At 44.4% G+C, this 113,189-nt stretch carries 121 protein-coding genes, 1 pseudogene and 2 riboswitches (1 of these 124 running past the window's edge); of the genes and pseudogenes, 38 read left to right on the top strand and 84 right to left on the bottom strand.

Features of this window, described 5'->3' with window-relative positions; all coding sequences use genetic code 11:
* Positions 1–481: 481 nt before the first annotated feature.
* Positions 482–1,798: a Na+/H+ antiporter family protein gene (locus ACUXV2_RS15840; protein ID WP_446244117.1), complete on the bottom strand. Its 1,317-nt coding sequence runs from the start codon at positions 1,796–1,798 to the stop codon at positions 482–484.
* A 646-nt stretch (positions 1,799–2,444) separates the two neighbouring features.
* The gene (locus ACUXV2_RS15845) at positions 2,445–3,950 is read right to left on the bottom strand and encodes a leucyl aminopeptidase (protein WP_446244118.1); all 1,506 of its coding nucleotides are present in this window, start codon (positions 3,948–3,950) and stop codon (positions 2,445–2,447) included.
* Positions 3,951–4,108: 158 nt separating this feature from the next.
* On the opposite strand from ACUXV2_RS15845, the gene ACUXV2_RS15850 reads away from it, so the two are divergent.
* Both ACUXV2_RS15850 and ACUXV2_RS15855 read left to right on the top strand, forming a co-directional pair.
* Positions 4,109–4,588: a divergent PAP2 family protein gene (locus tag ACUXV2_RS15850; RefSeq protein ID WP_446244119.1), complete on the top strand. Its 480-nt coding sequence runs from the start codon at positions 4,109–4,111 to the stop codon at positions 4,586–4,588.
* A 10-nt stretch (positions 4,589–4,598) separates the two neighbouring features.
* Complete coding sequence (locus ACUXV2_RS15855; RefSeq protein ID WP_446244120.1) at positions 4,599–5,402, top strand: cobalamin-binding protein; 804 nt, start codon at positions 4,599–4,601, stop codon at positions 5,400–5,402.
* Between the two features lie 39 nt (positions 5,403–5,441).
* Here ACUXV2_RS15855 and ACUXV2_RS15860 read toward each other — a convergent pair whose 3' ends face one another.
* The 5 genes from ACUXV2_RS15860 to ACUXV2_RS15880 all read right to left on the bottom strand — a co-directional run bounded on the left by ACUXV2_RS15860 (position 5,442) and on the right by ACUXV2_RS15880 (position 9,726).
* Positions 5,442–6,149: a 3D domain-containing protein gene (locus ACUXV2_RS15860; RefSeq protein WP_446244121.1), complete on the bottom strand. Its 708-nt coding sequence runs from the start codon at positions 6,147–6,149 to the stop codon at positions 5,442–5,444.
* A gap of 241 nt (positions 6,150–6,390) precedes the next feature.
* Positions 6,391–6,708 (bottom strand): YuiB family protein, encoded by a 318-nt coding sequence (locus ACUXV2_RS15865; protein WP_446244122.1) that lies wholly within the window; start codon positions 6,706–6,708, stop codon positions 6,391–6,393.
* Positions 6,709–7,247: 539 nt separating this feature from the next.
* Positions 7,248–7,373, bottom strand: coding sequence for a YuiA family protein (locus ACUXV2_RS15870; protein WP_446244123.1), 126 nt, complete (start codon positions 7,371–7,373; stop codon positions 7,248–7,250).
* Positions 7,374–7,671: 298 nt separating this feature from the next.
* The gene (locus ACUXV2_RS15875) at positions 7,672–8,154 is read right to left on the bottom strand and encodes an NUDIX domain-containing protein (RefSeq protein WP_446244124.1); all 483 of its coding nucleotides are present in this window, start codon (positions 8,152–8,154) and stop codon (positions 7,672–7,674) included.
* Between the two features lie 354 nt (positions 8,155–8,508).
* Positions 8,509–9,726 carry an NAD(P)/FAD-dependent oxidoreductase gene (locus tag ACUXV2_RS15880; RefSeq protein ID WP_446244125.1) on the bottom strand — a complete coding sequence of 406 codons (1,218 nt, stop codon included), beginning with the start codon at positions 9,724–9,726 and terminating at the stop codon, positions 8,509–8,511.
* Between the two features lie 936 nt (positions 9,727–10,662).
* On the opposite strand from ACUXV2_RS15880, the gene yumC reads away from it, so the two are divergent.
* Both yumC and ACUXV2_RS15890 read left to right on the top strand, forming a co-directional pair.
* A complete protein-coding gene (yumC, locus tag ACUXV2_RS15885) occupies positions 10,663–11,661 on the top strand; it encodes a ferredoxin--NADP reductase 2 (protein ID WP_446244126.1) in 999 nt (332 codons plus the stop codon).
* A 163-nt stretch (positions 11,662–11,824) separates the two neighbouring features.
* A complete protein-coding gene (locus ACUXV2_RS15890) occupies positions 11,825–12,466 on the top strand; it encodes an SDR family oxidoreductase (protein WP_446244127.1) in 642 nt (213 codons plus the stop codon).
* Positions 12,467–12,516: 50 nt separating this feature from the next.
* Here the strand turns inward: ACUXV2_RS15890 and ACUXV2_RS15895 are convergent, their stop codons facing one another.
* On the bottom strand, positions 12,517–12,879 hold the full coding sequence (locus ACUXV2_RS15895; RefSeq protein ID WP_446244128.1) for a HesB/IscA family protein: 363 nt from the start codon (positions 12,877–12,879) through the stop codon (positions 12,517–12,519).
* 127 nt (positions 12,880–13,006) lie between these two features.
* On the opposite strand from ACUXV2_RS15895, the gene ACUXV2_RS15900 reads away from it, so the two are divergent.
* Both ACUXV2_RS15900 and ACUXV2_RS15905 read left to right on the top strand, forming a co-directional pair.
* Positions 13,007–13,252 (top strand): hypothetical protein, encoded by a 246-nt coding sequence (locus ACUXV2_RS15900; RefSeq protein WP_446244129.1) that lies wholly within the window; start codon positions 13,007–13,009, stop codon positions 13,250–13,252.
* Between the two features lie 90 nt (positions 13,253–13,342).
* Positions 13,343–14,050, top strand: a complete 708-nt coding sequence (locus ACUXV2_RS15905; RefSeq protein ID WP_446244130.1) for a DUF2225 domain-containing protein — start codon at positions 13,343–13,345, stop codon at positions 14,048–14,050.
* A 59-nt stretch (positions 14,051–14,109) separates the two neighbouring features.
* Here the strand turns inward: ACUXV2_RS15905 and ACUXV2_RS15910 are convergent, their stop codons facing one another.
* Together ACUXV2_RS15910 and ACUXV2_RS15915 are read right to left on the bottom strand one after the other, a co-directional pair.
* A complete protein-coding gene (locus tag ACUXV2_RS15910; protein WP_446244131.1) occupies positions 14,110–14,484 on the bottom strand; it encodes a VOC family protein in 375 nt (124 codons plus the stop codon).
* Positions 14,485–14,585: 101 nt separating this feature from the next.
* Positions 14,586–14,828, bottom strand: coding sequence for a YuzB family protein (locus tag ACUXV2_RS15915; RefSeq protein ID WP_446244132.1), 243 nt, complete (start codon positions 14,826–14,828; stop codon positions 14,586–14,588).
* Positions 14,829–15,125: 297 nt separating this feature from the next.
* Here ACUXV2_RS15915 and ACUXV2_RS15920 point away from each other — a divergent pair, with 297 nt between their 5' ends.
* Positions 15,126–16,193: an NAD(P)/FAD-dependent oxidoreductase gene (locus tag ACUXV2_RS15920; RefSeq protein ID WP_446244133.1), complete on the top strand. Its 1,068-nt coding sequence runs from the start codon at positions 15,126–15,128 to the stop codon at positions 16,191–16,193.
* 104 nt (positions 16,194–16,297) lie between these two features.
* Here the strand turns inward: ACUXV2_RS15920 and ACUXV2_RS15925 are convergent, their stop codons facing one another.
* The gene (locus tag ACUXV2_RS15925; protein ID WP_446244134.1) at positions 16,298–16,624 is read right to left on the bottom strand and encodes a YuzD family protein; all 327 of its coding nucleotides are present in this window, start codon (positions 16,622–16,624) and stop codon (positions 16,298–16,300) included.
* Positions 16,625–16,905: 281 nt separating this feature from the next.
* Between ACUXV2_RS15925 and ACUXV2_RS15930 the strand changes: the two genes are divergently transcribed.
* On the top strand, positions 16,906–17,142 hold the full coding sequence (locus ACUXV2_RS15930; protein WP_032086472.1) for a NifU family protein: 237 nt from the start codon (positions 16,906–16,908) through the stop codon (positions 17,140–17,142).
* Positions 17,143–17,339: 197 nt separating this feature from the next.
* Entirely contained in the window at positions 17,340–17,795 is a 456-nt protein-coding gene (locus ACUXV2_RS15935) for a hypothetical protein (RefSeq protein WP_446244135.1), read from the top strand.
* 48 nt (positions 17,796–17,843) lie between these two features.
* Here ACUXV2_RS15935 and ACUXV2_RS15940 read toward each other — a convergent pair whose 3' ends face one another.
* Positions 17,844–18,803, bottom strand: a complete 960-nt coding sequence (locus tag ACUXV2_RS15940) for a 2-hydroxyacid dehydrogenase (RefSeq protein WP_446244136.1) — start codon at positions 18,801–18,803, stop codon at positions 17,844–17,846.
* Between the two features lie 71 nt (positions 18,804–18,874).
* Entirely contained in the window at positions 18,875–19,876 is a 1,002-nt protein-coding gene (gene yutH, locus ACUXV2_RS15945; protein WP_446244137.1) for a spore coat putative kinase YutH, read from the bottom strand.
* Positions 19,877–20,103: 227 nt separating this feature from the next.
* Here yutH and ACUXV2_RS15950 point away from each other — a divergent pair, with 227 nt between their 5' ends.
* Together ACUXV2_RS15950 and ACUXV2_RS15955 are read left to right on the top strand one after the other, a co-directional pair.
* Positions 20,104–20,604 carry a phosphatidylglycerophosphatase A family protein gene (locus ACUXV2_RS15950; RefSeq protein WP_446244138.1) on the top strand — a complete coding sequence of 167 codons (501 nt, stop codon included), beginning with the start codon at positions 20,104–20,106 and terminating at the stop codon, positions 20,602–20,604.
* Between the two features lie 293 nt (positions 20,605–20,897).
* Entirely contained in the window at positions 20,898–21,032 is a 135-nt protein-coding gene (locus ACUXV2_RS15955) for a sporulation histidine kinase inhibitor Sda (protein WP_446247094.1), read from the top strand.
* On the opposite strand, the gene ACUXV2_RS15960 is transcribed toward ACUXV2_RS15955, so the two are convergent.
* From ACUXV2_RS15960 to ACUXV2_RS15970, 3 genes are all read right to left on the bottom strand, one after another.
* Positions 21,004–21,255 (bottom strand): helix-turn-helix domain-containing protein, encoded by a 252-nt coding sequence (locus ACUXV2_RS15960; RefSeq protein WP_446244139.1) that lies wholly within the window; start codon positions 21,253–21,255, stop codon positions 21,004–21,006. The genes ACUXV2_RS15955 and ACUXV2_RS15960 overlap by 29 nt on opposite strands.
* 287 nt (positions 21,256–21,542) lie before the next feature.
* Positions 21,543–22,307 carry a TIGR01457 family HAD-type hydrolase gene (locus ACUXV2_RS15965; RefSeq protein ID WP_446244140.1) on the bottom strand — a complete coding sequence of 255 codons (765 nt, stop codon included), beginning with the start codon at positions 22,305–22,307 and terminating at the stop codon, positions 21,543–21,545.
* A 100-nt stretch (positions 22,308–22,407) separates the two neighbouring features.
* Positions 22,408–22,845 carry a DUF86 domain-containing protein gene (locus ACUXV2_RS15970; protein WP_446244141.1) on the bottom strand — a complete coding sequence of 146 codons (438 nt, stop codon included), beginning with the start codon at positions 22,843–22,845 and terminating at the stop codon, positions 22,408–22,410.
* A 137-nt stretch (positions 22,846–22,982) separates the two neighbouring features.
* Between ACUXV2_RS15970 and ACUXV2_RS15975 the strand changes: the two genes are divergently transcribed.
* A complete protein-coding gene (locus tag ACUXV2_RS15975) occupies positions 22,983–23,252 on the top strand; it encodes a DUF3055 domain-containing protein (protein ID WP_175990464.1) in 270 nt (89 codons plus the stop codon).
* A gap of 63 nt (positions 23,253–23,315) precedes the next feature.
* On the top strand, positions 23,316–23,618 hold the full coding sequence (locus tag ACUXV2_RS15980) for a cytosolic protein (RefSeq protein ID WP_446244142.1): 303 nt from the start codon (positions 23,316–23,318) through the stop codon (positions 23,616–23,618).
* Positions 23,619–23,661: 43 nt separating this feature from the next.
* On the opposite strand, the gene ACUXV2_RS15985 is transcribed toward ACUXV2_RS15980, so the two are convergent.
* Positions 23,662–23,937 carry a YutD family protein gene (locus tag ACUXV2_RS15985; protein WP_446247095.1) on the bottom strand — a complete coding sequence of 92 codons (276 nt, stop codon included), beginning with the start codon at positions 23,935–23,937 and terminating at the stop codon, positions 23,662–23,664.
* Between the two features lie 106 nt (positions 23,938–24,043).
* On the opposite strand from ACUXV2_RS15985, the gene ACUXV2_RS15990 reads away from it, so the two are divergent.
* Entirely contained in the window at positions 24,044–24,766 is a 723-nt protein-coding gene (locus ACUXV2_RS15990) for a YhcN/YlaJ family sporulation lipoprotein (RefSeq protein WP_446244143.1), read from the top strand.
* Between the two features lie 119 nt (positions 24,767–24,885).
* On the opposite strand, the gene lipA is transcribed toward ACUXV2_RS15990, so the two are convergent.
* Positions 24,886–25,806 (bottom strand): lipoyl synthase, encoded by a 921-nt coding sequence (gene lipA, locus ACUXV2_RS15995; RefSeq protein ID WP_446244144.1) that lies wholly within the window; start codon positions 25,804–25,806, stop codon positions 24,886–24,888.
* Positions 25,807–26,038: 232 nt separating this feature from the next.
* Between lipA and ACUXV2_RS16000 the strand changes: the two genes are divergently transcribed.
* Entirely contained in the window at positions 26,039–27,031 is a 993-nt protein-coding gene (locus ACUXV2_RS16000; RefSeq protein ID WP_446247096.1) for a peptidoglycan DD-metalloendopeptidase family protein, read from the top strand.
* A gap of 111 nt (positions 27,032–27,142) precedes the next feature.
* Here ACUXV2_RS16000 and ACUXV2_RS16005 read toward each other — a convergent pair whose 3' ends face one another.
* From ACUXV2_RS16005 to ACUXV2_RS16155, 31 genes are all read right to left on the bottom strand, one after another.
* Positions 27,143–27,250 (bottom strand): methionine/alanine import family NSS transporter small subunit, encoded by a 108-nt coding sequence (locus ACUXV2_RS16005; protein WP_224876331.1) that lies wholly within the window; start codon positions 27,248–27,250, stop codon positions 27,143–27,145.
* A 1-nt stretch (position 27,251) separates the two neighbouring features.
* Positions 27,252–28,778, bottom strand: coding sequence for a sodium-dependent transporter (locus ACUXV2_RS16010; RefSeq protein WP_446244145.1), 1,527 nt, complete (start codon positions 28,776–28,778; stop codon positions 27,252–27,254).
* Between the two features lie 260 nt (positions 28,779–29,038).
* Positions 29,039–30,517: a flavin monoamine oxidase family protein gene (locus ACUXV2_RS16015; protein WP_446244146.1), complete on the bottom strand. Its 1,479-nt coding sequence runs from the start codon at positions 30,515–30,517 to the stop codon at positions 29,039–29,041.
* Between the two features lie 170 nt (positions 30,518–30,687).
* Positions 30,688–32,250, bottom strand: coding sequence for a Na+/H+ antiporter NhaC family protein (locus tag ACUXV2_RS16020; protein ID WP_446244147.1), 1,563 nt, complete (start codon positions 32,248–32,250; stop codon positions 30,688–30,690).
* Between the two features lie 114 nt (positions 32,251–32,364).
* A riboswitch (Lysine riboswitch) is annotated at positions 32,365–32,547 on the bottom strand.
* Positions 32,548–32,711: 164 nt separating this feature from the next.
* On the bottom strand, positions 32,712–33,476 hold the full coding sequence (yunB, locus tag ACUXV2_RS16025) for a sporulation protein YunB (protein ID WP_446244148.1): 765 nt from the start codon (positions 33,474–33,476) through the stop codon (positions 32,712–32,714).
* A 58-nt stretch (positions 33,477–33,534) separates the two neighbouring features.
* On the bottom strand, positions 33,535–34,611 hold the full coding sequence (locus ACUXV2_RS16030; protein WP_446244149.1) for an HD-GYP domain-containing protein: 1,077 nt from the start codon (positions 34,609–34,611) through the stop codon (positions 33,535–33,537).
* Positions 34,612–35,276: 665 nt separating this feature from the next.
* Positions 35,277–35,915, bottom strand: coding sequence for a hypothetical protein (locus tag ACUXV2_RS16035; RefSeq protein ID WP_446244150.1), 639 nt, complete (start codon positions 35,913–35,915; stop codon positions 35,277–35,279).
* Positions 35,916–36,134: 219 nt separating this feature from the next.
* Positions 36,135–36,437 (bottom strand): YunC family protein, encoded by a 303-nt coding sequence (locus ACUXV2_RS16040; RefSeq protein WP_446244151.1) that lies wholly within the window; start codon positions 36,435–36,437, stop codon positions 36,135–36,137.
* Positions 36,438–36,494: 57 nt separating this feature from the next.
* Positions 36,495–37,853: a bifunctional metallophosphatase/5'-nucleotidase gene (locus ACUXV2_RS16045; protein ID WP_446244152.1), complete on the bottom strand. Its 1,359-nt coding sequence runs from the start codon at positions 37,851–37,853 to the stop codon at positions 36,495–36,497.
* 25 nt (positions 37,854–37,878) lie between these two features.
* Positions 37,879–38,703: a sulfite exporter TauE/SafE family protein gene (locus ACUXV2_RS16050; RefSeq protein WP_446244153.1), complete on the bottom strand. Its 825-nt coding sequence runs from the start codon at positions 38,701–38,703 to the stop codon at positions 37,879–37,881.
* A 66-nt stretch (positions 38,704–38,769) separates the two neighbouring features.
* On the bottom strand, positions 38,770–39,621 hold the full coding sequence (locus tag ACUXV2_RS16055; protein ID WP_446244154.1) for a DUF72 domain-containing protein: 852 nt from the start codon (positions 39,619–39,621) through the stop codon (positions 38,770–38,772).
* Positions 39,622–39,825: 204 nt separating this feature from the next.
* Positions 39,826–41,223, bottom strand: coding sequence for a Fe-S cluster assembly protein SufB (gene sufB, locus ACUXV2_RS16060; RefSeq protein WP_175990449.1), 1,398 nt, complete (start codon positions 41,221–41,223; stop codon positions 39,826–39,828).
* A gap of 40 nt (positions 41,224–41,263) precedes the next feature.
* Complete coding sequence (gene sufU / locus ACUXV2_RS16065) at positions 41,264–41,707, bottom strand: Fe-S cluster assembly sulfur transfer protein SufU (RefSeq protein WP_446244155.1); 444 nt, start codon at positions 41,705–41,707, stop codon at positions 41,264–41,266.
* Complete coding sequence (locus tag ACUXV2_RS16070; protein WP_446244156.1) at positions 41,697–42,926, bottom strand: cysteine desulfurase; 1,230 nt, start codon at positions 42,924–42,926, stop codon at positions 41,697–41,699. Before ACUXV2_RS16070 ends, sufU begins: the two co-directional genes overlap by 11 nt.
* The gene (gene sufD, locus ACUXV2_RS16075) at positions 42,926–44,236 is read right to left on the bottom strand and encodes a Fe-S cluster assembly protein SufD (RefSeq protein ID WP_446244157.1); all 1,311 of its coding nucleotides are present in this window, start codon (positions 44,234–44,236) and stop codon (positions 42,926–42,928) included. Before sufD ends, ACUXV2_RS16070 begins: the two co-directional genes overlap by 1 nt.
* Before the next feature lie 17 nt (positions 44,237–44,253).
* A complete protein-coding gene (gene sufC / locus ACUXV2_RS16080; RefSeq protein ID WP_446244158.1) occupies positions 44,254–45,039 on the bottom strand; it encodes a Fe-S cluster assembly ATPase SufC in 786 nt (261 codons plus the stop codon).
* 1,201 nt (positions 45,040–46,240) lie between these two features.
* Positions 46,241–46,606: a carboxymuconolactone decarboxylase family protein gene (locus ACUXV2_RS16085; protein WP_446244159.1), complete on the bottom strand. Its 366-nt coding sequence runs from the start codon at positions 46,604–46,606 to the stop codon at positions 46,241–46,243.
* Between the two features lie 129 nt (positions 46,607–46,735).
* The gene (locus tag ACUXV2_RS16090; RefSeq protein WP_446244160.1) at positions 46,736–47,557 is read right to left on the bottom strand and encodes a MetQ/NlpA family ABC transporter substrate-binding protein; all 822 of its coding nucleotides are present in this window, start codon (positions 47,555–47,557) and stop codon (positions 46,736–46,738) included.
* Between the two features lie 14 nt (positions 47,558–47,571).
* Positions 47,572–48,240, bottom strand: coding sequence for a methionine ABC transporter permease (locus tag ACUXV2_RS16095; protein ID WP_446244161.1), 669 nt, complete (start codon positions 48,238–48,240; stop codon positions 47,572–47,574).
* Positions 48,237–49,259, bottom strand: coding sequence for a methionine ABC transporter ATP-binding protein (locus ACUXV2_RS16100; protein WP_446244162.1), 1,023 nt, complete (start codon positions 49,257–49,259; stop codon positions 48,237–48,239). The genes ACUXV2_RS16095 and ACUXV2_RS16100 overlap by 4 nt, the downstream gene beginning before the upstream one ends.
* 152 nt (positions 49,260–49,411) lie before the next feature.
* Positions 49,412–49,517, bottom strand: a riboswitch (SAM riboswitch).
* 116 nt (positions 49,518–49,633) lie between these two features.
* Entirely contained in the window at positions 49,634–49,987 is a 354-nt protein-coding gene (locus ACUXV2_RS16105; RefSeq protein WP_446244163.1) for an SCP2 sterol-binding domain-containing protein, read from the bottom strand.
* A gap of 260 nt (positions 49,988–50,247) precedes the next feature.
* On the bottom strand, positions 50,248–50,568 hold the full coding sequence (locus ACUXV2_RS16110; RefSeq protein WP_446244164.1) for a thioredoxin family protein: 321 nt from the start codon (positions 50,566–50,568) through the stop codon (positions 50,248–50,250).
* A gap of 2 nt (positions 50,569–50,570) precedes the next feature.
* Positions 50,571–50,933 (bottom strand): toprim domain-containing protein, encoded by a 363-nt coding sequence (locus ACUXV2_RS16115; protein WP_446244165.1) that lies wholly within the window; start codon positions 50,931–50,933, stop codon positions 50,571–50,573.
* Positions 50,934–51,171: 238 nt separating this feature from the next.
* On the bottom strand, positions 51,172–51,408 hold the full coding sequence (locus tag ACUXV2_RS16120) for a YusG family protein (RefSeq protein ID WP_446244166.1): 237 nt from the start codon (positions 51,406–51,408) through the stop codon (positions 51,172–51,174).
* A 94-nt stretch (positions 51,409–51,502) separates the two neighbouring features.
* A complete protein-coding gene (gene gcvH, locus ACUXV2_RS16125) occupies positions 51,503–51,886 on the bottom strand; it encodes a glycine cleavage system protein GcvH (RefSeq protein WP_446244167.1) in 384 nt (127 codons plus the stop codon).
* A gap of 146 nt (positions 51,887–52,032) precedes the next feature.
* Positions 52,033–52,389: an arsenate reductase family protein gene (locus ACUXV2_RS16130; RefSeq protein WP_446244168.1), complete on the bottom strand. Its 357-nt coding sequence runs from the start codon at positions 52,387–52,389 to the stop codon at positions 52,033–52,035.
* 157 nt (positions 52,390–52,546) lie between these two features.
* Entirely contained in the window at positions 52,547–52,849 is a 303-nt protein-coding gene (locus tag ACUXV2_RS16135) for an ArsR/SmtB family transcription factor (RefSeq protein ID WP_446244169.1), read from the bottom strand.
* A gap of 32 nt (positions 52,850–52,881) precedes the next feature.
* Positions 52,882–53,664, bottom strand: coding sequence for an SDR family NAD(P)-dependent oxidoreductase (locus tag ACUXV2_RS16140; RefSeq protein ID WP_446244170.1), 783 nt, complete (start codon positions 53,662–53,664; stop codon positions 52,882–52,884).
* A gap of 401 nt (positions 53,665–54,065) precedes the next feature.
* Entirely contained in the window at positions 54,066–55,850 is a 1,785-nt protein-coding gene (locus tag ACUXV2_RS16145) for an acyl-CoA dehydrogenase family protein (RefSeq protein WP_446244171.1), read from the bottom strand.
* A gap of 398 nt (positions 55,851–56,248) precedes the next feature.
* On the bottom strand, positions 56,249–57,427 hold the full coding sequence (locus tag ACUXV2_RS16150) for an acetyl-CoA C-acetyltransferase (RefSeq protein ID WP_446244172.1): 1,179 nt from the start codon (positions 57,425–57,427) through the stop codon (positions 56,249–56,251).
* Between the two features lie 34 nt (positions 57,428–57,461).
* Positions 57,462–59,846, bottom strand: coding sequence for a 3-hydroxyacyl-CoA dehydrogenase NAD-binding domain-containing protein (locus tag ACUXV2_RS16155; protein WP_446244173.1), 2,385 nt, complete (start codon positions 59,844–59,846; stop codon positions 57,462–57,464).
* A gap of 322 nt (positions 59,847–60,168) precedes the next feature.
* Here ACUXV2_RS16155 and ACUXV2_RS16160 point away from each other — a divergent pair, with 322 nt between their 5' ends.
* Positions 60,169–60,303 carry a YuzL family protein gene (locus ACUXV2_RS16160; RefSeq protein ID WP_446244174.1) on the top strand — a complete coding sequence of 45 codons (135 nt, stop codon included), beginning with the start codon at positions 60,169–60,171 and terminating at the stop codon, positions 60,301–60,303.
* Positions 60,304–60,804: 501 nt separating this feature from the next.
* Positions 60,805–61,434 (top strand): YczE/YyaS/YitT family protein, encoded by a 630-nt coding sequence (locus tag ACUXV2_RS16165; protein ID WP_446244175.1) that lies wholly within the window; start codon positions 60,805–60,807, stop codon positions 61,432–61,434.
* A 29-nt stretch (positions 61,435–61,463) separates the two neighbouring features.
* Here the strand turns inward: ACUXV2_RS16165 and ACUXV2_RS16170 are convergent, their stop codons facing one another.
* Together ACUXV2_RS16170 and ACUXV2_RS16175 are read right to left on the bottom strand one after the other, a co-directional pair.
* The gene (locus ACUXV2_RS16170; protein WP_446244176.1) at positions 61,464–62,171 is read right to left on the bottom strand and encodes a DUF421 domain-containing protein; all 708 of its coding nucleotides are present in this window, start codon (positions 62,169–62,171) and stop codon (positions 61,464–61,466) included.
* Between the two features lie 15 nt (positions 62,172–62,186).
* Positions 62,187–62,885 carry a DUF421 domain-containing protein gene (locus ACUXV2_RS16175; protein ID WP_446244177.1) on the bottom strand — a complete coding sequence of 233 codons (699 nt, stop codon included), beginning with the start codon at positions 62,883–62,885 and terminating at the stop codon, positions 62,187–62,189.
* Positions 62,886–63,055: 170 nt separating this feature from the next.
* Between ACUXV2_RS16175 and ACUXV2_RS16180 the strand changes: the two genes are divergently transcribed.
* Positions 63,056–64,003, top strand: coding sequence for a bile acid:sodium symporter family protein (locus ACUXV2_RS16180; RefSeq protein WP_446244178.1), 948 nt, complete (start codon positions 63,056–63,058; stop codon positions 64,001–64,003).
* A 75-nt stretch (positions 64,004–64,078) separates the two neighbouring features.
* Here the strand turns inward: ACUXV2_RS16180 and ACUXV2_RS16185 are convergent, their stop codons facing one another.
* Positions 64,079–65,707, bottom strand: a complete 1,629-nt coding sequence (locus ACUXV2_RS16185) for a potassium/proton antiporter (protein ID WP_446244179.1) — start codon at positions 65,705–65,707, stop codon at positions 64,079–64,081.
* 315 nt (positions 65,708–66,022) lie between these two features.
* Positions 66,023–66,940, bottom strand: coding sequence for a proline dehydrogenase family protein (locus ACUXV2_RS16190; protein ID WP_446244180.1), 918 nt, complete (start codon positions 66,938–66,940; stop codon positions 66,023–66,025).
* A gap of 296 nt (positions 66,941–67,236) precedes the next feature.
* Here ACUXV2_RS16190 and ACUXV2_RS16195 point away from each other — a divergent pair, with 296 nt between their 5' ends.
* Both ACUXV2_RS16195 and ACUXV2_RS16200 read left to right on the top strand, forming a co-directional pair.
* Positions 67,237–67,500, top strand: coding sequence for a hypothetical protein (locus ACUXV2_RS16195; protein WP_446244181.1), 264 nt, complete (start codon positions 67,237–67,239; stop codon positions 67,498–67,500).
* Between the two features lie 16 nt (positions 67,501–67,516).
* Positions 67,517–67,876 carry a spore coat protein gene (locus ACUXV2_RS16200; protein ID WP_446244182.1) on the top strand — a complete coding sequence of 120 codons (360 nt, stop codon included), beginning with the start codon at positions 67,517–67,519 and terminating at the stop codon, positions 67,874–67,876.
* Between the two features lie 442 nt (positions 67,877–68,318).
* Here the strand turns inward: ACUXV2_RS16200 and ACUXV2_RS16205 are convergent, their stop codons facing one another.
* Genes ACUXV2_RS16205 through ACUXV2_RS16225 form a run of 5 tightly spaced genes read right to left on the bottom strand, consistent with a single transcriptional unit; the run spans position 68,319 to position 72,256 of the window.
* Entirely contained in the window at positions 68,319–68,582 is a 264-nt protein-coding gene (locus ACUXV2_RS16205) for a DUF2573 family protein (RefSeq protein ID WP_446244183.1), read from the bottom strand.
* A gap of 17 nt (positions 68,583–68,599) precedes the next feature.
* Positions 68,600–69,382, bottom strand: a complete 783-nt coding sequence (locus ACUXV2_RS16210) for an IucA/IucC family C-terminal-domain containing protein (protein WP_446244184.1) — start codon at positions 69,380–69,382, stop codon at positions 68,600–68,602.
* Positions 69,379–70,194, bottom strand: a complete 816-nt coding sequence (locus ACUXV2_RS16215) for an ABC transporter ATP-binding protein (RefSeq protein WP_446244185.1) — start codon at positions 70,192–70,194, stop codon at positions 69,379–69,381. The genes ACUXV2_RS16210 and ACUXV2_RS16215 overlap by 4 nt, the downstream gene beginning before the upstream one ends.
* A gap of 15 nt (positions 70,195–70,209) precedes the next feature.
* Positions 70,210–71,265 (bottom strand): FecCD family ABC transporter permease, encoded by a 1,056-nt coding sequence (locus ACUXV2_RS16220; protein WP_446244186.1) that lies wholly within the window; start codon positions 71,263–71,265, stop codon positions 70,210–70,212.
* Position 71,266: 1 nt separating this feature from the next.
* Positions 71,267–72,256: a FecCD family ABC transporter permease gene (locus ACUXV2_RS16225; protein WP_446244187.1), complete on the bottom strand. Its 990-nt coding sequence runs from the start codon at positions 72,254–72,256 to the stop codon at positions 71,267–71,269.
* 191 nt (positions 72,257–72,447) lie between these two features.
* Here ACUXV2_RS16225 and ACUXV2_RS16230 point away from each other — a divergent pair, with 191 nt between their 5' ends.
* The 4 genes from ACUXV2_RS16230 (at position 72,448) to ACUXV2_RS16245 (ending at position 77,310) form a co-directional block, all read left to right on the top strand.
* Complete coding sequence (locus tag ACUXV2_RS16230; RefSeq protein ID WP_446244188.1) at positions 72,448–73,410, top strand: ABC transporter substrate-binding protein; 963 nt, start codon at positions 72,448–72,450, stop codon at positions 73,408–73,410.
* A 200-nt stretch (positions 73,411–73,610) separates the two neighbouring features.
* On the top strand, positions 73,611–75,113 hold the full coding sequence (locus ACUXV2_RS16235) for a spore germination protein (protein WP_446244189.1): 1,503 nt from the start codon (positions 73,611–73,613) through the stop codon (positions 75,111–75,113).
* On the top strand, positions 75,110–76,216 hold the full coding sequence (locus ACUXV2_RS16240) for a GerAB/ArcD/ProY family transporter (RefSeq protein WP_446244190.1): 1,107 nt from the start codon (positions 75,110–75,112) through the stop codon (positions 76,214–76,216). The genes ACUXV2_RS16235 and ACUXV2_RS16240 overlap by 4 nt, the downstream gene beginning before the upstream one ends.
* Positions 76,213–77,310, top strand: a complete 1,098-nt coding sequence (locus ACUXV2_RS16245) for a Ger(x)C family spore germination protein (protein ID WP_446244191.1) — start codon at positions 76,213–76,215, stop codon at positions 77,308–77,310. The genes ACUXV2_RS16240 and ACUXV2_RS16245 overlap by 4 nt, the downstream gene beginning before the upstream one ends.
* An 83-nt stretch (positions 77,311–77,393) precedes the next feature.
* Here the strand turns inward: ACUXV2_RS16245 and ACUXV2_RS16250 are convergent, their stop codons facing one another.
* Positions 77,394–78,437, bottom strand: coding sequence for an oxidoreductase (locus ACUXV2_RS16250; RefSeq protein WP_446244192.1), 1,044 nt, complete (start codon positions 78,435–78,437; stop codon positions 77,394–77,396).
* Positions 78,438–78,582: 145 nt separating this feature from the next.
* Here ACUXV2_RS16250 and ACUXV2_RS16255 point away from each other — a divergent pair, with 145 nt between their 5' ends.
* A complete protein-coding gene (locus tag ACUXV2_RS16255; protein WP_446244193.1) occupies positions 78,583–78,897 on the top strand; it encodes a thioredoxin family protein in 315 nt (104 codons plus the stop codon).
* 319 nt (positions 78,898–79,216) lie between these two features.
* On the opposite strand, the gene ACUXV2_RS16260 is transcribed toward ACUXV2_RS16255, so the two are convergent.
* The 5 genes from ACUXV2_RS16260 to ACUXV2_RS16280 form a co-directional block, all read right to left on the bottom strand.
* Positions 79,217–80,671: an esterase/lipase family protein gene (locus tag ACUXV2_RS16260; RefSeq protein WP_446244194.1), complete on the bottom strand. Its 1,455-nt coding sequence runs from the start codon at positions 80,669–80,671 to the stop codon at positions 79,217–79,219.
* Positions 80,672–80,820: 149 nt separating this feature from the next.
* On the bottom strand, positions 80,821–82,002 hold the full coding sequence (locus ACUXV2_RS16265; protein WP_446244195.1) for a GTP-binding protein: 1,182 nt from the start codon (positions 82,000–82,002) through the stop codon (positions 80,821–80,823).
* A gap of 19 nt (positions 82,003–82,021) precedes the next feature.
* On the bottom strand, positions 82,022–83,173 hold the full coding sequence (locus ACUXV2_RS16270; protein ID WP_446244196.1) for an FAD-dependent oxidoreductase: 1,152 nt from the start codon (positions 83,171–83,173) through the stop codon (positions 82,022–82,024).
* Positions 83,174–83,270: 97 nt separating this feature from the next.
* Positions 83,271–84,173 (bottom strand): TIGR03943 family putative permease subunit, encoded by a 903-nt coding sequence (locus ACUXV2_RS16275; protein ID WP_446244197.1) that lies wholly within the window; start codon positions 84,171–84,173, stop codon positions 83,271–83,273.
* Positions 84,174–84,187: 14 nt separating this feature from the next.
* Complete coding sequence (locus ACUXV2_RS16280; protein ID WP_446244198.1) at positions 84,188–85,195, bottom strand: permease; 1,008 nt, start codon at positions 85,193–85,195, stop codon at positions 84,188–84,190.
* Between the two features lie 216 nt (positions 85,196–85,411).
* On the opposite strand from ACUXV2_RS16280, the gene ACUXV2_RS16285 reads away from it, so the two are divergent.
* Complete coding sequence (locus ACUXV2_RS16285) at positions 85,412–85,552, top strand: hypothetical protein (protein WP_341982852.1); 141 nt, start codon at positions 85,412–85,414, stop codon at positions 85,550–85,552.
* A gap of 85 nt (positions 85,553–85,637) precedes the next feature.
* Here ACUXV2_RS16285 and ACUXV2_RS16290 read toward each other — a convergent pair whose 3' ends face one another.
* A complete protein-coding gene (locus ACUXV2_RS16290; RefSeq protein ID WP_446244199.1) occupies positions 85,638–85,793 on the bottom strand; it encodes a hypothetical protein in 156 nt (51 codons plus the stop codon).
* Between the two features lie 114 nt (positions 85,794–85,907).
* On the opposite strand from ACUXV2_RS16290, the gene ACUXV2_RS16295 reads away from it, so the two are divergent.
* Positions 85,908–86,087 (top strand): H-type small acid-soluble spore protein, encoded by a 180-nt coding sequence (locus ACUXV2_RS16295; protein WP_446244200.1) that lies wholly within the window; start codon positions 85,908–85,910, stop codon positions 86,085–86,087.
* Positions 86,088–86,477: 390 nt separating this feature from the next.
* Here the strand turns inward: ACUXV2_RS16295 and ACUXV2_RS16300 are convergent, their stop codons facing one another.
* The 4 genes and pseudogenes from ACUXV2_RS16300 to ACUXV2_RS16315 form a co-directional block, all read right to left on the bottom strand.
* Positions 86,478–87,857, bottom strand: coding sequence for an alkaline phosphatase (locus tag ACUXV2_RS16300; RefSeq protein WP_446244201.1), 1,380 nt, complete (start codon positions 87,855–87,857; stop codon positions 86,478–86,480).
* Positions 87,858–88,027: 170 nt separating this feature from the next.
* Positions 88,028–88,885 carry a dimethylarginine dimethylaminohydrolase family protein gene (locus tag ACUXV2_RS16305; RefSeq protein ID WP_446244202.1) on the bottom strand — a complete coding sequence of 286 codons (858 nt, stop codon included), beginning with the start codon at positions 88,883–88,885 and terminating at the stop codon, positions 88,028–88,030.
* Positions 88,886–89,148: 263 nt separating this feature from the next.
* A pseudogene (locus tag ACUXV2_RS16310) lies at positions 89,149–89,358 on the bottom strand (KGG domain-containing protein); the annotation flags it as partial.
* Positions 89,359–89,443: 85 nt separating this feature from the next.
* A complete protein-coding gene (locus ACUXV2_RS16315) occupies positions 89,444–89,710 on the bottom strand; it encodes a KGG domain-containing protein (RefSeq protein ID WP_446244203.1) in 267 nt (88 codons plus the stop codon).
* Positions 89,711–90,104: 394 nt separating this feature from the next.
* Between ACUXV2_RS16315 and ACUXV2_RS16320 the strand changes: the two genes are divergently transcribed.
* The gene (locus ACUXV2_RS16320; RefSeq protein ID WP_446244204.1) at positions 90,105–90,722 is read left to right on the top strand and encodes an acetate uptake transporter; all 618 of its coding nucleotides are present in this window, start codon (positions 90,105–90,107) and stop codon (positions 90,720–90,722) included.
* Between the two features lie 52 nt (positions 90,723–90,774).
* Here the strand turns inward: ACUXV2_RS16320 and ACUXV2_RS16325 are convergent, their stop codons facing one another.
* The 3 genes from ACUXV2_RS16325 to ACUXV2_RS16335 all read right to left on the bottom strand — a co-directional run bounded on the left by ACUXV2_RS16325 (position 90,775) and on the right by ACUXV2_RS16335 (position 94,609).
* Positions 90,775–92,355 (bottom strand): long-chain-fatty-acid--CoA ligase, encoded by a 1,581-nt coding sequence (locus tag ACUXV2_RS16325; protein ID WP_446244205.1) that lies wholly within the window; start codon positions 92,353–92,355, stop codon positions 90,775–90,777.
* A 378-nt stretch (positions 92,356–92,733) separates the two neighbouring features.
* Positions 92,734–92,958: a hypothetical protein gene (locus ACUXV2_RS16330; protein WP_446244206.1), complete on the bottom strand. Its 225-nt coding sequence runs from the start codon at positions 92,956–92,958 to the stop codon at positions 92,734–92,736.
* A 133-nt stretch (positions 92,959–93,091) separates the two neighbouring features.
* On the bottom strand, positions 93,092–94,609 hold the full coding sequence (locus ACUXV2_RS16335; RefSeq protein WP_446244207.1) for a DEAD/DEAH box helicase: 1,518 nt from the start codon (positions 94,607–94,609) through the stop codon (positions 93,092–93,094).
* Between the two features lie 91 nt (positions 94,610–94,700).
* Between ACUXV2_RS16335 and ACUXV2_RS16340 the strand changes: the two genes are divergently transcribed.
* A complete protein-coding gene (locus tag ACUXV2_RS16340) occupies positions 94,701–95,156 on the top strand; it encodes a hypothetical protein (protein ID WP_446244208.1) in 456 nt (151 codons plus the stop codon).
* 73 nt (positions 95,157–95,229) lie between these two features.
* Here ACUXV2_RS16340 and ACUXV2_RS16345 read toward each other — a convergent pair whose 3' ends face one another.
* Both ACUXV2_RS16345 and ACUXV2_RS16350 read right to left on the bottom strand, forming a co-directional pair.
* Entirely contained in the window at positions 95,230–96,393 is a 1,164-nt protein-coding gene (locus tag ACUXV2_RS16345) for an iron-containing alcohol dehydrogenase (RefSeq protein ID WP_446244209.1), read from the bottom strand.
* 101 nt (positions 96,394–96,494) lie between these two features.
* On the bottom strand, positions 96,495–97,376 hold the full coding sequence (locus tag ACUXV2_RS16350) for a LysR family transcriptional regulator (RefSeq protein WP_446244210.1): 882 nt from the start codon (positions 97,374–97,376) through the stop codon (positions 96,495–96,497).
* A gap of 109 nt (positions 97,377–97,485) precedes the next feature.
* On the opposite strand from ACUXV2_RS16350, the gene ACUXV2_RS16355 reads away from it, so the two are divergent.
* From ACUXV2_RS16355 to ACUXV2_RS16375, 5 genes are all read left to right on the top strand, one after another.
* Entirely contained in the window at positions 97,486–98,769 is a 1,284-nt protein-coding gene (locus tag ACUXV2_RS16355) for an APC family permease (protein ID WP_446244211.1), read from the top strand.
* Between the two features lie 22 nt (positions 98,770–98,791).
* Entirely contained in the window at positions 98,792–99,328 is a 537-nt protein-coding gene (locus ACUXV2_RS16360) for a flavodoxin family protein (RefSeq protein WP_446244212.1), read from the top strand.
* Between the two features lie 92 nt (positions 99,329–99,420).
* The gene (locus tag ACUXV2_RS16365; protein ID WP_446244213.1) at positions 99,421–99,708 is read left to right on the top strand and encodes a hypothetical protein; all 288 of its coding nucleotides are present in this window, start codon (positions 99,421–99,423) and stop codon (positions 99,706–99,708) included.
* 129 nt (positions 99,709–99,837) lie between these two features.
* On the top strand, positions 99,838–100,248 hold the full coding sequence (locus ACUXV2_RS16370) for a VOC family protein (protein WP_446244214.1): 411 nt from the start codon (positions 99,838–99,840) through the stop codon (positions 100,246–100,248).
* Between the two features lie 204 nt (positions 100,249–100,452).
* Positions 100,453–101,025: a DUF6944 family repetitive protein gene (locus ACUXV2_RS16375; protein ID WP_446244215.1), complete on the top strand. Its 573-nt coding sequence runs from the start codon at positions 100,453–100,455 to the stop codon at positions 101,023–101,025.
* On the opposite strand, the gene ACUXV2_RS16380 is transcribed toward ACUXV2_RS16375, so the two are convergent.
* A complete protein-coding gene (locus tag ACUXV2_RS16380; RefSeq protein WP_446244216.1) occupies positions 100,980–101,966 on the bottom strand; it encodes an LLM class flavin-dependent oxidoreductase in 987 nt (328 codons plus the stop codon). The two genes, ACUXV2_RS16375 and ACUXV2_RS16380, sit on opposite strands and share 46 nt — an antisense overlap.
* Before the next feature lie 130 nt (positions 101,967–102,096).
* On the opposite strand from ACUXV2_RS16380, the gene ACUXV2_RS16385 reads away from it, so the two are divergent.
* Positions 102,097–102,261: a hypothetical protein gene (locus ACUXV2_RS16385; protein WP_446244217.1), complete on the top strand. Its 165-nt coding sequence runs from the start codon at positions 102,097–102,099 to the stop codon at positions 102,259–102,261.
* Positions 102,262–102,306: 45 nt separating this feature from the next.
* Here the strand turns inward: ACUXV2_RS16385 and ACUXV2_RS16390 are convergent, their stop codons facing one another.
* Together ACUXV2_RS16390 and ACUXV2_RS16395 are read right to left on the bottom strand one after the other, a co-directional pair.
* Complete coding sequence (locus ACUXV2_RS16390; RefSeq protein WP_446244218.1) at positions 102,307–103,158, bottom strand: VOC family protein; 852 nt, start codon at positions 103,156–103,158, stop codon at positions 102,307–102,309.
* A gap of 14 nt (positions 103,159–103,172) precedes the next feature.
* Complete coding sequence (locus tag ACUXV2_RS16395; protein WP_446244219.1) at positions 103,173–103,583, bottom strand: DoxX family protein; 411 nt, start codon at positions 103,581–103,583, stop codon at positions 103,173–103,175.
* A 146-nt stretch (positions 103,584–103,729) separates the two neighbouring features.
* Here ACUXV2_RS16395 and ACUXV2_RS16400 point away from each other — a divergent pair, with 146 nt between their 5' ends.
* Entirely contained in the window at positions 103,730–104,044 is a 315-nt protein-coding gene (locus ACUXV2_RS16400) for a winged helix-turn-helix transcriptional regulator (protein ID WP_446244220.1), read from the top strand.
* A 349-nt stretch (positions 104,045–104,393) separates the two neighbouring features.
* Here ACUXV2_RS16400 and ACUXV2_RS16405 read toward each other — a convergent pair whose 3' ends face one another.
* The gene (locus tag ACUXV2_RS16405; protein WP_446244221.1) at positions 104,394–104,549 is read right to left on the bottom strand and encodes a DUF1540 domain-containing protein; all 156 of its coding nucleotides are present in this window, start codon (positions 104,547–104,549) and stop codon (positions 104,394–104,396) included.
* A 156-nt stretch (positions 104,550–104,705) separates the two neighbouring features.
* Between ACUXV2_RS16405 and ACUXV2_RS16410 the strand changes: the two genes are divergently transcribed.
* Complete coding sequence (locus ACUXV2_RS16410) at positions 104,706–104,969, top strand: hypothetical protein (RefSeq protein ID WP_446244222.1); 264 nt, start codon at positions 104,706–104,708, stop codon at positions 104,967–104,969.
* A gap of 124 nt (positions 104,970–105,093) precedes the next feature.
* Positions 105,094–105,849 carry a sugar phosphate isomerase/epimerase family protein gene (locus ACUXV2_RS16415; RefSeq protein ID WP_446244223.1) on the top strand — a complete coding sequence of 252 codons (756 nt, stop codon included), beginning with the start codon at positions 105,094–105,096 and terminating at the stop codon, positions 105,847–105,849.
* Between the two features lie 44 nt (positions 105,850–105,893).
* On the opposite strand, the gene ACUXV2_RS16420 is transcribed toward ACUXV2_RS16415, so the two are convergent.
* From ACUXV2_RS16420 to ACUXV2_RS16445, 6 genes are all read right to left on the bottom strand, one after another.
* Positions 105,894–107,126 carry an aspartate kinase gene (locus ACUXV2_RS16420; protein WP_446244224.1) on the bottom strand — a complete coding sequence of 411 codons (1,233 nt, stop codon included), beginning with the start codon at positions 107,124–107,126 and terminating at the stop codon, positions 105,894–105,896.
* An 88-nt stretch (positions 107,127–107,214) separates the two neighbouring features.
* On the bottom strand, positions 107,215–109,026 hold the full coding sequence (locus tag ACUXV2_RS16425; protein WP_446244225.1) for an IucA/IucC family protein: 1,812 nt from the start codon (positions 109,024–109,026) through the stop codon (positions 107,215–107,217).
* Positions 109,027–109,067: 41 nt separating this feature from the next.
* Positions 109,068–110,405 (bottom strand): lysine N(6)-hydroxylase/L-ornithine N(5)-oxygenase family protein, encoded by a 1,338-nt coding sequence (locus ACUXV2_RS16430; protein ID WP_446244226.1) that lies wholly within the window; start codon positions 110,403–110,405, stop codon positions 109,068–109,070.
* Positions 110,402–110,932 carry a GNAT family N-acetyltransferase gene (locus ACUXV2_RS16435; RefSeq protein WP_446247097.1) on the bottom strand — a complete coding sequence of 177 codons (531 nt, stop codon included), beginning with the start codon at positions 110,930–110,932 and terminating at the stop codon, positions 110,402–110,404. The genes ACUXV2_RS16430 and ACUXV2_RS16435 overlap by 4 nt, the downstream gene beginning before the upstream one ends.
* A gap of 16 nt (positions 110,933–110,948) precedes the next feature.
* Positions 110,949–112,709, bottom strand: coding sequence for an IucA/IucC family protein (locus tag ACUXV2_RS16440; protein ID WP_446247098.1), 1,761 nt, complete (start codon positions 112,707–112,709; stop codon positions 110,949–110,951).
* Between the two features lie 28 nt (positions 112,710–112,737).
* Positions 112,738–113,189, bottom strand: the end of a protein-coding gene (locus ACUXV2_RS16445) for a pyridoxal phosphate-dependent decarboxylase family protein (RefSeq protein WP_446244227.1). Its footprint extends 1,072 nt past the window's final position; only the last 452 of its 1,524 coding nucleotides appear in the window; the start codon falls outside the window, past its right edge; the stop codon is at positions 112,738–112,740.

The raw sequence follows: 113,189 nt of genomic DNA on the forward strand, positions 1-113,189 counted from the left end.
TAATGGTTTATGCAAAAGGAAAGGGTTTTGAGTGGGCTTTGATTTATTTCTGAAAAGAAGTTGGAGGCACGTTGTCGGTGTCGGGGTGATAAGAGTCAGGTGTTGGGATTTCTATTGGCATGTGGTGTGTTGGAGGTTTTTTGTGAGTATGTGTATGAATGTGTGTGGAGATTTTTCGACAAGTGGCACGTATTTCGGGAAAATGGAACGTATTTTTTGAAAGTTGCTTGTATATTTGAAAAGTGGCACGTATTTTCTGAAACTGGCTTGTAAATCCGGAAAGTGGCACGTATTTTCTGAAAGGGGCTTGTAAAGCCGGAAAGCACACCCCGTATTTTTCTAAAACCGGCTTTTATATCCGGAAAGTGACACGTATTTTCTAAAAACGGGTCACTTTCCGGATATAAAAGCTGCTCGTTTTTTATAAAAACAAAAAAAAGCAGAGGACCCAAAATCCCCTGCTAAGAAGTCAAACCCTACCTTAAAACATCACCGCTGCAATCCAACCAAAGATGATCAGCGGAATATTGTAATGCAAGAACGTCGGCACACATGTATCCCAAATGTGATTGTGCTGGCCGTCCGCGTTCAATCCGGCAGTCGGCCCCAAGGTACTGTCAGAAGCAGGAGAACCCGCATCCCCCAATGCGCCGGCTGTTCCGACAATGACGATTGTCGCCATCGGGCTGAAGCCAAGCTCCATGCATAGAGGCACAAATATTGCTGCAATGATCGGAATCGTCGCAAACGATGAACCGATTCCCATCGTGACAAGAAGACCGACAACAAGCATGATGAGTGCCGCCATGGCCTTGTTACCGCCAATTGCATCGGCAGTCGCTTCTACAAGCGTTTCTACGTGTCCTGTGGATGTCATCACTTCGGCAAATCCTGAAGCGGCAATCATGACGAAACCGATGAAGGCCATCATTTTCATCCCTTCATTCAACAGACCGTCAGCTTCTTTCCACTTCACTGAGCCTGAAAGGTAAAGAACGGCAATCCCGGCAAGTGCACCGAAGATCATGGATTCCAGCTGAAGCTGTACATAAAGAGCCACAATGATCGAGATAAAAGCGAAGACCATCGCTTTTTTGTTATAGACCATTTTTTCCTTCGAAATGACTTCTTTCGCTTCACTGTATTTTCTCGGTTTACGGTAACTAACAAACACCGCAATCAATAATCCGATAAACATTCCACTGACAGGAATAAGCATGGCTTTAGGAATGTCCCCCAGTGCAATCTCCATTCCGCTGCTTGCCATATTCTGCGCGATGATTTCGTGGAACTGCAAGCCGAATCCTACTGGTAAAAGGATATATGGGGCAGTCAAACCAAATGTAATGACTGAAGCAATCAAACGTCTATCCAGTTCCAATTCCGTCATCACCTTCAACAGCGGCGGAATCAGGATAGGGATAAAAGCAATGTGAATCGGAATCAGGTTTTGTGAAAAGACAGCCATGAGTAAAATGGCAAAGACAATAAGTGCTTTAGAAAGAGCTGCTTTTCTTGAATCTCCTTTTTTCCCGACAACCTTTAAAACCCAATCAACGAGGAGGTTTGGGATCCCTGTGTAAGAAATCGCTACAGCGAATCCACCAAGTAAAGCATAACTTAATGCGATATTTGCCCCTCCGGATAACCCTTCGGAGAAGACTGAAATTGTTTCGCTCATGTCCATGCCGCCGACAAGGCCGCCAATCAGAGCACCTGTAATAAGTGCAAACACGACGTTGACGCGTACCAGACTCAATACGAGCATGACCAGAACTGCAATGACAACTGCGTTCATCGTTAATTCCTCCCTTAAAAATATTCATCAGCCCGTTTCCGATATGTAGAAAAACATCGGCTGACGCTTTTATGAATGCTAGTTCAATAGAATTTGTTTTAACATTACTTTAGTTCGCTAAATTGGTAGAGTAATAAAACAACGTTTTTAACTTTAACAAGATGAAGAGAGGTTGTCAATACTTTAGTCTGATGAATCACTAAAATGTTTGTTGGTAAGTTTTTGTATGGTTCTAATACAGGAGGAGATGGCTAAAAATACCGCTGTTGATTTCCGTGGAAGGCTACGCTTTCCGCGGGTAGCCCGTGAGCCTCCTCGTCTTAGGTAGTTTCTGTCCAGCTGCAGGGCTTAGAGGCACATGTCATAAGCCAAACCGACCAAGAAGGCAAAGAACGCCTTCATGGCCGATTCGTCTTATGCCACCCGCCTCTTTCAAAGCCCTTCCGCTTTTCTGATAGGAGTCTTCGCCTTCCACTCCAATCAACAGCTGGAACGATCATTGTATTTAGAACCTTGATTCTTCCATACTTACACTCCCAATCTCTTTGTTACAATGAACAACTTCACTTTAACTTAAACCATAAAAAAACCCTTCCTAATCCAACTTTGGATCAGGAAAGGCTTTTAACAATCCACTTAATCAATCTTATTTTTCCAATGGCTGGAATCGCTCCACCAGGATTGCCAGTGTACGGGCCATGACTCCTGTTGCACCTGAAGGGCCTAGTTCATAATGGCTCTTCGTCGTGGCGGTTCCTGCGATATCCAGGTGGACCCATGGAAGGCCTTCGGCAAATTCACCGACGAATGCGCCGCCCATGATGGCATGTCCTGCACGTCCGGGTGAATTATTGAGGTCTGCGATCTTACTGCTGCGGACACGTTTTTTATCATGTTCCGTGTATGGCAGCTGCCAGATAAATTCGCCGGACTCGCTCGAGGCTTCAAGTACCTGTTCAAAGAATGCTTCATTATTTGTCAGCGCACCTGTTTTATCTTCTCCTAGTGCCACGATGACACCGCCGGTCAGCGTCGCCACATCCACCAGGTAATTCGCTCCGTGATGCTTCGCATACGTCATTCCGTCAGCCAGCGCGAGGCGTCCTTCGGCATCCGTGTTCAGAACTTCGATTGTTTTACCGCTCATCGCCGTGATGACGTCATCCGGCTTGAATGCTGAACCGCTGACCATGTTGTCTGTTGAAGGAATAACAGCCACCACATTCTGCTCAGGCTTTGTTTCCCCGATGATTTCCATAGCACCCAGGACAGCAGCTGCTCCGCCCATATCTGTCTTCATGCCGACAATGCCGTCCTTCGGCTTGATGGAATATCCGCCGGTATCGAAGGTGATCCCTTTTCCGACCAATCCGATGACATCCTCCCATTCATCTTTGCCGCTGTATTTCAGCACGATCATTTTAGGCGGCTCAACAGAACCCTGATTGACGGCAAGAAGCGCGCCCATTCCCAGGCTTTCCATCTCTTCTTTATCAAGTATCTCAGCTTCGAAATCATAGCGCTTTGCAAGTTCAAGCGCATATTCTGCCATTCTTGTGGATGTGAGCAGGTTCCCCGGTGTGTTTACCAGTGTTCGTGCAGAGTTGACACCTCTTCCGAAAGCCGCTCCCACTTCCAAAGCTGTTTTGACTTCTTTTTCGTCTTCTTTTGTAAAAAATTCAATGCTGTCTACATAGACTTCAGGCTCATTTGATTTTTGCTTGTAGCCGTCGAATGTATACGTAGCCATCGTGAACGCTTCTGTGAAAGCATGTGCCGCGTCCACTGCAGGCAGTTCTTCTGATGAAAATGTATCGAGCGCCACTGAAAAAGTGGAAACTTTCATTTCTTTCAGTGCTTTCGATGCCATACCCATCGCTTCTTTTAAAAGATCGAAGGTTAACTCCTTTTGTTTACCGAGACCAACAAACAGGATTCGTTTGCTCCCGATTTTTCCGAACGTATGTATTTTCGATATTTTCTTAGGTTTTGATGAAATGTCTCCATCCTTCACTAATGAAGTGAGATACCCTTCGAATGCGTGATCAAGCTCTTTCAGCTCCCCTTCAAAAGATGGCTGATGATAAACTCCGACAACTAAACATTCTAAGGCCGCTTCTTTTATGTCTTTTTGATTGATTGTTAAATTCATTTCCCCTGACACCTCCAATCTCCATTATAACGGAGATGTCTGTTTATTTCGACATTCTGGCATTTGCTGCGTGCAAGTTAGTTCTGATTGCAATCGGGTATGATATAATAAGAACATTATTTTATTTCAGACTTTTTAAAAAGGTGGCATATGACAGCATGGAAGTATTTTTGAATTTTCCATTATGGGCCTCATTATTTGCAATCTTCTTTGCACAATTTGTTAAGGTGCCCATACAATTTATAGCGACGAGGGAATTAAACTGGTCTTTGATCACTTCTACAGGCGGAATGCCCAGCTCACACTCGGCAGCAGTGACGGCTTTATCAACGGGTGTCGCCTTGGAAACCGGAATGTCATCCCCTATTTTTGCCGTATCGGCGATCTTTGCAATCATCACCATGTTTGACGCGACCGGTGTCAGAAGACAGGCCGGTGAGCAGGCCATCGTATTGAACCAGCTAACCATCGATTTTCAAAAATTCATGACAGAAGCCAAGGGCTGGCAGAACAAACCTGAGCAGGAAAAACGGAAAGAGCTGAAGGAACTGCTCGGACACAAACCGATCGAGGTCTTCTTCGGCGGCCTGTCGGGAATTGTACTGACCCTGATTCTGCATTATCTATTATTTACCTAGGAGTGATTCGGTGAGGATTATTTCTATTTGCCCCAGTAATACTGAAATCATTGATTATCTTGGTCTCACATCCAGGCTGGTCGGCGTTGATGACTTTTCCGATTACCCTGAAGAAGTCCGTTCACTTCCCAGACTCGGGCCCGACCTGTCCATCGATATGGATAAGCTGCAGGCATTGAAACCTGATCTCGTCTTTTCTTCACTGAGTGTCCCTGGCATGGAAAAGAATATCGAGGAACTGAATAGAAGAAACATTCCGCATATCACACTCAATCCTCAGAGCTTCCAGGACATCGCCGACGATATTTTAACGGTCGGGAAAGCATGCGGGATTGAAGAAACCGCTGTCAGGAGGCAGCAGACCTTTTTACATACGGTCGAAGAGCTAATGAAATTGAGCAAGACTGTCGACCACACGCCGGTCCTCTACTGGGAATGGTGGCCGAAACCTGTTTTCACTCCGGGAAAAATCAATTGGCTCACTGAACTGAGTGAGATGGCAGGAGCCAAAAACTGCTTCCGGGATGTGGAACTTGCGAGCGTCCAAACAGACTGGGAAGATGTGAGGAAGCGCGATCCCGATTATATCTGCCTTGCATGGGTAGGTGTGCAGCAGAAGCGGGTGAATCCCGCAATTGTGATGAAACGCCAAGATTGGGAAAGCATGAAAGCCGTTCAGGAAAACCGGATACTCATCCTGGAAGAAGCCCTTTACTGCAGGCCCTCCCCCCTTCTTCTAAAAGGGGCGGTGCAGTTGGCAAGAAAGCTTCATCCAGCTGTATACGAAGGATTGGACCTTCACTATGTCCCATAAGAAAAGCTCGTACGCAGAGATTCTGCGTACGAGCTTTTTTCATTCCACTTTAGTTGATAAAATTTGCTGCCTGAACACCTGCATCGATTCATTGCTGTTCAGTTCCACCAGGTCTTCCTCTGTCAACTTGCCGGTTCCTACTTGAACGACGTACACATCAAGGGTCTGTTTTCCCCATTCATCATAGACCTGATCAACGGTATCGTAATATAAATCAAGCTTATTTCCTTTGATTGCACTCCCTGTATCAGCAACGACCCCATATCCATAGTTAGGAATAAAGAGGATCGTCCCGATCGGGTAGACGGATGTATCTGCCGCAATCGTAGAATATAAATCTCTTTTCACTTTTACTCCCGAGTATGTAATCCCGTACCCAGGGTGACCCGGACTTTTTCCCGTTGATTCGACACCGGCCGTATATCCAGTTGCCACAACGGTATTTTTCGGATACTGCTCCCAATTCACCGATTCTTCAAGCGTCGGAAGCTTCCCTTCGACAGGTTTGCTGGAAGAGATCATCGTTTTGACACCTGCTAATCTCTTCAAAAATTTAAATGACAATGATATATGATTTGTTTTATGGTTTTCTGAATAGCGTTCCGACTGACTCCCTTTATTTTCGTTGAGCCAGGATTTAAACGTCTGCGCTTCCACCCCCGATATCGATTGAAAGGTGGTGCCTAAGGCTAGTACAAATAAACTAACCATGATGATTCGTTTCGTCCATTTTATTACCAAATTCATGAATTCACTCCTCCCACCCTTATTCCTTCCCCACAAGGTTGGGATTTATTCATAAATTGATAAAAAAATTGAATAGTTTCAATTGTTGGAAAATATTAGGATTGGCAATTCTCGATGAGTAAATGCCAATTTTCCATGAGGAGATTCAGGGAATAAAGGAAGATAACCGCTCCCTTACTATGTGTTAAGTTCCATAAAAAAATCCGTTCACTCCGGGCATTTGCCGGGTAAACGGAAACAATTAAAACATTCTATATCCTTTGGCCCTCAAGATTCTCATCACGACTCCCGAAAGGATCGCTCCAGCAAGTCCGCTGCCGAGTATCAGAAGATCAGCTAATGCCAAATGGCTGATTTTAGTCCCCAATTCCGAAAACGACTCGCCTGCATTTCGGAAATATTCAATAAAACGGACATCATCTACGATAAAAATGACAATGATCGGATAAATAATCGCCATGATCCATGTCATACGCAATAACATATTTAACAAGAAGCCGATTCCGAAAAACAGAACCAGGAAAAGAAGCATCGAAATGATCATTACATGTATAGGCATATACCGTCTGCACCTCCATAAACACTAAAGTTTAGTGTACTCAATGTTTATGAAAGCGTCAATCTTTTGGAATAGGTATTCACAAAATCACCATAAATAGAATGGTGCAGCAGCGTTCATTGGAAAAGGGGTTGAAGGGGTTTGGGATTTGGGGGTGCCAGTGCTCTGAACGTAAATATGTCTTGTTTCCAGTTATTGTTAAAGTCAGCATAAAATCATATTTTTCAGCATAAATAGAAAAAACTCAGCATATGTCCATGTTGGAATGCCAGAAAGGCGTTCCTGTTCCATGTATTAATGAAGAACAGGCTTGAAGCTTAAATTCAATCGCTTTTTATCCTGATTAAAGCTTGATTTCTATCCTATATGGGGTTTAATTGGTTCTTATATCAGAGATAAGATCTAACTGTAGAAATCAAACTTTGCCCATTGGATCTCACTCCCCATTCCGAAACCCAGTCGATTCGAGAATTTCATCCAAGCAAAAAGCAGACCCAATATAATCAGGTCTGCCCAATCGGTCCAAATAACCGTCCATATTATTTTTGCTTCCCGCTGCCTCCGCAGCAAGGACAAGTTTCAGAACCACCCAACACTAACTGAAAGTATCCTTTTCCTGAACAGTATAGACAAAATTTTGCTTTCGTACTTGCAGTAGCTCTCATGATTCCCTCTCCTTTTGAGTTTAATTTCTTAATTTTCTGATAATATATCATCTATCTTTGTAATTGAAAAGGGACATATTAGAGGATGTACCTCTAAGAAAGCGAATACATTCCATATTATCTTTCAATATCTCCCTTTTTCATAAAATTTACTGAATTTTTAAATAAATGATGACACTTTGTTTTGATTGCCCCGGAGGAAGGACCGAGTATGGGGATGATGGGGGTGGAAAAGAAATGAGAATCACGGAAAAAGGGCATCAAATACACTCTGTATCTGACGCCCTTCCTGCATGAATCACATAAATAATTTATAACTCGTATATCCAAACTGCTCACCCGGATCCAATCCTTCAATGGCCTGATGGCGCTGGAATAAATCACCCTGCTTCAGCATCTCATGGATCATGACGGATGTTTTTCCATCCACCATCAGTGCATGGGGGGATTTCCATTGCACATCGAACAGTTCGCTTTTCTCTATTTTTAACACATCCGAATCGATATGATTCAGATGAAAAATGATCATATTATCACTGATTTCATTTCCAATCACACCTGTACGTACCCCGATGATTCCATTGACAGTGGTCGTGAGGCCTGTTTCCTCTTTAACCTCGCGAAGAACAGCTTCATCGACCGTTTCGCCTTCATCGACGAATCCGGCCGGCAGCGACCACATACCTTTCAATCCGCCATATCTTTTCTTTACAACAAGCCAGTTTCCATCTTTATCTATAACAAGTCCGGCAACAGCCAGCCACACCTTTCCCCTTTTCAACCTACTCCTCCTCTTCTATAAATACTCTTTCCTTTAAGGTACTACAGGATGGGAAGATAGAAAAGTCATGAGAGGATTTTTAGGAAGGAAGGTCTATGTGCAGGTTGGCGTTCTAACTGTTCTTTAAGGGCGTTTATTGAGGATGATTTGGATATCTGCTGTATTTTTGTTTTATCTGCCAAAAATTCAATTTATCTTCCATTATTTCGTTTTATCTGCCAAAAAAATTTTTTATCTGCCAAAATTCCAATATATCTGCCATTCTTCAAAATTCGACAAAACCCTAACCTTTTTCACTCACAAAAAAACAGAGTGGAATGTACATTCCACTCTGCTTATCAATTACTATCCATCTTAAAAGAACTTGAATTTACCCTTTTTGAATACAAGTGATGGTCCGCCAACCATGTACAGCGCACGGTTGTCTACTACCTTCTTCATGAATGATGCCTTTGTACCTGTAATTTTCTTGCCGTACACAACACCGATTGCGTCGTCTTCACCAAGTGAACATACAGTACCTTTGATATCTGGAGTGAATTCTTCCAGATGATCTTTTCCATGCAGAAGAGCTGCGATGTTACGTGCACATACTTCACCTTGCTGCATTGCGATTTGTGCAGTCGGTGGGTATGGACGTTCTGTTTCTTCGTTGATCATCAATGAACAGTCACCGATGACGAAGATGTTTTCATGTCCTGGAGCACGAAGATCTTTGTTGATCTTAACGCGTGCACGCATGTTTTCAATGCCTGCTTTTTCAATGATACGGTTACCGCGGACACCGGCTGCCCATACGATTGTACCAGCCTTGATTTCTTCTACTTCATCTTCACCTTTTGCGATGAATACGCTGCCTTCTTTTGCTTCTTTAAGCGGAGTTCCGATGTGGAATTCCACGCCTTTTTTCTCAAGAGCGGCACGCGCGTATTTCACAAGCTCAGGGTCGAAGCCTGGAAGGATCATTGGAGCTGCCTCTACACATACGATACGTACTTTTGAACGGTCGATATCGTATTCTTTGCAAAGTTCAGGAACACGGTTTCCAAGTTCACCAAGGAACTCGATGCCGGTGAAGCCAGCTCCACCCACTACGATTGTAAGGCGCTCATCATTTTTCTCTTCTTCGTTCTTATACGTAGCAAATTGAAGTTCAATATGCTCACGGATTTGACGAGCTGTGTTTATGTTTGAAATCATGAAAGCATGCTCATGTAAGCCTTGGATACCGAAAGTCTCGGATTCTGCACCTAGTGCGATGACCAGGTAATCGAATTCTACTTCACCTTCACTTGTGATGACTTTCTTTTCTTCCACTTTAATATCTTCAACACTTGCCTGAAGGAAGTTCACCTTGCTTGTGTTTACAACATCCTTAACGTCATAACGTACACGATCGTGATGAAGAGTCCCTGCAGAAGCTTCATGCAACCATGTTGTCTCATAGTGGTAGTCATTCTTATTAATAAGGATGACTTCCGCTTCATTCGTACCTAATTGCTTTTGAAGACGAGTTACTGTCATAAGCCCGCCATAACCTGCACCTAAAACAACGATTCTTGGCTTTCTCAACTGAATCACATCCACCTTTTTGATTGAATTTGCGTCGGATACTCTTAGAGTCCTCCACATCGGCCTTTTTTATCCCGTCAATCTGCTCTGCTACTATCTCATTCCCCGTAAAAGCGGAATTTAAAACAAATCATTCGGGATGATCCTTTTCAAATGAAAAGAGAGTACTGTATAAATAGTATAAAAACAAATAATAAGTATGTGACATCTTTCACGTACGAATGCATACCGCGAAAATTGTCATAAATTCTTAACAATATGCCTACATTACATAATATTCTTTTTACCCCATCTTTTCAAGGTATTCAAGATAAATAATCATTCTTGGGAAAATTGCGACAATAGTTCATTTGGATAATAGTTCTTTTCATTGAGTAATAAAGGAAGAATGTAATGGAAACTATGTTTTCAGGCATTGAATTCCACTGCAATAGATGATGGAAATATAAAATGAAATCTTACTCTTCCACTGGTTCTTTTTCTGTTTTTTCAGGTGACTTGGCTTCAAAACTGTTCAAATTCACCCAATAGTATAGAAGCTTTATTAAAGTTGATTAATTTCTCTCTTTGGAAGTAGTCATCTATTAGTTATTTTGGGAATTAATTGAGCCGCTTTCAGAAATCATTGCGCTTAATCCTGCTAATTACGTCACTTTTACGATAATTGCGCCGGAATCCAAACTATTGCGCCACTTTTATAATAACTGCGCCGGAATCCAAGCAATTGCGTCACTTATAAGATAATTACGCCGGAATCCAAATAATTGCGCCACTTGTCGAATTTTCCTCGTCTTGACACGAAGCCTCCGCTTCCCGCAACTGCACTCATCATCCAAAAACAGACTATTCAAATGAACAATCTAAATTTTGGGAAGGATTGATTCCTCTATGATAGAATAAATTAATATGATGTATCTTATTTTGGGAGGGATTTACTTGAAGGAAGATCAAAAGGTTTATGATATAACGATCATAGGAGGCGGCCCAACAGGGTTATTCACGGCTTTCTATGGCGGGATGAGAAAAGCTTCAGTAAAGATCATCGAAAGTCTGCCGCAATTGGGCGGCCAGTTATCCACCCTTTATCCTGAAAAATACATATACGATGTGGCAGGTTTCCCAAAGGTAAAGGCTCAGGACCTTGTCAATAACCTGAAGGAACAAATGGCCAAGTTCGAAACGACCATATGCCTGGAGCAGGCCGTGGAAAATGTTGAAAAGCAAGGAGACGGCTGCTTTAAACTTTCAACTGATAAAGAAGTTCACTATTCAAGGACCATCATCATCACAGCAGGGAACGGTGCATTCCAGCCGAGACGGCTCGAGCTCGAAAACGCTTCTCAATATGAAGGCAAAAACCTTCATTATTTCGTCGATAACATGGAGCAGTTCAGAGGTAAAAAAGTGGCGATTTGCGGCGGCGGTGATTCCGCGGTCGATTGGGCACTCATGCTCGAACCGATTGCTGAAAAAGTTTACCTGATCCATCGCAGGGATAAGTTCAGAGCCCACGAGCACAGTGTGGAAAATCTCCACAATTCCTCAGTCGAGCTTAAGACTCCTTTTGTACCTGCAGAAATTGTCGGCGATGAGTCAAAGGTTCATCAGATCATTTTGGAAGAAGTCCGCGGAGATGAAAAAGAAATCCTGGATATCGACGAGCTGATCGTCAACTTCGGATTTGTCTCTTCGCTCGGACCTATCAAAGATTGGGGACTTGATATCGAGAAAAATTCAATCGTCGTCAATTCAAGGATGGAAACGAATATAGAAGGCATCTATGCAGCTGGAGATATCTCCACCTATGACGGAAAAGTAAAACTGATTGCCAGCGGGTTCGGTGAAGCCCCTACAGCCGTCAACAATGCAAAAGCCTACATGGACCCGAAAGCAAGAGTCCAGCCGATGCACAGTACATCCATGTTTACAGATTGATTAATAGATAAGGTGGCCCGGGGCGATTCCCGGGTCTCTTTTTTTTATCTGTAAGATCTTTTCCATTTCACAACCGGAAACAAAATAGGGCCCTGTTTATTTTCTCAAGTAATGGGTAGACCAATAATAAAGGAAACTACTTAAAAAAGGATGTTGAGATAAGATGAATGTACTTGTTATTGGAGCAAATGGACATACCGGCCGCCTCATTATAGAAGAGCTAGTAAACAGTACCCAGCACTTCGCAAAAGCCATGATCCGTAAATCCGAACAAGCAAAAGATATGGAAGTTCTCGGCGCCAGACCGATCGTTGCAGATCTAGAACAGGATTTTTCATATGCCCTCGAAAATGTTAATGCTGTCATCTTTGCTGCGGGTAGCGGGAGTAAAACAGGCGACGATAAAACCATCGCGATCGATCAGGAAGCAGCAAAAAAAGCGGTCGACTATGCCAAGCTAAAAGGAATCGAACGATTTATCATGCTGAGTTCGATGGGAGCTGATCAGCCGGAGAACGCCCCTGAAGGAATGCACGTTTACTTAAAGGCAAAGCACGAAGCGGATGCTCATCTTCAAGAAAGCGGCTTGAACTATACGATTGTCCGTCCAGGTGCTTTGACCTTTGATGATGCGACAGGAAATATCATCGCAGAGCGGTCCATAGCCGATAAGAGCGGCAGCATCTCGCGTGCGGACGTAGCAAAAGTGCTAGTGGAATCCTTGACTACTTTAGAAACAAGTCACAAGGTGTTTGAAATATTGAATGGAGAGACTCCGGTAAAAGATGCAATAAAGAAAGTATAAACAAAGAGGGACCAGCCTTATTCAGCGCTGGTCCCTCTTTCATTTATCTTTTAGCAGTTCTCCGGCGTCCCTTTATTCGTCGCTGTCACGAACGATGAACCACACCCGCATGACGCGATGGCGTTCGGATTTTCGATCGTAAAGCCTCCGCCCATCATGGACTGCTTGTAATCAATTTTTGTTCCGTTCAGAATGACTCCATCCTCTTTGGCCACAACAAGCTTGATCCCGTACTGTTCAAGCACTTCATCATCTTCCTGCAGCTCATGTTCAAAGCCCATTCCATATGAAAGACCGCTGCAGCCGCCCCCTTTTACCGCGATTCGCAGCATGGCATCCGTTTCGTCATGCTCCTTCATCATATCTTTAATCTGAAGGGCAGCAGCTTCGGTTAGATTCACAATTTCACTCATTCACTACACCTCCAACCTTTTCTATTCTTACTTATTAGTATACTCCTTTCTATTTTACTACTCAACCGAGGGGAACTATGTGACTGACTTTGACTTTCATAAAGAGTCATTTGAAGGGGTTCCGGTTATGATGCAAAAAGATTTAGGAATGGTATCATTCTTTTGCAATCTTGTTTCTGAGCCTGGCTCGATTGGGGATATTGTGCCTGGCTCAAATCAGACCTTTTGTGCCTGGCTCAAAACAGTTCATTTGTGCCTGGCTCAAATCAGACCTTTTGTGCCTGGCTCAAAACAGTTCATTTGTGCCTGGCTCAAAACCTGTCACCTGAACAACGCACCGAACCCCGCCCCCCAGGATAGCCTAAAGTCCTGAATTTTTTGAAAACATCACAAAAAATACTAGTCCAATACTCCTTTATCAAGGTATAATAAGGAAAATAGTCCCTAAATCGAGGTGAGAATGATGACTGAAGTAACCCCCTTTTATGATAAAAGAGTCCAGTGCCTTGCTTGTAAACATTCCTATTCCACTACTAAAATCCGCTCCCGTTTCGTCAAAGTCCAAAGTCTTGAAAGCGATTTCTGTCCTGTCTATGTCTCTGACGAACTCAACCCTTTACTCTACAATGTATCCGTCTGCCCTCAATGCGGATTTTCCTTCACTGATGAATTCACCAAGTATATCGTTCCGGTTTTAAAAACAGACTTGGAAAAGAAAATAAGCCGTCACTGGCAGCCTCAGGATTACGGCCACATCCGTTCTATGGATGAGGCGATCAAAACGTACAAACTCGCTGCTTATTGTGCGCTGATCAAAAAAGAAAAGAAGATTACGATCGCGGGGCTTTATTTGCGGACAGCCTGGCTCTACCGGAAAATAAATCAAGAAGAATCTGAAAGAAGATTCATTAATCTTGCCACTCATGAATACATCGAATCTTACTTGAACGATGACTTTAAAGGGACGGCAATGTCAGAAACGAAGCTTCTATACCTCATCGCCGAACTGCTCCGCCGTCAGGATAAAGTTGAAGAAGCCGTGAAGTACCTGTCCAAGGTGATTGAAAAACAACACCTGTCAACCGAGCCGAAGATTGTGGAAATGGCAAAGGAACGATGGTATGAAATGAGGGAGAGCTTCAAGGAGCAAAAGCAGAATCACCTTGCTTGAAAATACTAATTAGTATCTGAAAATAGCGCAGCAAAAAAAGAAAGCTGGAGTAAAATACTCTAGCTTTCTTCATAAATACCAGGACAATATGCCTCCAGGATGTTACCATCACAATCATAAAACTTAAAATGACTGGTGTGAGCCGGGTTTTCTTCTACTTTCACCTTCTTTTCACGCAGCTTTTCATAAAGGATATCCTTGTATTCCTGGGATATTTGCAGCACCGGATAAGTTGATTGTCTTTCACCCGCTGCTTTTTTGTCTTGAATTAAACAAAGGGTCCCTAAGCGGGACTCGTTGCCAAATGAAAGCACAACTGTCGTTCCATAATCCTTTTCTATGCTTACTTGCAGTACATCTCTGTACCAATTCTTCGCAGCTTCAATATCGTTCACATAAAGATTGGTTTGCATGACCCCCAGAAAAACACTCATCTTCTCACCCTCTCTAATCGTCACTTTACCATTTCACCAAAACATTCCCATTTCCTTCCTTAAACATATAAAAAAGCCGATCCTAAGATCAGCTTTTGCAATCAAAACATTGGATTTTCTTCTAAGAACCGATAGATATTTTCCACCAATTCTTCAGGAGTATCTCCTTCAACAGGCTCTCCGTTCACTAATGCGTAAAAAGATGAAGCGCATTTTCCGCAGTAGCCTAAACAACCGTACTCTATGACATCGAGGTTCGGATCTCTTTCTAATATTTCAAGTGCTTTTTGAGCACCACTTGCTAAGTTACTGATACAAAATTCTATAATTGGCTGCAATTCCATCACCTCACTACTCTTTGTAATGCTACCTTTTTTTGAGATTATCGTCAATCTTGGCGCTTTGTATATTCGTATAACAGATTGTGAACAATTTCCCTTATTTCTGTTGTGAAAACGAGGTTATTTCGATATACTTTTAATGTTAATAGGTTTACTTATTGAATAAACCGTCTAATTATGAATCATATTGAAAATGCTTACTTTTCAGGACTGTTGTCCTTTTTCCTCTACCTTGTAGAGAATGTTATATAAACACACCATTTCGACAAAATTGCAGAGAGCCAAAAAGGGGAAATTATCATGAAACAATTAGTGCTGCTTGGCGGAGGATATGGCAATATGCGCGTGCTTCTTCGCTTGTTACCGAACCAACTCCCGGAAGATGTGTCCATTACATTAATTGACCGCAACCCATACCACAGCCTGAAAACAGAATATTATGCTCTGGCGGCCGGAACGATATCCGATCATCATGTACGCGTATCATTCCCGGAACATGCACGTTTATCCTATGTGTACGGTGAGATTTCAAAGATTGATACAAAGAATAAACTGGTACAGCTTCAAGATCAGGATGCAGTACCATACGATGACCTTGTCATCGGTCTTGGCTGTGAGGACAAATATCATAATGTCCCAGGTGCGGATGAATTCACTTACAGCATCCAAACAATTGATAAGTCCCGCAAAACATATCAGACACTGAATAACCTTCCAGCTGGCTCAATCGTCGGAATCGTCGGTGCCGGACTAAGCGGGATCGAGCTTGCCAGTGAGCTGCGCGAAAGCCGTTCCGATTTAAAGATCAAGCTTTTTGACCGTGGAACCCGTATTCTGAATGCCTTTCCGGAACGATTAAGCTCCTATGTCCACGGCTGGTTTGAAGAGAACAATGTTGAAATCGTCAATAATTCCAATATCACGAAAGTGGAGCCTAATACGCTTCATAACCACGAAGAACAAATCTATTGCGATGCCATCGTTTGGACAGCCGGGATCCAGCCTACACGTGTAGTACGTGAAATGGATGCCGAGAAAGACTCAAGCGGACGTGTTGTGATTTCAAAATATCATAACCTTCCGGACGATGAACATGTATATGTTGTCGGGGACTGTGCGAGCCTTCCGCAAGCTCCAAGTGCGCAGTTAGCCGAAGGACAGGCTGAACAGATCGTGCAGATCCTTTTAAAACGCTGGAAGAACGAACCGCTTCCTGAAGAGCTGCCTAAAATCAAACTAAAAGGTATCCTCGGATCACTTGGTAAAAAGCACGGATTCGGATTGGTGAATGAGCGTTCCATTACTGGCCGCGTCGCCCGATTACTGAAATCAGGCGTTTTATGGATGTATAAATATCATAATGGATGATTGTATGAAGAAACCGCCTTTTACTAGCGGTTTCTTTTTTTGTTATCGAATAATCAAAAAAGACCCCTCCAACGGAAAAGTCTTTTTTAGCTATTATTCAATTGCTATACCGCTTTATAGCCATGCTTCTCAAGCTCAGAATAAATCGTCTTCAGACGCGGATTCCCTTCTCCAACGACTGTGCCTTCCAATAGGACGATTGGATAGAACATATCCTCTTCGATCACTTTCGACGCGAAGCTTTTGATGGCTTCGTCTTCAGGTGGATTGTAGATGTCTATATATTTGATTGTAAACGGCTGTTGCGGGTATTTACGACCGACTGCCGCTTCGAGCCATTCATACGTTTCTTTCGATGATGGCAGATTCACGCAGCTCGGGCAAAGCACCTCAGCGCCGTATACATGGATTTCAACTGGTTTACGCTCCATACTTCTCTTCTCCCCCTTTATTTCCCCTCATACAATCATTCTACAAAAAAATCATTAAAGTGGGAACAAAAATGGCTGGATTTCAAACTGTAAAATATGTATATAGAAATTTCTTTTTTTAAGTAATAGGCCGCCCGCGGAAAGCGAAGTCTTGCACGGAAATCAAAATCGGTGTTAAAAACTGTAAACAACAAAAAAAGAAATTCCCAATTGTTTGCGGGTTGATAGATTTTTTACAGATATGTCATTATAATAGAGAGTAAGGAAAGGAGTAGATAATGATGGCTGATCAAGCACAATTTGATTCCGTACAGGAAGTACTAGATAAATTACGTCCGTTCCTACTTCGCGATGGCGGGGACTGTGAACTGGTGGACGTGGAAGATGGTATCGTGAAGCTTCGCCTGTTAGGCGCTTGCGGAAGCTGCCCAAGTTCAACAATCACTCTTAAAGCTGGTATTGAACGTGCGCTAGTCGAAGAAGTACCAGGGATCGTTGAAGTAGAGCAAGTATTTTAATTAAACTTACCGGATGACTCAAGAATTTGAGTCATCTTTTTTATGTCGAGAAGTTCCATTCCCACTTCCGTAAGAACCTTAATATAACAATAAATGGAATTTATTCCATCAACTTTTTTTAAGAATGCTGTTTCCTTTTTGCCCATATATATCTTACAATGACGAAGGTTTTTATTTTAGGGGGAGAAGGAAAAGGATTGACTAAAGAGATATTTCAACAAATTGTTGGTGAGATGGCAGGCCGTTTGGATTCTGACGTAAAGGTGATATTGGAGGATGCTTTTCCCGGCAGTCGTCTTGTGGGAGGGAAGTACAGCATGAGCACAAACTCCATCACCATGTTCACGGATGATGTCACTGAGCAATGTCTACGCCTGTTTCCTGAAGGTGAATGTTTATCTGATTATTTTAAAGTCGTGTTTGCGCATGAACTTGGGCATGCACATGATGAGGAGCTTGAGGAATTAGCTGACAGTCTGGATTACGCTGGTGAGCCGGAAAAAAACCGGTTGATGCTGCGCATCGAACAAAATGCATGGGAATTTGCCCGGAGTGTCTTGCCGGATGTGCCGGCTTCTTTCCTTGAAAAGATTGAGCGCCAGTCGCTGGCACCTTATTTCCTGGCTGTTGAAAAAGACCTTGTTTTTTCATGAAGGGCAGTTAAAAACACGCATGACGTCATGCGTGTTTTTTGTCCTTTATTATACCTCAGTCTTGGGCTTGTCCCCATTTAAAACGGCATGGATGTTCTGTACACAGAGATTCATCATCCCGATGCGGGTTTCCGTAGAGGAGCTGGCGATGTGAGGCAATGCAACTACATTGTCAAATGAAAGCAGCGGATGTTCAGAACTTATTGGTTCATTCGTAAAAACATCCAGCCCCGCCCCCGCGATTTCACCTGTCTCCAGTGCTTCTGCCAACGCCTCTTCATTCACAATCGGTCCACGGGCAGCATTTATGAAGAAAGCTGATTTTTTCATGGCGAGAAATTGTTCTTTTTGGAACAGTCCTTCCGTTTCGGCAGTAAGAGGGGCAAGGACGACTACAAAATCAGATTGATCCAGAAGCTCATCCAATGACACATAGGAGGCGCCCAGACTTTTTTCCGCTTCAGGCTTCCTTGAACGATTATGATAAAGAATATTCATATCGAACCCTTTCGCCCTTTTGGCCACCGCTTCCCCGATGCTTCCCATCCCGACGATTCCGATCGTTTTATGATGGATGTCAGTCCCTGCAAGAAGAAGAGGGGACCAGCTTTTCCATTTTCCTTCTTTAATATAGCGGTCTGCCTCGACAATCCGGCGCGCAGCCGCCATTAACAAACAAAAAGTTAAGTCAGCTGTAGTATCGGTCAGCACATCCGGAGTATTACAAATGGCCACTCCTTTTTGCTTCGCAGCTTTGAGATCGATATTATCATAGCCGACTGCCAGGTTTGCCACCACCTTCAGGGACGGGGCATTTTCAAGGAGCTCTGTGTCCACTTTATCTGAAAGCATGGTGATCAGTGCGGATGCCCCGGTCGCTTTCTCAAGCAGAATGTCTCTTGGAACCGGCACATCTTCTTTCTCCCACATTTCCACCCGAAACTCCTGATTCAGCGGTTCGATTACTGTCTGAGGTAATTTTCTTGTGATAAAGATAAATGGTTTCATTGAATTCCCCTGCCTTCAATTAGGTTCCTTTCAGTGTACCATAAAAGGGCTTTCATTGATGGTTGGAAGGATTACAGCCATCCCACCAATGGAATGCCCCACTTTTTCACCGGTACCTCAGACAAATGGTAAAAATCAGACAGGAATGATTCGTAATGCTTGGAGCTTTTCAAGTAGCGTTCGAGTTTATCTTCAGCGGTTTTCTTTTGCTGATCGGATTGTGAAATATAGTATTCTTCGATACATTCAAAATAATGGAGCGGAAATAATATCCTTGAGTACAACAGTCTCCATCCGAAAGGTGACAGCGGGGCAACTGTTTCGTATTCCCTTAGGAACTCCTGCATTCCGGGATGGAAGGTTTGGCTCTTCATGAGGTATTGTTCCCTCACCCATTCAGCAAGATCCCGGCTCGCGTGATCGAATACCCAGTCAAACGGAAAATGAATACAGGTCTCGGTTCCCCATGTCGTGTGCTGAAAACGTTCGTGACAGATCGTGCCTGCATCTTCAGGTTTGGGGTCTTCATCGAGCTCCGTATCGACAAGATATTGAATGGCGTTTTCGGATAATGCATTATAATAAGGATAACTTTCGACGAAGAGGCGTTCAAACTCATCGATCGGGTGATTCTCGAGCACTCCGAAGTAGGCTTTTTCCAGCTGGGAAAGCCTGCGTTCCCACAATGCTTTCCACTGTCCCATCCTGCTGATTTTCTCCACCTTCTCTTCGAACAACCTGCCGCGAAAATGAAATTTCCCAAGCTTTCTCCCCACTTTTTCGTCAGCAACCGGAGGCAGTTCTTCGTTACGCACCACTACATAGTCCTGTTTTTTTTCAGTTACTAGATATCGCCCCTCCGTACTCTGTACAAAGGAAGAAACATAACGGTCCCCTTGTGATTTCATATGCTCTGTTAATTTATAGATTTCTACCAATGTTTCCTGTTCCACATTTGAAACGCCAACAATACTATATAATAATCCCCCCGCCATGTAGCGGTCCATCACACCGTCAAAGAATGCGCGTTCAGGGGTCAACCCGAAATGCTTCGCTAACATCTCATGAGACATATTACCCTCTCCTATCTGTATGCAAGGCGGCTTTCATCGTGAAGTCCGCTGTCTTAATTATTTCATTTTCACTTGAAAAACAATTCTTCCAAGGAATATATCCCTGTACTGATGGGCAAGAATGAGGATAGAAGCTATTATTATGTCTATTTTTAAAAAGGGTATCATATGAGTAAAACAAGGCTCTGTCGCTTGAATAATATTTAACTACAGAAAAGGTGAATTGGATGAAGGACAAAAAATCAATGGATATCTTAAAGGAAACCTCAAGAAGATGGCTCCATGAAAGAGGAGTCGAAATTGAAGACATCGCCAATTTAGTCATGTACCTTCAACAGAAATACCATCCTGACCTTGAACTGGAAGAATGCATTTATAACGTGGAAAGAGTGTTAACAAAACGTGAAGTTCAGAATGCCATTCTTACGGGAATTCAATTGGACCGGTTAGCAGAAAAGAAAATGCTTGAAGAGCCCCTGCAATCGATTGTGGAAGTGGATGAAGGTTTATACGGAGTGGATGAAATTCTTGCCTTCTCGATTGTGAATGTGTATGGATCGATCGGCTTTACAAACTACGGTTTTATCGATAAACAGAAACCCGGTATACTGAAGGATTTAAATGATAAATCATCCGGTAAGTGCCATACCTTCCTTGATGATATCGTCGGAGCCATTGCAGCTGCAGCGTCAAGCCGTCTTGCTCACAGAAATGAAAATCAGGAATAAATCTATCTTCTAAATTGTCTTGGAGAATTGCTGGAAACAGAAAAACAGACCTCTTTTCGAGTGTCTGTTTTTTCATCTGAATATTATCCAATATTTTCATGTACTTTAGCAAGTTTTTATTGCATGCTAAAACAATCTTTACTATAATTACAAATATAGTTGTAATAATTGTAATTATTTTTGTAAAATTATTACTTCTTATACACAATATAAGGCTATCACGAATTGTAAAAATTCCCACCTTTTCCATTGGTCGCAACAATGAAAAGGGATCGAGGTGAGTCCAAATTAAGATACTCAGTGATCAATCCTTATTAGAAGCGTATAATAAAGCAAATGCATTACATTTAGACAAAGAGTTTATTCAATTAATCAGGCATGAGATATCCAGAAGAAACCTCACTTTCTTGACTCAGAAACAGCATTGAGCATTTTCTCTTCTTCTAGGGTGGGAATGATGTCTATCCAGTGAACCTGCAGGCCTTGGATAATCGCATGAATTTTGTTTATTGATGCATTTGCATCCCCTTTTTCAATCAAAGAAATATAATTTACAGTCAATCCGCTTATTTCGCTGAGCTCCTGAATTGTAATGTCTTTCGCCCGCCTGTGCATTCTGATGTTTTTACCAATCAACTCAGTAATACTCATATTTCACACTACCTTTTTTATTTTCACCAATTAGCAGAGTCAATAGGACAGGATCACTTTAAAATCCTTACTACCCTTCTACCCTATAAAACATCACTAAAACGTCATCCGTTCTTTTTCTTTTCTTTTATCTTTTTCTTCTCCCCTTTTTAAATAAATCAGGAAATAAATTTCATTTCCCTGATTTATTTTACCTACATAAAAAGTTCTTGTCTAATTCAAATATGTTCCAATCGCCATTTTTTCAAAAAAGGCGATAGACTAAATGTCCATCACCTTTTCCTCTTCTATACACCCCACTCATCCAACGTATTAATTGTATAGGTCGGCTGTTCTTCCATCCTCTGCAGGATTTCTTTTGTCGTAACTCCTGTATGGACAAGAAGCGTATCAAGACCTGCATTCATTCCGGCTTTTATGTCTGTATCATAATTATCCCCGACCATTAATGTGTCCTCTTTTGCTGTCCCGAGAACCTCTAATGCCTGCTCCATTATGATTGATTCTGGCTTTCCGATGAAGATCGGCTGTGTCTGGGTCGAAACCGTAACGACAGAAGTCAGTGAACCATTGCCTGGCAGCAATCCTCTTTCTGTAGGGATGGCGATATCCCCGTTTGTTGAAATGAACGTCGCCCCATTCCGTACCCCCAGGCAAGCAAGGGCAAGCTTTTCATAATTGATGCCACGGTCAATCCCTACCACGACAAAATCGGGGTTTTCGTCTTTCAGGGTGATGCCTTTTTCCTCAAGTGCTGAACGGATTCCCTCTTCTCCAATGACATAGGCTGTACTGCCGGGCTTTTTGTCAGCTATGAATTGAGCAGTCGCCATTGACGTCGTGAATACTTGTTCTTTCTCAGCTGATATGCCGAACGTCTGGAGCTTTTCTGCGACCTGTTCAGGACGGCGGGATGAATTATTTGTTACAAACAGATAGGGCAGCCCTTTTTCCTGAAGGCGGCGGATAAAATCTCCTGCTTCCTTGATGACTTCTTTTCCTCTATACATCGTTCCATCCAAATCGATTAAATAACCTTTGTATTGTTTCATTTTGTACCTCCGTTTTGATACTTTTAGTATGTAAGTTTGTTTTTGAAATATATACGCAAATAGAAAACGCTTTCCATAAAGAAAGCGCTGGTGAATTGTATTAATTTTTAAAAGCTGACACAGGTCCCAATTCATTTTCCAAATAACGGCGTACATGAACAGGGAATTGTTCTAAAGTAGAACGCACGTCATGAAGAATACGCTGTAAAGCTTCATGGTCTACGCTTGTATATTCTTGAACAAGGGCTTTACGCTGTTCAATCAAGCGTTTTAAATCTTCGCTCATTTCTTGATTGATGACCTTTTCATCCAGCAATATATCGATGATATCTTCGTAGCTGCCGGGATCTCTCATGATAAAACCATCAATCATGCTGTTTCCCACATCAAGCACCGATTCGATAAGGGTATGACCGATCCTTTCAAGACCGAGCTTTTCTATCGTGGTATCCCACCCTGACTGTTTATGTAAGATGCTCAATTGATCATTCATAAATACCAATATTTCCTCTATTTTCTCTCTGTCCACGAAATACATTCCGTTCACCTCTTCTGATTGACATCCTTCTATAGTTTAACATAATTTTAAATAGTCTATATAGTGATGTCTTCACTGCAAATCGTTTTCCAGTTTGTTATGATGGAGAAAGCTGACGAATGTAAGGAGGAATCGTGATGACAGACCGATTTTATTTATACGATGATACGGAACAGACAAAAACCAGATTTGTAAGTTTTATGGGGGAAAATCAGCGCTATGATTTAGCCATCACACAAACGGATCGTTATTATGGAAAATCACTCGTACTCGACCTTCAAGGAAGCCGCTTCGCCATCATCGGCCGTGATGACTTGGATGAACCGGGTTACCTGGAAAGTGTTTATAAACTTACGGAAGAAGAAGCTGCCGAGCTTCGTGACTTTTTAAGTGAAACGATTATGTAAACATCACTGAATGAACCTCTCCCACCTCTCACATACTACACCTAAGAAAGGTGGGAGAAAAATATGAAAAAAGAGCAACGCGACAAGGAAGAAGAAGTGTACAGCGATTTTTCCACTGTAGAGACACAGCGTAATTTCCTCGTGCCTGAGACGCTTCCGGAAGGACCTTATGGATCTCCACGCGGAAAGTATACACCGGTTGAAAACAAGAGTACAGAATGGGAAGAGGGGCAGCGATATTACAGTGCATTCAACTATGAAAACAAGTCCCTTCATCAGGATATCCCCCGTCAGGAACCTGGGTCTCATCCGGTCCATGCAGATCCGGAACTAAATGAAGAGCCGCCTTATACTGAAAATAAATGATAAAAAGGGAACATCTCTTCACGACGAGATGTTCCCTTTCCCCTTACTTATTCACTTTTTTCATAAGAAAATATGCACATCCGAAATTGCAGTATTCGTATAGATAATCCTTATGAGTACTCACTTTTGTGTCAAAGGATGCTTTTTGATTCTGATCATCAAAAAAGCCTTTCAGGCGCAGCTGGCCATATCCCCAGTCACCGAGGATATAATCATATTTATTTAAAATATCGCTGTATCTCTCTTTGAATGCTTCTTCATTAAATCCGTCCCTGAATTCTTCGACGATTTCATAGCATATATTTCCTACACAGATCATTCCATCCACCCTCTTTCTTCCTTATCCTTACTTTAAATTATAACGGATTGTCCATTAATTACTATGAAAAATTATAAAATGAGATGGTCACCCTAACAAATAGGGGGTGTTTCAATTGAATAAATTTATTCTCGGAACGACGGTATTGAGTTTTGCATTGTTCGGTACTGCCTGCAACGGGATTGATAAGGCAAACGAAGAGATGTTCCACGATAACGGCAACACCATCAATGTGAACGATCAGGAAGAACTTTTCAATGAAAATGTCAGTAAAGACTCTAAACGAAACGGGGAAGATTTCGGATTTGTCCGTCAGCAGAAGAGCCCTGTGCAGGGACAAGCCATTTCGAATGAAAATATGTATCGTTTAGATCGGGAGCAGGTTGCCGACAGCATCAGTAAAATGAGCGTAGCCATACCGAACGTGGATGATTGTGCTACCCTTGTCACGGATGAAGAGGTGCTGATCTCTTATAAGACCGATAAAAAAGACAAGGATGCCCGTTTTAATATCGCTGATCAAGTGAAGAAAACGGCCATGTCAGTCATCCCGCGCTGGTACCATGTGTATGTGACAGATGACCCTAACTTAATGCAGAATGTAGAGAATCTTGCAAAGATGGACAGCGACAGCAAAAACGTCAATACTGCCATCGATGATACGATTAACCTGATGCTCAAAGCTTCTCCGCAAGGAAAGAACATTGATGCAGGTGAAAATGCCAACGGTGAAATGATTGACGAACAGAATATGAATGAAGATGATGTCCATCAAATCAATAAAGAACGACAAAAGCGTACTGACAACTCTGAGACCATGATGGACTAGCATTTTTCGTTAAGCATTTATCTTTGGAAACCGTTGATAAGTACAACAAGCCGTTTCAAACAACCTTTAAAAAAGGACTGACTACGAGAGACATCTCCATTAGTCAGTCCTTGCTACATTTATGCCTGCTGTTTCATTTCTTTCTCGCCTGCTTCTTGCTTTGCTTTGGCAGCTGCATTTACCTGCTCATCAGCATGGTAGGAAGAACGCACAAGAGGTCCTGCTTCACAGTGGCTGAACCCTTTTTCCATCGCCGCTTCACGAAGCTCGGCAAATTCATCCGGGTGGTAGTATTTCTGTACTTTCAAGTGTTTCTTCGTTGGCTGCAGATATTGACCGAGGGTAACGATATCCACATTATTTGCACGAAGGTCATCGAATGTCTCGAGAATCTCTTCCTTCGTTTCTCCAAGTCCCACCATGATGCTTGATTTCGTCGGAATATCAGGATTCAATTCTTTAGCACGGCGAAGGAATTCGAGAGTACGGTCATATGTTGCACGGGCACGAACTCTTGGAGTCAAACGGCGTACGGTTTCGATGTTGTAGTTCATGATATCCGGTTTTGCATCCATCAGTGTCTTGATATTATCAAACACTCCGCCCATGTCGGATGGCAGTACTTCAATGGATGTAAATGGACTTTTACGACGGATGGCACGCACTGTTTCAGCAAATACCTGCGATCCACCGTCTTTTAGATCATCACGGGCAACAGCCGTGATGACAACGTGCTTCAAGTTCATTAGTTGAACGGAATCGGCTACGCGTTCCGGCTCTTTAAGATCCAGTTCGTTCGGTAATCCTGTTTTTACTGCACAAAAACGGCAGGCACGTGTACAAATATCCCCAAGGATCATAAATGTAGCGGTTCTTCTTGTTCCCCAGCATTCGTGGATATTTGGACATTTTGCCTCTTCACAAACTGTGTGAAGGTTTTTTTCGCGCATCATTTTTTTCAAGCCCATATAGTTATCGTTCGTATTCAGCTTGATCTTAAGCCACTCCGGTTTACGAACATATTCGTCTTTCTTCGTCATACCCCTCATCTCCAATCCTAACAATTTCTGATTTAGGCAAAGAGTGAAACGCTTACTGATCGTTCATTCTATGTAAATAAAGCCATCATCAATATACTTCTTTTGTCACTTTATCATACTAAAAAAATGAAAACAAGCATGTTACTCTTTTACCATTAATTGATGATTATGAATCCTGAAAGCTCGTCACAAACTAGAGGTAGAACTATAAGTTGGAGGGATTGACTTGTATATACGAATAGTTCTGACACTTACCATACTCCTTGTTCTTATAGGTCCTGTCCAGATACAAGCAGAAGAGAAGTTGTCAGAGGAACAGATACACACGAAACGAATGGAATTATTTCAAAAAAGCGAAGCACTTACTCATATTCCCTGGTACTATCTTGCGGCTGTGGATCAATACGAGCGCAGTTTGCGATTTGCACGTAAAGATAGAGAAAAGCCCTCCTCTTTGATCTCCATCTATGTCGATCCCGAGAAATGGGCCGGACCCTTAAACCCAAATCTCCAAGATGAAAATCCGAAGACCATCACACTATTCAACGGTTTCGGAAGAGACGGAGACCTTGATGGTAAGGCAAGTATCAAAAGCGATGAAGATATCCTGGCTGCCTTTACTGATTATATTTTACAGTACGGAATCGACCGTGATAATTTCAAGCTGGCTTTATGGGACTATTACAAACGTGATAAGACTGTCAGTATCATAATGGGTAAAGCGAAGATCTACAAGCATTTCGGTACGATTCATCTGAATGATAAAGCTTTCCCTCTCCCGCTCAGATTCAATTACAGCTACCGTAATACATGGGGGGATGCACGCGGATGGGGAGGCCGGCGAATCCATGAAGGAACGGACCTGTTTGCAGACTATGGTGTTCCCGTCAGGGCGACCTCTTACGGCATTATTGAAATGAAAGGCTGGAATCGCTATGGCGGATGGAGAATCGGTATCAGGGATATCAATAATACCTATCATTACTTCGCACATCTCAGCGGTTTTTCTAAAGACCTGAAAGTCGGGCAGGTGGTTGAGCCCGGAATGATGATCGGGGGCGTCGGCAGCTCGGGATACGGTCCTCCAGGTACATCCGGTAAATTCCCGCCTCACCTCCACTACGGTATGTACAAAGACAACGGTTTGACAGAATGGTCCTTCGATCCCTATCCACACTTGCGTCAATGGGAACGTCAAGACCGTGTCAAAAGCAAAAAAAGATAACAGAAGGCCCGCCCCTCCATCACATGAAAGCGATGAGGGACGGGCCTTTAACGGAGTAAAGAAAAAACAGACGATGGAAGATCCAGCGCCTGTTTCTTTATAAAAGTGATATTAAGATGCTTTTTTAGATTTGGATACCGCGTTAGTGATACTTGCCGCAAGGCCACCCCAAATGATGACGACACCGACAACTAACATAATGATTGCACTACCGCTCATGTCAGCTTACCTCCTTATAGCTTTCAGCTTCTGTTTTGGAATGCCAGCGTTTAAAGGTAAATGCCACTCCGACAATCAAGGCGAAGGCCGCGACGAACCAGCCGCTGTAAAGGACAAAGGCATCTGAGTATCCGCCGTAGTTCCCTGTTTCCGTCTCGAATTCTTTAAGAAGGTTCATCTTGAATAGTCCAAACATCATCCATCCAAGTACAACCGGTGTGATAACACCAAGGCAAATCTTCCACCAGCTGCCAAGCTGGATGTCTGAGATACCGTTTGAGTGATCTCTGAATGTATTGATCTTGCGTAAGAACCATGCCACTACGATTACTTCCACTAATCCGATGAATGCTACACCGAATTGGTTGATGAAGTAGTCCGCAACATCAAGGAATAATAATCCGCCCTGTGTTGCAAACAGAAGTGAAATGACTGCTGAGAGCCCTCCTCCGAAAGCCACTGCCTTTGTACGGGAAAGGCCGAATTTCTCTGAAATCGCCGCTACATAAGTCTCGGAAATCGAGATAAGTGAAGATAATCCCGCCAGTACGAGTGAAGCGAAGAACAGGAACCCGAACAGACCGTTCAGCGCAGGGAATTCATTGATGATCTGCGGGAAGACAACGAATGCCAGACCGACTCCTCCGCTTACTACTTCCTGAACCCCGACTCCTTGAGTTTGAGCCATGAATCCAAGTGCCGCGAATACCCCGATCCCGGCAAGAAGCTCAAATCCAGAGTTACTGAATCCAGTGATGAATGCGTTATTCGTAATATCCGATTTCTTCGGAAGATAACTTGAGTACGTGATCATGATCGCAAATGCAATCGATAAACTGAAGAAGATCTGTCCGTATGCAGCGACCCATACACCAGGATCGGCAATCTTACTGAAATCCGGTTTGAAGAATGCATCAAGGCCATCAAGTGCCCCTGGTAACGTTAAAGCGCGAACCACAATGATCAGGAATAAAATAACAAGTGCAGGAATAAAGATCTTGTTCGCTACTTCGATACCTTTCTTTACACCTTTAAAGAGAATACCAAGTGTAATCACCCAAACGATGACAAGCGGGATGAAAACTCCGCCGACAATGCTTCCGGTCTGTCCCGGATCTACTGAAAGCTTCAGATACTCACCGAATAAGAATCCTTCCGTGTCGTCTCCCCAGCCTTTGTTGAAAGCGAATACACTGTAAGCCATCGCCCATGCTATGATGACGGCATAATAGGTGGAAATGACAAACGCTACAAGTACCTGCCACCATCCAAGCCATTCTGTCTTCTTGTTCATACGGAAATAGGATAAAGGCGCAGATCCGCGGTACTTATGTCCTATCGTGAATTCTAATACAAGTAAAGGAATACCGGCAGTCAAAAGAGCAAAAAGATACGGAATGAAGAATGCTCCACCACCATTTTCATATGCTACCGCCGGAAAACGCCAAATGTTTCCCAACCCGATAGCAGACCCTACTGCAGCCAGGATAAATCCTGCACGTGTTCCAAACTGGGCACGTTTTTCCATGTTGGTTCCCCCCAATGTTTCCAACTACCAATTAAAAGGTAATTGAAATTTTTATATTTTCAGATTATTTAATCTAAAGTCAGTATAGCTAGTTCTAGGACAATTGTCAAAGCTATTTTTTCTTTTTTAGGGACATCTTCTGCTTTTATAGTCCGATTTGCCCTTTATCAGAAAATGAACAGGGGATTTCTAACTTTAAAATTCCAATTACTAGTAAAATTTACTGTGTTGTTTTCATATTACTACTAAATTTCACTATGTTATTTTCTATGATGGACTTCATAAGCCGTCCGGATCCCAGATTCTACTGCTCCCTCTATCCACCCGTGAAAGGAAGAAGTATGTTCTCCGGCAAAATGAAGCCTTCCTTCCGGTTTCCGGGTGATTTCATCAAAGTTTTTCTGCTGCTGGGGGGTAAACAGCGTGAAACATCCTGCTGAGTAAGGGTTTTGTCCCCAGTTGAACCAAACAGCCTGTAGAAATTCCGTATATACGATGTTTCCATATATCTTTGCTAAATCCTTAAGCACGAGGCGAACCAATCCTTCGTTGGATAAGCTATTCCATAATACAGCATCGCTTCCCCAGCTGTAGCTTGCCAGCAATACCCCCGGACCATCAGAACCTATCCCGTGGCTTGGAATGTAAGTGAATTTTAACGGCAGGTCACTGGTAATATTGCCATACCCCATCTTCTCCCAGAACTTGCTTTTAAATTCAATTCCGATCTTCACTGCCTGGACATTATTCACTTCTCTGATTGCCTGCCATTTTTTAAATGAAACCGAATCATATGGCTCAATGTCGACGAATTGAAGGACAGTGAATGGCATGGTTATGATGGCATAGTCTCCTGTATACCGAGATCTCTTCCCTGTAAACGGGTTCATAGTCTGTACAGATACGCCATGATCGTCCTGAATGATTTTCTCTACTTTGCGATTCAGCTTGATTTCTTTTTGAAGCTCGCTGATAAAGGAACAAGGCAGCTGATCATTTCCTCCGGTTATTTCATAAAACTTTATTTTTTCACTGAATATCGGGTAAATGATGTCCGTTATAATATCAATGAAAGAGAAGTTTGGAAAACCCTCTATCCCCAGCATGACAGCAATTTTCCGCACTGCGTTCTCTGAAAGTGATTTCCCGAACGGATTGGCAATTAAATAATCGCCCATGGAGTAAGTGGAATATTTCGTCTTCAACTCATCCTTCTGTTCTTGGGTGCTGGCCGAATACACTTCAAAGAAAGGCCGGGTCGCTTCAAGGAAAAGCTCTGCAGCACTCTTCCCTTTTTCTTCTCCTTCAAGAGGGAAACCCAAAATATCCGGATTTCTTCTATACTCCTTTTTAGAGACCAGGACATTGTTTACAAATAACATATCCTGAGAGGTGGAATTCAAGAAACGATTAACAGGGAGATTGAACCTTTTGATGTATTCGAATACCAGCTCATGGTTTTCTGGGATCCTCATCGCTCCAAAATCAAGGTAATTCCCCTGCGTGAATGGTTCTCTTACCGTATAGACCCTGCCGCCTATCCGATCATTCCCTTCTAAAATGGTCACTTTATGACCTGCCCTTTTAAGCAGGGATGCCGCAACCAGCCCAGACATCCCCCCTCCTAATATCAATACACGTTTTGGATTCGACTCAGTTTCCGGCAGCCCATTTCTCACAATAGATAATAAGTCTTTGGGATAGTGTAAATCATCAAAACCAATCACCTTTACCTTCACGTCAACTCACCTCTCTCCTCCTATAGATATGAGGAAATGCGGACTGGTAGAAGCGTGTCTAATGACTTACCTTCTAATTTTTGGGAAAATCAAGGAATACGAACCTCTAGCCGGAGGAACTGTATATAAAAAAACCAGAAGCATTTTCTGCTTCTGGTTCATTATTGTTTTTATTGTGAAGCTGCTGTATCTGAACTCTTTCCTTTTATAAATCCAAGAGCCGCAACCAGCACTATGACTACGAGTAATCCAAGCATGGTGCTTCCGGTGAACCCTAATACGAGGTAACCAATCGAAGCTGCCACTGCGCCGATGAGTGCATACGGAATCTGCGTGAGTACGTGATCGATATGATTGCTTCCGGCTCCGGTTGAAGACAGGATCGTAGTATCGGAAATTGGTGAACAATGGTCTCCAAGGACCGCACCTGCTAAAACAGCTGCCATTGCAGGAAGTAAGACACTTACATCGGTTGCTGCTGCAATTTCTCCCGCAATCGGAAGCAGGATTCCGAATGAGCCCCATGAAGTCCCTGTAGAGAATGCCATGACGCCGGCCACTAAGAATAGCAGCACAGGCAGGACCTCAACTGGCATGTTCGATTTTTCAACCAATCCGGCTAAATACGTTCCAGTTTGAAGCTCATCGATCAGTGTGACGATCGCCCATGCAAAGATAAGGATGTAAACAGCAGGAAGCATGGATTTGATTCCTTCGACAACTGCTGTTCCAGCTGCGCTTCCTCCAACACCCTTCAAGCTTACTTGACGGAAGAAAAGAATAAATGCAATCGCCAATGCGAATAAGCTTCCATATAATAATGATTTTGTAACATCTGTATTTTCAAATACAGGGAGGATATCAAACGAACCAACTGCCTTATATCCCGTCCAAAGCATCATGCCGACTGTACCGACAACCAGGGCGATGATCGGCCATGCCAGATCGCCGACCGAACCTTTAGAGCTTACAGGCAGGTCGTTCTTAAGTTCACCCGGGATATCTTTGTCCGGGTCATAAAGATTTCCAGTCGAAATCGCTCTTTCTTCATGTTCCTTCATTTTCCCGAAATCAAATCCTCTGTAAGCAACGATCAACACTAATAGTAGAGCTGCCCATACATAGAGGTTCATTGGGATCATTTGTATGAATGCTGAGAAAGCTGTGTATTCAGTGATGCTGTGTGCGGCAAGAATCGATCCGATGATACCGATGATATATGCTCCCCAGCTTGATACCGGTGAAACCACACAGACCGGAGCCGATGTCGAGTCAATGATATAAGCGAGTTTCGCACGTGAGATTTTGTGACGGTCCGTGATTGGTCTAGCAACCTGTCCGACCGCAAGCGCATTGAAATAGTCATCAATAAAAATTATGATACCTAATACAGCTGCCAATAATTGCGCGCCTCTTCTGGTCTTTACGCGCTGCATCGCCCATTCACCGAATGCGCGGCTTCCGCCGGAAATGTTAACGAAAGCAGTGATGACGCCAAGAATCAATAAGAATAAAATGATGTACACATTCCAGGTATTAAGTTCACCGTCGGCGACGAAAATGCCCTTTACGGCTTCCCATATCTTACTGAACGTGCCTGTAATAGAGAAATCTGTGATAAGAAGTGCTGAAGCGATGATCCCTACACCCAGCGAAAGCAGTACGCGTCTCGTCAAGATAACCATCAGGATGGCTAAAAGGGGCGGGATGATTGAATAAATAGTGTTTTCCATAATGTCCTCCTCCTATTTGATAGGGGGGAACCTCATAGCATGACAGAGGAATAAAAAAAGGTAATGATAGAGGATCCTATCATTACCTTTAATGAGTAATGTAAGTGCTCCATCACGATCTGTAGCTCCCCATCATAGAGTGTCCCCTATAATGACAGTGTTATCCTTCTTCAAGATAACCCCAGCGAATATGCTTCTGACAAGCATATCAGCTTCGGCAAAGGTTCCCTTTCATCTGTTCTCTCAGTTGTCATCCTCAAACAGTTTACTCTTGAACCCTGCACCTCTACCCCATCGGATTGATGATGTGGTTATAATATTAAAATTTCCTTTATAAATATATCAAACTATCAACAGTTTGACAACTTTTTATTCGGGATAGGTGATGGGCAGGTTTTTCCAAAAACACATTTGGTTCTGTAAATTAGACCGTTCCTCACCGCTGCAGACACTTGCCGGGATCAGTTTGTCGGTATTTCGATGGATGGTGATGCTCCGTCACCGCTATTGTTGAAGAATTGCGGTACATCCAGGTGGACAGTATCCATGGCGATCAATACGTCCTGCTTGATGGTTTCGGTTTTCGTTGCAAACGGTATGATGATCTGGACATTCACAGTCAGGGTGATATAGACCTTGACGAGGGCATTGTTGATACCAAACTCTTCTACAGTATGTTTAATATCCGAACGTACATCCCCGATTGAATGGAACCTGATCGGGACTTTAGGTCCCAAGTTCCCTAGTAAGGCATTGTTGGTCGCCTGACCTAGGGGAACAGAATACACGATACCTTCATCGGCTTTTGTCCCTTCCTCGTCGATTTCAATGTCCGTGATGTATTCCAGGTTTTCGATATTCCCTTTTTCTGCCTCTTTCAAATATAATTGGACTAAATTAGTGATTTCTCCCTGAACCCGGTTGATGTTCTGTGTATTGAAACTGAGAGAGACCACCTCCCCTTCTTCATTTTTCACTTCTTCCGTTATCTCCTCTAACTCTATGGATCCTGCTACCTTTTTGTTGATCGCTTTGTTGATGACCATCGTACCGATTCTGCTCGTTTGAGTTTCTGCATAAGCCAGCAGCGTCGGCTTCAAGCCCAGGTTTACGATCCAAAGACCCGCCCCTGTGGAAAAGATGAAGAACACGATGGTGATGATCATCACGTGGCGAAAAGGCAGCGGTCCTCCTCTTCGGGGTTTATGTGTTTTAAACTTTGACAAAAAAATCCCCCCTTACAAGCTATTCTTATGCTCTCTAAGGAGGGTTTAACGCAAAAATTTATTTTATTTTACTGGCAGCCGGTTCATAATCCGCATCAAAACCGACGATGACCTTATCAAGCTCGGTCCGCAAGTCCAATTCATAAGGAGAATAGAGTTCTTCCCCTTTTTCTTCAATCACCCGAATGACAGGCCTGTCCGTCAGACCTTTATTCTGTCCGGTGACAATCCCTTTTTTTCCGTCATTCAATTCAACGACCATTCCGTTCGGATAAATCGCGACGGATCTCCTGAAGGCTTCAATGACGTTCATGTCAAATAAGGAACCTGAGCCCGCGTAAAGGATTTCAAGCGCTTCGTGAGGAAGCATCGCTTTTCGGTACACCCGGTTGGATGTCATCGCATCGAATACGTCTGCCACTGCAATGATTTTAGCAAAAGGATGTATATCATCCCCTTTCAATCCACGAGGATATCCTGAGCCGTCCAATCTTTCATGATGCTGATAAGCGCAGTGGGCCACCAAAAGAGATACAGACTGCAGCTTTCTAAGAATATCAAAGCCATGCTCGGTATGTTTCTTGACTTCCAAGAATTCCTCTTCTGTCAGTCTTCCCGGCTTCATAAGGATATCTTCTGATACCAGCATCTTACCCACATCGTGAAGGATTGCTCCAATTCCTAGCTCTTCCAGCTGTTTTGGCGAAAGATTCAGTTCGATCCCGATTGAAAGAGTATATAAAGTAACATTGAATGAATGATGAAATACGTAAGAATCATAGGTGAAAACGTCTGTAAGGACGGTCAGCAGCTCGTCATTAGCCTTTACTTCCTTTAAGACAACATCGATAATCTGCTTCAGTTGCTTAGCGCTGTCCTCCAGTACAACTAAATTCTGGGGCATCTTTGCTTCATTGATTCGGCTGAACACTCCTTCAATACCGGCAACCGCATCATGCCGCACCTTGCTCGGTACAGACTCAGTGACTTTGATGCCGTTAGACAGGGAATCTTCAATATAGACATACTGAATATTCAGCTCCTGCAGCCGGTAAATCATCCGTTCCGTGATCGCAACATTTTGCTGGATGAGCGCATGACCCCTTACATTATATACAGTTGTCGCCATAACCATTCCCGGCCTCAAAGCCCTAGTTGATATCAGCCTCATAGAATTCTCCTATGTAATTCTTTCATTTTTCGACATATTTTACTAGTACCTCCATTATAATGGATAAAAAGACCGATGCAAGCTGTATTTAAGGAAATCAAGGTAAATATTCATGAAAGAATATTAAGGGGATGTAAAGGTGTAAGTTGTCTATGCAGGCTGAAGAGTTTTTTGACGTGAACAATACAGGGATCATCAAAAATAAGCCTGGGAAAAAGTAAAAAGCGCAATCTAAAGAAGAATATTCTCAGAATAGGCTTTTAATACCGCTGTTGATTTCCGTGCAAGACTTCGCTTTCCGCGGGTAGCCCGTGAGCCTCCTCGGCAAGCCTGCGGGAAGAAAAGCGGAGGGGCTTTGTTTAGAGGCTGGTGGCATATGGCGAATCGGCCACGAAGGCGTTCTTTGCCTTCTTGGACGAGTTGACTTATGACATGTGCCTCTAAGCCCCAGAGCTGGACAAGTCTCACATAAGCTACTCTTCCCGCAGGAGTCTTCGTCTTGCACTCCAATCACCAGCTAGAACAAGCTTAGACCTAAACGCACATTTTAGCAAAACAAAGAACTCTTGTACCATTCTCTTCAAGAACGAAATAAGCATAGGCACTCCCAGCCATCCCCATCCTTATCATTAATAATTATTCAATATCCAAGCTTCCTTTAATGTCTCTGTGGCAATGTAGTCCACATCAAGCATTTCTTCAGTCCTTTCTTTCAACTCCGCCCCTTCCTTCTCAGAGAACATTTTCTTATCCAAAACAGTGTCATACAATTCTGTGATGTCTTCTATTAAGCGAGTGGATTCCTTTTTCGCCCCACCCGTATTCACTATTTTCTTCAATTCTTCAAATGTCAGTCCATATCTCTCATTTTCATAGCCTAATAATTCGATCATAGCATGGTGAAACTTCAAACTATGTATATAATCTCTTTCTTCAACCAAGAGTTTTTTCACTGTAAGGCTCTCGGTGATGAGCATTTTGGTTCTGAATGTAAAATACAGAATTTCATAGAGCTTTAAGACCTCAAGTGTCATTTGAGGGTCCTGAAGGGCCTCACCCTGGTCGTCAAGGACGACAAATTCATTAATGGCGTGACTGACATTGAATAGTGATTTTTTGTAAAACATCACGGCACGGAAGCGATGATGCTGAATGGTCATTTCTGGGGTCACTGCAGCCACACGTGAACGTTTAGTAAACGGCTTCACAGCTTTACGCTGAGCCTTAGTCAAAGGATGCATCATTTGGATCCCAAGTTTTTCATGCATATGTACACCTCCATGAAGTACGGTTTACCCTCATTCTACAGAAGAATAGACGCAGCTTCTATATACAGAGGAAAATAATGACCCAGCTCTATCAGGCGTGCATCCCTTCTGATGAGAATGGTTCTGTTTAACAAAGCTGGTGATCAACAATAATATGAGTAGAATGAATAAAAAAGCTCCCATGCACACTGTGCATAGAAGCATTCATACCATCAAGGTTTATAGCATTTTCAATAATGCATCGCGACCGATCATACCCGGACTGATTCCACGGTTTTCCGCTTCAATCGTCACCGATTCCAGGGGGGCATCAAGAAGCTGGTCGATCGTTTTGACTCCCACGGCTCTTCCGGCAATGATTCCTCTGTCACTTAATTTTTCATTGAGTAAAGCAACATCCAGTGCACCGCACATGATATATCCCTTATCGCTCGTCACAACGAGCAGGTTGGTTTTCGGTAACGCTACAGAAACAGCTAAGAAGGTATGTCCTTGAATGGTAATAGGAGAAAGATTCATCATTCTGCATCACTCCTCTCAACTCATATGTATGAGAGGAGCGGAAGAACGGTGAAACTTTTACTGACCCAATTTCCATGCAAGGATATCCCTCAGGAACTCCGGCATGAAGTATTTCTTCTCCAGTCTCTGAAGGTCGGGGAAGAAGTGTCCGAATGTGAACATATCGGGGATTGCAAGCTTATAGATTTTTTTGGGACGGATGGGAACCCCATTGATATAGATTCTTTGTTTGTCTTCTTCGAAAGCAATATTGGTATACACAAACTCACCCATGATCTTTCCTCTGAACCCGAGTCCTTTCAGTTGCAGATGCGGCCATTCTTCATTAAATGTCTGTTTGATGATTTCCTTCAGCTCAGCACCTGAAAGCTCGATCAGACAAGGGTTGATCGGGTGAGGAAGGATGCGGTGGAGATCCTGCCTTGTTACAGGACCCGCATTCAGCCCTTCGATGAGAAGTCCCGCATTCAGGAAGGAACAATCCGCGCTGCACCATTCCTTCAATGCATCACTCAAAAGCTGGGGAAGCGGTGATTCATTGAACCAATCAGCAGGTAATGGTTCAGTCAGATGTGAAACCTCTGTACCCAGCAGGTCTTCCCCTTCCTTAAACCACCCGAGTTTCTCTTCTTCTTCATGAGCTGAGGGAGGCAGATCGTCATGTGCATACAGCTGCGCTTTTTTAGAGAGAACTGATTTCTTTTTCGCATCCACTTCAATCATCATATGACCGACAAAATTCCCGAACTTCCCGGCAGCACCAAGCATTACGCCATTTATTTCTTTTCCCTCGTGCAAAATATGATGTGTATGTGCCCCCAGGATCACGTCAATTTCAGGCAGGGACCCGGCAATCAGCTCATCATCCCTTATTCCCAAGTGCGATAGGAGCACCAAGACATCCGCTTCATGTTTCAGCTTTTCCACGTGCTTCTTCAATTCATCCAGCGGAGAAGTGATATTCCAGCCGAGCGCTCTGTAAAAAGGGGAAAAATAGGCAGTCAGACCGAGAACGGCGACTTTCATTCCTGCTTTTGTTTCATAGATGTGATGAGTCTTGATCCAGTCTGGCACCTTTTTCTCCCGGTTCAACAGATTGCCTACAATAACATGGAATTCAGCCTCTTGATACAACGTATCCAGGTCTCCGTAATCCAGGGTGATGCCCTCGTTATTCCCGATTGTCACTGCATCGTATCCCGCTTGATTTAACAGACCTACATTTCCTTTGCCTAGTGTAGCTTCCGTATATGGATGCCAGCGGTCTACGTGATCACCGATATCGAAGAGGAATACATCTTCCCCCTCATTGACATGCCATTCTTTTCTTTTTTGGAGAAAATCCCGTATTCTCGACCAGTGCTCAAAATGACTGTGAAGGTCGTTTGTATGATAGATATGAATGATTTCTTTCATTGTACTCTCACTCTCCCGATGGAGGTTATCCCGTTATGCTTTGGTAAATCAATCGTATTCCTATTAAAATCAATATGATGCGAAGTACGCTGACCAGTGCTTTTGATTCCAGCTTAGTATTTAAAAATGATCCCAATTTCGCCCCGAACCATGCCCCCGGAATCAGCGCGAGTGCATACAACCACTTCACATTCCCAAGGAACACATGTGTTCCTGAGCTTACAAGCGCGGATAGAAACACCATGAACATAGAAGTCGCTACCGCTACGTGAGGCGGAAACAGGAAGATCAGAATCATCGCAGGCACCATCAGCGATCCTCCGCCGATGCCAAACAGCCCTGAAGTGAATCCTACCACAAGCGCAATCAATGCCCCTACAAGGGGCGGGTAGCCATATTGAAAGGTTTCTCCACTCGGATCCGTAAATTCCCTTTGAAAGGAAGCTGTTTTAAACTTTTCAATGGGCTTCAACTTATTCCGAACCATGAGGATGATCGCCATGATGATCATGAATATACCAAAATAAAGATTGAAGTCTTCCATATTTAAATATTTATTTACCCAGGCACCGATAATCGATCCAGGGCCTGCGCCCGCAAAGAAAATCAATCCACTTTTATAATCGACGGTCTTATGCTTTAAATAAGCGAGAGTCGATGACAATCCGGTGAAAATCATGACCATCAGCGATGTACCTACAGCCGTTTGTGGTGTTATATTTTCAAGCCAGGGTGTATATGTACCAAAATAAATCAGTGCCGGAACCACGATGACCCCTCCGCCGAGGCCAACAAGAGAACCGACAGTTCCTGCAAATAATCCAATGCAAATCAATACGATCCATTCCACTTACTTTCATCTCCAGTCCTTATTGAAAAAATGTTTCTTCATGTCAGCGTCAGTATATGAAACATCCTACTCCTGGAATAAATCCAGCTGCTTAGGTGCCAGACCCTTATATTCAATCCCGAGCATGTCGATCAGCCGCTTGGCATTGCCTGCAGCGTCTCCGCCCGAATTATTATTAAAAAGGACATAAACATCCTTGGACTCTTGGTGAAGCTTATGGATATGAGGAATCCACTCTTTTAATTCTGCTTCATTGTATTTATATAAATACCGGACTTCACGCCATTCATCCCCACTGCCGGTTTTGTTCCATCCATGAACGTTACGGCCATGGAAACGGATCAGCGTCGCCTCTTCATGGGTAGCTTCCATCACCCTCGGTATCGATCCCTCCCCTGCCTGAGGTTCGTCACAGATACTGTGGATCCATCCCTGCTCCTTCATGAAGGTGAGTGTCTTATCTTTATACTGGGGACGATACCAGCTTTGATGACGAAACTCGAGTGCCAGCGGCAAACCGTTCAACTGTTCCTTGCAGTATCTGATATAGGCGACGTTGTCACGTGTGCAGTCAAACCATGGCGGAAACTGTAAAAGAACCATTGCCAGTTTATCATCTTTCAGATAGGGAGAAAGAGAATCCTTAAATGCACGGAACATCTCCTCTTTCGTATCAAAAGGAATGTCTCCCCTCTGATGTCCCGTCATGCCTTGATAAGCCTTCACAATAAATTTAAAATGCTCCGGTGTATCCTTCACCCACTTCTCAGCGTTTCGGATCGGCTGAACGGCATAAAAACTTGCATCGACTTCCACAACCGGAAAATGCGCACCATATTCCTTCAATTTGTCACGGGGAGAAACATCCTCATAAAGAGAATCATGATCCCCCCAGCCCGTAACACCTATATAGATCATCCGTATTCACCTTCTTCAGTATTGATGATGAACTTCTTTTGTTGCTATTCATTTTATCATAAGAGGTACGTGGATTCGTAGTGTGAGGATTTGTTGAGGTGGCATGATCACTATTTCGAATTGATCCAACTGGTCGTAATCAAATAAAAAACCCCTCTTGCCGCATATAACTGCTGGCAAAAGGGGTTGAACATTCAATATTGATTATCCGATTGAACCTTCCATCTCGAACTTGATCAGACGGTTCATTTCGACTGCGTATTCCATTGGAAGTTCTTTCGTGAATGGCTCGATGAAGCCCATTACGATCATTTCCGTTGCTTCTTCCTCTGAAATACCGCGGCTCATCAGATAGAATAATTGTTCTTCTGATACCTTCGAAACTTTCGCTTCGTGCTCAAGTGAAATGTTATCGTTCAGGATTTCGTTATAAGGGATCGTATCGGAAGTCGACTGATTATCCATGATCAGCGTGTCACACTCGATGTTTGAGCGTGCACCTTCCGCTTTGCGTCCGAAGTGAACGATACCGCGGTATGTTACTTTACCGCCGTGCTTGGAGATCGACTTCGACACTATCGTTGAAGAAGTGTTCGGTGCCAAGTGAATCATCTTAGCCCCTGCATCCTGGTGCTGACCCTTACCTGCAAGTGCGATGGAAAGTGTCATACCGCGGGCGCCTTCTCCTTTAAGGATGACAGCCGGATATTTCATCGTCAGTTTGGATCCGATGTTCCCGTCCACCCATTCCATCGTTGCGTTCGCTTCACACACAGCACGCTTCGTTACCAGGTTGAATACATTGTTCGCCCAGTTCTGAATCGTTGTGTAACGGCAGTACGCATCTTTTTTGATGATGATTTCAACAACCGCTGAGTGAAGTGAATTCGTCGTATAAACTGGAGCTGTACAACCCTCTACATAGTGTACACTTGCGCCTTCATCAACGATGATCAATGTACGTTCGAATTGACCCATGTTCTCAGAGTTGATACGGAAGTACGCTTGAAGCGGCGTATCCACCTTCACACCTTTAGGAACATAGATGAACGATCCGCCGGACCATACCGCTGAGTTCAGTGCAGCAAATTTGTTATCCGTTGGAGGGATGACTTTTGCCCAGTGCTCACGGAAAATATCTTCGTTTTCTTTCAGGGCTGAATCAGTATCCTTGAAGACGATTCCCATGTTCTCAAGGTCTTCCTGCATGTTGTGGTACACAACCTCGGACTCGTATTGAGCCGATACCCCAGCAAGATATTTTTGCTCAGCTTCAGGAATACCCAATTTATCAAACGTCTGCTTGATTTCTTCAGGTACTTCATCCCAGCTGCGCTCTGATTTCTCAGATGGCTTTACGTAATACGTAATGTCATCGAAGTTCAGTTCTTGTAAGTCGCCGCCCCATTGCGGCATTGACATATTATAAAAATGGTCAAGTGACTTCAAACGGAAATCAAGCATCCACTGAGGCTCTTCTTTCATGCGGGAGATTTCTTCTACAATCTCGCGCGTCAGACCACGTTTTGAACGGAAAATTGAGACGTCTTTATCACTAAATCCGTACTTATAATCTCCGATCTCAGGCATTTTCTTTGCCATGTTGATTCCTCCATTCTTTGATAGAGTGCCGGAGAAGAGCCTATTCTTCCTGCTCTTCCCCTTTTACTCCTTTTTCCATCGCTTTCCATGCCAGTGTCGCACATTTAATGCGGGCAGGGAATTTAGCGACTCCTTGAAGTGCTTCAATATCTCCTAAATCCACATCTTCATCATATTCGTTACCTTGCATCATATCAGAAAAAATCTTCGAAAGCTTAAGCGCTTCTTGGATTTCTTTACCTTTTACGATTTGTGTCATCATGGAAGCAGACGCCATCGAGATGGAACATCCTTCGCCGTCGAACTTGGCATCCTGGACGACGCCATCCTCCACTTTTAACGTTAAGTGGATGCGGTCGCCGCAGGTCGGATTATTCATATCGATCGTAAAGCTGCCATCTTCCAAAGACCCTTTATTGCGGGGGTTCTTATAATGGTCCATGATGACCTGTCTGTACAGCTGATCTAAGTTATTAAAAGACATCGCTGAAAAACTCCTTTGTCTTCACTAGGCCTGCAACAAGTTTATCAATATCTTCTTCTGTATTGTACAGATAGAAGCTCGCACGTGCAGTCGCCGAGACATTCAGCCATTTCATCAGCGGCTGTGCACAGTGGTGACCGGCACGGACAGCGATTCCTTCTGCATCCAATACAGTCGCAACATCATGAGGATGGACATCATCAATGTTGAAGGTTACAAGTCCGGCACGCTGGCCAGGATCTTTAGGACCGTAGATGGTCATCCCTTCAACCTGATTCATTTTATCCAGCGCATAAGCAGCAAGCTTGTGCTCGTATGCTTCGATATTGTCCAAGCCGATTTCTTCGAGGAAATCAATCGCTGCTCCGAGGCCGATTGCACCTGCAATAATCGGCGTGCCGCCTTCGAACTTCCAAGGAAGCTCTTTCCAAGTGGACTCCTGCAGTCCGACGAAGTCGATCATTTCTCCGCCAAACTCGATTGGTTCCATCTTGTTCAGGTGTTTTTTCTTACCGTAAAGTACACCGATCCCGGTAGGCCCGACCATTTTATGGCCTGAGAAAGCGAAGAAGTCACAGTCAAGATCCTCGACGTCAATTTTCATATGAGGTGCAGCCTGAGCCCCGTCCACGACCATGACAGCGCCATGATCATGGGCGATTTTCGTGATTTCTTTGATCGGATTCATCGTACCGAGTACATTCGATACCATCATGATGGAAACGATCTTCGTTTGGGCTGTAACGGTTTCTTGTACATCTTGAAGTGTGATCGTCCCATCTTCTTGAAGAGGGACATATTTCAATACAGCACCTGTTTCCTTAGCAAGCTGCTGCCAAGGTATGATATTGCTGTGGTGTTCCATGTGAGTGATGACGATTTCGTCGCCTTCACTCAGATTCGCACGCCCGTAGCTTGCCGCTACAGTATTGATCGCAGTTGTCGTCCCGCGTGTGAAAATGACTTCTTGAGTAGACGCAGCGTTGATGAATTTACGAACCTTTTCACGGGCCCCTTCATAGCCATCCGTCGCTCTAGTCCCCAGCGTGTGTACGCCGCGGTGGACGTTGGAATTATAGCCGCGATAGTAATCGTTGATTGCTTCGATCACTTGCACAGGCTTTTGGGAAGTAGCCGCGCTGTCTAAATAAACGAGTGGATGTCCGTTGACTTCCTGGTCGAGAATCGGAAAATGCTTTCGAATCTCTTTAACATCCATTAGTTTACTTTCCTTTCGATTACCTCGACAAGCTGTTTCTTAACTCCTTCGATCGGCAATTGGTTTACCACTGGAGCAAGGAAACCGTGAATGACAAGACGCTCTGCTTCTTTTTGCGGAATACCGCGGCTCATCAGGTAGTAAAGCTGAAGCGGATCGACGCGTCCGACTGAAGCTGCGTGCCCTGCCGTTACATCATCTTCATCGATCAGAAGAATCGGGTTTGCATCCCCGCGTGCTTTTTCGCTCAGCATCAATACGCGTGATTCCTGCTCTGCGTTCGACTTTGATGCACCGTGTTCGATTTTACCGATTCCGTTAAAGATGGAAGAAGCTTCATCTTTCATGACGCCGTGCTTAAGGATGTAACCTTCGGAATTTTTGCCGAAGTGAACAATCTTTGTCGTGAAGTTCTGCTTCTGCTTGCCTCTGCCGACAACCACCGTCTTTGTATCACCGTAGGAACCGTCACCCATCAGGTTCGTCACGTTTTCAGAGACAGTGTCACCGTCATTCATCAGTCCGAGCGCCCATTCGATGCGGGCATCCCTGGCTGCAACACCACGGCGGTTCACGTAAGTCGTCAATCCGCTTGCAAGATTGTCCACTGCACCGTAGGACACTTTGGCATTATTATTCGCAACTACTTCGGTCACGATATTGTATACGCCGTCTTCAACATCCGTTGTAGAAATATAGTTTTCGACATATGTCACTGAACTGTTGTCTTCCGCAACCACCAATACGTGGTTGAACATGGCAACTTCAGCATTGTCGTGAACATAAACTGCTTGAATCGGATCAGCCAGTTCTACGTTCTTTGGAATGTAAAGGAACGCCCCTCCATTCATCAATGCTGCATGAAGAGCTGTAAGCTTGTGCTCATCGGTTTTCACGCCTTCTGTCATGAAATACTTTTGAACAAGCTCGCTGTGTTCTTTTACCGCTGTGAAGATATCTGTGAAAATGACACCCTTATCCTTCAATTCATTGGATAATGAAAGGAAAGCAGGTGTATTGTTTCTTTGTATATATAAGCTTTGATCTTTGCTGTCTAAGTCAACTAGTGCTTTTGCTTCTTCTGGCAGCTCACTCAATGATGAGAACGAATCACTGTCCACTGTGTGCTTCTTGAATGAAGTGAAGTTCCAGTTTGTGATTTTCGTCTTATCTGCAACCGGAAGGCTAAGATCCTTCATTTTAGTAAAGGCATCTGTACGAAGGGTCGTTAACCATTCTGGCTCTCCAAGCTGCTTTGAGTAGGAGCTGACATAGTCCTGATCTACTGATAGTTTCGTTTCTACAGTCATTATTATCCCCCTAACACTTACGCTTCTTGGCCAACAGTTTCGTCTTTGATTCCTAACTCTTCCTTAATCCAGTCATAACCTTCCGCCTCAAGACGCTGTGCTAATTCCGCACCGCCTGATTTAACAATACGTCCTTGCATCATGACGTGTACGCGGTCTGGTGTGATGTAGTTAAGAAGACGCTGATAGTGAGTGATGATCAAGCAGCCGAACTCTTCTCCGCGCATCTTATTGATTCCTTTTGATACCACTTTAAGGGCATCGATATCAAGACCTGAATCGATCTCATCAAGGATCGCGATCTTAGGCTGAAGCAGCATCAATTGAAGAATTTCATTACGCTTCTTCTCACCGCCGGAGAACCCTTCGTTCAGGTAACGCTGTGCCATATCCGGATCCATTTCAAGGTATTCCATTTCGGAATCCATCTTACGGATAAATTTCATCAGTGAAATCTCATCGCCTTCTTCGCGGCGGCTGTTGATTGCCGAACGCAAGAAGTCCGCATTTGTAACACCGCTGATTTCACTTGGATACTGCATAGCAAGGAATAGACCTACCCGTGCACGCTCGTCTACTTCCATTTCAAGCACGTCTTCGCCGTCGAACGTGATGCTTCCTTTAGTAACTTCATACTTAGGGTGACCCATGATAGCTGAAGATAAAGTAGATTTACCTGTACCATTCGGTCCCATTACTGCGTGGATTTCTCCACCTTTAATTTCAAGGTTAACCCCTTTCAGGATTTCCTTTCCTTCAATCTCAACATGAAGATCTTTAATTGTTAAAGTAGAACCTGCCATGTGTAAATACCTCCGTGACTTTATAAAATGAATGTAAGGATGTAGACCCTTACTCATTCTCAATTTATTATCATTACAATCTTATAACAAATAAAAGGTATAATCAACTTTTTCAGAAGGAGAGGACATGGATATCCAGACATTAATTCCTTCACTATTGTTTGCTGAAAACATCAGAAAAATGTAGTGCCTTCCACTGAAGGAGCCTGTCCGGATTTCTTCCTATATTAATAGGAAGAAATTACATGATCATCCGTTATCTGAATGAGGCTCATTTGATATAGATTGCCACCTTCATGAAAAAAACCAGTGTTGAGTCAACACTGGTTTTTTCTTTACATTTATTATATATTAGCATGCACTTTTCTATCAAGTGCCGCAATCATTCTTCGGCTTTCCTTGTATTCCTGCTCTCTTTGTTTCTCTACTTGCATCCTGACATCATGCTTTCGTTTGTACACCTCGTATCCAATTCCATGGGCACTATGCATCGCCTTTTCCATTTCACTTGTGTACGTCAAACCCTCAAGAGAGTCGATAATGAATCATTCCTTTCAGTTTTTTCATTTCATTTATAACTATACTACCCCCTCTTTTTGAAGACAAAACCCGAATTTCTTCATTTTTTCTTAAAAATCATATACAGAAGATTTTTACAAGAGGGTATCATTAAGTTTTCACAAAATTCCGCCATTATACTAGCAAATAATAGGTAAGTTAGTAAATATCCAGATGCTTGTATAAAGATAAAGCGCTTACATTTTTATTTGAGGCATTTTTTAATGTGCAGCTGTTGATCTTTGTGGCAGACATCGATTTCTGCGGATGTCGACGCCTGTCTTTGATAAACGAAGTAAATAGCGAATAAAAATCCTCAAAAAGTGCTGTTTCCTTTAAAAAAGTAGTCGTCACCTATCAACTTGGGTTGTTTTCAATGCTTCATGCCTTATAACAATGAAATACATGCGACTTTCGAAGGTTATCGTTCCATTTATTAAAAATACATTCCACTTTTGTAATATACAATCCACTTTTAAAAATTACATTCCACTTTTCTGATATACGAGCAACTTGTCGAATTTCCTTTATTTTCATTATTCGATTAAACAGAAAAACATCGGGTAGTCCACCGTCCATATATATAGAAGAAACAAAAAAAAAAACGGAAGGTTCGATGATTGCGCCCCTTCCGCCTTCTTGTTTATTGTTTCAATTGATTAAGTTCCTGCACGGATTGCTGAACAAGTGTCACAGCCTGGCTCATTGCAGCCCCGCCTCCAAATGCCGCAGTGACGCCGACCGCTTCCAGGATTTCCTGCTCTGAACATCCTTCATCCAGGCAGCCTTTGGTATGGTAGATGATACAGTATTCATCCTGGGAATATAGGCTGATCCCGAGAGCGATGAGCTGCTTCTCTTTTTTCGTAAGGACACCTTCTCTAAAGCAGTGCTCAGTGAACGTATTATAATGCTCCGCAAGCTCAGGCATTTTCTCCGTAAATATCCCAAGCCCCATTTTATAATCATGAAGTGCAGCTTCTGTTGTGTTTCTTGGTTCCATTTGCATCGCATTCAGCTCCATTTTCGAATTAGATTATCGAAAATAGTATGGTCGTTTCGTCGAATTTTTATGTTATCAAAATGCATTCCGCACTAAAAAGAACCCACGGCGCGCCGCGGGTTCTCATCATTTCATTTATTCTTTTACAGGGACGACTGCTCCATCCCATTCGTTCGAGATGAACTCCTGGATTTCATCAGAACGGAGAGCTTCAACCAATGCTTTTATCTCTTCCTTGTCCTCATCGCCTTTATTCACGGCGATTACGTTGACGTAAGGTGAGTTTTTATCTTCAATTGCAATCGAATCTTTCAACGGATTAAGACCTGCATCAATCGCATAGTTTGAATTAATCAATACAGCATCGCCTTCTTCATTTTCATACAATTGAGGCAGAAGGGCCGCTTCATATTCGTAATCAAACTTCAGTTTCTTTGGATTTTCTTCAATGTCCTCAAGCGTTGCTTTCGTTTTGTCCACTCCATCTTTGAGCGTGATCAAGTCTTTTTCTTCAAGGAGGGTAAGGATACGCCCATGGTCTGCCACGGAATTACTCATCAAGATCGTCGCACCTTCAGGCAGGTCTTCTAATGAATCATATTTCTTGGAGTACACACCGATAGGTTCGATATGGATACCGCCAGCGTTTTCAAAATCATAACCGTGCTCTGCTTTTTGAGATTCCAGGTACGGGATATGCTGGAAGTAGTTGGCATCCAGGTCGCCGTTCTCCAGATCTTTGTTAGGCAAGATGTAATCTTGGTACGTTTCGATCTTCAATTCGATTCCTTTTTCTTCAAGAATCGGCTTTACTTCTTCAAGGATTTCTGCGTGCGGGATATTTGAAGCTCCCACCACCAATTCCTTCTGCTCCTCGCTTCCTCCAGTTGAACTACCGCATGCTGCCAATCCAAAAATACTTGTTGCTGCAATGACTCCTGCTACCCATTTTTTCATGTTGTTTCTCTCCTTTATCTTTTGTCTAATTTATTTGTAAAGAAATCACCAATGATTTGAATGGCGAACACTATGATCAAGATCATAATGGTTGCCGCCAGTGTCACATCTTCACGGCTTCTCTGGAAACCATCCAGGTAAGCAAGGTTCCCGAGTCCACCCGCTCCAATGACACCTGCCATCGCTGTATAACCTACAAGTGCAATGGCTGTGACCGTTATACCTGAAATTAAAGCCGGCATTGATTCCGGCAGCAGAACCTTCAGGATGATCGTACTCGTCTTTGCCCCCATTGCTTTGGCAGCTTCAATTACGCCTTTATTCACTTCCCGGAGCGCGATTTCGACCATTCTGGCGTAAAACGGTGCCGCTCCAATGATCAATGCCGGCAGAGCAGCATTTGCTCCGCGGATCGTATCCAATAAGAATTTAGTAAACGGAATCAACAGTACAATCAAAATGATGAAGGGAATAGATCTAAATACATTCACCACAGAGCTTGTTACTGTGTAAGTAAGCTTGTTTTCCCACAGATTTTCTTTGGAAGTCAAAAATAATAGGATCCCGAGAATGATACCTAATACAAATGTGATAAGAACAGACATCCCGGTCATATAGAGGGTTTCTGCCGTTGCTTCCCAAAGTTTTTCCCAATCGACATTTGGAAATAGAGTTTCCATCATCCTGCCATCACCTCCACTTTCACCAGCTGGCTTTCAGCAAACTGGAGCGCTGCCCTGAGCTCTTGCTCTGCTCCGTCCAAATGAACAAACAGTGTGCCATATGCTCCTTTTTGTGTTTGAGAAATCTGCCCTTGAAGGATATTCACTTCAAGGTCAAACCTCCTGATCAGCGATGTGATCAACGGCTGACCGGTCGATTCTCCCACAAAAGTGAACTTTAGTACTTTCCCTGTTGGATAACGGTTGCTCAACTGTTCAACCACTTCTTCTGAGTCCTGATCCTGTGATACTTCTTTTACAAAACGCTTCGTTACTTGCTGCTGAGGATTACGGAATACTTCAAGTACATCCCCCAGCTCTGCAACTTTTCCATTCTCCATGACTGCCACACGATGGCAGATTTTTTGAATGACATGCATCTCGTGAGTGATCAGAACGATCGTCAGCCCAAGGCGTTTATTGATATCGACCAATAAGTCGAGGATGGAATCAGTCGTCTGCGGATCCAGTGCAGAAGTTGCCTCGTCACAGAGAAGCACGCTTGGGTTGTTCGCCAGTGCCCTTGCAATCCCGACACGCTGCTTCTGGCCTCCACTCAGCTGTGAAGGGTACGCATCCCCTCTTCCTTCCAGTCCTACCAATGTCAGCAGCTCATTGGCTCTTCGGCTTCGTTCTTTTTTGGAAACACCTGCTATTTCCAAAGGAAACTGAATATTTTCCAGGACTGTTCTTGACCATAATAAATTGAAGTGCTGAAAGATCATCCCTATGGACTGCCTTACTTCACGTAGCTTCCTGCCTTTTATTTTTGACACAGTCTGCCCGTTTACATCGATTGCTCCTTCAGTCGGAACCTCGAGTCCGTTCAACATCCTGATCAGCGTACTTTTCCCTGCACCACTGTAGCCGATCACCCCAAAAATTTCACCTTCCTGAATGGAGAGATTTACTCCATCCACTGCTGAAATGGGCCCTGCTTTAGATTGATAAATTTTCTTCACGTCTGAGATCGTAATCATGCTGCCAATCTCCTTTCTTTTCTTTAGTAAAACGACCGTTATAATAAGAATTAAAACTTCTCTCATCGACAATGCAGGCGCCAGGCACATTAGGAAACAAAAAAAACCTTTCCGCAGATAAGCAGAAAGGCATAATCATATGACTATCCTTCCTCTTATCTTTCAAAGCATGAGCTTTGAGTGAATTGGCACCATTTCAATAAAATTGACGGTTGCCGGGCTTCATAGGGCACGTCCCTCCACCACTCTTAATAAGAGTAAGTCTTATATATTAAGTTAATGAGTGTAAAGTCTCAGAAAATTTGCTACAAAAGTGATTCTATCACCACGTAAATGGGGTGTCAATTCTTTTTTTCAGAAGATTGGAGTAATCGCTATATTTCAACAGTTTCTTTTTTCGTGGATCTTGTCAGCCACAAAACAGACTCGACGAACAGCAGAGGCCGGTAACCTCCCTTGACAGACAGTTGATCATTCTCAACCATTCGAGACAAAAGTTCTTGCCCTTTCAACACACTTATGATCATTTCTTCATTTCCATCAATGACAAATTGAGGCTCGCTTTCAGTTTCGTCTTCCATAATAGAGCATCTTGTATTTGACAGGGATATGGTGTAGCGCTGATCTTTACATTTAAATTCAAGAATGAATGGTTCTGAAGGAAATAACAGCTGCAGATGGTACTTCGAATGACATCGTTCAATTAACGTCTCTAAATAATTTTTCATAAATACCCTCCCGCGAATCTTCTTACTACTACTTAATTCTACTTATGGGTATTTTATCCTTTTTTAGTCGCTCGACATGATTTTGAACAGATCTTGAATTACTGTCGAAATAGACAGTTTTGAATATTCAGAATATAAATTCCGAGCAATTTCTATTTATTTCCCAAGAAATATGTCCTAGTTTGTAGAAAGCTTTTCCCTATTCCAGCTATTGCAGCGCGTGTGGTGCCTCGCACGAAAAACACAAAATAAAAAGACCTTTATCCAAAGGTCTCCGTTTTTTTAAACATTTCATATAGATAGGGAACAGATTGAAAGGCATAGATCCTTTCCCTCTCCTCAGAATTTTTATATAGAATCAAACAAGGCACACTTTCAATCGACTGTTCTTCTGCAAACTGTGGTAAGTAATTCAAATTGACTTTATCAAAATGAAAGGATTGCGGAAGCTTTTTCACGACTTCCATCATTTTGCCTGCTACCTGGCATGTCCCACACATCGGGGTGTAGAGATACACGGCCGTAAGCTCATGTGTGTTTATGGAATCATATAGCGCGCTTGTACTACTTACCTCATTCAACGTCAACTCATCCTTTTTTCCAGATATTCCGTGTGTACATCAATATTGGCACCAATCAGTACAGAGGCCAAGTGATATTCAGGCGCAGAGGCCACTTCTTTATACATCCGGTCGATATATAGGTGCTCTGCCTCCGGAAATTCACGCTTGAATTGTTTCCGCAGCTTCTCTCCTGCATGATCGGCATCAACCAGTATATAAACATCTCTTTGTTCCAGCGAATCAATCAGTTCGTCCATTTTTGTAATGCTGATGGTTCCATTTGTACAGATAATCTCGATCGGTTCTTTAATGATGCCTTCAACTTTTCGTTTATCCGTTGTACCTTCTACGATGATTACTTTTTCATCACCAATTTCAAACATTGTCATCACCTTATCTTTCAGAAAATAAGATTAGGATAGTATATTCAATTAATTAGAGATGATGTCCACTACTTACTTATATCTTCTCATTTTTTTTTGGAAATAGAAAGAAAAAAGACTGAAACCTATATGAAGAGTCATTGAGGTCCAAAGTTGCCTATTGCTTACTCGAGTTTAGTGAAAATAAACAAAAGGGTGCCAGTTCTGTCAGGAGAAGTCTGGCACCCTTTATCGGAAATTAACACCATCCGCCTTCATCGCAGTCAGTATAACGTGCTTCATTTCCTTCTGTGGCGGTGTAGTTCTGAAAGATCTTATTTTCTCTCGCTTCGTAATTAGGCTCCATAGATATCCCTTCTAAAGGCACAGCCATCCTGCCGATCGGCTGATTATCGAGATACAACTCCAGTTCTCCATTTTTAAGTTTTCCGGTCACACGGTCTGTGACATCGAGTTTCTTTGGTTCAAGCGTCATAGGGGTCATCCTTTCTTTAATGGCATCTACCATTAGAATGCCCCAAATGAAAAACAAAACACCTCGAGAATATACTCAAGGTGTCTTCATGTTATTAACCTTCGTTAATCATTTCTTCATATTGTTCTGCTGTCATAAGCTTGTCCACTTCTCCAGCATCAGTTGGTTCAACTACGATCATCCAAGCTTTTTCATAAGGAGACTCGTTTACAAACTCAGGGCTGTCAGCAAGTTCATCATTTACTTCAACAACCTTACCTGTAACCGGTGCATACAGCTCAGAAACAGTTTTAACTGATTCAACGCTTCCGAATGGTTCGTCAGCCGTTACTTCGTCGCCTACTTCAGGCAGTTCAACGAATACGATATCGCCAAGTTCAGATTGTGCAAATGCAGTAATTCCAATACGTACTTTTTCCCCTTCGGTTTTGACCCATTCATGTTCTTCAGAATAGCGAAGATCTTTCGGTGTACTCATTTCAAATCCCTCCAAATACTTGGTATACAACCTAATATTGACACACTCTTTTATAAAAAAGCAAGAAAACAAAGTGTTTCCTTCAAAACTTTTTATACGCTGTTACAGGACCTTCCAATTGCAGCTCATACAATATGAATTGACCCTTATTTCCAAGTGTCTTCAAACGTTTCTTCTTTGAATCCAACCGTCACCTTTGAACCATCTGTCGTGATCGGACGTTTGATCAGCATGCCGTCTGATGACAGGATCTCAAGCAGCTCTTCGTCAGAAGCATCATTCACTTTATCCTTCAATCCAAGCTCACGATACTTTTTCCCGCTCGTATTGAAAAACTTTTTCAACGGCAGCCCGCTTTTTTCATACAGACTTTTCAACTCGTCTTTGGACGGGGGATTTTCAACGATATGTATTTCATTAAAATCTGCGTTATTGTCTTCAAGCCATTTCTTTGCTTTCCGGCAAGTCCCGCATTTAGGATATGAATAAAAAGACAATGACATGTTACCACCACCTTTCGATTTTGCTGTTAGAATAAATCCTTGGATATTAAAAACTCAGGGAACTGGAAACAAGGTAATTCACCGTTCCCTGAGTTAGTGATACATCTATTAGACTAATTTCGACAACCTTCGTTATTTTCCTTCTTTTGCAGAAAGTTTATTCACAGTGATTTTCGATTGTACCAACCAATTGTTTTAGTAGTTCCACCGCATTATCTAGCTCTAGAGAATAAAAACGCTGCGTCCCTTTTTGCTCCAGGGATACGAGCTGCTGATCTCTCAGTATCTTTAAATGGTGAGAGACAGCCGGCCGGGAAAGTGTAAGGTGCTCAGTGATTTGGTTGACCGTCAACGGTTCTTTTTCGGCCAGAAGGACAATGATGTCCTGACGGTATGGATCACTTAATGCTTGAAATAAAGGAGTACAAGCACGAAATGTTTCAATGGCTTTTTGCCCCATAATTTTCTCCCTTCTATTTCATTCAGCTTTCATTATATCCGTTCTTGGACTTTGCGGACAATATTTGTAACCATTTTACGCGGCATGAATCGTATCGATCCGGCGAGCAATCTGTTTTTCACACCTGGTATGATGACCACTTTCTTTTGATCAGCCATCTGCTTATATGCTTCATCTACGACTTCCTCTACAGTCATGACTCCCGATTGGAAGAGTTTTGATTGTTGAAGTTCTGCTGCATCGCTGAACCCCGTTTTTGTAGCACCCGGACAAAGTGCCATCACCTGAATCCCGTGTTCCTTCCACTCATTCGCAAGTGCTTCTGATAACGACAGGACATACGCTTTTGTAGCATAATATACGGACATTAACGGTCCTGGCTGAAAAGCAGCGGTTGAAGCAACGTTTAAAATTTGCCCGTTTTTACGCTTCACCATCTCTTTTCCAAAATACTTGCTAAGCTCTGTCAAAGCTGTGATGTTTACTTGAATCATGTCTACTTCTTTTTCTAACTCTGTCTGTTCAAACTCTCCGAATAACCCGAACCCGGCATTGTTTATAAGAATATCAACTTGAATTCCTTTTGCTGCAACATGTTCGTATATCATCCGGGATGCCCCCGCCTCTGCTAAATCAGCCTTGATCACATGTGCTTTGATGTTGTATTTTCCTTCTAATTCAGTTGCAAGAGAAAGAAGCTTATCCTCACTTCTCGCTACAAGCACCACATGATGGCCGTCTTGTGCAAATTTATGACTGAAGTGCAGCCCGATTCCGCTTGATGCTCCAGTGATCAGTACTGTTTTCTTGTTCATATATATTTACCACCTTTATTTTGTTATGTTTAAACACTTAAACGTTTAAGTGTTTAAACATATAGTAATTGTTGTTGGGGGATAAGTCAAGAGAACAGGTATTATGAATGGAAAGGAGTTTGCACATCAAGTGTCATTGGGGATTGAAGGTTGGTTGATTGGATTGAGAGGCTGGTTGACGGAATTAAATGAGTAGTTGATGGAATTAATTGAAATTGTGACGGAATTATATTGAGTTGTGATGGAATTAATTGAATAACTGACGGAATTAAATTCATGTGTAACGAAATTAATTGTATATCTGACAGAATTAATACATTCCCGCTAAAATCAAAACCCAAAACATAAAAACAGACCCCCGCCAAGCGGAGGCCCATCCCTTCATCATCATGATTCATTTATCAAACTACATACTTCTCAGCATCAATCAGCTTCTCAGAAGCTTCACGCTTAACAGCAATCACATTGATCGGTGTATGGCGTGTGAATTTACGAAGTGCTGAAAGCATCATGCGCAATGTGTCGCCCTGTTCTGTCGCCACAAGTGTTTCTTTGGCATGAGCTTCAATTTCATTGAACGCTTCCTGACAGAAGATTTGCGTGTAAAGAAGTTTTTGTTTCGCTTTTTCAGCTCCACTCTTCTCAAGCGCTTTTTCTGTACGAAGGACGACGGATTCCATTGCGTATGCATTCGAAACGATATCTGCAATGTTCACAAGGATTTCCTGCTCTTTTTCAAGTGCCTTGCCGAACTTCTGAGCAGCCAAACCAGCTAGCATCAAGCCGATTTTCTTTGCGTTTTTCACAAGATATTTTTCCTGCGCCAATGGCTCGTCGCCAACTTCTTCTGGCATAAGCATCATCAGTTCTTCCTGAAGCGCCTGTGCTTTTTGAAGTAGCGGCAGTTCACCTTTCATTGCTTTACGAAGGTATGTCCCTGGTACAAGAAGACGGTTGATTTCATTCGTTCCTTCGAAGATACGGTTGATACGGGAGTCGCGGTACATTCTTTCAATCTCATATTCCTGCATGAATCCGTAACCGCCGTGAAGCTGAACGCCTTCGTCGACCACATAGTCCAGTACTTCCGTTGCGAAGAATTTATTCAATGAACACTCGATTGCATATTCAGCGATCGACTTAGCAACTTCCGTTCCGTTCTTGACTTCTTCATCCGTAAGTTTGCTCATACGGTCTTCGAATAAGCCTACAGTACGGTATACGGAGCTTTCAGCTGCATACAATTTCGCTGCCATCGTTGCTAATTTTTCCTTCGTCAAGTTGAAAGAAGAGATCGATGTCTTGAACTGCTGACGCTGATTTGTATATCCAACCGTTACTTCAAATGCACGCTTACTTGCACCGACAGCACCTACACCAAGCTTGTAACGGCCGATATTCAAGATGTTGAAGGCGATGATGTGACCTTTTCCTGCCTGGCCAAGAAGGTTTTCAGCAGGAATTTCAGCATCTTCCAGAATTAAAGTACGTGTGGAAGAACTCTTGATTCCCATTTTCTTTTCTTCAGGACCTGTAGATACGCCTGGATAATCTTTTTCAACGATGAATGCCGAGAAATGCTCGCCGTCGATTTTCGCATAAACGACGAATACATCAGCGAAGGCAGAGTTTGTGATCCATTGCTTTTCACCATTTAAAATATAGTGTGTACCCGCTTCGTTCAGTTTCGCAGTCGTCTTCGCACCCAGTGCATCAGATCCTGAACCTGGCTCTGTCAAAGCATAAGCCGCAAGTTTTTCACCTGATGCCAACGCTGGAAGGTACTTTTGCTTTTGGTCTTCATTACCGAAAAGAACGATCGGAAGAGAACCGATTCCGACATGGGCACCGTGGGAGATGGAGAAACCGCCTGCACGGGACATTTTTTCAGCAATTAGTGCCGAGCTCACTTTATCAAGTCCAAGTCCGCCGTACTCTTCAGGAACATCCGCCCCAAGGAGACCAAGTTCACCTGCTTCTTTCAATAATCGTACGGAATGGTCGAACTCGTGGTTCTCAAGGTTGTCGATGACTGGAACCACTTCATTCAGAACATAATCCTCTGTTGTTTTTGCGATCATTTTTTGCTCATCAGAGTACTCTTCCGGTGTGAATACTTGTTCAAAGCTCACATCTTCAATTAAAAAGCTTCCACCCTTAATCAATTTGTCTGTTTGATTTGCCATATTTGACATCCCCTTAACGTTTTTTATAATTGAGAAACTTTAAAACGTAGACCGTTCCTTTCCGCTACAGGCACAAGATTCCGCGGGGAGGAAGTCGAGCCTCCTCGTCGCTGCGCTCCTGCGGGAGGAAATGCGCAGGCGGCTCGTTCAGCCCCGACAAGCATAAGATGAATGGACCGGGAAGGCGTTCTTTGCCTTCATGGACCATTTAGCTTATGACCTCGAGGGGCTAGCCGCCGGAGCTGGACAAGTCTCGACCTTTCCTCTATATCCCGTCGGAGTCAAGTGCCTTCCGCTCCAATCCACTCTCGTTTTCAATGTGGAATTTAAAAGTATCTATTCTAATCTTCTTTATTGAAATGTACACAATCAATTATCATTTCAATTATGGCTATGATTTACCCAATCAGTTCAAACACCCCGGCTGCTCCCATTCCGCCACCGATACACATTGTGACGATGCCGAATTGCTGGTTGCGGCGTTTCATTTCGTGTACGAGTGACAGGGTCAGCTTCGCTCCTGTACAGCCTAGCGGATGACCAAGTGCGATGGCTCCTCCGTTTACGTTCACTTTGTCCTCGTCCAGACCAAGCTGGCGGATGACCTGGATGGACTGCGAAGCAAACGCTTCGTTCAGTTCGAACAATCCGATATCAGACAGCTCTAGGCCTGCCATTTTGAGTGCGCGTGGAATTGCTTCAACTGGGCCGATCCCCATGATTTCAGGCGGTACTCCAGCTACCGCAAAGCTTCTGAATTTCGCCATCGGCTGCAAGCCAAGTCCATCTGCCTTTTCCCTGTCCATGACCATCACGGCCGCTGCACCATCACTTGTTTGAGACGAGTTTCCAGCTGTGACAGACCCTTTGACATTGAAGGCCGGACGCAATTTACCAAGAACTTGTGAACTTGTTTCGGCACGGACCCCTTCGTCCCTTGAGAATTGGAACGTATTCTCAACCAATTTGTTCTCAGCGTTCACCGAGCGCTGGATGACATCCACCGGTACGATTTCATCGTCGAATTTCCCTTCTGAGATCGCTTTTGCCGCTTTCTGGTGGCTTCTCACTGCAAACGCATCTTGATCTTCTCGTGAAACGCCGAATTTCTTCGCCACTTCTTCTGCCGTATGGCCCATGCTCATGTAGTACTGTGGAGCCGTTTCAGCAAGCTTTGCATTCGGGCGCACCACATGCCCCATCATCGGTACCAGGCTCATCGATTCCGCTCCGCCGGCGATTGCCGTATCGGAGTGTCCAAGCATGATTTTTTCGGCTGCATATGCAATCGACTGTAATCCCGATGAACAGTAACGATTGATCGTGATGGCAGGGACCGAACTCGGAAGTCCTGCCAGACCCCCGATATTCCTTGCCATATTCAATCCCTGCTCTGCTTCCGGCATCGCACATCCGATGATTAAATCGTCGATATTTCCTTCATAGTTCCCTGCACGCTTCAACGTTTCTTTTACGACAAGGGCACCAAGGTCATCCGGTCTCACTCCTGCCAATGATCCTTTTCTTGATTTTCCGACTGGTGTTCTGGCACCAGCCACTATGACTGCTTCACGCATGATGTTCCCCCGCTTTCTGAATAGGTTTATATGATTAGTTGCGTAATGGCTTTCCTTTTACAAGCATGTGCTGCATTCTCTGCTGTGATTTCGGCTGAGCGATCAGGCTCAGGAAGGCTTCCCTCTCAAGGTCCAATAAGTATTGTTCATCGACTTCGGTTCCAAATGGCACTTTTCCGCCGGCAATCACGTACGCCAGTTTCTTGGCGATCAACAGATCGTGCTCGGAAATGAAGCCTGATTGAACCATTGATTGTGCTCCAAGTAAAAGAGTGCCGTAACCTGTTTCCCCGACTACTGGGACCTTTTTGCGAATCGGCGCTTTGTAGCCTCTTTCAAAAAGGGCCAGTGCAGCTTGTTTCGCATCGTATAATAAGTGGTCTCCGTTCACGCTTACACCGTCAGCTTTGCTGAGGAAGTTGTTGTCCCTCGCTTCATCCCCTGACGTCGATACTTTTGCCATCGCAATCGTTTCAAATACTTTATTCGCTACCTTCTGAAGATCAAATTCCACTCCATTAGGAAGGTTCGCCAAGTGTTTCATATAGAGTTCCTTGTTTCCGCCGCCGCCCGGGATCAGGCCGACACCGACTTCTACAAGTCCCATGTATGTTTCCATTGAGGCTTGAATATGTGCAGTCGGCAGACAGACTTCGCTTCCTCCTCCGAGTGTCATGCCGAATGGCGCTGCGACAACCGGTTTGGAGGAGTATTTGATTTTCATCATGGCCTGCTGGAAGTGTCGTACGACCATGTCGATTTCGAAAATATTATCATCCTGGGCTTCCATCAGAATCATGGCGAGGTTGGCTCCCACACAGAAGTTCTTCGCCTGATTTCCGATGACTAGGCCCTTGAAGTTTTTCTCCACTTCATCAACCGCGAAATTGATCATCTGGATGATGTCGAGTCCGATCGCGTTGTTTGGAGAGTGGAACTCAAGCAGTGCCACGCCGTCCCCGATATCGATGAGGCTGGCCCCGGAATTTTTCTTGATCAGCTTTCCTTGTTTCTTCAGAAGCTTCAAGTCGATCACTTTCGGGTTGCGCTCTACAAGCTTGTATTCTCCTTTATGGTAGAAATACAGTTCACCCTCTTCTTCCTTGTAAAAATGGGTGTGTCCCGCTTCAAGCATTTCTTCCACCCATTGTGGTACAGCCAAGCCTTCTTCCTTCATTCGTGTGACGGACTTTTCAACTCCGATCGCATCCCACGTTTCAAAAGGTCCGAGCTCCCATCCAAATCCCCATTTCATCGCACGGTCGATCGCAACGATGTCGTCTGCGATTTCGCCATGAAGCTGGGCGGAATAAGTGAGCACCGGTGATAAAATGTTCCAAAGCAGGGAACCGGCCTTATCTTTCGCATAGACCAGTGACTTGATTTTATTCGGAAGTCCCTTTTCATTCTTGCTCATTTCAAGTGAAGCTGTTTTCAGCTTCTTACGCGGCTCATATTCCAGTGTTTCAGGATTCAATTCCAGGATTTCTTTTCCTTGTTTCAAGAAGAATCCTTGCCCGCTCTTACTTCCAAGCCAGCCGTTTTCAAGCATCTTGCCCATGAACGCCGGTACTTCGAATACCTTCTTCTCTTCACCTTCCACCTGGTCGTAGACATTTTTCGCAACGTGGGCGAATGTATCAAGTCCTACGACATCAAGCGTTCTGAATGTAGCGCTTTTCGGTCTGCCGATTGCAGGACCCGTGATCGAATCAACCTCTCCGACGCTGTAGCCGCCTTTGAGCATTTCCTGTACGGTCACAAGTAGACCGTATGTCCCGATTCTGTTCGCAATGAAGTTCGGTGTGTCTTTTGCAAAGACAACGCCTTTACCAAGTGCATCTTCACCGAATGTTTTCATGAAATCCACTACATCCCCATCCGTCTTCTTTGTCGGGATGACTTCAAGAAGCTTCAGGTAACGCGGCGGATTGAAGAAGTGAGTCCCGAGGAAATTCTTCTGGAAATCCTCTGAACGTCCTTCTGCCATTGCCTCGATTGAGATCCCCGATGTATTGGAGCTCACGATGCTTCCCTGTTTACGGTTTTTTTCAACCTGTTCGAATACTTTCTTTTTGATATCCAGATTTTCCACAACGACTTCGATGATCCAGTCGCATTCGCCGATTTTCTCCATATCGTCTTCAAAGTTACCTGGTGTAATCAGCGATAAGTTTTGTTTAGTGGTTAAAGGAGCAGGCTTTTGCTTCAAAAGCTTTTTTAAAGCGTTTTCACTTAAGCGGTTACGAAATTCCCTGCTCTCTTCTGTCAGTCCCTTTGCTTTATCTTCGTCTGTTAATTGGCGTGGCACGATGTCTAATAACATTGTCGGAATACCGATGTTCGCTAAATGTGCTGCAATTCCCGATCCCATAACTCCTGATCCTAACACTGCAGCTTTCTGAATTCTGCGCGTCAATGTGTTCTCCCCCTTTGTTAGCACTGTGATAATGATTTCATTGGATAACCGGGCTGATCTTGCAGTCCGGACGACTTTGAATGAATACTCATTCATTTTTTGGTCAAAAAAAAGACCCGAGTGAGTTTCTGTTATTTATAATATACCGGATTTTCTAAACTATCGCAATATTTAAACGTTTAATATTGAAGGTTTTTACAAATTTTTTTCTTACTTGATGTTTTGATGTTCGTCTATAACGAATCTCCCTTGAACATAGCCCAAAATTTATACATCATAAACTGCTTCATTCTGGGACATTTTATGAATGGAGGTGTTTTACATGGCAAAAGGCAAAAAAGATCCTTCGAGAGCAGGAGTCAGTGCAGCAAGTGTGAAAGGCAATGCCGGCCCGACAGTCGAAGAAGACGGCGGCGGTAAAGTGAACAGTCAAAACAATCAATATAAAAAGCAATAATGGATGATCACAGGTGTCTTGGCAGGCTCCTGTGATTGTTTTTGGTCATTTTTACGTCTTGTGATGGAACGTATTGGTATAAACAGTGTCGATCCGAACCTCTCTGACCTTTTGGGATGGCTTATGCTGATTATTTTCGTTTTATGCTTAAAAAATGGATTTTGTGCTGACTTTTTCGGATATATGCTGAAAAATTTTCATTTATGCTGAATTATTTAGATATATGCTGACTTTAACAATAATTAGAAATGAATTAACCTCCCCCTCTCAATTACTGTCAATCCCCAAATGCCTCCCCTAGCTGCAATAAAGTACTAAAGCACATACAGCAAACTAAACCAAACAAATATGTGTAAATGCAAAAATTAACTTTGCTTCCCTGTACGTTATCGAGTAAACTAAGAGTATTGCGCTTAGGTTGTCAGACCTCCTACTTCAACCAATCACGGAGGGCAACCCTGCTGCATTTTGATAACGTTTACAGATAAGGAGAGAAATACGATGATGATTCGCAGATCAGTATTTTTTACTATAGGATTATTCATTTTGACTATGGGTGTTTCATTGATTATTAAATCCGGGCTTGGGGCTTCTGCATGGGATGCACTTGCGGTCGGTCAATCCAGGATGTTCGGGATCACGGTCGGTACTGCTGTATTCATTAATGGAATCGTGTTGATCATACTCAATGCGGTCATTATGAAAAAACGCCCTGACGTACTGGCGACATTGACGATCTTTGTTATTGGACTATTAATTGATTTCTGGCTGTTGATTGTCTTGGCTGACTTTGCTCCAGTCATGTTGGTCAACCAATTCATCGCGCTTGGTATCGGCATCCTGACCGTCGGTTTGGGGGTTTCCATTTACCTTCAGGCGAAATTCCCTGCAAGTCCGATGGACACGCTTATGGTGGCGATCCATACCCGTTTCGGATTAAATCTTCGAAACTCACGAATCCTCTCTGAAGGATTTGCATTGACACTTGCTTTCTTATTTAAAGGTGATATCGGGATCGGGACGATTCTTGTAACGGTTCTATTAGGTTTCGTCGTTCAGTATATGTATCCGATTTTTGAACAGTTGTTTGAGAGAAAATCGTATTCCAAAGCGGCGATTCCAACTGAATAAATGCCAAAGAGGATGAGACCCGGAGGGGTTCATCCTTTTTTTAATACATATACTTTTTTTGAACTGTCCACAGTGGCAAGAAAGATGGTATTGATATCCTTTTCATGTTTCAAATTCAATTGATTCATCACCCACCTCTCGTCCACCCCCGCTTTTTCAAGATTCGCACCGATGAATTTGCCTTCGTTTATGATAATGAGCGGGATGTTTGATGGTTTGACTGTGAGGTTCATATCGGCAGGGGTGACAGGTGAACCCCCATCAAATTTCATGACCGATATATGGGCATTCGGCTCGAGGATCGCATACTTCACTTCACTCACGTCAAAAACATTATGTATCCTCAGTTCAGATAGAAGCAAATCCAGACTGATAAACTGCCGTTTCAAGTTCTTCACTACTACTTTTCCATTATCAATCAAAATGGCCGGTTTTCCATTAAAGAAAAAGCTGAACCTTCTATTTTTCAACGAGATGAAGCTGAAGGTGGTGTGCCAGAAAAAAAGGGTGAGCAGGGGTACGATCATATAAGTGAAAGAAACCTTTCCGTCAAGCACTGGTGATACGGTGATGGCACCAAGGATCCAAATAAGTGCAAAATCGTAGGTGGTCAGTTGATTGACAGCCCGTTTATATACACTTCTACCTACTAGATATCCTATGCACCCCACGATCACCGTTCTGATCAGAAAACCTGCCAATGTGATATCTTCAATCCTTCCGAATACTTCCGGCATCTTTACCCCTCCCTTTTAGTTGATGTATAGTTCACCACCCGGAGTCAACAGTCCGATATAGACCTTCTCCAAGCCGGTAATGTTCTGTGTGTCCAATTCTGCCATGATCCAGCTCTCATCCAGTTTCCTTTTCTTTAATACGTTCTTGTCGATCCTGCCTTCGTAAATGACGATATCTGATAATTGCTTTGTTGTCATCGGCACTTCCATCTCAGCCTTTGTAACCGGCAGGGTGTTACTGTTTTTAGCCACACTGAAATCGCCGTTTGGTTCTGCGATCATGTATTCCACATTTTTTAAATCAAAGGCATCCTTCTGTCTCATGATTGAGAACATATTATCAATGGTAAGCAATGTCTTTCTCAAATTCTTTTTGTTTACCTTTCCCTTTTCTACAATGACTGTCTGTCTTTTTGATGCAAAATAGGGTGACAGTTTTAAATAACTGTAGGAAAGCAAGAGGATAATGATAATATAGACGGTTATGATCGCGATGGCGTCGATCGGACGGGACTCAGGCTGCACCATTCGTGAAGCTGCAATGTGACTGATCCCCGCCCCAACCAGGAAATTATAAGGTGTCATGATACCCGGCTGTCTGAAGCCTAATGATTTGTCAGCCAGAAAAAGGACAAAATATAGAAGTGTCGTACGGATGAACAATTCGAGAACATTCAATTCTTCTGCCTTAAAGAGTATATCCTTCCACTCCACCGCACTTCCTCCTTTTCATGATGCACGATCCTTTTTTCTATTGTTTGTTGGTTTATCGCTGACCATACATCGGTAACACAAACTCCTGTATTCAAGTCCTTTTTAATCAAAAACCAATCCAAAAATGATATGATGAATCTATTATTCTTCTCATTTAGGAGCGGTTCTTTATGCTGCAGGTATTAAATAAAAAATTGGAGAAGCTCATGCCTTTCATTACACCCTCGGCCGTTTTGATCGGTGTATTGTTTGCTCCCTATTTATCACCTTTGACATTCATCGTGCCATGGGTATTCGCGTTTATGACATTTTCCGGGTCCTTGAGTTCGAACTTCCATTCCGTTAAGCGGGCCGTGCAATTTCCACTGCCGCTTTTGACCTCGCTCCTCATCCTTCATATATTGATGCCGCTTTGGGCGTTCGGGATGGGAAGCATCGTATTTCCTGAGGATGGGCTGACAGTGACGGGCTTACTCCTAGCGATGGTGATTCCGACCGGGATTACAAGCTTCGTGTGGGTGACCATTTATAAGGGGAACATCGGCCTCGCCCTTTCCATCATACTTGTCGATACAATCCTTTCCCCCTTTATCGTGCCGGCCAGCCTGTCACTGATTGTCGGTCAAAAAGTCGAAATGGACAGCTGGAGCATCATGAACGGTTTATTATGGATGGTTGTTGTTCCATCGATCATCGGGATGCTTTGTAACCATCTGACAAAAGGAACCATCAAAGACACGGTGGGGAAACACTTATCGCCTTTTTCTAAAATCGGCATCGGGATCGTGGTTGCGATCAACAGTTCAGCTGTAGCACCCTATTTGAAAGATGTCAGTCTCAAGCTGTTCCTGATTGCATTCGTTGTATTATTCATCGCTGTTTCCGGCTTTGCCCTTGCATGGCTGCTTGGTACGCTGCTAAAGCAGTCAAGGGATACGAAAGCGAGCCTTCTTTTCACCGGGGGTATGAGGAACATCAGTGCAGGGGCCGTCATCGCCGTTCAGTACTTCCCTGCTGCCGTGGCAGTACCGGTGGTGATCGGAATGTTGTTCCAGCAGGTCCTCGCCTCCTTGTTCGGTTTTCTTTTTCACAGGTATGAAGTGAAAGCCCGGGCATAAACAATAATTTCGGTTGGAAAAGGACAGAAAAGGCCCACACATTTTCAAATGTGTGGGCCTTTTTAGGACGGTATGTTAAGTTTTTCTTTCATTTTGGGTGTCTGCCTCAGCTGATCCGGATCCAGACTCAGGCTGGACATGTTCATGAGCAGAATCTTCTTCTAGCTTTTTATCATCCTCATGTTGATAGGATGAATCTTCAGGCTTCTCATTGCCTTCTTGTTTATGCGTTGATACAGGTTCGGTTTCTTCAGATTCTTTCTTGGCATTGAGCAATTGTTTGATATGTTTCCGCTGGCTCTTATTAGCAAGTACATATAAGGTATCCTCGGCCTTTATGACCGTATCCCCTGTCGGCGTCAGTAGATCATTTTCCCGGATGACCGCTGAAATCAACGTCTTTTTCGGCAGGTCGATATCCTTGATTGCCTTCCCGGAGATATAAGCTTCCTGGTTGATATGAACTTCAATCATTTCATTATTGGTCTTTCCGATGCTGACCAGCTCGAGCGTGTGTGCGAGCGGTGGTCTATCTTTACCGGCAAGTTTTAAGTAGTTGGCCAAAGGGGTGATCGTCGTACCCTGAACAAGAGCGGATAACAGGACGACGAAAAATACAACATTAAAGATGATTTCACTGTTTTCCAGGTTTGCCACCATCGGAAACGTTGCAAGTACAATCGGTACCGCCCCTTTCAGCCCTGCCCATGAAATAAAGAATTTCTCCTTTACATTGAAGCTCTTATCAAAAGCAAGACTGATATAGACTCCCAAAGGTCTTGCAATAAATATGAGGAGAAAGGACAACAGGATCCCCTGTAGAGCGATTCCTGGAAGGTGCTGCGGGAACACGAGCAATCCGAGCAGGATGAACATGACAATCTGCAGCATCCAAGCGAAGCCTTCATTAAATTTGATGATCGAATGGCGGTAGGTTAATTCCTTGTTGCCGACAATGATGGCCATCACATAAACGGCAAGCAGCCCGCTGGCATCGATGATCGATGTCAGGGCGTACGTCAAAATAGCCAGTGAAACGGAGAGTACCGGATACAACCCGGACGAATCCAGGTTGATTTTGTTGATGATCCATACAGAAGCCATTCCGAATATTGCCCCGAGGACTAGACCCATGCCCATTTGCCAGAAAAAGCTTAAAACCAGATTGAAAGGATTCAAGTTAGGCAGCTGGATCAGCTGTAAAAAGGCAACCGTCAAAAAGATCGCCATCGGATCGTTACTACCCGATTCTGCCTCGAGGGTGGATGAAATTCTCGGTTTGATGTTTTTATTTCCCAATACAGAGAAAACGGCAGCAGCGTCTGTGGAACCTACAATCGCACCGAACAGCATCCCCTCAAGCCAGTTCAAGTCCAAAATGAACTTTGCTGCTGCCCCGATGGAAAGAGTCGTGATCAGGACCCCGATTGTAGCAAGTGAAAGGGCTGGCTTATAGACACCCTTCACATTGCTCCACTTCGTCTGGAGACCACCTTCGAACAAGATGATGATCAGGGCGATGGTTCCAATAAATTGTGTAATATGAGCGTTATCAAAGAAAAAGTATGTATTTAAGATCATTCCAACAGCGATGAAGAGAATTAGTGAGGGAACTCCCAAACGGGATGAAAACTTGGCAAAAATGACTCCAATAAGGAGCAGGAGGGCTAAAAGCATTGAAACATTTTCAATCGAAAAATCCATGTAATCGCCTCAAATAAAATAATGTGGTTACGGTGTCATTATACTATATTGTGAAAGTTGTAACAATTGATGTGACTTCTGAAGACAGTGTGCCTTGATTACCAAAGAGGCGGTTAAAGATGTGTCTGCCCAGTTAACAAAAAGACATGTTAAAGATGAGTCCGTACGGATTGAATTTTCTTCGATGTTCCGGGTATTTTCCATCAGCCTCCGGTTTTGGGATCATTGTTCGAAAACGTCCGACGACCGCTATAAAAAGTCTCCTTCATAGAAAAAACTTCACAGACATCCATCCGTGAAGTTTTGATTCTTACCTTATTTTTTTATAACGCCTTTCAGTACGAATGCCACATTCGCAGGGCGTTCAGCCAGACGTCTCATGAAATAGCCGTACCAGTCCGTGCCATACGGAACATATACGCGCATTTTGTAGCCTTCTTTCACAAGTTCGTGCTGACGCTCTACACAGATGCCAAAGAGCATCTGGAACTCGAACTGATCACGCGGGATATTATGTTCTTCAGCAAGCTTCTTTGTATATTCAATGATGTTATCATCATGAGTGGCGATGGCCGTGTAGTTACCATTTAACATATGCATCTTGATGATTTTCTTGAAGTTCTCATCAACATCTTTTTTATCAGGAAATGCAACTTTAGGTGACTCTTTATAAGCCCCTTTCACAAGACGCAGATTCGGGGAATACGCATTTAATTCTTCCATGTCCTTTTCTGTTCTATATAAATAGGCTTGAATGACAGTACCGATGTTGTCATATTCTGATTTCAGTGTCTTAAAGATTTCGAGCGTCTTGCCGCAGCGTGAATAATCCTCCATGTCGATGGTCACAAAGACACCATGTTTCTTTGCTTCATCCAGGATCATCCTCATATTCTTCGTCACGACATCTTCTTTAAGATCAAGTCCCATTGAAGTCATCTTGAGCGATAATTGAGATTGAAGTTTCTCTCTGCCGATTGCACGGACAGCTTCCACACATTCAAGGGCCATTTCATTGGCTTCCTCTACGTTATCGACAAACTCTCCCAAATAATCAATCGTTACGACAAGGTTCTGTTTATTCAATTCACGAATGACTTCGACCGCTTGCTCTATTGATGAACCGGCAACAAATCTGGCCGCCCCAAAACGTAGGCCATATTTCTTAGCCATCTTGGTAATCGGTTTGTTTTTAGAAAGGAATAAAAAGAAATTACGCATTGCTTGCTCCATGTTGCTACCTCCCTGAAAGAACATATATGTCATACTATGAAAACGTTTTCTTATTTGATAAAAAGAAAAGATTTCGAGTAGTATTCTGTTTACCAACATTTTATCACCATTTAAACGTTTTGAATATACTTTTGTTACTTTCTTAGTAGAATATTATCGAAATTTGTAAGTGGTGCATAACATGCATGAAATTAGGCAGAATAACGTTTGTTCAGGCCAGAAAATTGTATTTTTCTGGTTATAGCATTTAGGCTGATAGACCTACATTTTCAGCAATCATAAAGGAGGAACATAGGATGCAGCAACAACCTCAACAAGGCAGTCAGCAGCAGACGTATACGCAGCCGCCGCAAATGTTAACGACAAAGGATTCATTATACTTGAATGACATGCTTGCATGGAACTTGACCGCCATGAAGAAATGTCACTTTGCAGCTACTCATTGTCAGGATCAAGAAATAAAAGCAGAGCTCGATAAGTGCGGGCAAATGCATCAGAGGCATTACGAGCAATTATTGGCACATTTAAACACGTCGAATCCGAATCAGGGCATGATGTAGAAAGGAGAACAACCGCATGAATCAGCAAAATCAAAATCAACAAAAAATCCAAAATCCTCAGACACAAGTCCCGGCCACTCCCCAGATGAATGATCGTGACTTCATTACAGATGTATTGTCGCATGAAAAATACATGACCGCTTCTTATTGCACGGCACTTAATGAAGCAAGTCACCAGACGCTGTATCAAGACTTATTGACGATTTTCAACGAAACGCAAAACGCCCAGCGCGAGTTATATAATGAAATGTTCCGTAAAGGCTGGTACAAGCTTGAAGCTGCGGACAGCCAAAAAATCCAGCAGTCCTATCAGCAGCACCAGCAGTACTCTTCCCAGTTCCCATATGGGACAGGTGCAGGTGGGCAGCTTCAATAGTCTTTGATGGGTGGTCCCCTTTTGGGGATCGCTTTTTAAATTGTGGGAAATGGCTGTGGCTGGCTAAGTTTACTATTGAATTGGGTTGAATTCAGGCGGATTTTGAAGTGAAATTGACTCCTTTTTATAAAATACAGGCTGTCTTCCCCGCAGCATTCGGTGTATGTGTAAAATACGTGCCACTTTCCAGATATACAAGCCACTTTTTAAAAATACAGTCCACTTTTCAAATTTACGATCCATTTTTCATAAATACGATCCACTTTCCCCGTTTTTCAAGCAACTTGTCAAATTTTCTTTATTATAAAGGGGCCCCGCACTCGCACACCCATCCCCGGTACAATAGTCTATCCGCAGCTTCTGTCTGATATGAAGGGGGCCAAACCCACAAAAAAAAAGCACCCACTCACGGGTACTTTCTCCTCCAAAATGGCAAAGCCATCTATTCGTCCTTCTTCTTCCGGTTCACCTCTTCACGGTGAACTTCATTCAATTCCTTGATTTCACCGACGATTTTCTTCATTTCTTCTTTTCCGTCAGGATGCAGTGAGTTCCAATGCTTCACGAGTGCCGGCATATGTTTGGCAATGAACGTGTATAGCGCATATTGGGTCACCATCTCTTTTTTCTCAGGTGAAGTTTCGCCGATGAGAAGCTCGGTATATTTATCAAGCAGTGCGTCAAATTGTTTCGGAAATTCGCTCATGGATTAGAACCTCCCGTTTAGTTTGATTCGTGAACCATCCGCTTCACCTTACACGTCTGCGGGCAGGTTTTGCAGCGGAATTGTTCGCCATTCTCCAGTCGATAGGAAAAACAGCATGTCTTTCGCACCCTGATTTCGTCTTCCAAACCTTCCACCCGTTCTTTTTCAGTATAATATCTGTTCAATGGATTCTTATTATACATGCCGAACCAGTGACTGTTTTCGTCACTAAGTAACTGGGCGAAGTCTCTTTCTTTCCTATCGTGTATGGTCTTGCCGGTAACAAATGCATCGTTTTCATAAATCCAGAAAAGATAGACGGCTACATTTTCCCACAGGATGAGATTTGGAAGCTTGGCTGAATGTTTCAACACCCCTATGATTTTGTCAAGATGGTCAGAAAACAACGATTGGATAAAATCTTCTTTTTCAGAGGTTGAAGTAAATTCCCCAGCCTCATCGTCCTTCAGACAGACTTTCGGCAGCCAAAGCCCATTCTCATTCACGTGATCGACCAGCACCAGATTGTCCGGTGACAGATTTAGTTTCCTGTTCCAGAAGGTCGCGGCAAGCATCCCCAAAGCAGCGACAAACGCATAACGTTTCATAAAGAGGGATCCGGCCGTTTTCAAATCATGGGCTCCCATCAAGGAGAACCGGCCTTCCAGGTAACGGACCATTTCCCCTTCATCAAAAAGCAGCATTGCATCCGTCCCTCCCTCACTGGACGGATTCCACTTCTGAAAGCGGTACTGCTTCAACAGCGCCCATTGTTCATCTGTCAAAGAAGCAGGTTTCATACAGGTTCACCCACTTGCTTAAGAATGCATCTGCCTTTTCCGAATGGAATGCAAAGCGGTGTGCCGAATAACGGATCGCTTGTTACCTGACAGTCCATATCAAACACATTCTTCACCAGTTCACAGCTGATGATCGTTTCGGGTTTCCCCTGTGCATAGATTTTTCGGTCTCGGATGGCCACGATATTATGCGCGTAACGGCATGCAAGGTTCAAGTCATGGAGTACCATGACAATCGTCCGGTCTTCCTTTTCGTTTAATTCAAACAATAAATCGAGAATCTCGATTTGGTGAGTCATGTCCAGATAGGTAGTGGGCTCATCCAAAAGGATGATATCCGTATCCTGTGCAAGGGTGAGCGCGATCCACGCACGTTGGCGCTGTCCGCCTGACAGTTCATCGACTTTGCGGTGCTGCAGCTCTTCCATTTTCGTTGCTTTCAGTGCGTTCTGGACGATTTCTTCATCTTCATGGGACCATTGTTTCAGCCATGTCTGATGAGGGTATCTTCCCTGTTTTACCAATTGCAATACGGTCAGTCCTTCAGGAGCTGTCGGAGACTGAGGCAGGATGGCCATCTTACGGGCGACTTCCTTAGTGGAGAGTTTTGCGATGGCATCCCCTTCTAAAAGGACAGATCCCTGCTTCGGTTTCAATAAACGTGCGATGGAACGCAACAGCGTCGATTTCCCGCAGCCGTTCCCGCCGATGAATACGGTGATTTCTCCCTTTGGAATGTCAATATTCAGTTCATCGATGATCGTTCTCTCACCATAAGCAAGGGTCAAGTCTTTTGTTTGCAGCATGCTCATTTCGCGGCCAACTCCTTAAGAATTTCTCGTTTTAAATAGCAGATAGATAAAATATGGTGCACCGATTGCAGCGGTAAATACGCCCGCAGGAACCTCAAGAGGAAGGAACAGCGTACGGCCGATCAGGTCGGCGAGCATCACAAGGATCCCGCCGATGAAGGCAGAGGCCGGAAGCAAGGCTCCGTACGAAGAACCTACCATCCTTCTTGCCATATGAGGGGCCATCAAGCCGACAAAGCCGATGCCGCCTGCAAAAGAAACTGCCCCGCCAACTAATACCGTAGCCATCAGGAGAAGAAAGAACCGCTGCCGTTGAACATGTCCTCCCACTCCCTTGGCCAGCTCTTCCCCAAGTTCCTGGATATTCAATTGACGTGTGATAAAAAAGCTTATAAGAATGAACACGATACTCCAAGGCAAGAGAATCCCAACATCCTGCCAATCAGATCCATTCACTGTTCCCGTGATCCAGATATTTGCCTGGCTGGCCCTGTAGATAGGGCCCATGATCATCAGGAGTGTAGTCACTGCCTGCGTCAAGGCCGAAATCCCGATACCGATCAAGACAAGCCTGACAGGTGATACGCCTTTTTTCCATGCTAGAAAATAAACCAGAAATGCGACCACCGCAGCACCTATAAACGCCGCAACAGGCATCCATTGAATACTGACCGGCAGCGTACCATCTTCATTGCTGAAAATCGTCAAAAAGGCGACTACCGCAGCTCCCGCACCCCCGGTAATTCCGATGATATCCGGGGAAGCAAGCGGGTTTCTGATCATTCCCTGCAGAATACCGCCCGCTACAGCAAGTGCCATTCCTGCAAGGAGGGCGATGATGATCCGGGGCAGCCGGAAGGATTTCACGACCAGTTGTTCAAGACTGGTACCTCCGCCAAAAAAGACACTGACCACCTTCCACGGGGCAATCTTCATATCCCCTATTCCTGTACTCACGATCAATACAAGGAGCACCAGCAATCCCAGTATCGTCACTTTTTTTAAAGCAGACAAATCTATCAAAAAAGATATTTGATCTTTAAACCATCGTTTCCCTATGAATCTATTCATTTCAGAACCCCTTCCTGGCCACATACACAAAGAATGGAGCGCCGATGACAGCGGTCATCACTCCTACAGGCACCTCTTGGGGCATGATGATGTAGCGGGCAGCGATATCAGCTGTCAGCAGAAGGACCGCGCCAAGTAAGCCTGCATAAGGAATGAGCCACTTGTGATCTACACCGATCACCTTCCTGGCCAGATGGGGGATGACAATTCCGATGAATCCAATCGGACCTGCAATCGCGACAGAACCGCCTGCCAGCAGGACGACGATCAACAGCGCAAGAAACTTGATAAGGTTGGTCTTCAACCCCAAGCCTTTGGCTACATCTTCACCCATTGCTAATATATTCATTTTGCCAGCGAGTATGAGGGCCCCGACCCAGCCTATGAGGATGTATGGGAAAACCCCTGCTAAAATATCCAGGCTTCTTCCCTGTACAGATCCAGCAAGCCAGAATAACACTTGTTCGAGCGCCGATTCATTCAGTACAAGCAGCCCTTGTGTAAAGGATGAAAACATGGCCGTTATCGCGGCTCCTGCAAGTGTCAGCTTCATCGGTGTCAGTCCATTATTACCGGCAGCGCTGATGGCATATACGCCAAAAGCGGCAATCCCGGCTCCCAGGAAGGAAAGCCATGTGAAGGTCTGAAGATCCGATACTCCAAACAATGTCACAGCCACTACCACCATGAACCCGCCGCCGGCATTGATCCCGAATATACCAGGTGATGCAAGCGGATTCTTCGTCAGTGTCTGCATGAGGACACCCGAAATGGCGAGTGATGCACCTACAACGGCTGCGATCAGCGCCCTTGGCAGGCGTATCGTCTGCAGCACCAGGTGTTCGGTCGACTGGGTAGGATTCGTAAACGCATCGATTGCTGTTCTCCATGATGTATCAGTGTATCCATAGACGATGCTCATCCCGATACACAATATAAGGAACAAGGTCGTCCCTAAAAATAAGATGAATTGTTTTTGCGTTTTAATCATATGTTTACCTTTCCGGTTACTAATAAATGATTTCCTTCTATTACTTATTTTAGAGAAGATTGATATTGTCGTCAATGACTTTGAAAATCATTATCAATTAGATATTGACAATGAAAACCTTCTCATCTATCATTAAGCTTGTGAATGATAATCATTATCAATCAAAACATATATTGGGAGGATTCATACATATGAAATTAAGAAGTTTACTATCTTTACTACTGATTGCTTCTCTTCTTTTCCTTGCAGCCTGTGGTAATAAAGAGGAAGAAAAAGATACATCAGCAAGTAAAGATGACGAGAAAAAAGAAACGTATACTGTGGAACATGCAATGGGTACAACTGAAATTGAAGGAACACCTGAAAAGGTAGTCATCCTTACAAACGAAGGAACCGAAGCTCTGCTTGAATTGGGCGTCACTCCTGTAGGAGCCGTTCAATCGTGGACTGGAGACCCTTGGTATGATCACATCGCTGACGACATGAAAGATGTTGAAGTGGTTGGTACTGAAAGTGAATTGAACATCGAAGCGATCGCCAAGCTTCAGCCGGATCTTATCATCGGAACGAAGCTTCGTCAGGAAGAGCAATACAACCAATTAAAAGAAATTGCTCCAACGGTCATGTCTGAAACACTTAAAGGCAACTGGAAAGAAAACTTCGAACTATATTCAAAAGCATTGAATAAAGAAGAAAAAGGAAAAGAAGTCATCGCTGAATATGATCAGCGCATCGAAGACTTAAAAGGTAATTTAGGTGATAAACTGAACCAGGAAGTATCAATGGTCCGCTTCCTTGCAGGCGACGTCCGTATCTACCATAAAGATTCGTTCTCAGGCGTCATCCTTGAACAACTAGGGTTTGCCCGCCCCGAAGGTCAGGATGTAGATGACTTTGCTGAAAAAGGTGTAACAAAAGAACGCATCCCTGCCATGGATGGAGATGTCCTCTTCTACTTCACATATGAAACGGGAGACGGTGAAGCGAACAAACTGGCAGAAGAATGGATCAATGATCCTCTATTCAAGAATCTTGAAGCTGCTAAAGCAGGTAACGTTCACGAAGTAAGTGATGCCATTTGGAACACTGCAGGCGGCGTCATTGCAGCGAACAAAATGCTTGATGATATTGAAGAATTTTTCTTGGAGCAATAAGCAAGATAAAGATCAGGGATGATTCCCTGGTCTTTTTTTATTTGCTCTGTCTTGCACGGAAATCAACTGCGTTGATGAAAGAGCCTCTTACAAAAAACAATCGATCCCCTTCACTTTTTACCACCTCTCCTCAAACTTTCATAATTCTCCCTCTTTAGGAAACACTACAAAATACATCACACTGAACATGAGGGATTCGTATGTTTTCATTCTTTAAAAATAAGAATTCGAGTAAAACAAAAAAGAAACAGACGTATGAAAGTATCAAATCAGAGATGGAAAAATCGGCTGATTATAAAATGGCCTTTTACCAAAATCCCTTTACCGGAGTGAAGTTCAGCCTTCACTTTATCACCACTCTGATTGACGGAAAAATTCTGCAGGAGGATGTGCTTCCCTCCTTGCTATCCAAGGACTTCAATGATTTTGAGGACCTTAAGACCCTAGTGCCGATTGTCGATATACAAATTTCAACGGATGAATCCATGATTGAACAGAAATTATTTAATGGATACTCCATGTTGACGATGGATGCTTCGAATCGTAAGTTCGCTTTCATCGCCACCAAGAATGAAATGGGCCGTAAAGTGTCTCAGCCGGAAGTGGAATTCAGCGTCGTCGGTCCAAAAGAGGCGTTTGTTGAGTCTTTGAGCGATAATTTAAACCTTTTGCGAAAACGGATCCCTATCAAGGAACTGACTGTGGAAGAATTCAATGTCGGTTCCATTACACATACAAGAGTCGCCCTTCTCTACTTGGATGGTTTGACAGATGAAGCGAATGTGAATACGATGCGTCAGCGTCTGCAGGATATAAACTTTGATCAGGTCATGGATTCCTCCTTTGTCGAACAACTGATTGCAGATAACAGTATTTCACCTTTTCCTCAGCTGCTCGATTCCGAACGCCCTGACCGGGTAGCTTCTGTATTGATTGAAGGAAAAGTTGCCGTAATGGTGGACGGTTCACCCCATGCGTTGATTGGACCGACCACATTGGTTGAGTTCTTTAGTGCATATGAGGACTATTTCCTGAATTTCATTGTAGCTTCTTTTTTCAGATTGGTACGAGTATTCGCTGTTGCATTCTCCATTTTAATCACACCCATATATGTGGCAGCACTCACCTATCATTATGAATTGATTCCTAAAGACCTGATGGCCACACTCGTAACGTCCCGTCAGGAAATCCCTTTGCCTCCGATTCTGGAAGCACTGTTTCTTGAATTGACAATTGAGCTGTTACGCGAGGCGGGTGCAAGGCTGCCGACGAAAGTAGGTCAGACAATCGGTATCGTGGGAGGTATCGTTATCGGGACGGCTTCCGTCGAAGCCGGTCTGACAAGTAACGTACTGCTCATTCTTGTTGCTCTTGCCGCCCTTGCTTCGTTTACGACACCGGTCTACAGAATGGGTAATACGATTCGTATCCTGCGTTTTCCATTCCTGCTGCTTGCACAGCTTTGGGGGTTGCTTGGAATCGTCTTCTGTTTCTGTTTACTGATGGGGCATCTATTAAGACTCACATCATTGGGACGGCCTTTCCTGTCGCCTTTATATCCTCCGCGCATGAAGGATTTAAAGGATGCACTCATCCGATTCCCATTTTATAAGCAAGCAGCCCGTCCTCAATACCTTCGGACGAATAAGAATGTCCGCTTCAGTTCTCAGGAAGGGAAGAAAAAGCTGGATATTGATGAATGAATAGAGGTGAAATGATGCAAGCGATTCCTGAAAGAAGAAAAGTCAGTCCATTTTTGGTTTTCTTTCTCATCCACTCCATTCAAGTCGGGGGAGGCGTCCTGGGATTTCAACGAATCATCGCCATGAATGCCGGTTACGATGGATGGATTTCTGTTATCCTTGCCGGAATACTCACGCATATTTTGGTATTCATCATGTATAAATTGCTGGATAAAAGCGGAGGAGATCTTGTATCAGCTCACACTCTGGCATTTGGCAAGTGGATTGGAAAAATATTTGACAGTGTTTTCGTCCTATATTTCAGTCTGCTAGTGATCACCATTTTAAGAACGTACATCGAGGTCCTCCAAGTATGGATGTACCCAAGGTTGAGCACGTTCATCTTTTCACTGTCTTTTTTTATTCTTTGCTATTATTTTGTCAGCGGCGGGGTTCGAAATATAGCGGGAACGGCCTTCTTCGGCACCATTTTGCCAAGCTATCTGCTGCTTTCGTTTGCTTTTACCTTCCCGTTCTCCGACTACAGGAATATCCTTCCTGTCTTCGACCATTCGTTAAAAGACATTTTAATCTCAACGAAGAACATGTCCCTTACTTATTTAGGTTACGAATGTATCCTTCTGTTTTACCCTTTTGTGAAGAATGCCAAGAGTTCACAAAAGTATGCTCATTGGGCATTATTCACCACCACAACCGTCTATACAATCATTGCCCTCATCTCTTTTGCTTTCTTCAGCCAGAAGCAGCTTGAAAAAACGGTCTGGGCCACTCTATCCATGTGGAAAATTGTTGAAATGCCTTTTGTGGAACGTTTTGAATATATCGGGATTGCGAATTGGTGTCTTGTCATCCTCCCAAACGTATGTATCACGCTTTGGTGTGCGAGCAGGATTTTGAAACGGATGACCCCCCTTAAGCACCGTCAGTCTCTGGTCATCATCATTCTGATATGTCTAAGCACACTTACCCTTTTCACGAACCGACAGCAGGTAAACGTACTGAATGATATAACTGGCCAGATCGGGTTTTATATCAATTACATTTACATTCCGCTTCTTTTGGTGATTGTCATAATAATGAAGAAGGTGAGAAACAAATCATGAAAAAGATTCTTATCTATGGGATGATGATTCTTTCCTTGCTGACTTCGGGTTGTGTGGAAAGAGAGATTCTGGATGACTTGTATATTGAGACAGGGAAAGGCTATGACGTCGGAGAAGAAGATTCAATCAGGGGGACTGCCATGTTTCCCATTTATGAGCCAGATAAATCAATTGAAAATATGACTCTTTCTGCTGAAGCTTCTTCCACGAGGGAAGTTCTCGAAACTCTATCAAGAATGTCTCAGCAGCCCCTTGTCAGGGGCGGACTGGATGCGGTTGTCATCGGGGAGGAACTGGCGAAAAGAGGTGTAATCGATATTGCTGATTCGCTACAGAGGGATCCGAGCATCGGCGCAAGGGTGTATATGATGGTCAGCAGAGGGGAAGCAAAGGAAATTCTCGAAGGGCATTATGGTATCAGGGGAAACGGGATGTATATCTCCAATCTGCTGAAACAGAACATAAAAAGAAGGGAATTGCCTGAAACGAACCTGCACATGTTCCTTTTTGATTATTATCAGGATGGACAGACACCCTATCTGCCGATCGTGCGGAAAATTTCAGATAATACTCTGAAAGTGGATGGTGTCGCACTGTTTCACAATGACAAAATGGTGGATACCATACCGGCAGAAGACATGTTCTTCTTCAAGGTACTGGTGGATAAAGTCTCGGAAGGCAGCCATGTCGTAAGACTTGATACGAAGAAAAAGAAAAGCGATCAAAAAGTGGAAGCTTCCATAACCAGTCTTAAATCGAAACACAACATTAAAGTCACGTACAAAAAAAATCCAGTTAAGGTCAACATAAAAATTACGGTTAGAGGCATCATCAAAGAGTATACCGGGGATAAATTGACTCCAAAGATCATAACGGATATTGAAAAGACGATGCAAAAGGATATTGAAGAGAAAGCAATGCAAATGCTTACTAAATTTCAAAAAGAAGGACTCGACCCGGTCGGTATCGGGCAGATACAAAAACATGGGGTAAGGGGATTTGATATTAAAGAGTGGGAAAGCACTCTCTATCCAAATGTGCAATTCACTGTTGAACCTGATGTAAGAATTGTCGAAGGCGGTACGGTGGAGTAAAGCTCATTCCATAAAAAAAGAGAAGTGCAGGTAAACCGCGCTTCTCTTTTTCCATCTATTGTGATGACGATTCGCAGATCAATCTATATCTCACAATAAATAACCTTTTTCTCCTTGGCACTTTCCTTACAGGCCTCAATGATGCGGATCACATCCAGAGCCTCCACTGCGCTCACTGGAGATGGCCCGTTGTTCCTTATGGCTTCATGGACCCCTTGGTAGTATTGAGTATAATCCCCTTTTTCAGAAGGAAGCTTAGCGGTCATTATCTCTTCCCCATCCATAAGGGTCAATGTTCCCCAGTACTCCTCATCTTCTTTGCCCCATGTATCTGAATAAGGATCAAGGCCATCTTTCAGGTCAGCTTCCTGACGATCCATTCCGTATTTTACAAAGCTTCCGTTCCGGCCGTGAACCTGATAGCGCGGCCCCGGCTCCAATACCATCGAACGGGAATATAGACCGACTCGGGCTGTTTCATATCCGAACGTAATCTGGAAATAATCCTCTGCTTTTTGGGGATCGCGCTGTGAGAAGACATCCGCAAACACCCATCGCGGTTTCCCGAACAGAGTCAATGCCTGGTCGATCAAATGTGCGCCGAGGTCATATAACACCCCTCCGCCTTCAATTTTGTTTTCCTTCCAGCGATCCTTTACGTTCGGACGGTAACGGTCAAAGTGTGCTTCATAAGTGGTGATATCACCAAGCTGTCTGTTTTCCATCAGCTTCTGGATCGTTAAGAAGTCGGCATCCCAGCGGCGGTTATGGAAGACAGACAGCAGGAGGCCTTTTTCTTCGGCAAGCTGTATCAGCTCTTCTCCTTCCCTGCTCTTTGTGACGAATGGCTTTTCCACCACCACATGCTTCCCGGCTGTGAGTGACTGCCTGATCATGTCATAGTGCAGATGATTCGGCGTGGTGATGACCACAAGTTCAATGTCCTCCCGAAGCAGTTCATCCAATGTCGGCACCACATTGACGCCTTCCAGGTCTTCCTGTACTTTTTCTTTGTTTGAAGACATAACCGTATGTATTTTATAGTATTTGGAATGCTGCAGCAGCGGGCGATGAAAGCTTTGGCCCGAAAATCCGTACCCTGCCAATCCTACGCTGATTGGTTTCATGTTATCACCTGTTTCCCTTAGAATGTATTCCTATACTATCATGTTCTCGTGATGCCAGGGAAATTCTTTGCTGATGGTGATCGATATCCCGCAGTTTACGTCAGATCCACATGTAGTTAAAATAGAAGGGAAAGGGGGTTTACACATGCAATCGATTAAAAACAAAGAAACGTTCGAAGAGATCATTTCTTCTGAACAGCCCGTAGTCGTAAAATTCCATGCCGACTGGTGTCCTGACTGCCGCCGCATGGACATGTTCATTGATGAAATCATGGAACAATTCAACCAGTATAAATGGTATGACATCAACAAGGACGAACTTCCGGAAATAGCGGAGAAATATGATGTTATGGGAATCCCAAGCCTGCTCGTCTGGAAAAAAGGTGAAAAAATCGCCCATCTGCACAGCGCAAATGCGAAAACACCGGACCAGGTGACAGAGTTTATGAATTCAATATAAACAGAAAAGCGGAAGGGCTTTGCTCAGAGGCGGGTGGCATAAGACGGATTGGCCATGAAGGCGCTTTTTGCCTTCTTGGCCGATTTGGCTTATGACATGTGCCTCTAAGCCCTGGAGCTGGACAAGCAGAAAAGCGGAGGTGGCTTGCTCAGAGGCGACAAGCATAAGGCGAGCATACCGGAAAGGCGTCTTTTGCCTTTTTGGTATGCTTGACTTATGACCTCGAGCCTCTAGCCGCCGGAGCCGTACATTTCTCGATCTTAATGTCAAAGGCCCGCCCCTCAAGCTATAAAGCACCAAGGAACGGGCCTTTTGCAATCTACGTATGGATATTACCATCCCTGTCGACGAATATGGTTTTCACGATTGTCCGTTCATATTCATTTCCGATTAGGGTGGTTCCTTTTATGTCAATAGTAATATTGTGGATTCCTTCTCCATATTGTGCCAAGCATCCTGGGCTGATGTCACTTGGATTTTCGATGGATTTTTTGCCCTCCTTTTTTGAAACCGGAAAGTGAATCAAATGAACCTGTTTATTTATAGTAGATGTATGGTACATATTCATACCTTGCCCCTCAAAATCAACCTCTACGCCATTGACCACTTCGTTGATTTGTGGGTTCACTCCATTTGTGTACATCACATTCAACAAATACGTTTCCTCACTGTCATTACGGCTTTCGAGTTCCCACTTACCATAAGCAGGCTGATCAATCATAATCGAATGATGAAAGGCATTGGGAAAGAACCCCGTCTCGTCCCCTGTTGTGACAAAATTTGTATAGGTTCGCCCTTCTGGGTCTGTGAGTACCAGTGCTGTATCCCTGAAACAGCTGATCCAATCAACCGTGATTCCATCCACTCCATCTTCCACTAAAAAACGTTCTCTTTGGATACCTGTGTACCTTCCTCCCCTGTGAAGCACCGATGTTTGAACCTCTTCTTCAGCCGATACCTGGACAGTTGGTACAGGTATTTCATCTACTTGTTCCAATACCAGTCTTTCTACATAAGGAAATATCTCTTCTCCTTGCTTAATCGTTTTATGGGTCCAGTCATCAACCATCACTTCCTGGCCGTAAGGAAGCCGTGAGCTTATCACCGTCACCGCTCCGTCACTTGTACCAAACCGGCTAAGATACAGTCCTCCCCAAAACAATGCGGAACCCATGCTGCCCCACCCCGTACCTCCGAAGGTATAAAACCGCGGCTCCAGCCGTTCAGCGTCCGCATCCGTCCGATTACGGTAGGCTTTCATATATCCAGTCTGAAGCGAGAATACTGCGTCACACCTGCTGCCAAGGGTTTCCGCCAGCCAATCCGCCCACTTACTATAAGCAAGATCTGCAAGCTCAGACCCATGATGAGGGGTTGAAAGGGTAATCACTCGTTTAACATAACGGGCTGCTCCATGATATACCATTGCCGTCTGGGCATCGATCCCTCCTTTGCTGTGAGCGAGGATGACCACCTTTTTCTTGAAGTGCTCGGATATCTCTCCAAGCTTTCCAGCAAGCAGCAAGCCGTTTGTCCACATGTCTTCAGTGCCGGACAAATTGATAAACGCTGTTTCAAACCCACGGGAACGGGCTGTTTCGCCGATGTCATTTCCGTCGATCGACCATGTTTCAGAAGTGGTATTGATTCCATGGATAAAAAGAATCGGATAGCTTCCTTCTTTTATTCTCTCTGGCTTCTCCCCAGAATACCAGCTTCCATGGACAGCTCCATTTTGTTGATGGGACGGGAAGATCGCTGATTTTTCATTCACAGCTTGGTACCTCCTTTTTCTTTCTTCATTCTCTCTTCATCAAGTAAAATCCTTTATTCACTTGTTTAATAGGAATGATTGCTCATGGGTTACCCCCTGAAGCAATAAAGAAGCCTGACTCTCGGCAATCGAGAACCAGGCTTTTACACTTACTCAGCTATAATAAATGGAGGAACGGGATCAAGAAAGGCTGTCCAGTCCATCCTCATTTCATCATCGGTCAACAAACACTGGTCCAAAGAGCTCTCGATCACCTCACGATCCATTTCCAGTCCAATCAAGACGATTTCACTCATCCGGTCACCATAGATTGGATCCCATTTGTCCGCTAATTCTTTTTCTTCTTTTAAAATATCCTGGATTTCTTCTTCCGGATATTCAGCCACCCACTCACCTGCACCTTGAATGGTGATGGAAGGGCCTGCCTGGGAAAGAAGTCCGGTCATGTCATTACGGCTTGCCAGCCAGAAAAATCCTTTCGCCCTCACTACATCAACCGGCCACTCTTCCATCCATTTCATGAAACGCTCCGGGTGAAACGGTCTCTTCCTGCGGTATACAAAAGAAGATATCCCATACTCCTCCGTTTCGGGAATGTGTTCTTCCTGAAGCTCTTTGATCCAACCGGCACTTTGGCTTGCCGATTCAAAATCGAATAAACCTGTGTTCAGCACTTGGTCAAGCTCGACATTGGAATGAGAAGACTCTACCACTTCTGCGCCAGGATTAAGTTTTTGTAGAACCGCCTTTAATTCTTGTACATCTTCCGTTTCTACCAAATCAATTTTATTCAGCAGAATGACATTGGCAAATTCAATCTGGTCAATCAGAAGATCCACCACTTCACGCTGATCCTGTTCATCTGTTGCCTGTTTGCGGTCCAGCAATGTCTCACCGCTTGCAAAATCATGCCAAAAGCGGTTTGCATCCACAACTGTCACCATCGTGTCCAACCTCGTTTTTCCGGTTAGATCAACCCCTGTCCCCTCATCGGAGTAAGTGAAGGTCTGGGCTACGGGAATCGGTTCAGAAATTCCAGTCGATTCAATTACAATATACTCAATATCCCCTTGTTCCACCAATCTATTTACTTCTAATAATAAATCTTCTCGAAGCGTGCAGCATATACAGCCATTCTGCAGCTCGACCAATTTTTCCTCTGTACGGGAAAATCCGGCGCCTTTTACAAGAGAAGCATCGATATTCACTTCGCTCATATCATTTACAATTACTGCGATTCTTTTATCTTCTTTGTTGTGTAATATATGATTAAGCAGTGTCGTTTTCCCTGATCCTAAATAACCGCTTAATACTGTTACTGGTACTTTCATTTAAACCAATCTCCTTTTTTTATAAACTGTCAGCTATACGCTGTGCTGCTTTTCTGGCTCCTGAGATATTCCGGGCTGCCGGGCCAATTTCAAGCTCAGCCAGCGGACCCGACACAAATAAATGATCACACCACTCCAAGTTCCCTTTTACCACCGGAAAACCGCAGTTGGCACAAGTCAGTTTTTCTTGTTTAATCAGATTCTCCAACCATTCCACCCTCATTGCCTCCGGGGAAAACCCCGTGGCAAAAAGGACTGTTTGCACGTTTATGTCTTTTGTCGCATTCAGCTTCAGCCTAATCCCTGAAGAATCCTTTTCCCATGACTGTACTTCATCCTGGATAAAGGTGAAGGCATGTTCCTTTTGAAGCCACCTTAGTCGATTTACTAATTCTCTTGGCAGCGATCCCTTATGTCTGGCTTTTTGTATGACCTCTCTTCTTTCTGTCAATGATGTGATATTTTGATAGTCATTCAAGTATTTTGGTCCGAGCCAGCCCGGATCACTATCGAAGTCATGCACCCTGTATGGGTGGCGTGAGATTTGATATATTTCGCCATTGAACTTTTTACTGAGTTTCACGATGAGATGTGCTGACGATATTCCCCCTCCAATGACCGCTATAGGCGGCTTCAATGGAGGAATCTTTTGTTGAAACACATGACCTGCCTGATCGGGATATTCTTTTACAAGCTCTTGTCCCCAATCCGGATATGAGAGGGTTTCGTTCATGCCCGTTGCAATGATTAACTTTTTCCCGTTGATCGTTTGTCCCGAATCCAGCTGAACCTCCCACGAGAAATCGTTTCTTCTCACATTCTGTACAGATCCCTGCCTCCACGCCTTGCGGATTTCAATTTCATTCAGGACAGACTCACTGTGGTCATTGAATAAACTCAGTGCAGGACGCTTATAGTATCCATAGAAGGAGTTATTTTCTTTTTCTTTGAACGATTGCAGACTGAATGGATTCAGGTCAAGATGATGAACTGAAGGAGAACGCAAATAGGGCATCTCAATTCTGTGCGTCAGCATCTTCCATTTTGCTAATGGCTCAGGGTGTGGATCTATGATGCATAGTTGCTCGATCGGTATCTTTTTCTTTTTGACTAAATAATTTGCGACGGTGCATCCATGAATACCACCGCCTGCAATGACACATTCAAACATGATCCAGCCTCCCTACACTCAACAAATCGTAATTATTACGATTTAACTTTTAAAATTAAACCCCGGCCCATCTTATCTAGTTGGACAGGGGTATTTACTATTCAATTTTAATAAAAAATTCTTCTACATATGGATTCTCCGGGGGATCTACCACTTCGAACACAGGGTTCTTGATGACCGGCATCTGCATCCCATTGAAATCTGTCTTATCGACGATGCCGCTGACATTGATCCATGTATCAGGCTCCAACTTACCAAGCTCCTCATCTTTCGCAAGGATTCCATATACCGAAGCATCCGCTACACAGCATGTAACAGTGAAGCGCGAAATGACCAATTCATCTTCGGCAAACCCTTCATCCTTATACACAAACCCCGTCAATTGAATTTCCTTCCCGACATATTCATCCAGGTTTTCATCTACAGCACTCAGCGTTTGGATATACTGCTCATCCCGGACAATGATTTTATCTTGTTTAGCCATAAGTTCTTTAAGCTTATCAAAGTCTTTTTCTATAGGGAACACTTCGTATGATCCAAGGGTCGGTTGATTCGTATGCTGTTGTGTCTCCTTGTTCTCTTCATTGCTTACATCCGGCCCTTTTTCTGCTTGAGGAGCGGTAGTGAATAAACCATTCCCCACCTTTACTCCCCTTTTCGCTGCAACCGAACTGTCCAGAAGGTTATCAGGCAGCAAGAAGCCCAGAACAATCGGAAACACAAAAAGGGAATAGACAATCGCCGAACGTAAGAACCCTTTCGGAAGCTCATGTCCTTCACAGTCACAATGATGAGCTTTCCCTTTCGCAGAGGTTCCCCGTATGATCTGGATCACCCCGAGCACAAGAAAGACGCCGAGTGAGAAATACATATAGACATGCATCTTAGGTGCGACGAAATTCTGCAGGTTGAACGTCAAAAACAGTTTTAATACCAAAAGCGCATAACCAATTAAGATAATGCCCCTTATATACGTGTGAAATTGTTCTGATGAATTCAAGCGGTCACCCTCCTTTACACCAGCAATTCAAAAATGATTGTACAAACATACACGGCGATGGTGACAACCCCAATGAATGTAAGAACGAATCGCTTATTAAAGTAAGCAAGCATCAATAGTGTATTTTTAAAGTCAATCATCGGCCCATAAACGAGGAATGCCAGGAGTGATGAGGATGTAAACAGGCTTCCGAATGACGAAGCGACGAACGCATCCGCTTCTGAGCAAAGTGAAACGATGTAAGCGAATGCCATCATCACGGCGGGTCCGGCGAAAGCGTCAGAACCAATCCCCACCAATAGTTCGCGGTCCAGGTAGGTTTGGAAAACAGCGGCCACGAATGCACCGATGACAAGGAATTTCCCCATATCAAAAAACTCGTCACTTGCATGTACGATGGTCTGCATGATCTTCCCATTGTTGACGTGATGATGCTCATGAGAATGAGAATGAGTATGAGCATGCTTCTCCTCAATCAATGGATTTCGTTTACCAAAGAGCCTGTACATGAATGCTCCGATTATAATTGCCGCAATGAATCCAAGTATCATCCTTCCCGCGACGATCGTCATATTGTTCTGGAACGCATAATATGTAGATGCAAACACAATTGGATTCAATATCGGCGCGGTGACCATTACCACAATGGCAAGATGGGCAGGCACACCTTTTTTGATCAGCCTTCTGGCAACGGGAACGATGGCACACTCACAGACCGGAAGGATTGCCCCCACCATCGCCGCTGGAAAAAGGGCGAGATAAGGATATCTCTTGGGTATCCATTTTCTCAGCATATTTTCTGATACAAATACCTGAATGACGGCTGAAGCAAATACCCCTATTAAGATAAAAGGGATCGCTTCCAACAAAATACTCAGGAAAATGGTCGTTACATTTACGAACGAGGAATTCATCACTCCATCCGGAATCGAAATCATGTCTCCTGCCAGGAACAGAGCCATGATCCCCAGAAATAGCAAGATCCCCACCGTATCTTGACCAAGGCTTCTTAAAGAGTTCATGTCGCAATCCTTTCTATTATCATTAAATCGTAATCATTACGCTTTACATTATAACCTATGTCCATATCAAAAAACTATGATTATTTTTTCCTTTTTTTAATCATGCGGAAAGATAAGCCTTGTCAGGCACAGGTGTTGAAAATCTCAAATTAAATAACGCATAACTTTGTCTCCTCCTTCAAAAACTAACCCCACTAGACAAAGGAGGAATGCCTTATGACCAAAAAATTCAACAAGGGAAGCAGCAATCAAAATTCCCCTAAACGCGGGACAACGGAATTTGCTTCTGAATTGACAAGCGGAGATAACAGTAAAGGGAACAAACATAATAAAGATCAAAAGAATAAGACTGATTGATGAATAAGCTGCCACTTCATGGCGGCTTATTCATTTTCCATAAAAAAAGCCGAATCCAGGATTCATCCTGAATTCGGCCTTTTCGCTACTCGTCATCCCCGGTAATTTTAATCGCCGGGGTTCCCCCGCCTTGAAGGTAGGCAGGAGCTTGAGAATCTTGTTTTGCCCCGTCTTTTCCATAAAAACGTTCATTCATCTCCATATTCGCCTGAGTCGTTGACATTTGATCTTTTTCCTTCATGAAATCACCCTTTCTATTTTAGAATCTCTTGTAGAAAATAAAGTATACCGGCATTTTCTTCAAACAGTTGGACACACTAAACAAAGGAAAACGATACTCAGGAGGATATGAAATATGGAACTTAAACGTGTGAAACAAATTTTATCTTCTTCCGCAGACATAGAAGTGAAATATAATGATACTTCTGTCTGGATTGATGAAGTCATGGAAGATGGACAGACTGCAGTCGTGCACCTTCGCGGCCCCCTTGAAGAAAGATCGAATGTCAGCATAGCGGATTTACAAGAAGGGTAAAACGAAAAGCGGAAGGGCTTTGGTCAGAGGCTTATGACATGTGCCTCTAAGCCCTGCAGCTGGACAACACGAAAAGCGGAGGCGGCTCGTTCAGCCCCGACAAGCATAAGATGAATGGGCCGGGAAGGCGTTCTTTGCCTTCTTGGACCATTTAGCTTATGACCTCGAGGGGCTAGCCGCCGGAGCTGGACAAACACGAAAAGCGGAAGGGCTTTGGTCAGAGGCGGGTGGCATAAGACGAATCGGACATGAAGGCGTTCTTTGCCTTCTTGGTCGATTTGGCTTATGACATGTGCCTCTAAGCCCTGCAGCTGGACAACACGAAAAGCGGTGGCAGCTCGTTCAGCCTATACAAGAAAAAAGCCACGCATATCAGCGTGGCTTTTCTCATTATTTATCTTCTTCGATTTTGCCTTTATTCTTCAAGATCTCAAAGATCAATTGTGCTTGATTCGTATTGTCGATCATTCCTGCGAATTTTTCCTTCTGAGGACCGAATGCATAGACAGGAACATCATCACCTGTATGTCCGTCCGTCGTCCAGCCTGTACCGGAACGCTTATCGAAGATCTTTTCAATCGCATTGTCGATTTCAACTTTGTCCTTCGTTGCTGCTGCATCTTTTACAGAAGCAATTTCTTCACTTGTCAGTTCCAAATCAACATATTGTGCTAATGTGTCTTCCACAGAAGCACCGTTTGCGATTTCTTCTGCCATAAAGTCAGGCGTGCGTTTTGCAGCATCGATCACGTCCGGATTCCAGTTATATTCGCCATCAGAACCGATAGAGAATCCTCCAGTTGAGTGGTCAGCCGTAACAACGACTAATGTTTCGCCATTTTCTTTCGCAAAATCACGAACTTCTTCAAATGCTTTTTCAAAATCTCTCATTTCACTCATGGCAGCGACCGCATCATTGTCATGACCAGCCCAGTCAATCTGGCTTCCTTCCACCATCAAGAAGAATCCGTCTTTATCACCTTTCAGACGATCAAGTGCAGATGTAGTCATATCAGCAAGGCTAGGCTGTTTTTCATCACGGTCGATCATCTTGTCCATGCCTTCCTCTGCGAAAAGACCAAGGATCTGTTTGTTATCATCATTTTTCATTTCTTCAGCTGACTTCACATAGCTGTATCCGTCTTTCTTGAATTCTTCAGCCAGATTTCGGTCTTCCCGTTCGAAGAAATCCGTTCCTCCGCCAAGCATAACGTCGATTTTATGTTCACCCTCGATCATTTCGTCAAAATAATCATTGGCAATTTCATTTTCATTGTCACGGTGTTCATCATGCGCACCGTATGAAGCAGGTGTCGCGTGCGTGATTTGAGACGTTGAAACGATACCTGTAGACATGTTGTTTTCCTTCGCTTGCTCCAATACTGTTTTTACTCTGGACTTGTCGTTTTCAACGGCAATTGCATTATTATACGTCTTCACTCCGCCGCTCATTGCAGTCGCAGCTGCCGCAGAGTCTGTCACGTTTTCATGTTCATCTTCAGGATATGTCGATTGTAAACCTACAAGATAAGGATCAAATGCCGTTTTCTCAAATTCCGGTGTTTCCGGATTGTCATTCATATAGCGAAGAGCTGTTGTATAAGGAACACCCATGCCGTCGCCAATCATGAAAATGACATTCTTGGCTTTTCCATTTTTGGATTCTTGAGCTTTCGCTTCAGGGTTTTCCTGATTCATTCCAATCACACTGCCAATTGCTAATGATGATACAACTGCCAGTGGCAGGATTTTTTTCATTGATTTCTTCATCTTGTCTACCTCCTAAGTTATGAATACAGTTACTAGAATAGTAGAGAATTATGAAGACCCTTTTTCAAAGAGACTACAATCGTGTAAAAGGTTTGTAAATCCTCACTTTGTTCAGACAAAATCAAAGGGCCGTCCAGCAATGCTTTATGCACTGATGGACGGCCCTGGTTTTATTCTCTTATTACTGGAAGGCTGCAGCATCTGAATGATCCGCCTGATTTGATGATTTCTGAGAAGTCGGTTTCAATCACCGTAAAGCCCTTCTCCCTGATTCTCTCATTCAACTGTTTGTTTTGGGAGAGACTGATGATTTTCTTATCACCGATGGCCAGTACATTCGGCCCCATCTGGAACTGTTCTCTGTCACTGACTTCGATGATATTGTAGTGCTTTTGGATTTTTTCCAGATCTTTTTTAGAAAAAGCAGGCGGATATACGAGGGCAGCTTCTTCCGAGATGATCGTGAACACACAATCCAGGTGAAGGATATCGCTTCTTAAAGGGAGAGCATGGACGGTATGATCTGGCAGCATCTTTTTCAGCGCTTGGATCGCCAGGCGATTGGTCCTTCCGCTGACTCCCACCCATACATGTTTCCCATCTACAAGCACGTCTCCACCCTCGATGGAGTGAGCCGCCAAATGTGTGTGGGGAATCTTGTTCGCCTCCAGCCATTGAAGGAGAACCTTCACTTCCCCCTCTCTCAAGTTCGTATTCATAGACGAAACGAAGAACTCATTTCCGATGCAAAATCCGATGTCCCTCGTGAATACTTGCTCATTGAATTCTTTCTTGGACTCGAGATGATTCACTTCGGCTCCGTGTTCCTCAAGGATCCTTACAAATTCCTCATGCTGCCCGATGGCTTTATCTATATTGATATTTTCTTTCAAGAAATGTTTTTGAGTCTCATTGATTACTTGGGTGATTTTCATATTCTGAGGTGAAACCACCAATACCTTTTTCAATCTTCCATATTCAGTAGGACAATACACTTCTTCCCGGACTGCTTTCTTTGACAGGCTCATAGGGTTTTACCTCCCGATAATATCGTTACGGATGGAATATTCCCTGTTTGATTTAGGATAAAACCTTGGAGAACTTTTTTTCGGAGAAGTGTTGCTGTTGAGAAGGGGCAGCTGAAAAAAGGGGGTGCGGATGGATGGGAAGATATCCTATATTAAGGGGTTGGGTGATGGAAGGGAGATCATTAAAAAGGGACCCTTTGCTTAGGATCCCTTTCATTGTTGTGATAAAAGTAACTGTTGATATTCTAGTTATTGCTTCCTGAACTGGAGCCGGAGTTTTTGCCGCCTTTCTCTCCGATTTCCTGATAGAATTCTTTATTGTGGTTGTTTGAGGTGGCTTCTCCTCCTTTTTCCCCGATCTCTTGATAGAATTCTTTATCATGGTTACGGGCTGTTGCCTCTCCGCCTTTGCGGCCTGCTTCCTCACGGCTCATGTTTCCATTGTTATTATTGTTGTTATTGTTGTTTGCCATTTTGTTTCCTCTCCTTTGTGTGTAGTGATACCCAAGGACTCTTTATAAATTTCAACGACAGTTGCTATATAAGAATACTAATGGCTTAGCTGTTATTTGAGTTATTGGAGCCTGAGTTAGAGCTGCTGCTCCTTGATTGATTTGAATTCCCTGAGCTGCCGGAACTTCTGCCGCCTTTCTCCCCGATCTCCTGGTAGAATTCCTTATCGTGATTGCTGGCAGTGGCTTCCCCGCCCTTCTCTCCGATTTCCTGATAGAATTCCTTGTCATGGTTGCGGGCTGTTGCCTCTCCACCTTTACGGCCTCTTTCCTCACGGCTCATGTTTCCATTGTTGTTATTGTTGTTTGCCATTTTGTTTCCTCTCCTTCTAAGTGTGATTAGTGTGATGACCAATGACCTTTTTCAGAAATGACGTTTCCAATGACTTTCTCAAAAACTAAAGTAGAATTCTCAAATACTTTCTTTCGCACTTCTCTATGGCTTGTCTTTTCTTTTAAAGCCGTATGCCATATTGTAAGAATCCTCCTTTGATGTTTTAATGTTACAGTTGCTTGTTTACCATCTTTTTGGAAATATAAACATCCTGATACGTTGTTAAATTTATAAAAATTCCCAAACCTTTACAAGACGTGCCTCCCCCATTGAAATTTTTTTATGAAAGTTATGCTTACATACTTTTTTTCTATTGTGCTAGAAGAATTTTTTCTGTAAATTAGTCAGGTATGTTTTTTTAGGAGGAATCATCATGAATCAATCACAAACGACTCAACGAGTTCAAATATCAACGGCGGACCCCTCTGCACTGGGGTTATTCGGTCTGGCGATGGTCACGCTTGTAGCTTCATCTGCCAAGATGGGCTGGACGGACGGGGTATCATTTGTCTTGCCTTGGGCGATATTCCTTGGCGGATTCGCACAGCTATTTGCCTGTATCCAAGATGCCAAACACAACAATACATTCGGCACGACAGCCTTTGGTGCTTTCGGTTTGTTCTGGCTTGGTGTCGGGACGTCCTGGCTGATCCAGTTCGGAGTATTCGGAAAGGAAGCGGCGGCAGCCGTCGATTCCGAGCAGTTAGGAATTGCCTTCGTCGGTTACTTGATTTTCAGCTTATTCATGACCATCGGCGCGATGGAAACACATAAAGTATTGTTCATCATTTTCGTATTGATCGACTTCTTGTTCATCGGCCTTTCGCTGTCAACATTGGGAATCATGCCCGAAGCGATGCACACACTTGCCGCCATTTCAGAATTCCTGATTGCTATCTTCAGCTTTTATGGATTTGCAGCGAGCGTGTTGAATGCCCATTTTGGAAAAGTGACGCTGCCAGTCGGAAAGCCATTCGGGATATTTAAATAGAATCAAAAAAAGACGTGTGATTTCCTCACACGTCTTTTTCATTATTTCCCTTTTAATGAACCATACGATCCCGGTCTTTCCAGAATTCCTTTCGGATAACCACTTTCTGTATTTTCCCGGAAGCCGTTTTCGGAAGCTCTTCAGCAAATGTGATTCCCTTCGGTGCTTTGAAATGGGCTAATTTTTCCCTGCTGAAAGAAATGAGTTCATCTTCAGTCAGGGTGTATCCATCGCGGGTGACGACCACTGCATGCGGCACCTCCCCCCAGCGTTCGTCTGGTACTGCGATCACCGCGGCTTCAAGTACCCCGGGATGTTCATAAAGTGCTCCCTCGACTTCGATGGAAGAAATATTCTCCCCTCCGCTGATGATGACGTCTTTCATCCGATCGACAATCTCGATGTACCCGTCCCCAGCGACGACTGCCATATCGCCGGTATGTAACCAGCCGTCACGGATCGCTGCGTTTGTCGCTTCCGGGTTTTTAAAGTAACCTTCCATGACCGTGTTAGTCCTTGTCACAATCTCGCCGATTGCCTTGCCGTCATGCGGAACCTCGTTTCCTAACTCATCCACAACCTTGACCTTCGCACCGACCATGCTGTATCCCGCCTTGGCCTTCAACCGGTACTTCTCTTCCTTGGTTTTGTCAAGCTCGGTCGACCGGATCACGGAAGTCGTGATGAGCGGTGAAATCTCCGTCATCCCATACACCTGGATGAATTCCCACTTCAAATCCTCTTCCACTTTCCTCACAAAAGCCGGAGGGGGTGCCGAGCCGGCGATCACGACTCTCAGCGGCTGATCGATGGCCGGTTTATCAGATTCATATTGTTCCAGGATCATATTCAGGACAGTCGGGGCCATATGCATGATCGATACCCCGTACTTCTTTACTTTTTTCAAAATGACCTTTGGATCGACTTTCCTGAGCATAACTTGTGTGGCACCGTTCGCTGTGTAATAAAAAGGAGATCCCCATCCATTCACATGGAACATCGGCAGCACATGCAGCAGCGTGTCCTGATCCGACACCTTCAAATGGTGCATCGTCGACAGTGCGTGAAGGTAATTGGACCGGTGTGTCAGGAGAACCCCTTTAGGATCACCGGTCGTCCCGCTTGTATAAAGGAGCGATGCGATATCGGTCTCTTGGAGCGGGACCCTGTCGAATGCTTCGGGACTGTATGTGCCTCTCCACTCGTCATATCCAGGATACTTGTCCTGTGAATCCCCGTGGATGATGACATGTTTCAGGTTTGGCACCTTTGAAAGAATCTCGCGGACAAGAGGATACAGCTCTTCGTCCACAAACAGCACCTTGCTTTCACTGTGAGTCAGAATGAATTGATAGTCTGCAGGCTTCAGGCGTGTGTTAAGCGGAGTCATCACTCCTCCGACGCCATACACCCCGTAAAACCCTTCAAGCATTTCCGTCGTATTTGGTGCGAGGTACGCAACTTTATCCCCTTTCTGGACGCCAAGTGCCTCCAACCCGCGGGATAGCTGGTTGACCCGCGCATTCAACTGTTTATACGTCAGCCTCTTTTCATCATCGATGATTGCGGTCTTGTCCCCATATTGCTCAACAGCCCGATCGAGAAAATCCGTCAATACTAAAGGTACATGCATGCTGTCATTCCATCCCCTTTCCAAATAAGTAAAGCGTTTACTTTATTTATAAGGGAATGAGAGGGAGATATCAAGGTAGTTGTGTTAATTTTCTGATAAATGGTGACTGAATTGGTGGATAGTCGGGTTGAACTGGGGGCTTGCGGCAGGTGGAATCGGGTTTTGTGTGCGGCTGAATTGGAGTGAATGGGTGAATCTTTCAGTTTCGGGGCATATTCTTTGAGTTTCAGCCGGTAATCTTTCAGTTTCCACTTTAATTCCACCACTTTCCCCTATTATTCTTTCGATTCTGCAAATAATTCAATCACTTACCAATATATACCAAAAAACACCAAAAAAAGCATGGCTGCGCACCACACCACGCACCATGCTTTTTCGCTATATTAAAAACAAACTTAAGATCGCCCCTTCTGCCGCCTGAGCCCTGACTAAAGCTGCCTCTCCGTCCACCGGACCTGCCGCCGCTACCACGGCCTCCGCCTTTGCCTGCGGAGGATTTACATGTAGGCAGTTTATAACGGGGTGAATGGGTGAATCTTTCAGTTTCGGGGCATATTCTTCGAGTTTCAGCCGGTAATCTTTCAGTTTCCACTTTAATTCCACCACTTTCCCCTATTATTCTTTCGATTCTGCAAATAATTCAATCACTTACCAATATATACCAAAATAAACACCAAAAAAGCATGGCTGCGCACCACACCACGCACCATGCTTTTTCACTGTATTAAAAACAAGCTTAAGGCCGGCCTCTTCTTCCGCCTGACCCCTGGCTTGAGCTGCCTCTCCGTCCACCACCGGATCTGCCGCTGCTCCCACGGCCGCCCCCGGAGGATGGACCTTTGCTAAAGGAAGAGCCTCTGCCTGCGGACGATGAACCCCCTGCAGATGAAGAACCTCTCCCAGATGAGCCTCTCCCTGCAGACGAAGAACCTCTTCCAGATGGACCTCTCCCTTCAGATTTACCAGCTGAACGTCCGCTCGATCCGCGTCGGCCGCCCCGTCCGGCTGATCCACCTCCGCCTTTCGCACTGCGTTCCCGGCTCTCCTGGATTTTACGTTCCCTTCTATCCTTGGCACTTTCATTGTTTCCTTTACCGCGGGATGGACTTTGTTCAGCTGCCGCCGCGACATCCACCTCGCGCCTCGGCAGGGAACGGTCGATTCCCTTCTCGATTATCTCCAGTGCCTGTTTGTCCTTCAACGCCACAAATGTGATGGCAAGTCCGTCTTTGCCGGCACGGCCCGTGCGTCCGATTCGGTGGATGTAGCTCTCCACGTCCTGCGGGATATCGTAGTTGAAGACGTGTGTGACGCCTTCCACGTCAAGTCCGCGCGCTGCAACGTCGGTTGCAATCAATAAATGGATCTTGGCATCGCGGAATTTTTTCATGACTGCTTCCCTTTTTGACTGCGACAGGTCGCCGTGAAGTTCATCGACAAGGAAGCCGCGGGCTTTCAAGTCCATCAACAGTTTGCTGACCCGCCTCTTCGTCCTACAGAAAATGATACCGAGGAACGGCTGGACATCATGGATGGTCTGACTGAGGGCATCTAACTTCCTGCGGTCGGTCGTTTCGACGACTTCCTGATGGATTTCCTCGACGATTTTCTCTTTTTCACGAATCTGCACGTTGTGCGGGTTATTCATGTAGCGCTTGCCGATTTTACGGATGTCCTTTGACATCGTCGCTGAGAACAACGCGGTCTGCCTTGTGTAAGGCGTTTCGCGTATGATTGCCTCCACCTCATCGAAGAATCCGATGTGAAGCATTTGATCCGCTTCATCCAACACAAGGAAGGACACTTCTGAAAAGTCGATCGTCCCGCGGCGGACGTGATCAAGGATCCGTCCCGGCGTGCCGATGACAATGTGTATCGCACGGTTCTTCAGTCGGCTGATCTGCTTTTCGACGTCTTGTCCGCCGTAAACGGCCAGCACATTGATCTCTTCTTTGGAAGCTGACAGAAGCTGATTGAGCTCTGCTGTCACCTGAATCGCCAGTTCCCTTGTCGGAGTGACGATCAAGGATTGGATGTTTTCTTTCTCTTTATCGATTTTTGCAAGCATCGGCAGCAGGAAGGCCATTGTTTTTCCCGTACCGGTCTGTGCCTGTCCGATGACGTCTTCGCCATTTAACAGAACTGGTATCGTCTCGACCTGGATCGGCGTCGGTTCTGTAATCGATTGTTCTTTCAGTGCATCTGTATACGTAGTTTGAATCCCTAAGGATGTGAAATCTTTCAATATGCTCACCTCTTCACATCATTATACCCCGAACCCTTCTTGAAAAATAGGGGACTGTGCTATAATGATAAAATCGTAAAAATAGAAATGAGGTATTTACTTGCTGACATTCGAAGAGAAACTCGCCATCATCGAAACATTCGATGAGCTTACAAAGAAAGAGGTGTCGCTCAATCGGGCGAATTTCCACTTTGAGGACAGCCTTTATGACAAGACCGTAGTGGTCCATCATCTGCACCCCAACGGCAACGGATTTGTCTATACAGGGAACCTCCCGCAGTATGAAGCCAATCATAAAGGACTCGTCAATATCCGGGACTTCAATGAAGAAGAGCTGCGCGCCATCATCTCGGCATCCATTTCATACCTGTCAGAGGAGGAAGAAGTGGAACCTGCCATCGAGCAAACATGGAAGGATGCTGAAGGGCACACACTTCTGCTCGTGGAAGAGGACGACCGCTGGAACATCTATGCCGGGGATAATCTGGAGGATAGCTTCGGCGGGTACGATGAGGCCGCTCTTTATTTAAGGGAAGAAGGCTTTCGCCAGCGATAAAGGTAAGAAGGCTTCCACCAGCATGAAAGGGAAAAAGGACAGATCCCCACGAGGATCTGTCCTTTTTAATGACTTATAATGAGCGGTTCAAGATATCGCGCACGCTTTCAGCATCCATTTCCTTATACGTACCGACGCCAGGTTTGATGAAAGTCTTTTCAACGATGGCGTCAAAGTCGCGGTCGTCGATCTCATAGTCGGCCAATGTGCTCGGTGCACCTAAGGAATTCCAGAAGTCACGAAGGGCTTTCGCTCCCTCCCTCGCTACTTCGATATCCTCTTTTCCTTCCGGAGAGATGCCGAACACATTGACGGCCAGCTGCTTGACGCGTGACGGATCCTCCTCGAGGACGTGCTCGAGCCAGTTAGGGAACAGAATGGCAAGGCCGCCGCCATGCGGAATATCATAAACCGCGGATATCGCATGCTCGATGCGGTGGGTCGCCCAGTCTCCCCCGTCCGTGCCGTTTGCAAGTGAGCCGTTGAAGGCCGTCGTGCTGATATACATCATCGTTTCCCTGTGCTCGAACGATTGCAAGTCTTCCAGCAGCTTCGGACCTGTCGCGATTGCTGTCCGCAATAACGATTCAATGAAGCCATCGATCATCGGTGTATTCTCCGTGCGGTGGAAATAATGTTCAAGTGCATGGGACATGCTGTCGACAATTCCGTACACCGTCTGGTCGCGGGGAACAGAGAATGTGTAAGCAGGATCCAGGATCGAGAATGTCGGGAACACATGCGGTGAACTCCACCCTAATTTATCGTTCGTCTCCCAGTTGGTGATGACCGATACATTGTTCATCTCAGAACCAGTCGCTGCCAATGTCAGCACTGTCCCGAACGGGCGGGCCGCTTCAATCGGGGCTTTCATTGTGATTAGTTCCCATACGTCACCTTCGTATTCGGCACCGGCTGAGATGGCTTTTGTGCAGTCGATCACACTTCCTCCGCCAACCGCTAAAATGAAGTCGATCTTTTCTTTTTTACAAATGTCCACTCCCTTACGAACCGTCGTCAAACGCGGATTCGGTTCGACTCCTGACAATTCGAAAACGGTGGCTTCCACTTTTTCAAGCTCCCCCATGACGTCATCATAGACGCCATTCTTCTTAATGCTGCCTCCGCCGTAAACAAGCAGAACCTTCAGTCCTTTATCCAGGACGGCTGATAATTGCTTCACTTCCCCTTTTCCGAAGTAAAGCTTTGTAGGATTATATTGTAAAAATGTATTCAAACTAAACACCTCTTTGAAATGGTTTCGGGGATTAGTGTAACATGCCTGCTTCATTCACAGATATTGATACTTTTTCATACTGTCCATCAAAATAATTGATACTACCCCTTCTCCGTCAAGGACGAGATCAATTGATTCAAGGGCGGCGTCAGCCATTTTTTCTTTTGATAGACAATCTGGGTGTAGATGCTGATCCCTTCGTGGTCGAACGGAATCTGGATCACCTTGCCGCTTTCAATCTCTTTTTTCACAGCGATTTCCGGTAATATGGCGAGCCCTAAATCATCTGCGACGCATTGCTTGATCGCTTCCAGACTGCTGAAGGAAATGACCGACCTCGCCTGAATATTGTCTTCGAGCAGGAGTTGTTCGAGCAATACCCGATAAGGACAGCCTTCCTCGGTCAGGATCAACGTCTCATCCTCAAGCTCCTTCAAGTTCATCTCCTCGAGGTGCTGCAGCCGGTGATTGCTTGATGCAATCATCACCAGGGTTTCTTCTCGAATCGGGATGGTGGTCAATTCAGGATGATCCACATAGCGATCGAGCAGGATGGAAAGATCGAATGTCCCATCCAGGGTCCCCTCCTTCAGATTCGGGCAGAGTCCCGATTCCAACAGGATTTTGAGCTCCGGATGCCTGGCTTTCAGTTCTTTTATGTATGGAGTGATGAAATAAGCCGCCAGTGATTCAACGGTGCCGACGCGCAAAGTCCCCCGAAGATTGTGCTCATTCGAAATCCGCTCCTCCGCTTCATCCATGAGTGTCAGGATGCGGTCTACGTAGTAATATAGCTCTTCACCCGATTGTGTGAGGCGCATTTTACGCCCCACCCTCTCGAACAATTTCACCCGGAAGTGATCCTCCAGCTTCTTGATCTGGGTCGTCACACTGGACTGGGCGTAACCCAGCTCTTCTCCGGTCTTTGTATAACTTCCCCATTTAGCCACTTCTTTAAATGTATAAAAATAATTCAGATCCACTACTATCACCCATCAGTATTTACAATAGTTTATATCGATAATTATAGATAACTGCGATGATACTATCAATGATATACTCTCCCATGAATCATTCGTACAGGAGGTTATCATGAGCGAGCTTCAGAAATCACTGAGTTTACCGCAGATCATTGCTTTATATATAGGCGCAGTTCTTGGGTCGGGGGTCTTATTTTTACCAGGGGTAGCGGCAAATATGAGCGGACCTTTATCGATCGCTGCCTGGATTGTCATATCAGCAGCAGCCGTCCCCCTTGCTTTGACGATGGGACTGCTATCCGCTTACCATCCCAGTTCTGGCGGAGTGTCCCACTTTGTCTCTCTTGCTTTCGGGAAAAAGTTCGGGACCGTGATCGGATGGATGTTCCTGCTTTCCGTCCCGACAGGTGTGCCCATCATTGCTTTGACAGGAAGTTCATATGTCGGACAGCTGTTTGACTGGAGTCACAGGCAGGTTGTCCTGGGGGCCGCTGTCATACTGGCAATTGTCTTACTAATTAATTTCTTTGGCGTGAAAACGATGGGAATCATCCAGACCCTGGTGATCACGTTGATTCTTTTCGTCCTTTTATTCTCTATTTTTTCGAGCATTCCACACGTGAACACAGAGAACTTCACTCCCTTTTCACCAAACGGAATGTGGTCGGTGGTCCCGACCATCGGCATTCTCTTCTGGTGTTTCATCGGTTGGGAAAGTGTGACGCATATGTCCGGAGAATTCAACGATCCGGGGAAGGATGCGCTTAAAGGTGTTTTATGGAGTGCAGGAATCGTCACCATCATTTATGTTTTTCTCGGTATAATGGTAGTGGGTACCGGAAGTTATCAAGATGGGATGGCAGAGACGGCTTTAAGCAGCATGGTGCAGCTGTCGTTCGGAAGAATCGGGGCAATCGCCGTCAGCATTACGGCATTATTCATATCCATAGCCAGTTCAAACGCCTACGTCAGCGCGGGTGCCAGGATTGCTTATACGTTGTCCCGGCAAAAAGCTGCTCCGAAGTGGTTCGGTACACTCCATGCCACTTACCTGACCCCTGTCGGCGGACTGAAATTCATTGCCTATGTCTTCGTCATCCTATTGACAGGCGTTTATTTTGAAGTATTATCATTAGAAACACTATTACCATTTCCGAATGCCACCTACTTTGCCACCTATATAGGCGGCGCAGCTGCCGGCGTGAAGCTTTTGAAACATCATACTGTCGGAAAGATTTCATCCATAGCTTCTCTCATGCTGACTGTGGGGTTCTTCCCCTTTTTGGGATGGGTGGCCCTTTATCCCGTAACGGTCCTCATGATCGTCTTTTTCTGGAAGTCTAAAAAAGATGAAACGGAAACACATTTAAATAAACAACTTGATATGAATATATAATGATATAAAGGAGTGTTTACGAATGAAAGTATTAGCTTTATTGGGAAGCACAAGAAAAAACGGCAACTCTGAGTATCTTACTAAGAAAATCGTTGAAGGCACAGACCACACGATTGTTTCTCTTGCCGACAAACACATCGAGCCGATAGTGGATCTTAGGCATGACGAGGGCGGTTTTTCTCCTGTGGATGATGATTACGAAGAACTCGTCCGGCTAATCGAAGAACACGACATCCTTCTATTTGCCACTCCGCTCTACTGGTATGGAATGAGCGGTCCGATGAAGAATTTCTTTGACCGCTGGAGCCAATACTTGCGTGATGAACGGTTCAATCTGAAGGAAGAGCTTACCAAGAAAAAAGCGTATGTCGTCATCAGCGGTGGATCGAGCGCCCGTATCAAAGGGCTTCCCCTGGTTCAGCAGTTCAATTACATCTTCGAATTCGTCAACATGGAATTTGCAGACTACTTGATCGGTGCCGGTGTGCGTCCTGGCGAAGTGGTCAATGACCTTGCCGCACTGGAAAAGGCCGAGCGCTGGAATGCACTGTTCAAATAATCTCATGGATGATCCTTTTGGGTCATCCTTTTTTTGTTTATTAGCGCGCCAGTTGGAAACATTATGACTAAAACGATCATCGGAGGCTCACCATGAATTTACCAACGATCCATACAAATATCTGGGATGCGGTCATGGCCATACCGGTCATCATCCTGTTCACCCAGGTAATAAAGCTGACTGTAAAACCCCCTTCTTTCCTGGTGCCCAATATTGCCGTCATTCTCGGATTGCTCATCTCCATTTTCATCAGCCACAGGGGCCATTTGGTGGTCGGGATATTCATGGGTTTCTTTTACGGATATGCAGCCATTGGGAACTATGCTTCACTAAAAACAACCGTACTCGCATACAGGAGGCAGCGGGAAATCATTGAATAGCGGCGGGCGCATCCTCATGGTTATTTTCTTTCAAAAAAGTAAAGTTGTTCAATTACATTAAGAGGAGTGAGCCCTATTCGTCTAGAATATAAGGGTGATACATAAATCGAATCGACTGGAGTGGATATCATGAAGCATCAAGCTACACCCTATTTGACTTTTGATGGAAAAGCAAAAGAAGCATTGGCCTATTACAAAGAAGTATTTGAAGGGGAAGTGATGAACGTTCAGACATTCGGGGATGCCGACTTTCCGACACCTCCCGGATATGATGAGCGGATCATGCATGCACAGTTTAAAAAAGGGGCGTTATTCCTTATGGTGTCTGATTCATTCGGTGAACAGTCCGTCACCCCTGGAAATCATATTGCGCTGGTCCTTGAATTTGAAAGTGAAGAAGAAATAAATAACATTTATGAACGCCTTTCAAAGGAAGGTACTGTCCATATGGAGCTTCAAGATACGTTCTGGGGAGCCGTTTATGCAAAAGTACAAGATCCTTTCGGCGTGATTTGGGATCTGAATCATACAAAGGGGTAAAGTGACTTGGGCTGGCTGGCATGCAGCCTCCCAGCCCAAGTTCCCTCCTTCCAAACAGACAGCAATACAATAGCCGGCTTACCATGAAATAGGATCGCGGCTGGCCCTGCACTTCTGTAATCGGGAATTTTCCACTTTTCTTCATTAACCATCCCCATTGTTTTTGTATACACTATCGTAGAACTCAAAGAGTAGGCGATTTACATGGGGAATGAGTTTAAAGCCACATTTGGGGCGTGGGTCCAAGCCATCGGAACCGTCCTTTCTGCAATAGGAAATACTCCAAACAAGTATGTTTCAGAAGATACTCTGAACAATATCGACATCATCGGAAATGAACTTCAGGCTACAGGTAATGCCCTTGAAGCTGATACCATCGATGACCCATTCAACTTAACGAAGATCGGCAACCAAATCCAATCCATCGGAAATTTGACCGTCATGACAGGCCTGATCATTGACTTTAATGAAGTGACGAAGCAAGAACTCAATATCAGGGGAAATCTCCTTCAGGCTTTAGGCGGGTCTGCCGCTGTAGCCGATTCTTTGGACGAAGAACGAACGCTGGACGAATTGCTTTCGATATACGGAAATGCCCTGCAGGTAATCGGCAACTCTTTACAGGCCATCTCGGGAATCCTCGAATTAAACAACGAAGACAGCGGGGACTTGAATGTAGCAGGTAGTTGGATTCAAGCGATCGGGTCGGTCCTCTCCGCTCTTGTTCAAGATCAATCCATCACTCTGCCCAATATTGCTTCCGCCAGTAATTCATAAGACCTTACCTTATCTTCAAAATCTGCTATGTTCGTGATTACCATAAATTCATCAGTGCCGTATACTTCACTCAACAAGGACAGCTCTTCCTTCACTTTTTCCGGTGTTCCGATAATGGCACGTTTTCGATTTTCCTTAACTTTCTCCAGCTCCCTTGATGAGAGTTTGCGATTTTCCGCTTCTTCCTTTGTCGGAATTCTGGTGTCGATTCCCCGTTCCACTTCGAGGAGCCAAATGTCCTGACTTCTTGCAAGGAGCTCAGCTTCCTCCTGGGTCGGTGCACATATGACAAAAATGCACACATTGCTGACAGGCGCCTTCAGGAAAGCTGATGGCTGGAATTGACTGTAATAATCATCGAGCGCCCTCTTCCCGTTACTCGGATCGATGAAATGGCCGTAAGTGAAAGCCGTGCCGTTCTCAGCTGCCACTCTTGCTCCACGATGTGTGATCCCGAGTATCCATGGCTCTGCAGGCGCCCCGACAATCGGGTATGCCGTCACACCTTGTTTACCGAGGAGGAATCCCTGCAGACGTTTCACCTGCCGCGGAAATTCATTCATACTTTTCTTTAGTCCATCGGTCAATGCTAAACGCGTGTCGTAAGACCCTCCCGGTGAACGGCCGATCCCCAAGTCGATTCGACCAGGGAACAATGTTTGCAGCACGTTGAAATCCTCCGCTATTTTGTAGGGGCTGTATTGGGGGAGAAGCACCCCGCCCGAGCCTATTCTGATCCGGTTCGTCACTGATGCAAGATGTGAAATCAGCACTTGGGGGGCAGAACCCGCCATCCCGTTTGTATTATGATGTTCTGCAACCCAGAATCGGGTGTAGCCCAGCTGTTCAGTGAATTGCGCAAGTCTTATTGTTTCATTGAATGCTGCTTTGGCATCCTGTCCTTTCGTGATGACTGATTGATCAAGCACACTCAATTTCATCCTGTCCCCTCCTCATATCACTTTCTATTATCCCACTTTTCCTTCCTCTCTAAAAAAATGATGCTTATGCGGTATACTTTTCATTTTTCCTTTCACACTAAATAAGAAATCAATAACAGGAGGAATTAAAATGAAAAAGAAAAATACGTTCCATTCTGAAGAAAGCAAAGTAGCGCCTACGTATGATGAAGAGCAGTCTTTTGGAGAAGATGCAACTGAAGAGGACGTCAAAAAGGGAGAAGCCACGATGGTGACCCGGCTTGTTTATGATGAGTATGACCCAAGTAAAGGATGAATGTTCAAAAAGCCGCCCCGTATCATCTTCGGGGCGGCTTTGATATTAAATCGTTAAATACATCTTGTTACCTGACGGATCTACCGTTGAGAATTGACCGTTTGGTTCATCGTGTACGTGTATTCCGAGAGTTTCCAGGCGGCTGATTGCCATTTTTCTATCTTGTTCGCTTGGAAATCGTATGTCAAACGCTCTTAGTCCCGCACTGTTTTCAGCAGGTTGCGGCGCTCCAACCCCGTTCCACGTATTCAGCCCGATATGATGATGGTATCGCCCAGTGGACAGGAACATCGCCTGATTCCCTAATCTGGATACGACTTCAAAACCGAGTCCCTTTGTATAAAAATCTGCTGTTTCATTTAGTTCGGCAGCATGCAGATGAATATGACCCATCACCGTTTGAAGCGGCAGACCAGTCCACGGTTCTTCCTCCCCTTCTGCTAAAATGGCTCTGGCATCGATCGGGTCGACTGCCATCTCTACCTGTCCGCCATTCCAAGTCCAGCCTGATGAAGGTTTATCCCAGTATACTTCAATTCCATTACCATCAGGGTCGTTCAAGTAAAGTGCTTCACTCACTAGATGATCGGAAGAGCCCAAAGGGATATTCAATTGTGCGAAGTGATTTAACACTCTGCCTAAATCTGCTCTCTCCGGTAATAATAATGCAAAGTGGTAGAGGCCTGTTGTACGAGGTTGTTTTTGAGTGACATTTGCCGGCTGGTCCAGTGTCAGAAGCGGAGTTCGGCCATCCGCTGTCAAGCGTGCTTCAAATTGTGATTGGTCCAATACTTTAAAACCGATGATTTTTTGATAAAAATGAATAGAACGCTGGAGATCTTCTACCTTAATGGTGACTCCGCTGACATGTGTATGAGGTGATTCGTGAAAATTCATTTATATTACTCCCTTTATGATTGACTTATGTTCGAATGAAAAATCTTGGAATCCAATGAAAAGGACGCCGTTTTATCAAAAATGAAATATATAGACATCACGAGAAGTGCCAGGTCAAGCTCGTAGCCAGCAGATTGACCATTCCCCAAAAAACCGGAAGCAAGCTTCACCTTCATGATTGCCCCAATCATAATGATAGCAAACAGTGCAGCTGCCACTCTTGTTCCAAACCCAAGAATCATCGCGATTCCTCCAATCAATTCAATCAGTGCCACCGCGTATGCAGAATATCCCGGCAGTCCCAACGACTCGAAGAAGCCCGCGGTATTTTCAATACCTCCTTGAAACTTTGCCAAACCATGAATGAAAAACGTTAACCCTAATACAAACCTTAAAAGCAATGCCCCTATTTGTTGAGAATTCATTAATTGCATCTCCCTGCCTGTTTTTTATTCAAGTCATCCAGTTACTTTATGTAACTTATATTATTTTAGTAACTTATTTTTGTCAAGTAACTAATTTATATTTAATTATTACTTGTGTTATACTAATGATATAAGGAGTGATCCAGATGAATACATCCGAAATATGCCCGCGATTCGAAAAAGCAATCGGCATCCTGAGCCAGCGGTGGACCGCTCTCATCATCTATCAGTTGCTCTCCGGCCCTCAGCGGAACTGCACCATCAAAGAGGGCATCGGCATTAGCGGAAGACTCTTATCCGAACGCCTTAAGGATTTAGAAGAAGAAGGCATTGTCCAGCGAAAAGTATATCCCGAAACGCCGGTGAGAATTGAATACTCCCTCACAGAAAAAGGTTATTCACTAGAACCGCTGATGAAAAATATTGAAAAATGGTCTCAGGAATGGATAGAAAAGAATTGATTTAACTCGTCATTTTACGGTGGCGGGTTTTTATTTTGATTTGTGGTGGGTTTGTTTGATCAGATGGGTGAGATCGCAGGTTGTTTTTTTGTACCGGTGTTTGTAAGGTTGAGGGATATTAGGAGTCATATAAGGAGCGGTTTTGAATAGGATTTTCTCATTACTTATTACCACAAGACTGCAGATAGGAATAGGTTTAATCTTCTCTTTTCAATAACATACCCTATCCCACGAATAAGAATGATAATTATTATCAATACTATCTAAAAACAAGACAACCACGCCAATGGTTGCCTGCCGGAACTTCATTCAAATATAAAGGAGTCCCAAATTTCATTTATCAGGTTGATTACATACCAGGTTCAAACGTCTTACAATCCGTTTCTTCACTGTTATGAGCTTTGTTCCCCTTGTGGCTCACGACGAAGATTTGGTCGGCTGAGCATTGTTTGCCTTCTTTATTGTATTTGCAGTTGCTTACTTCACATAGTACATCTTGTGCCATGTTACTTCACCTCCTCAGTTATCATTAGAATTCACTATTTTTCATCTGTTCATACCTTGGGGTGTTAAAATCCTATACCCTGTTGTTCGCTATCATAACCATCCCATTGCAGCATATAATCAGAAAAGATACAGATATGCAAAAGGAGGATGTGTGATGGAGCAGAGACGTTTGTATCATGTTCAAAATCTTGCTTTTGAAATCATGGATGAAATGAACGCCGGCAGCAGGCTTGATAATAGTGTTGACCTTAAGCATGTCGTTGATCATTTGTCGAGGGCAATAGGGAGTCTGGCAGATCCTTCGGGTACGTATTCATTGGACTATGTGGAGGAGAAAATTGCTGCGGCCCATTATTCTGTTTTTCAAAATGAAAAGAAGCTTGCGTGTTTGAAGATTAAATCACCGGCCGTAAAATAGGAGATCCTGCCCAAACCGTTTGCACCGCTGCAGCCGATTTGGGCAGGTTTTTCAATTTTGCCAAAGGATTTCTGCCTTCCGTTCAGAAGTTTATAAAGAGAACAAGAAAGGCAGGTTACATAAAATGAATCAAATTCCCATTGCGCTGCAGATGTACACGTTGCGTTACGAAGCCGACCGCGATTTTACAGGTACATTAGAAAAGGTCGCCCAGCTTGGTTACGATGGCGTGGAGCTTGCAGGTTACGGTGATTTAACAGTGGAAGAAGTAAGACGGGTGCTTGATGACCTCGGGCTGAAGGCAGCCTCTAGTCACGTCGCGCTTTCTGAATTAAGAGCAGATGTGGGTAAAGTCATACATGGTCAAAAAGTATTAGGCTCCAGATTTGTGGTTTGTCCATATCTCGAGCCTGAAGAAAGAACAGAAAAGGACTATTTCAGATTGATTGACGATTTGAATGAGGTCGGTGAAAAATGTGCAGCTGAAGGCATCACACTTTGTTATCACAATCATGATTTTGAATTGACTGCGCTAAGCGATGGACGCTCAGCTTTGGAGACAATCCTCCAGGAAACAAACCCGGATTGGGTAATGGCGGAATTTGATATGTACTGGCTGACTTATGCCGGTGAAAAGCCGGTCGAATGGCTGGAACGATTCAGGGACCGCTCGCCGCTTGTTCATTTAAAGGATATGACCACGGATGGGGAACGCTTTTTTGCAGTACTCGGAACCGGCGGGGTCGACCTTGAATCGGTGCTGGAGTTCGGAAACGGGGGCGGCATCGATTGGTGGATTGTCGAGCAGGATGAGTGCAGGAATCCTCCTATTGAAAGTGTCCAGAGGAGCTTGGAGTATTTAAAGAAAAGAGGATACTAAAATAAAGAAAGGAAACTTCCCTGATGCAGGAAGTTTCCTTTTTTTCAATGGATTGCAACAACTTTTCTCATTTCCGGGACATCCAGTCCAAACGCAGTATGCAAAAGCTCAGCGGCCCTGTGCATGTCTCGCTGTTTCACAGCAGCCGTGACACTTCCGGGTGAGTCCTCGATGAGCTTGAAATCGATGCGGGCTGCAGCCAGTTCTCTGGCGGCTTTCCCCTGGATGACAGGATGTGTACGGATGTTGCTTCCGATGACCGCCACCTTTGCCAGATCCTTCTCTGTAGTGAATCGGTCAAACTTGAGCTGCTCTTTTTTTTCTGAAATGAGTTCCAGTGATTCCTGCAGGTCACCGTGTTGAAGGAGCAGTGTCAACTCTATTTCCTGTGTACTTTTGAAAAAGTCACACTCGATGTTCCGGGTGGCAAGCACCGAAGAGATAGCTGACTGCTCCCTACTAAAATCTGCCAATCCACTGATGGTTATGCTTGTTCTTTCACCTTGAAAGACGATTCCGATGACAGGGTATCTGTCTGACCGTTTGGAGGAATGATTGATGAACGTTCCCCTTTCTTTTGTCAGGCTGGAACGGACCACCATCGGGATCCCATGTTTTTTCGCGTGTTTAACGGATCTTGGGTGCAGGACACCCGCTCCTCTGGCTGCCAGGTTCAACATATCATCGTACGTCAGGGATGAAATTTTTGCTGCTTTCTTGATATAACGGGGATCGGAAGTGTACACGCCATCGACATCCGTATAGATATCGCAGCGTTCCGCCCCCAGCTGGGCTGCGAGTGCGGCTGCGGTCGTGTCAGAGCCGCCCCTGCCCAATGTAGAGATATACCCTTCATCGGTTACGCCTTGAAAACCTGCCACCACAACGATTTTCCCTGCATCGAGCTCCCGTAATATCGGCTTGGAATCGATCGTTTTGATTTTGGCGTTTCCGTGAACAGAATCTGTGTGGATGCCTGCCTGTCCGCCTGTGAAAGAAATCGATTTCGATCCTTTTTCCTGGAGGGCCATGGACAGGAGAGCAATCGTCACCTGCTCTCCTGTTGACAGGAGCATATCCATTTCTCTTTTTTGAGGCTGTAAGGATACTTCGCTTGCAAGCCTTGTCAGTGTATCCGTCGTATCCCCCATGGCTGAAACGACCACGACGACTTCATTTCCCTTATTTTTTTCTTCAATCACCCTTGAAGCCATCCGTTTGATGTTTGAAGCAGAACCAACTGAGGTCCCGCCGAATTTCTGTACGATAATACTCATATATGCTAAACCTTCTTTCTTGAGGATCTGGTGCTGATCCGTTTTGATCTCCTGCTGCCCGAACTATGTTGGCGGCTGCTTTTACTTTTTAAACCGTTTCTTTTACCTTGAATAACGCCAGCGCATTATTCACTTTCCCGAATTCTGAAGCATGCGGACGGTCGTCGCCTGTTGAGTATCCGTAATCCACCATGCGGTTGCGGTTCAGGCAAAGCTTTGTCAGCTGTGGCTTAAAGAAATCAAATAGTTTGAAACGCTCCTTTAATTGAGGGAATCGGTCCTGATAATCCTGGATGGACTGTGCCAGCTGGCCCCAGAATGTCTCTTCCTCCATCAGTTCATGGTTGACGAGAATATTGCTCAAATAGCGCAGGTGGCAGATGAACAATCCCGTGAAAATGAACTGAGTCAATCCTTCAGGCGGCTCGCTTCTCAGCACCTCTTTGAATTCTTTCGATAAGCCCCTGAGTTCAGGGAAGTCCTGATCTGAAATATTGACGTCATCGACAAAGTCTTTGATCGCTAACCGGTGTGGAACGGAATCCTTCAGGACGACGATTGTATTCTGACCGTGCGGCGAGAATACTGTCCCGTATTGATACAGGTAATGAAGCAGCGGATCCATGACTACCTTGAAGAACGTCTTCATCCATTCGTCCGCCTGAAGTCCGGAGTCTTCGATCAAACTCTGCACGTATGGTTTACCGGCATGATCTTCATATAGAAGCGCTGCAAGAGTGATGGCCTGCTCGCCTTCATCAAGATACGTATAAATGCTTTCCCGCCAAATCGTCCCGAGCATCTCAAGATATTGATAAGGAGCCTGTTTCATCCCGGTATAATAACGATGATCGACGTTCATGCTTGCGTTCTCTCCCGGCAGGATGACGCGGCATTCGTCTTTCAGGAATGTGTCTTTGTCAGCAATGCCTTTGATGAGTTCTGTCACCTGCGGGGCAATCAGTGTCCGTTCAGAAGGCAGACCTCTGTATACCAGGGTATTGAGGATGCTCATCGGAAGCTTGACGTGATGCTTCTCTTTGTTCGACGTATTCACAAATGTCCGGATCGACTGCTGAGGAAGATAGCTGTCGTCTCCTTCTCCCAAAGGAATGATCGATTTAACGGCAAGCTCTTCCGGGAAGTTCTGAATCAGGACATTCTTCCACTGCCATTCGTGCACCGGCATGAAGAAATACTCTGCAGGATCGGCACCGTGTTCTTTCACGATTTTTTCAAAAGACGATCTTTCTGTTTGGGACAGTTCCGAAGCAAGCAAGTCTTCATATTTCACCCCATCGATTGATTGGAAAGAAGCAATGTCTTTTGCAACAGCAATCCAGGAAAGGCGGATTTCCTTCCCATGTTCGGGTGCATAGCGGAGATAATCGTCGTACCCGAAGCCGATGCGACCCTTGTTGTATGTAATCCACGGGTGTCCTGTCATGAAGCCCTCAAGCTCGGCATAATCGACGTGGATAAGTTCGTCTGATGACATCGATTCTTTTTCGAGCAGATGGGCATCGGCAATCAAGGTCGCGTTCAATTCTTTGATCAGGTGTCCTACCGTCTCGGGTGACATCGGGATGAGCCCCTGAAGATCGACCAACAGCTCAATGGCGCTCTCCGCCGGCTTCGTTTCGCCGCCTTCTATGATGTCAATCGTGTCCCACTTCACATCGAAGCTGTCAAAGAATCGTTTCTCAGCGTGGAAGCGATACTGTTTGTCCTTTGAAATCTCTAAGGAATAGGTAATGATCTTTCCATCCTCCATTAATTCGCTAGGATCGATCATATCTTCGTACATATACTCCGATAACATCTTTGCAATCAGTTTGAGGTTGACCTTATTCCAATTGTCTTTGTTCAATACCTTTTGTACGTCGCTGACAAATTGCATCGTAACCCTTCTTTCTGTCTATTATTTTTAAAAACGTTTCGTTACGTTGTAACCGGTGATTTTGAAACCTTCTCCACGCCAAACGTCTGAAACACATTCTTTGTCTGAACGGAATATACTTCCCGTCCGGCCAATTGATTGATGATGACTGCATTCCGGTGTGCCCCGAGCCCAAGGTCCGGTGCGCCGACGCCGTGCGTGTGCATCTCCCCGTTTTGAATGAAGATGCTGCCAGCATCGCCGATGAAAGTCTCCAGGCGGTAATCCTTTGTTATCTTGAATCTGCCTCCGTCATCATATGCCAGGTCATCCTTCATGTCCGACAGGAACGACGGCACCGCTGTTTTGTAACCTGTCCCGAAGATGACGACATCGGTGTCTTGAGTGAATCCTTCTTCTTTAATTTGGTGATACCCGCTGAGAGAGAAACCGCGGCCGCTGGCTTCAATACCGGTGATTTCGGTCATCGCCTGCAGGGAGATCGGAGGGTAGTCACTTCCGATCGAGCGCTCGTACAGATACTCATAGATCTCTGCGATCGTGTCGGCGCTGATCCCTTTATACAAGAGGTCCTGATCCTTCAAGAGAGTATCCTTCTTTTCCTGCGGCAGGCTGTAAAAGAAATCCGTGTAGTCCGGTGAGAAGTATTCAAGGCCGAGTTTGGAATATTCCATCGGGAAGAATCCTTTCGAACGGGTGAACCAGTTCAGGGTGAATCCGCTCACCTCCTGTTCTTTCGCCACATCCAGGAATACTTCGGCGGCACTTTGACCGGATCCGATGACCGTTACCGAGCGTGCCTCTTTACAGAGCTCTTTCTTCTCCAGATACTCTGAAGAATGGAAGACGCTGCTTCCGAGATGTTCTTTGAAATGTTCCGGTACAGAGGGAACAGAACCGATCCCCATCACGAGATGCCGCGTCACGAACCGCTCTTCAGTGTTCGTCGCGTCATTCCAGACGGATACCTCGTAGCCGCGCCCGCCGTCTTCTAGTTCAATCGGCTGGACCCGCTCCACTTCCACTCCGTAGCAGCACTGCGTGAGCTGATCGGAGACCCATCGGCAATAATGGTTGTATTCTTTTCTCGGAATATGGAACTTTTCAAGAAAATAAAAGTGATACAGCCGGTTGTGAGCCTGCAGATAGTTGAGGAAGCTGTATTTGCTTCTGACATCGGCCATCGAGACGAGGTCCGCGAAAAACGGCACCTGCAGGGTCGTCCCGTCGATCAGCATGCCTTTATGCCAATTGAATTCCGATTTTTTCTCGAGGAACAGTGCCTTCATATCAGGCACTTCATCAAGCAAGGCCGCCAAACCTAAGTTAAAGGGACCGATCCCGATGCCGATCACGTCATAGATTTCATTGTTGTTCATGGCGTCCACCTCTTTTCGAATTCTTCGCGCTCACATGTCATGAGCAGTCCGGTTTTATCCGGAAGTACAATCGGTTCGATGCTCTTGAAGCCGCATTTTGTAAACACATGGATCATTTTTTCATTCCGGATATCGGGTTCCGCCATGACTTTCTCTGTTCGTTCATCCTGGAATTGGAACCTGACCATTTCTCTTAAAAGAGGCAAAGAGTACCCTTTTCCTAAAAATTCTTTATCACCGATCAACAGATGGACACCTTGATCATGAGGAGAGGCATCATACGTTTTTTCCAGCACATCTCCCTTGACCCAATAGGCTTCCCAATAGCTTATCGGCACATCATCCAAACACCCGATGTAAAGGGTATGGTGATCATCGTTCAATGCTTTTTTCAAATGTTCCTTGAACTTCACAAGAGGGATGTTGAGATGCCAGAACGGGTGGACATGTTCCTCCGTCATCCAGGAATGGATCATTTCCACATCACGTTCAAACTCCACTTTCCTAAAAGAAATCTTCTTTCCGATATCTTCATCAAAAAACTCATAGTGCATGGAGGATCTCCACCTCTCCCGCAATCGGGTTCTTCACCATCGTATAGACGGATTGCGACTCCATTGGTCCGACAAGCTCGTCCATGTCATAGAAACGGGTCAGGAGGTTGGCTTTGCATGGAAGCACCGGTTGATACAACAGACTGCTGAGAAGATCTGAAGGCATATTTTCTTCGTGCTGCTTCAGACGTTCCTTCAATACGGAGATCAGCTCCCCTTCCTCGATTAGGCCGCTGACTCCAAAGCCGTTAATGAGACCGAACAAATGATTAAAGAAGAAGTAATATCTCAGGCGCTCCTCCGCTACATCATCCGCACAGATCGTGTCGCTCAAAGTATTTAGTTCAGGCAGCAGCTCCATCAATTTGCCCGCTTTCGTTTCGCTGTAGTAGTACCCTTGGTTGTCGCGGTAATAGAATGTTTCAGGGTAGCCGGCCACGAGCTTGATGACCGAGTTCTGCTGATGGGCCTCAAGCGCGATACCATATTTGTTAAACAGCCAGATCAACGGGTCGAGTGTCAGATCCAGGTATCGGTTGAACCAGTCGATGCTGACTTCTTGCACCGATCGGCTTTCGCGGTCTGAGATCCCTTTGATGATGCTGTGGAGCCTTGGTTTTCCACCGTAGGCATGATCCTGGCACAGTCCTGCGATCAGGCTGACATTATTGCTATTTTCATAGAAAGGATTGTCGCGGATCACGACTTCAAAGCCTGAGAGTTCAGTGTCGAACACAAGATTCAGGTAAGCTGGATCCTCTAAAATCCGAAAGTTGGGAAAATTCCGCTTTATATTTTGTCCTACCTCAGTCTCGAGAAGTCTCGAAACTTCCACTCCCCTTGCAAGCTCTTTCGCCTGGTTGATGCGGAGGGAGTTTGTGATTTTGACAGGTACAGAGAATTTATACATATATTTAGAGTCTTTGCAGTACACACTTCTGAATGATGAGGTACCCGTAAACTTCTTGCCGACAGGACCTATATACGCAAGCGAACCATTTGCGAGCCTTGTCTGTACTTCCGTCTGCTCCATCAGTTGTTTCACTTGGAGCGGATGAACGGGGATCAGTACTCTCTCATCTTTTTCAATGAGCTCGCTCAGCCAGTCCTGATCGACTTCGGCGTCATTCTGCAATTCTTCAAAAATAATAGAAGCGGCAGACAGCAGACGGCTGGAATCCTGGAGCACCATTGATTTTTCCGCTGCAAAATAGTGGAGCTGGAACTCTCCCTTACGCTCGGGTGAATACGCAGCATCCTCCGTTTCCGTCAGTCCCTGTTTGCTTTTCGGGGTCGGATGAAGCAGATGCCCGAATATAAGGGACTGCTCTGCTTCGATGAATTCAAAGTCTTCTTGTGAAAGAGCTTCTTCGTCTTCCACGCGATCCTCGAGATACGTTTTGATGCTGCGGCAGCTGAGGATGACACGGTACATGAGTTCATCCTCGGCTCCCCTGAAGCTTTTATCCAATAAGAATTCTTTCACGATGAGTGACGTCAGCGTGATATAATCCAACGGCTGCAGGTCTTCGCTGCCAGCGGTGCGATAAAAGATCGGAAAAGAAAATAAATGGCGGTCAGTTTCAGACCAGTATGTCAATCCGGCCACCAATTCGATTTTCTGAAGGATCAGTTTAGAGACGAACACTTTTTCCAACCCTGCAGTTGAGAATAAAGGGTGTTCCTTTAACTCGGGTGCCTCTTCAAAATTCCCGGTCTCCCTTAAATAACAATTCAAAAAGCTTTGCATCGTCGCGTTTTCGGCTAATTGCTTCGTGTCATACACGGGCCAAACCTCCGTTCATTAGTTGAGTTGCAGTCTTTTCTATTTCATCCATCAGCTCGTGGATATCTTTTTCACTTGTTCTTGGGTTCAGGAGAGTCAGCTTCAAGAAGGTACTACCATCAACGGTTGTCTTTGCGATGACTCCTTTTCCTTCATGCAGGAGCGACTGCTGGATCGCCCTGTTCAATTCATCAAGGTCCGTGCTGCAATCCGACGGCTGATAACGGAAAATAATTGTATTGATTTCAGGGTGTATATTTTTAAGCTCGATGGTTTCAAGGCCTGTCAGGTATTCTGCTGTATACCGGGCAAGCTCGATCGTGTGATCAATCATGTTTCCAAAGGTTTCGGTCCCCACTGTCTTGAGCGACAGATACAGCTTCAATGCATCAAACCGTCTGGTCGTGGATGTCGATTTCGTCACGAGATTCACGATTCCGTCAT

It is taken from the genome of Rossellomorea sp. NS-SX7, from assembly GCF_052828565.1.

What these genes read in the sequence shown, in the direction of transcription:
- ACUXV2_RS16235 (WP_446244189.1), top strand. Translation starts at nt 73,611, where the DNA reads ATGTTTTCATTCTTTAAAAATAAGAATTCGAGTAAAACAAAAAAGAAA.
- ACUXV2_RS16160 (WP_446244174.1), top strand. Translation starts at nt 60,169, where the DNA reads ATGGCAAAAGGCAAAAAAGATCCTTCGAGAGCAGGAGTCAGTGCAGCA.
- ACUXV2_RS16135 (WP_446244169.1), bottom strand. Translation starts at nt 52,849, where the DNA reads ATGGGGCAAAAAGCCATTGAAACATTTCGTGCTTGTACTCCTTTATTT.
- ACUXV2_RS15950 (WP_446244138.1), top strand. Translation starts at nt 20,104, where the DNA reads ATGAAGGACAAAAAATCAATGGATATCTTAAAGGAAACCTCAAGAAGA.
- ACUXV2_RS15970 (WP_446244141.1), bottom strand. Translation starts at nt 22,845, where the DNA reads ATGTATTTCGTGGACAGAGAGAAAATAGAGGAAATATTGGTATTTATG.
- gcvH (WP_446244167.1), bottom strand. Translation starts at nt 51,886, where the DNA reads ATGAGTACACCGAAAGATCTTCGCTATTCTGAAGAACATGAATGGGTC.
- ACUXV2_RS16255 (WP_446244193.1), top strand. Translation starts at nt 78,583, where the DNA reads ATGCAATCGATTAAAAACAAAGAAACGTTCGAAGAGATCATTTCTTCT.
- ACUXV2_RS16250 (WP_446244192.1), bottom strand. Translation starts at nt 78,437, where the DNA reads ATGAAACCAATCAGCGTAGGATTGGCAGGGTACGGATTTTCGGGCCAA.
- ACUXV2_RS15925 (WP_446244134.1), bottom strand. Translation starts at nt 16,624, where the DNA reads ATGGAGCGTAAACCAGTTGAAATCCATGTATACGGCGCTGAGGTGCTT.
- ACUXV2_RS16140 (WP_446244170.1), bottom strand. Translation starts at nt 53,664, where the DNA reads ATGAACAAGAAAACAGTACTGATCACTGGAGCATCAAGCGGAATCGGG.
- ACUXV2_RS16035 (WP_446244150.1), bottom strand. Translation starts at nt 35,915, where the DNA reads ATGCATGAAAAACTTGGGATCCAAATGATGCATCCTTTGACTAAGGCT.
- ACUXV2_RS16055 (WP_446244154.1), bottom strand. Translation starts at nt 39,621, where the DNA reads ATGATCTATATAGGTGTTACGGGCTGGGGGGATCATGATTCTCTTTAT.
- lipA (WP_446244144.1), bottom strand. Translation starts at nt 25,806, where the DNA reads ATGACGAAGAAAGACGAATATGTTCGTAAACCGGAGTGGCTTAAGATC.
- ACUXV2_RS16280 (WP_446244198.1), bottom strand. Translation starts at nt 85,195, where the DNA reads ATGAACTCTTTAAGAAGCCTTGGTCAAGATACGGTGGGGATCTTGCTA.
- ACUXV2_RS15905 (WP_446244130.1), top strand. Translation starts at nt 13,343, where the DNA reads ATGACTGAAGTAACCCCCTTTTATGATAAAAGAGTCCAGTGCCTTGCT.
- ACUXV2_RS16170 (WP_446244176.1), bottom strand. Translation starts at nt 62,171, where the DNA reads ATGCCGGAAGTATTCGGAAGGATTGAAGATATCACATTGGCAGGTTTT.
- sufB (WP_175990449.1), bottom strand. Translation starts at nt 41,223, where the DNA reads ATGGCAAAGAAAATGCCTGAGATCGGAGATTATAAGTACGGATTTAGT.
- ACUXV2_RS16440 (WP_446247098.1), bottom strand. Translation starts at nt 112,709, where the DNA reads ATGCAAAGCTTTTTGAATTGTTATTTAAGGGAGACCGGGAATTTTGAA.
- ACUXV2_RS15845 (WP_446244118.1), bottom strand. Translation starts at nt 3,950, where the DNA reads ATGAATTTAACAATCAATCAAAAAGACATAAAAGAAGCGGCCTTAGAA.
- ACUXV2_RS15850 (WP_446244119.1), top strand. Translation starts at nt 4,109, where the DNA reads ATGGAAGTATTTTTGAATTTTCCATTATGGGCCTCATTATTTGCAATC.
- ACUXV2_RS16205 (WP_446244183.1), bottom strand. Translation starts at nt 68,582, where the DNA reads ATGAGCGAATTTCCGAAACAATTTGACGCACTGCTTGATAAATATACC.
- sufU (WP_446244155.1), bottom strand. Translation starts at nt 41,707, where the DNA reads ATGTCTTTTAATAACTTAGATCAGCTGTACAGACAGGTCATCATGGAC.
- ACUXV2_RS16425 (WP_446244225.1), bottom strand. Translation starts at nt 109,026, where the DNA reads ATGCAATTTGTCAGCGACGTACAAAAGGTATTGAACAAAGACAATTGG.
- ACUXV2_RS15860 (WP_446244121.1), bottom strand. Translation starts at nt 6,149, where the DNA reads ATGAATTTGGTAATAAAATGGACGAAACGAATCATCATGGTTAGTTTA.
- ACUXV2_RS16020 (WP_446244147.1), bottom strand. Translation starts at nt 32,250, where the DNA reads ATGGAAAACACTATTTATTCAATCATCCCGCCCCTTTTAGCCATCCTG.
- ACUXV2_RS16120 (WP_446244166.1), bottom strand. Translation starts at nt 51,408, where the DNA reads ATGACGCTTGAACCAAAGAAACTCGATGTCACAGACCGTGTGACCGGA.
- ACUXV2_RS16325 (WP_446244205.1), bottom strand. Translation starts at nt 92,355, where the DNA reads ATGCATGTACCTTTAGTATTGACGGATTTTCTCGATCGGGCTGTTGAG.
- ACUXV2_RS16225 (WP_446244187.1), bottom strand. Translation starts at nt 72,256, where the DNA reads ATGATTAAAACGCAAAAACAATTCATCTTATTTTTAGGGACGACCTTG.
- ACUXV2_RS16290 (WP_446244199.1), bottom strand. Translation starts at nt 85,793, where the DNA reads ATGAAGGAAAAAGATCAAATGTCAACGACTCAGGCGAATATGGAGATG.
- ACUXV2_RS16095 (WP_446244161.1), bottom strand. Translation starts at nt 48,240, where the DNA reads ATGATGGAAACTCTATTTCCAAATGTCGATTGGGAAAAACTTTGGGAA.
- ACUXV2_RS16410 (WP_446244222.1), top strand. Translation starts at nt 104,706, where the DNA reads ATGGAGCAGAGACGTTTGTATCATGTTCAAAATCTTGCTTTTGAAATC.
- ACUXV2_RS16420 (WP_446244224.1), bottom strand. Translation starts at nt 107,126, where the DNA reads ATGAGTATTATCGTACAGAAATTCGGCGGGACCTCAGTTGGTTCTGCT.
- ACUXV2_RS16105 (WP_446244163.1), bottom strand. Translation starts at nt 49,987, where the DNA reads ATGAAAAATTATTTAGAGACGTTAATTGAACGATGTCATTCGAAGTAC.
- ACUXV2_RS16070 (WP_446244156.1), bottom strand. Translation starts at nt 42,926, where the DNA reads ATGGATGTTAAAGAGATTCGAAAGCATTTTCCGATTCTCGACCAGGAA.
- ACUXV2_RS16300 (WP_446244201.1), bottom strand. Translation starts at nt 87,857, where the DNA reads ATGAAGAAATCAATGAAAAAAATCCTGCCACTGGCAGTTGTATCATCA.
- ACUXV2_RS16030 (WP_446244149.1), bottom strand. Translation starts at nt 34,611, where the DNA reads ATGGTTATGGCGACAACTGTATATAATGTAAGGGGTCATGCGCTCATC.
- yutH (WP_446244137.1), bottom strand. Translation starts at nt 19,876, where the DNA reads ATGTCTCATGAGATGTTAGCGAAGCATTTCGGGTTGACCCCTGAACGC.
- ACUXV2_RS15985 (WP_446247095.1), bottom strand. Translation starts at nt 23,937, where the DNA reads ATGATCTGTGTAGGAAATATATGCTATGAAATCGTCGAAGAATTCAGG.
- ACUXV2_RS16265 (WP_446244195.1), bottom strand. Translation starts at nt 82,002, where the DNA reads ATGAAAGTACCAGTAACAGTATTAAGCGGTTATTTAGGATCAGGGAAA.
- ACUXV2_RS15910 (WP_446244131.1), bottom strand. Translation starts at nt 14,484, where the DNA reads ATGAGTGTTTTTCTGGGGGTCATGCAAACCAATCTTTATGTGAACGAT.
- ACUXV2_RS16375 (WP_446244215.1), top strand. Translation starts at nt 100,453, where the DNA reads ATGGGGAATGAGTTTAAAGCCACATTTGGGGCGTGGGTCCAAGCCATC.
- ACUXV2_RS16320 (WP_446244204.1), top strand. Translation starts at nt 90,105, where the DNA reads ATGAATCAATCACAAACGACTCAACGAGTTCAAATATCAACGGCGGAC.
- ACUXV2_RS16130 (WP_446244168.1), bottom strand. Translation starts at nt 52,389, where the DNA reads ATGTCATTGTCTTTTTATTCATATCCTAAATGCGGGACTTGCCGGAAA.
- ACUXV2_RS16085 (WP_446244159.1), bottom strand. Translation starts at nt 46,606, where the DNA reads ATGCAAATGGAACCAAGAAACACAACAGAAGCTGCACTTCATGATTAT.
- ACUXV2_RS16045 (WP_446244152.1), bottom strand. Translation starts at nt 37,853, where the DNA reads ATGAAAGAAATCATTCATATCTATCATACAAACGACCTTCACAGTCAT.
- ACUXV2_RS16230 (WP_446244188.1), top strand. Translation starts at nt 72,448, where the DNA reads ATGAAATTAAGAAGTTTACTATCTTTACTACTGATTGCTTCTCTTCTT.
- ACUXV2_RS16190 (WP_446244180.1), bottom strand. Translation starts at nt 66,940, where the DNA reads ATGGAGCAAGCAATGCGTAATTTCTTTTTATTCCTTTCTAAAAACAAA.
- ACUXV2_RS16295 (WP_446244200.1), top strand. Translation starts at nt 85,908, where the DNA reads ATGGAACTTAAACGTGTGAAACAAATTTTATCTTCTTCCGCAGACATA.
- ACUXV2_RS16145 (WP_446244171.1), bottom strand. Translation starts at nt 55,850, where the DNA reads ATGGCAAATCAAACAGACAAATTGATTAAGGGTGGAAGCTTTTTAATT.
- ACUXV2_RS15960 (WP_446244139.1), bottom strand. Translation starts at nt 21,255, where the DNA reads ATGAGTATTACTGAGTTGATTGGTAAAAACATCAGAATGCACAGGCGG.
- ACUXV2_RS16185 (WP_446244179.1), bottom strand. Translation starts at nt 65,707, where the DNA reads ATGGATTTTTCGATTGAAAATGTTTCAATGCTTTTAGCCCTCCTGCTC.
- ACUXV2_RS15930 (WP_032086472.1), top strand. Translation starts at nt 16,906, where the DNA reads ATGGCTGATCAAGCACAATTTGATTCCGTACAGGAAGTACTAGATAAA.
- ACUXV2_RS15980 (WP_446244142.1), top strand. Translation starts at nt 23,316, where the DNA reads ATGAAAAAAGAGCAACGCGACAAGGAAGAAGAAGTGTACAGCGATTTT.
- ACUXV2_RS15940 (WP_446244136.1), bottom strand. Translation starts at nt 18,803, where the DNA reads ATGAAACCATTTATCTTTATCACAAGAAAATTACCTCAGACAGTAATC.
- ACUXV2_RS16430 (WP_446244226.1), bottom strand. Translation starts at nt 110,405, where the DNA reads ATGAACAACAATGAAATCTATGACGTGATCGGCATCGGGATCGGTCCC.
- ACUXV2_RS16305 (WP_446244202.1), bottom strand. Translation starts at nt 88,885, where the DNA reads ATGAGCCTGTCAAAGAAAGCAGTCCGGGAAGAAGTGTATTGTCCTACT.
- ACUXV2_RS16365 (WP_446244213.1), top strand. Translation starts at nt 99,421, where the DNA reads ATGAATTTACCAACGATCCATACAAATATCTGGGATGCGGTCATGGCC.
- ACUXV2_RS16165 (WP_446244175.1), top strand. Translation starts at nt 60,805, where the DNA reads ATGATGATTCGCAGATCAGTATTTTTTACTATAGGATTATTCATTTTG.
- ACUXV2_RS15870 (WP_446244123.1), bottom strand. Translation starts at nt 7,373, where the DNA reads ATGAGAGCTACTGCAAGTACGAAAGCAAAATTTTGTCTATACTGTTCA.
- ACUXV2_RS16010 (WP_446244145.1), bottom strand. Translation starts at nt 28,778, where the DNA reads ATGGAAAAACGTGCCCAGTTTGGAACACGTGCAGGATTTATCCTGGCT.
- ACUXV2_RS16360 (WP_446244212.1), top strand. Translation starts at nt 98,792, where the DNA reads ATGAAAGTATTAGCTTTATTGGGAAGCACAAGAAAAAACGGCAACTCT.
- ACUXV2_RS15975 (WP_175990464.1), top strand. Translation starts at nt 22,983, where the DNA reads ATGACAGACCGATTTTATTTATACGATGATACGGAACAGACAAAAACC.
- ACUXV2_RS16240 (WP_446244190.1), top strand. Translation starts at nt 75,110, where the DNA reads ATGAATAGAGGTGAAATGATGCAAGCGATTCCTGAAAGAAGAAAAGTC.
- ACUXV2_RS16390 (WP_446244218.1), bottom strand. Translation starts at nt 103,158, where the DNA reads ATGAATTTTCACGAATCACCTCATACACATGTCAGCGGAGTCACCATT.
- sufC (WP_446244158.1), bottom strand. Translation starts at nt 45,039, where the DNA reads ATGGCAGGTTCTACTTTAACAATTAAAGATCTTCATGTTGAGATTGAA.
- ACUXV2_RS16180 (WP_446244178.1), top strand. Translation starts at nt 63,056, where the DNA reads ATGCTGCAGGTATTAAATAAAAAATTGGAGAAGCTCATGCCTTTCATT.
- ACUXV2_RS16215 (WP_446244185.1), bottom strand. Translation starts at nt 70,194, where the DNA reads ATGAGCATGCTGCAAACAAAAGACTTGACCCTTGCTTATGGTGAGAGA.
- ACUXV2_RS16270 (WP_446244196.1), bottom strand. Translation starts at nt 83,173, where the DNA reads ATGTTTGAATGTGTCATTGCAGGCGGTGGTATTCATGGATGCACCGTC.
- ACUXV2_RS16090 (WP_446244160.1), bottom strand. Translation starts at nt 47,557, where the DNA reads ATGAAAAAATGGGTAGCAGGAGTCATTGCAGCAACAAGTATTTTTGGA.
- ACUXV2_RS15895 (WP_446244128.1), bottom strand. Translation starts at nt 12,879, where the DNA reads ATGAGTGAAATTGTGAATCTAACCGAAGCTGCTGCCCTTCAGATTAAA.
- ACUXV2_RS16380 (WP_446244216.1), bottom strand. Translation starts at nt 101,966, where the DNA reads ATGAAATTGAGTGTGCTTGATCAATCAGTCATCACGAAAGGACAGGAT.
- ACUXV2_RS15920 (WP_446244133.1), top strand. Translation starts at nt 15,126, where the DNA reads ATGAAACAATTAGTGCTGCTTGGCGGAGGATATGGCAATATGCGCGTG.
- ACUXV2_RS16315 (WP_446244203.1), bottom strand. Translation starts at nt 89,710, where the DNA reads ATGGCAAACAACAATAACAACAATGGAAACATGAGCCGTGAGGAAAGA.
- ACUXV2_RS16200 (WP_446244182.1), top strand. Translation starts at nt 67,517, where the DNA reads ATGAATCAGCAAAATCAAAATCAACAAAAAATCCAAAATCCTCAGACA.
- ACUXV2_RS16370 (WP_446244214.1), top strand. Translation starts at nt 99,838, where the DNA reads ATGAAGCATCAAGCTACACCCTATTTGACTTTTGATGGAAAAGCAAAA.
- sufD (WP_446244157.1), bottom strand. Translation starts at nt 44,236, where the DNA reads ATGACTGTAGAAACGAAACTATCAGTAGATCAGGACTATGTCAGCTCC.
- ACUXV2_RS16385 (WP_446244217.1), top strand. Translation starts at nt 102,097, where the DNA reads ATGAAAAAGAAAAATACGTTCCATTCTGAAGAAAGCAAAGTAGCGCCT.
- ACUXV2_RS16210 (WP_446244184.1), bottom strand. Translation starts at nt 69,382, where the DNA reads ATGAAACCTGCTTCTTTGACAGATGAACAATGGGCGCTGTTGAAGCAG.
- ACUXV2_RS16355 (WP_446244211.1), top strand. Translation starts at nt 97,486, where the DNA reads ATGAGCGAGCTTCAGAAATCACTGAGTTTACCGCAGATCATTGCTTTA.
- ACUXV2_RS16400 (WP_446244220.1), top strand. Translation starts at nt 103,730, where the DNA reads ATGAATACATCCGAAATATGCCCGCGATTCGAAAAAGCAATCGGCATC.
- ACUXV2_RS16395 (WP_446244219.1), bottom strand. Translation starts at nt 103,583, where the DNA reads ATGAATTCTCAACAAATAGGGGCATTGCTTTTAAGGTTTGTATTAGGG.
- ACUXV2_RS16405 (WP_446244221.1), bottom strand. Translation starts at nt 104,549, where the DNA reads ATGGCACAAGATGTACTATGTGAAGTAAGCAACTGCAAATACAATAAA.
- ACUXV2_RS16245 (WP_446244191.1), top strand. Translation starts at nt 76,213, where the DNA reads ATGAAAAAGATTCTTATCTATGGGATGATGATTCTTTCCTTGCTGACT.
- ACUXV2_RS15840 (WP_446244117.1), bottom strand. Translation starts at nt 1,798, where the DNA reads ATGAACGCAGTTGTCATTGCAGTTCTGGTCATGCTCGTATTGAGTCTG.
- ACUXV2_RS16100 (WP_446244162.1), bottom strand. Translation starts at nt 49,259, where the DNA reads ATGATTACGATCTCAGACGTGAAGAAAATTTATCAATCTAAAGCAGGG.
- ACUXV2_RS16005 (WP_224876331.1), bottom strand. Translation starts at nt 27,250, where the DNA reads ATGAGCGGTAGTGCAATCATTATGTTAGTTGTCGGTGTCGTCATCATT.
- ACUXV2_RS15915 (WP_446244132.1), bottom strand. Translation starts at nt 14,828, where the DNA reads ATGGAATTGCAGCCAATTATAGAATTTTGTATCAGTAACTTAGCAAGT.
- ACUXV2_RS15965 (WP_446244140.1), bottom strand. Translation starts at nt 22,307, where the DNA reads ATGAAACAATACAAAGGTTATTTAATCGATTTGGATGGAACGATGTAT.
- ACUXV2_RS16415 (WP_446244223.1), top strand. Translation starts at nt 105,094, where the DNA reads ATGAATCAAATTCCCATTGCGCTGCAGATGTACACGTTGCGTTACGAA.
- ACUXV2_RS16285 (WP_341982852.1), top strand. Translation starts at nt 85,412, where the DNA reads ATGACCAAAAAATTCAACAAGGGAAGCAGCAATCAAAATTCCCCTAAA.
- ACUXV2_RS16150 (WP_446244172.1), bottom strand. Translation starts at nt 57,427, where the DNA reads ATGCGTGAAGCAGTCATAGTGGCTGGTGCCAGAACACCAGTCGGAAAA.
- ACUXV2_RS15890 (WP_446244127.1), top strand. Translation starts at nt 11,825, where the DNA reads ATGAATGTACTTGTTATTGGAGCAAATGGACATACCGGCCGCCTCATT.
- ACUXV2_RS16115 (WP_446244165.1), bottom strand. Translation starts at nt 50,933, where the DNA reads ATGTTTGAAATTGGTGATGAAAAAGTAATCATCGTAGAAGGTACAACG.
- ACUXV2_RS16220 (WP_446244186.1), bottom strand. Translation starts at nt 71,265, where the DNA reads ATGAATAGATTCATAGGGAAACGATGGTTTAAAGATCAAATATCTTTT.
- ACUXV2_RS15900 (WP_446244129.1), top strand. Translation starts at nt 13,007, where the DNA reads ATGATGCAAAAAGATTTAGGAATGGTATCATTCTTTTGCAATCTTGTT.
- ACUXV2_RS15865 (WP_446244122.1), bottom strand. Translation starts at nt 6,708, where the DNA reads ATGCCTATACATGTAATGATCATTTCGATGCTTCTTTTCCTGGTTCTG.
- ACUXV2_RS16195 (WP_446244181.1), top strand. Translation starts at nt 67,237, where the DNA reads ATGCAGCAACAACCTCAACAAGGCAGTCAGCAGCAGACGTATACGCAG.
- ACUXV2_RS16040 (WP_446244151.1), bottom strand. Translation starts at nt 36,437, where the DNA reads ATGATGAATCTTTCTCCTATTACCATTCAAGGACATACCTTCTTAGCT.